Genomic DNA, 112692 nt, shown 5'->3' with positions numbered 1-112692 from the left:
CGTGCACATGAACCAAGGCAACAGCGGCCCGTACGTGCGCGACGACGGTGTGTGGCAGGACGGCGGCCTGCTCTTCCGGTTCCCCGGCGAGGACCGGTGGGTGGCCGTTTTCCTGGCCTTCCAGAGCCAGTCCTGGCACACCGACGATGCCACCGGCCACACGGTCGCCGAGGTCGGCCCGGTCACGGACACCGGGGCGATGCGGATCCTGGCCGCGCTGGCCAATCCCGCCGGCGGCGCACCGGAGGCCGAGAGCGTGCTGCTGATCAACGCCTCACCGGGTCCCGTGGACCTGGCCGGCTGGCGGCTGGCCGACCGGTTGAAGCAGAGCTGCCCGGTCCCGGCCGCCGGGCCGCTCCCGGCCGGGGAAATCCTCCGGGTGCCGGTCGCGGCGCCGGCGCAGCTGGGCAACAGCGGCGGGCAGATCACCCTGCTGGACGACGCGGGGCTGAAGGTCCACGGCGTCGCCTACACCCAGGAGCAGGCCCAGCGGGAGGGCTGGACGATCATCTTCTGAGCCGCCGTCCTACTGCACGGTCCCGCGTCCGTCGTCCACGCCGATGTACCCGGTCCCGAACGGCTTCGGGCGCAGGGTCAGCGCCACGGCGCCGGCGCCGGTAATCGTGCTGTCCACGAGTTCGAACGCGGAGGGAACCGCGCCGTCGTCGAACAGGCGCTTGCCCTTGCCCAGCGCCACCGGGAAGAGGATCAGCCGGTACTCGTCCACCAGGCCGGCGTCGTGCAGGGTACGGGCGAGCCGGTGGCTGCCGTGCACCTGCAACTCGCCTCCGGGACGGGACTTCAGCCCGGCCACGGCCCCGGCGACGTCGTTGGAGATGACTCTGGTGTTCTGCCAGGTCGGCTCCGTCACGGTCGCGGAGACGAGGTATTTGGGCAGGGTGTTCATGGCGGTGGCCACGGAATTATCCGGATCGGTGACCTGCTCCCAGTAGGGCTGCATCATCTGGTAGGTGGTGCGTCCGAGCAGGAGGGCCTCCGCCTGGGCGAACCAGCCGTCGACGATGCGCCCGAAGTCCTCGTCCACGTGCGGGACCAGCCAGCCGCCCAGGTCGAAGCCGCCGCTCACGTCCTCGTCCGGCCCGCCCGGGCCCTGCATGACGCCGTCGAGGCTCAGGAATGTGTTCAAGGTCAGTTTCATCGATTCCCTCCCGTTGCCGGCCCGTTCCGGGACCGTTGCCCAGCCTTGACGGGCCAGTGCGGGAAGTCAATAAAGCAGCTGCGGATATTCCGCTGTGCCTGCGGTCACAGGTATTGTTGGGTGACTCAATCGTCGGCAAAAGGAGCCTGGCTTGGGCCTTGCGACAGCATCCGCCAATGCCGTGGCGACCGCTTTCTCCACCGTCCGGGTGCCCCGGCAGGAGCGGCTTCCCCTCTGGGAGGACTACAACAAGCGTTCGCTGATCGGGCTGAGCTGCCGCACCCTGGCTGCCGACGGACTGCTCGCTGCGCAGCGCAACCTGCGGCTGCCGAGGCTGCGCTTCACCGAAATCCGGGGCAACGACCACGTGGTCGAACGCTCGGGTGAGGACATCCGCACCGTGCCGGCCGAATCGCTGCCGCTGTGCCTGCTGCTGGAAGGCAGCGCCTTCTACTACCATTCCGCGGGCTGCGAGACCCTCTCCGCCGGGGACGCCATCCTCTACGACGCGGACCAGCCGTTCATGTACGGCTTTTCGACGGCGATGCGCCAGGTCATCCTCGAGGTGCCCCGCAAGCTCTACCTGGAGCGCACCGGGCAGTCCGGCCTGACGGCTCCCCGCGTCCTGCGTCCCGGGCCAGGCCTGCCGTTCGCCATGCACGCACAGGCCGCGGTGCGCACCATCCGCAATGCGCTGCAGGCGCCTCCGGCTGACCCGCGGCCGGTGGAGGACGCGGCACTGGACCTCTTCGAACTGCTGACCGGCAACCAGACCGGCGCGGCCGCGGCCGGCTACCTGCTCGCCGCCCGGGAGTACATCCGGAACCACCTTCAGGAGGCGGACCTGTCCGCACCCCGGATCGCCCGCGCCGTCGGCATTAGCGAGCGCCACCTCGCCCGGGTCTTCGCCGCCGAGGAGACCAGCGCCGGCCGGGAAATCCTGGTCACGCGGCTGCGCCGTGCCGCGGAGAAGCTCGCGGACCCGCAACTGCATGCCGCGCCGGTCGGCGCCATCGCCGCCTCGGTGGGCTTTACCTCCGCGGCGCACTTCTCCCGCGCCTTCAAGCAGGCCTACGGCCGTACCCCGCGCGAGGCGCGCGGGGAGGCCGCCGGAATTTGACCCGGCCTGACAAAATATTTGCCTGCTTCGGCCATCGGCGCCGGCCGGGACAATCCTCCGCCACGATGAGATGCACATCACATTCATCGGGCGAAGGAGCACGAGATGTCCCAGACCGTTTCCGAAACCACCGGCCAGCTGCACGTCAGCGACGAGATCCCCGCGCTGCTGGAGCGCATCGAGGAAATCACCCCGCTGCTGATGTCCCAGGCGGCGCAGAATGAGGAGCTAGGCCACCTCACCGAGGCCGCCGCGCAGGCCCTGCACGACGCCGGTGTCTTCCGGCTCGGCATCCCGCGGGACCTGGGCGGCTACGAGGCCTCGCCGCGCCAGGTCATCGAGGTGATCGAGAAGCTCGCCTATGCGGATGCCTCCACCGGCTGGGCCGTGATGGCGCTGCAGATGATCACCGGCACCACCGCCGCCTACCAGGGCGCCGAGGCCACCGCGGAGCTGTTCGCCGACGGCGGCTACCACCTGATGGCCGGCCAGGGCACCCGCCTGGGCACCGCCCGGAAGGTCGACGGCGGCTACCTGCTCACCGGGTCCTGGAACTTCGCCTCGGGCCTGCCGCATGCCAGCCACATCCACACCGCTGCGCTGGTCGAAGAGACCGGCGAACCGCTGATCTTCACCTTCCCCAAGGAGCAGGCGCAGATCGTGGACAACTGGGACGTGATGGGCCTGAAGGCCACCGGCAGCATCGACTACAGCACCGAGGATCTCTTCGTCCCCGAGGCCTACACCTACAACGTCGCCACCAAGGAATCCATCCACGGAGGTGCGCTGTACCGGATGGGCCTGGCCAATATGTCCGGGATCAACCACGCCGGCTGGGCGCTCGGCGTCGGCCGCCGGATGCTGGACGAAATGAAGGTGCTGGCGCAAAAGAAGTCCGGCGCTCCCGGCGCCAGCGTGGACACCGACCAGTTCGCGGCCGAATACGCCAAGGCCGAGGCCACCCTGCGCTCGGCCCGTGCCTTCGTCTTCGACGTCTGGGCCGGCAACGAGGCCATGCTGGACCGCGGTGAACTGCTCTCCCCCGAGCAGGAAACCCTGACCCGGCTGGCCCTGAACAATGCCACCTGGTCCGCCCACGAGGTCTGCATGAGCGTCTACAAGTGGGCTGCCACCGCCGCCCTGCGCGAGGGGGACCTGCAGCGCTTCTTCCGCGACATGCACGCGGGCACCCAGCACATGACGTCCGGCCCGGTGGTCCTGCAGGCCTGCGGCCGGATGCTCTCCGGCCTGGCAAAGGACGCCGAATGGGTCTTCTTCTCGCTGATCGAGAAGGGGCAGCGGTGAGCCGCGGCCAGTCCGCCCAGCGGGTCGCGGAGGGCGCCTTCGAGGACATGCTTCCGGCGGAGCAGTTCAAGGCCGCCTTCCGCAACCATCCCGCCGGCGTCGCCGTTGTCACCGCGGACCCCGGCGACGGGCCGGTCGGCCTGACCGCCAGCTCGGTCATCTCGGTCTCGGCCAATCCCCCGCTGCTGGTGTTCTCGCTCTCGGCCTTCTCCTCCGCCGCTCCGGCCCTGGCCCGGGCCGGGACGGTGGTGGTCCACCTGCTCGGTGCGGACCAGGTCCAGCTGGCCAAGACCTTCGCCACCGGCGGCATCGACCGCTTCGCGGACACGGGCAGCTGGTCCCGGCTCGTGACCGGGGAACCGGTCCTGGCCGGTGCGCCGATCTGGCTGCGTGGACGGATCGTGGACCGGATGGAGGCCGGGGATTCCACCGTCGTCGCCGTCCAGGTCCTGCAGGCCCGGGCCCCGGAGCAGACCCCGGACCCGCTGGTCTACCACAACCGGAGCTGGCACACCCTCGGCGAGCAGTCCGCGCTCGCCTGAACACCCACCCTTCGAAGGAGAAAAACTGATGGCACTTGACCAGGCAACCCTGGGCTTCCTCGCCGGCATGACCGAAGCCGCCGGACCGGACGCGAAACCGTTGTGGGAGCTGTCCCCCGCCGAGGCCCGTGCCGCAGGCGGCGGACTGAAGGACCTTTACGGTCCCGGTCCCGAGATGCTGCGCATCGAGGACCATACACTGGCCGGGTTCGACGGCGGCAGCTTCCGGGTGCGCGTGCACGTCCCGGTGGAAAGCCCCTCCGCGGTGATCCTGTACCTGCACGGCGGCGGCTGGGTCCTGGAGGACATCGACGGCTTCGACACGCTCGGCCGGCAGCTGGCACAAAAGTCGGGCGCCGCCGTCGTCCTGGCCGAATACCGCAAGGCGCCCGAGCATCCCTTCCCCACCCCGGTGGAGGATTCCTGGACCGCGCTGCACTGGACGGAGACGAACCTGAAGCAGATCGCCGGCGCCCGGGTGCCGCTCTACATCGGCGGCGACAGTGCCGGCGGCAACCTCGCCGCGGTCACCGCCCTGCGGGCCCGCGACAACGGCGGCCCGGAACTCGCCGGCCAGATCCTGGTCTACCCGGTCACGGATGCCGACTTCACCCGGGCGTCTTATCTGGAGCCGGAGAACCAGTCCTTCCTGACCGCCGAGTTCATGAACTGGTTCTGGGGCCACTACCTTCCTGCCCCCGAGGACCGGCTGCACCCGGAGGCGTCCCCGTTGCGCGCCCAGTCCCTGGCCGGCCTGCCGCCGGCGCTGGTGATCACGGCCGAGCACGATGTGCTCCGGGACGAGGGCGAGGCGTACGCGGCGCGGCTGCGCGAGGCCGGCGTGCCGGTGGAGCACCACCGCTGGCCGGGCCAGATGCACGCCTTCTTCTCGATGGTCAATGTGCTGCCGGCCAGCGCGGAAGTCATGGAGCTGATCGCCGGCAAGGTGAAGGCGGGTTCGCTCGCCAACTGATTCTTGGCCCCGTCCGGGCGGAGCTGGTTGCCCCGCCTTGCCCTCATCCGCGGGCAAGGCGGGGCGGCCGTTCAAGGCACCGAACAGTCGTACGACGGCGGTCCAGGTTCCCCTCCGATCTTCCGGCAGTACCGACTTCCAGCGACGACCGAGACGCAATTCACATGCATATGCATGGAATACGCGGACGTCCCGGCTGTTGACCATAGGTGGGACGACCGACCGGCCGCCCCGGAGCATCCAGCCAAGGAGCAGTCATGACATTCCCGGTTCTTCAGGACAAGGTCGCCATCGTCACGGGCGCGGCGCAGGGTATGGGTGAGGCCACGGCGCGCCTCTTCGCCGAGGCCGGCGCGAAGGTCGTAGTCGCGGACTTCAACCAGGAGAAGGGCCAGTCGGTCGTCGACGAGATCGTCGCCGCCGGCGGCGACGCTTTCTTCGTCAAGGTCGACATCTCCAAGGGCGAAGAGGTCAAGGCGATGGTCGCGGCCGCCGTCGAAAAGTACGGTCGGCTCGACGTCGCCGTGAACAACGCGGCGCTCACCCCGGACCAGGCACCCATCCACGAGTTCGACGAGCAGTACTGGGACCGCCTCATGTCCGTGGACCTCAAGGGCGTCGCCCTGAGCCTGAAGTACGAGATCCAGCAGTTGCGCGCCCAGGGCGGCGGCGGCTCGCTTATCAATATCTCTTCGGTGAGCGGCTTCCGTCCGCAGCCGGGCAACCCCGCGTACATCGCCGCGAAGCACGGCGTGGTGGGCCTGACCAAGGCCGCAGCCCTGGAGAACGGCCCGGAGAACATCCGCGTGAACTCGGTGGCCCCCGGCGCCATCGACACCCCGATGCTCCGCGGGGCGCTTGAGGAGATGGGCATCGACCCCGAGGCCTACGCCCCGCAGCTGAGCCTGCTCAACCGCTTTGGCGACGCCCGCGAGATCGCCGAGGCCAGCCTCTGGCTCGCCTCCGACGCCGCCTCCTACGTCACCGGCACCACCATCCACGCCGACGCGGGCTACACCTCCCGGTAGCCCTGCGTCACCGCGCAGTCCCTGCACCTGCGGCGATCCGACCACAGCGGGACTTGAACGCCGCATCGTCCCGCCAGCGTGGCCGCCCCTTTCCCAAGGGCGGCCACGCTCACGTGAACCCACCGCGGCCCTGGCCGCGCCCGCGCAGCCGGACACCGCCGTCGTACTCCCTGCCGCAAAACGCTGGCGGTCCAGGAATAGGATCCATCGCCCCTGGGTTAGCTCCTGTCGTGAAGAACATCGGATTCCTGTCCTTCGGCCACTGGACCAATCATCAGCAGTCCGGCACGCGCAGCGCGTCGGACGCGCTGCTGCAGGCGATCGACCTTGCGGTCGCGGCCGAGGAATTGGGCGCGGACGGTGCCTACTTCCGCGTCCACCATTTCGCGCAGCAATACGCCTCCCCGTTCCCGCTGCTGGCCGCGATCGGGGCGCGGACCAGCCGGATCGAGATCGGCACCGGCGTAATCGACATGCGCTACGAGAACCCGCTCTACATGGCGGAGGACGCCGGCGCAGCCGACCTGATCTCGGGCGGGCGGCTACAGCTGGGCATCAGCCGCGGTTCACCAGAGCAGGTCATCGACGGCTGGCGATACTTCGGCTTCTCCCCCGCCGAGGGCGAGTCCGACGCCGACATGGGCCGCCGGCACACCGAGCGGCTGCTCGAGGTGCTCACGGGAGAGGGCTTCGCCCAGCCCAACCCGCGCCCGATGTTCCCGAACCCTCCGGGCCTGCTGCGCGTGGAGCCGCACTCTCCGGGCTTGCGCGATCGCATTTGGTGGGGCTCCGGCTCGAACGCCACGGCGGTCTGGGCGGCGCGGCTCGGGATGAACCTGCAGAGCTCCACGCTCAAGGACGACGAGAGCGGCAAGCCCTTCCATGTCCAGCAGGCCGAGCAGATCGAGCTCTACCGGCAGGCTTGGAAGGAGGCGGGGCACGAGCGGGAACCGCGCGTCTCGGTCAGCCGCAGCATCTTCGCGCTGACGGACGAGCGCGACTGGCAGTACTTCGGCCGCGACCGCTACAGCTCCGATCACGTCGGCAACATCGACGAGAAGACCCGCGCGGTCTTCGGCCGGTCCTACGCGGGCGACCCGGACGAGCTGGCTGCGAAGTTGGCGGAGGACGAGGCACTCGCCGCGGCCGACACCCTGCTGCTTACGGTCCCGAACCAGCTCGGCGTCGAGTACAACGCCCACGTCATCGAGTCGGTCCTAAAGCACGTGGCGCCGCAGCTGGGCTGGCGCTGACCTTTCGGCACGCGGGCCTGCCCGGCATGCGCCTGCAATGGTGGGCAGGCCCGGCCAAGGTTTCAAGCCAGGTTGGAAGACATTTGGGTCCCCACCCGACTTAAGCCTGATTTTGCAGGCCTATCTGCCGACTGGCGTCGCCTGACATTTAGGCCCGGAGGCGCCAGCCGTTTAGTTTCCCGCCCCGTGGCGCTTGTCAGATTCGACGGCCAGGGTCGTACCGCGGCGGCTGACGACGCCGACCAGTTTGTGGTCGGAAATTACGGGCGTCCCGGCCTTCGGCCAGGCACCTGAACACGATGTCGCGGTCTGTCATGAATCCTTTGAGCTTGCCGTCGTCGCCGCAGATCGGCAGCGAGCCTTCACGGATCTTGGCACGGTTCCTCGAGGTTGCGCACCGCACGTACACTGTTGAACTATGACGCAGGCCACTGCCGGTATGCGCCCGCACGGGCTCACGCGGTTCTCCACCGCGGGGCTGCCCGGCGCCCACCGGATCCAGCTCTGGGAGGAGCACAACGCCCGGGCCCTGGTGGGACTGGAGGCGCGCACGCTCAGCGGCGCGGTGCTGGAGGCCTCCGAGCTGAACCTGATCCTGCCGCGGCTGCAGCTGGCCCAAGTCACCGGCACTCCGCACATCGTCGAGCGTTCGGCCCGGCAGATCGCCGAGTACCCGGCCGAATCCGTGGTGGCGTACTTTGCCCTCGAAGGCGAAGGTTTTTTCTACCACCGGGACGGCTGCGAGATCCTGCAGCCGGGCCAGGCCATCCTGTACGACGCCGACCAGCCGTTCCTGCGCGGCTTTTCGCACGGCCTGAAGGAACTGGCGCTGAAGGTCCCGCGGCGCACCTTCAGCGAGCTGACCGGACGCTCCGGCCTGAACCGCCCGCAGGTCTTCGGCTTCCGCGGCGCCGGATCCGGCTCCCAGCCCGGGAGCGCGGAGGCCCTGGCCCAAGTGCTGGGCCGCGCCCTGTCCGGCCGATCCACGGACTGGGACCAGCTCGAGACATCCGTCCTGGACCTGCTCGCCCGGCTGCTCGGCGCCGACGGCGGCCCGGCCGGCCACCTCGCCGCAGCCCAGGCCTACATCGACGCGCATCTGGCCGATCCTCAGCTGTCCGCCGGGCGAATCGCCGCCGCCGCCGGGATTTCGGACCGGCAGCTCTCGCGGGTCTTCGCCGAGGCCGGTTCGAGCGTTCCCGGTGCCATTTTGGATGCCCGGCTGCAGGCCGCCCGCCGGCAGCTGAAATCCCCGGACGCGGCACGGCTGAAGCTCGGCGATCTGTCCGCCGCGCTCGGCTTTGCCTCGCAGGCGCACTTCTCGCGCAGCTACAAGGAAAAGTTCGGCCTGTCCCCTTTGCAGGACCGTAAAGCCACGTCCTGAGCCCCCCTCCCCGCTCCGATCCCTCCCACGCCCTTCATCGGCTCGACACTTGACGCCCCATTCACGCCGGAAAAGGGCGGTAAGTGGCAAGTCGATCGGATTTGGTTCGCAGCGGGCCGGATATTGTCCACATCCGCCGGGTTTTTGCCTGTTTCCGCCGTGATGCGCACCACGCCCCCGATTGGTCCCCGTGAGCCGGAACACTAGCTGTCAACAGCTTCACGCGAGACTGAACGGAGTACACGCCATGGTGATTTTCAATGACGGGGTCGCCGAGACCGAAACCCCGGATTCCGCCGTCGTCGAGACGGATGTCCTGATTGTCGGTTCGGGCCCGGCCGGGGCCTCGGCCGCACTGTTCCTGTCCTCACTGGGCATCCCGAACATCATGATCACCAAGTACCGCTGGACCGCGAACACCCCGCGGGCGCACATCACCAACCAGCGGACCATGGAGATCTTCCGGGACCTGGGCATCGAGGAGCAGGTGCTCGCAGACGCCACCCCGCACCACTTGATCGGCGACACCGTCTTCTGCACCTCGATCGCCGGCGAGGAAATCGGACGCATCCTGACCTGGGGCAACCACCCGGCCCGGCATGCGGACTACGAACTGGCCTCGCCGTCGCTGAACTGCGACATCCCGCAGACCTACCTGGAACCGATCCTGGTCCGCAACGCCACCGCGCGCGGCACCCAGAGCCAGTTCTCCACCGAATACCTCGCCCACAGCCAGGACGCCAACGGAGTCAACGTCCGCGTGCTCAACCGGCTGCTGGGCACCGAGTACACGATCCGGGCCAAGTACCTGATTGGCGCCGACGGCGCCCGCTCCAAGGTCGCGTCCGAGCTGCAACTGCCGTACGAGGGGCAGATGGACATCGCCGGTTCGATGAACATCACCTTCAAGGCGGACATCGCCGGACTCGTGGGCCACCGCCCGTCCGTGCTGTACTGGGTGGTCCAGCCTGGATCCAATATCGGCGGCATCGGTGCCGGTCTGGTGCGCATGGTCCGGCCGTGGAACGAATGGCTGATCGTCTGGGGCTTCGACATCAACGAGGGCACCCCGGAGGTTTCCGAGGAGGACGCGCGCCAGATCGTCCGGAACCTGATCGGGGTGCCGGACCTCGACGTCGAAATCACCGGCATCTCGCTCTGGGGCAACAACGAGATGTATGCGACCCACATGCAGTCCGGCCGGGTCTTCATCGCCGGGGACGCGGCGCACCGGCACCCGCCGAGCAACGGGCTGGGCTCCAACACCTCCATCCAGGACTCCTACAACCTGGCCTGGAAGCTCGCCGCCGTGCTCAAGGGGCAGGCCGGTCCGGAACTGCTGGAAACCTACTCGGCCGAACGCGCCCCCGTGGCCAAGCAGATCGTCACCCGCGCGAACCAGTCCGGCCGCGAATTCGGCAAGCTGTTCGAAGCTCTCGGCATCGATAAGGCCGGGTCGCCCGAGGAAATGGCCGCGCTGATCGAGTCCCGCAAGGACGCGACGCCCGACGGCGCCGCCAAGCGTGCCGCCGTCCAGGAGGCCATGGAGCTGAAGAACTATGAGTTCAATGCCCACGGCGTGGAACTGGGCCAGCAGTACCTCTCCACCGCCGTCGTCGGGGACGGCACGGCCAAGCCGGCCCCCGTCCGCGATCCGGAGCTCTACTACCAGCCGTCCACCTACCCGGGCGGCCGCCTGCCGCACGCCTGGGTCGGCGACAACACCCGCAAGTACTCCACCCACGACCTGGCCCCGTACGGCGAGTTCACGCTGTTCACCGGCATCACCGGCGAGGAATGGACGACGGCGGCACAGAAGGTCAGCGACCAGCTCGGCGTCAGTATCAAGACCGTGGTAATCGGTCCGGGCCGGGAGATCACGGACCTATACTTCGACTGGGCGAAGCTGCGCGAAGTGGCCGAAGACGGTGCCGTCCTGGTGCGCCCGGACAAGCACGTCGGCTGGCGTTCGCACACGCTGCCTGCCGACCCTGAAGCCGCGCTGCGCACCGTCGTGGCCACCATCCTGAGCAGGAGCAACTGACTATGGCATTGACTTTCGAGCATGTGACGTTGGGGCAGCGGGTGCTGTTCGGGTCCGGGAAGGCCGCGGAAAACCTGGCCGCGGAGGTGGCCCGGCTCGGCGCGCAGAAGGTGATGGTGATCGCCTCCGAGTTCGAGACCGGGATGGCCCGGGTCGTGGCCACCGGGATCGAGGTTGCCCTGTGGCACCACGACGTGGTGATGCACGTGCCGGTGGAGGTGGCCGAGAAGGCCCGGGCCGCCGCGGCCGAGCACGGCATCGACCTGCTGGTCTGCGTGGGCGGGGGTTCGACGACCGGCCTGGCCAAGGCGGTCGCGCTGACCACGGGGATCCCGATCGTGGCGGTGCCGACCACCTATGCCGGCTCGGAAGCGACCAACGTCTGGGGGCTGACCGAGGCCGCGCGGAAGACCACCGGGGTGGACGACGCCGTCCTGCCCGCCACGGTCATCTACGACGCGGAGCTGACTCTCACCCTGCCGGTGGAACTCTCGGTCGCGTCGGGGCTGAACGCGCTGGCCCACTGCGTGGACTCGCTCTGGGCGCCGCGGGCGGATCCGATCAATGCCGCCCTGGCTGCCGAGGGCATCCGCGCCCTGAACCAGGGCCTGCCGGCAGTGAAAGCCGATCCGGCCGGGATGGAGGGCCGGGAGCAGGCCCTGTACGGGGCGTACCTGGCCGCGGTCGCGTTCGCCAGTGCGGGGTCCGGGATGCACCACAAGATCTGCCACGTGCTCGGCGGGACCTTCAACCTGCCGCACGCCCAGACCCACGCGACCGTGCTGCCCTACGTGCTTGCCTTCAACGCCGGCGCCGCCCCGGAGGCGGAGAAGCGCATCGCCGCCGCGTTCGGCACCGCCGGTGCGCTGGAAGGCCTGCTGGCCTTGCGTGAAACCCTGGACGCACCCCAGGCGCTGGCCGACTACGGCTTCACCGAAGACAACATCCCAGAGGCCGTGCGCATCGCGCTGCCGGCCATCCCGGCCTCCAACCCGCGGCCCGTCACCGACGCGAACCTGACCGCGCTGCTCACCGCCGCCCTGCACGGGGACGATCCCAAAACCCTCACCGACCTCTAAAGGACCTGCCATGACCGACTCCGCAGAAACCACCCTCAACGGCATCAGCGCCGAACAGGCCGCGGTCGAGGAGGACCTGACCCGCCGGGTCTTGGCCTCCTTCGACAACGCCCCGGACCCGCGGCTGCGCACCCTGATGCAGGCCCTGACCCGGCACCTGCACGCCTTCATCCGCGAGGTCCGGCTCACCGAGGACGAGTGGAACAAGGCCATCGAGTTCCTCACCGGTGCCGGGCACATCACCGACGAGAAGCGCCAGGAGTTCGTCCTCCTCTCCGACGTGCTCGGCGCCTCGATGATGACCATCGCGGTGAACAACCAGGCCTACAAGGGCGCCACCGAGGCCACCGTCTTCGGCCCGTTCTTCACCGAGGACGCCCCGGAGATCCCGTCCGGCGGGGACATCGCTGGCGGCGCGGCCGGCCAGCCCTGCTGGGTCGAGGGCACCGTCACCGGCACCGAGGGCAACCCGGTCCCGAACGCCAGGATCGAGGTCTGGGAGGCCGACGAGGACGGATTCTACGACGTGCAGTACACCGACGGCCGCACCGCCGGCCGGGCCCACCTCTTTTCCGACGCCGGGGGCCGGTACGCGTTCTGGGGCCTGACCCCCACCCCGTACCCGATTCCGCACGACGGGCCGGTCGGCAAGATGCTGGAGGCCGTGCACCGCTCCCCGGTGCGCGCCTCGCACCTGCACTTCATGGTCACCGCACCGGGCAAGCGCACCCTGGTCACCCACATCTTCGTCGAGGGCGACCCCCAGATAGAGATCGGCGACAGCGTGTTCGGGGTCAAGGACTCCCTGATCAAGAAGTTCGACCAACAGGCCCCCGGCACCCCCGCCCCGGACGGCCGCGACCTCGGCAACCAGGCCTGGGCCCGCACCCGCTTTGACATCGTCCTCGCCCCCGCAGGCAGCTAACTGTTCGAAGCCTCCGCCCACGCTTTGCGCACGGGGACCCCTGGCTGCTCTCTGCCGAAAGCCTCAGCCCGAGCATGCGAGGAATGGGAGGCCGCGACGCGGTGAGCCGTGCTCCCGGATGCTCCGGGAGCACGGAAGACGGAAACACCCGGTCAGGCTCTCGAGCCTGACCGGGTGTTTCCGTCGGTAGATGCGCCTGGCGCTCCCGCCGCTAACTGGCCAGGCTGACCAGACCCTCCGGAGTGGAAGACTTATCCGCGATTCGCGAAGTGGCAGCGTACTCGCGCGCATCATTGATCGCAGCCACCACCCGCGCCTTCTCGTCGTACCCTTCGGATACGGCAATCACGGCGTTCTTCTCACCCAGCAACCGAAAGCGGTACTTTCGATTGCGGTCACGGAAGATTTCAAACATGCGCAGTCCCCTTCGAAATTTCTCGATGCACAACTTATAACCTGCACCAACCTGCCGCACCCCCCGCGCAGCAACCTCGGCACTACAGTCGACCCTAGGCGGTTACCGGCCGGTAGAGAATGGCAATCCGCCCCACTGCGGACAAAAAGCCACAATTTGCCGCAAAAAGTCAAAGTTTGACGCCTCAGGCAACTTATTCGAGGGAGGCGAAAGCCGTTGCCTTGCTGCTTTGCCGCCAATAGGAAGCATGCTTGCAATTGGTGTGAAGAGGCGAAAAACTGGGGACCGGAGACGATTCGTGAAGAAAGCAGGGAAATCATGACTTCGGAGCGCCACGAGGACCAGCGGCCGACGGACCCGAACCCGGCACGCGACGAAGAACTGCTGCCGCACCGGCAGCCGGCGTCATCCTCCCAAGGGCTCGGCAAAGTCTGGGGGGATGCGGACCGCGGCGCCCTGGACGAACCGGTGAAGGAACCCAACGCGATCGACGCCGCAGCCATCGAGGACCTGGAGGAGAACTACACGGTCTACGAGGACGACGAGGGCGAGCGCTACATCGAAGAGGACCGCCGGGAGCCCTGACGCCGCCGGCCCTGTCCCGGCGCCCGCCGCGGTGCTACCTTGATAGCGCAAAACAGCAGCGGCCAGTTACAGGCAAAGGAGCCGGATCATGCTGTCGGATAAGGCTGTCCCCATTATCACTGCCACCCTGCCGGTGGTCGGCGAGAACATCCAGGAAATCGCCCAGCGTTTCTATAAACACATGTTCGCCGAACATCCTGAACTGCTCGACGGTCTTTTCAACCGAGGCAACCAGGCGGACGGTCGCCAGCAGCAGGCACTGGCTGGCTCGGTGGCGGCCTTCGCCACGAACCTGGTGGAGCACCCCGACCAGCTGCCGGACCATTTGGTATCCCGCATCGCCCACAAGCACGTCTCGCTCGGCCTGCATCCGAACCAGTACACAATCGTCCATGACAACCTGATGTGGGCCATCGGCGACGTGCTTGGCAGCGCGGTCACCCCGGACGTCGCCGCCGCCTGGGACGAGGTCTACTGGCTCTTCGCGAACGTGCTGATCAACAAGGAACGCGGTCTCTACGGTGCCGTCCACCTCTCGCCGGACACCATCTGGCGCACGTGGCGGGTGAGCGAAAAAATTCCGGAAACCGAGGATGTCACCACTTTCATCGTGGAGCGTACCGACGAGCGCGAGGTGAAGCCGTCGCTACCGGGCCAGTACGTGACCCTCAAGATGCGGATGCCCGACGGGGTGCACCAGCCGCGGCAATACAGCCTGACCAAGGCCGACGACGGACAGCACCGGCAGTTCGCCGTCAAGCGCGTGTACGGGCAGGGCACCCCGGATGGCGAAGTGTCCAACCTGCTTCACCAGGAGGTGCAGGTTGGCGACGAGGTGGTGCTCAGCGCACCGTTCGGCGATGTGGTGCTGGAGTACTCGGACCGGCCCGTGGTGCTGGCCAGCGCCGGCATCGGCATCACCCCCATGGCGGGCATGCTCTCCCATCTGGCCAAGGCCGGGGCACAGCGCACGGTCCGGATGCTGCATGCGGATCTCTCGCCCGAAACCTTCGCCCTGCGGGCGCAGGTCACGGAGGACTTGGGCAAACTGCCGGACGCCTCCCTGACCGTCTGGTTCGAGCAGCCGCCAGCCTCGCTGGCGCCGGGCGAACTGAGCGGGTTCATGAACGTCAACGACGTCGAACTGCCGCAGGACGCCGAATACTACCTGTGCGGGCCGTTGCCGTTCATGCAGTCGGTGCGCAGCGCCCTCGTCGCCAACGGTGTGCCGGCCAAAGACATCCAGTACGAGGTATTCGGCCCGGATCTGTGGCTGGCGGATTTCGCCTGAGGGTTCCTGCCCTTAGTTGATCAGCAGCCAGCCGCTCCTCTCCCATCGACTCGATGGGGTGTTGGAGGCACCGCAAGCCAGCGCCGGGCGCCGGCAGCCAGCAACAGCACGAGCAGGACGATCAACACGCCGTCGGCCGCAATATAGAACAGGTGGATGGCCGATCCTCCCGCGGAGAGACCCGCGAGCACTCGGTCCGTCTCGTGGTTCAGGATCGGCCGGATCACCGCAACCTTCACCAGCAGCACCGCCACGGTGGCCCAGAGCAGGCCCCAGAACCTCCGGTCCACCCCTGCCCGCACGCAGCAGAGCACCAGCAGCGCCGCAATCACCAGCTCCACGATGTTCATTGCGGTGAAGACCAGCCGTCCGATGCCCAGGCCCAGCGGAATCGTGATGCCGGGGGCCATGAATTTCAGCGGGGCCTCGATGAGCGAAATGCCGATGATCATCCCCAGCCAGACAGCCGGCAGGATCAGCCGTGCGGCGACGCGGGCCCGGCGCATGCGCACCTCCTGTGTCCCCCGGCCTAGCGCTGCGGGGGCAGGCTCGTCGGGTCCAAAAGCCCGCGACGGATCTTGGCGGGCCGTCCTGTGGCCACCACGTTCGGCGGCAGGTCCTTGGTGACAATGGCGCCCGCCCCGACCACAGTGTTCTCGCCGATGGTCACCCCGGGCAGGACAATCACCCCGCCGCCCAGCCAGACGTTGTCCTCGATCACGATCGGCTTGCCGGCCTCGAGCTTGTCCCGCCGCTGCTGGGCATCCAGCGGATGGGTCGGGGTGAGCAGTTGGACGTTGGGGCCGATCTGCACATCGTCCCCGATCGTAATTCCGACGACGTCCAGCGCGGTCAGGTTGTAGTTGATGAAGGTCCGGGCCCCGACGGTGATGTTCTTGCCGTAGTCCACATAGAGCGGCGCCCTGATTTCCGTGCCCTCGCCGATCGAGCCAAGCAGCCGGCGCAGGATACGGGCGGCCGTGTCCGGGTGCGCAGCCCAGATCCGGGAGTACTCCGCGGCCATCCTGATGGCCTCCCGGCTGGCGCGGGCCAGCACCGGATCATCGGCAATGTACAGATCCCCGGCCAGCATCCGCTCCTGCTGGGTCCTCGGATCGTCCTTGAAATATTCGCTCATGCCGCTTCCTTTCCCTCTGCCGGCGCTCCGCTGAAGACCATCCTCCCGCTGCAGGCCCGCAGACGGTAGTCCCGCCGGACCGCGGCCGGCTGCTAGCGCGTCGCAGCCTCCCTCCGCTCTCTTCGTTCGCGGCGGGACCCTCGGCTGCTAGCTTGGGGTCATGGAATTCAGGTATCTGGGCAACAGCGGACTCAAGATCTCGGAAATCACCTACGGCAACTGGCTCACCCACGGCTCCCAAGTGGAGAACGACGTCGCCACCGCCTGCGTGCACGCGGCGCTGGACGCCGGCATCACCACCTTCGACACCGCCGACGTCTACGCCAACACGGCGGCCGAAACGGTGCTGGGCAACGCCCTGAAGGACGAGCGCCGGGAATCCCTGGAGATCTTCACCAAGGTCTACTTCCCCACCGGCCCCAAGGGCCACAACGATACCGGGCTGTCCCGCAAGCACATCCTGGAATCCATCAATGGATCGCTGCGCCGGCTGCAGACCGACTATGTGGACCTCTACCAGGCGCACCGCTACGACGTCGAAACGCCGCTGGAGGAAACCATGCAGGCCTTCGCGGACGTGGTCAGGGCGGGCAAGGCCCTGTATATCGGGGTCAGCGAGTGGACCGCGGAGGAGCTGCGTGCCGGCCACGCGCTGGCCAAGGAGCTGGGCATCCAGCTGGTTTCCAACCAGCCACAGTATTCGATGCTCTGGCGCGTCATCGAGGAGGAAGTGGTGCCCGCTTCGGAGGATCTGGGCATCTCGCAGATCGTCTGGTCGCCGGTGGCCCAGGGCGTGCTCTCCGGCAAGTACAAGCCCGGAGCGGCGGTGCCGGCCGGGAGCCGGGCGGCCGATGAGAAGGGCGGCGCGGACATGATCAAACGCTGGCTGGCCGACGACGTGCTCATGGCGGTGCAGAAGCTGCGGTCCGTCGCCGAGGAGGCCGGCCTGACCATGGCCCAGCTCGCCGTCGCGTGGGTGCTGCAGAACCGCAACGTCGCTTCCGCCATCATCGGAGCCTCCCGGCCCGAGCAGGTGGCCTCGAACGTCCAGGCCACCGGCGTGCGGCTGGACGCCGGCACTCTGGCCCGGATCGACGAGGCGATCGGCGGACTGGCCGAACGGGATCCTGCCCGGACCCAGGCGCCCGCGACCCGCCTCGCCTGACCGTTGCCCCGGGTCGGTCCCGGGAGAAGTGGCCAGTTAATTGCTGCCGGCCGGGCTGAAAGCCGTCACCCGCCGTGTGGGGCCGGGCCCCACACGGCGGACCTGCTACTTCCTGGCCAGCTCGATGCTGACCGGAGTCGGGTTGGCGAAGAGGTCCAGGACCGGGCAGTGCGCGTCGACGGTCCGGCGCAGTTCCTCGTAGCGCTCCGGTGTTTCGGGACCGGTGATCTCCACCTTCAGGCGTACGGCTTCGAAACCTGGACGCACGCCGTCGCCGGCGCCGAACAGGCCCCGGACATCGAGATCTCCCTCGGCGTCGATGCTGATCTCGTCGACCCGGATGCCCAGCCGGTGGGCGTACAGCCGGTAGACGACCACCTGGCAGGAGATCAGCGCGCCGAGCGCGTATTCGACCGGACTCGCCGCGGCGTCGTCGCCGGCCAGCCCGGCCGGTTCGTCCACGGTGAATTCGTGGCGGCCTGCGGTGAGGCGGGTGGCCACTGCCCCAACGCCGTCGCCTGCTGCCTTGAACGTCAGGCGGGCGTTGGCGGTGTCCTCGGAGATCCTGCGGCCCCAGAACCCGCCGGCCTCATCCAGGCGTGCGGCGCGGTCCTCGGCCAGGTCCCGTACTGCGGTTTCGGTCATGATGTTCCTTCGTGTCGCGGCGCATGCCAGGCACGGCGCCATACTTACGCGGCCCGGTCCTATGCCGGGGCTGCGCCGAATCGTCACCTGGGGCACCCCACTACAGCGATGAGGGTTGCCGCCCAACCAGCCAGGGCTTGTCGTTGGGTCTCCTGATTCCGGTCCCATTCTTGGGCGCGCGCACGACTGCGGCAAGCGTCCGGTCACACGGCGCAACATGTCGGGCGGATGTTACCGGAGGTGAAGTGCTGACCATCATTCCTGGATGGCGGCCACAACGGGCTCCCGGTCCGCCCCGGGCAGGAATAACCCTCCCGCAGCACCGTGTTAATGCTCGTGGCCTGCGCATACGGCGTTCCGGCCAGCAAGGAGGATCATGAACCCCGCCGCCCCGAAGTCCCTCGACGCCCTCGTCGAACGTTGGCACCGTTTCCGTGCCAACCGGGACGCGGCCCTGGCCGCGGACCACGGCTGGCTGACGCTGACCTCGCTGCAGTGGCTGCCGTCCCGGCCCGCCCCGCTGGAGCTGGTCCCCGGGCTCTGGAGTGCCGACGGCGTGTCCTCGGCCGGCGGCGCGGCCACCCTGACCGCGGCGGCTGCCGACGGCCTGGTGTTCGCGGACAGCGGCGAGCCTGCCGTCGGCACGTTCACCGCGGCCCTGGCCGACGAGGAATCACTGAACTGGGTCCGGTACGGAAGCACCGTCGTCGAACTCGCCGTGCGCGGCGACCGCTACGCGGTGCGCACCCGGGACAATGCCTCCCCGGTGCTGGCCGGGTTCGACGGCGTACCCACCTTCGCGTACAATCCGGACCTCGTCGTGGCTGGCCGCTTCACCGCCTACGAGCAGCCGCGGCAGGTGGCCATCGGCACCTCCAACCCGCAGGTCGGCGGCGCCGCCACGGCCGTGGGCACGGTGGAGTTCGGCCTGGCCGGGCGCACCCACACCCTGGTCGCCGAGCCGGAGAAGCTGGGCACGCTCCGGCTGACCTTCCATGACCGGACCAACGGGGACACGACCGCGGGCTGGCGCCAGGTAGTCACCAACCGGCCGGCGGCGGACGGCACCGTGACCATCGACTTCAACCGGGCGATCAACTTCCCGAGTGCCTTCACGGACTTCGGCATTTGTCCGCGTCCGATCGAGGGCAACGTGGTGGACGCGCCGGTGGAGGCCGGGGAGAAGAAGGTCCGCTGACTGTGGGCGGCGGGAATTCCCCTCGACCGGGGAATCCCCTGTACCGGCGGAACGCAGGGCCGTCCCGGTTCGAGGGAAACCGAGCTTGGCGGACAGCCGAGGGGAACCGGGCCTGGCGGGTTGACGCCGGTCAGGCGGGCGGCAGCTTCACCAGCTCCACCTCCCGCAGCCGGCCCGCCTCCGCGACCGCCGTCAGGTAGGTCCGGAACGGCTGCCGCCGCCGGTCCGTGGGCGAGCCCGGGTTCAGCAGCCGCATCCCGCGCGGGCTGACCGAGTCCCACGGGATGTGGCTGTGCCCGAAGATCAGCACATCCGCGTCCGGGAACCGTTCATCCGCGCGGGCTTCCCGTCCGCGGGCGGACCCGGTCTCATGCACCATGGCGAAGCGGATACCCTCGAGCTGCACCCGCGCCACCTGGGGCAGCCGCGCCCGCAGCGCCTCGCCGTCGTTGTTGCCGTACACCCCCACCAGCCGCGCCGCGCGCAACTGCAGCGTGTCCAGCAGATCCTCGGACACCCAGTCCCCGGCGTGGAACACGACATCGGCCCGTCCGACGGCGTCCCAGACGGCGTCCGGCAGCACGCGGGCGCGCTTGGGCACATGGGTGTCTGCAAGGAACAGCAGGTGGGCGGGCATGCGGGCATTTTGCCATGCCGCCGAAATATTGTCAGCGAAACTCTTGTCAAGTCCCCGCCCGGCCTTGATGCTGGGGAAGTGTATGGCATAGCCAGCCTGCACACTCATGCCAAAAGGGGGGCGCAATGGCGCGCGTTGAAGGTATTGAAGGTCTTGATCCGGCCAGTCCCGGGCAGCAGCCCGCGGACGCCAACGACAGTCCGGTGCAGGTCTGGGAGGAGCCTGGCACCGGCGCATTCGACATCGGCAGCAGCCTGGCGCCGGACGGCCTCGACCCCGAGGCGCCCGCGGGCACCGGAGCCGGCTTCACGGTCGACCACCGGCCGGATCCGGACGCCAGGTATCTGGCCCCGTCCTTCGCCGGGTCCGCGGAGATGCTCTATGTCTGCAGCGGCACGGTGGCCACCGGCGACGACGGCGTGGCGCGCGTGGCGCTGCCGGAGGACTTCGAGGCCCTCGCCAGTGAATTCCGCTACCAGCTCACTGTGCTCGGAAATTTGGCCCAGGCAGTTGTGGCAGAGGAGATCGAAGACAACGCGTTTACCATCCGGACCGACCACCCCCGGGTCAAGGTCTGCTGGCAGGTCACCGGAATACGCCAGGCGGACTGGGCCGCTGCAGTCCCGGCGGCCGTGGCGGCGGACGAAGCGGACCAGCCGGACGGCCCCGGGGCGCGGTCAGCGGTGGCGGGAAACCGGCTGCAGGCGCTGATCCAGGACGATCCGGTCGACGACGAGGAGCTGCGCCAACTGCTCGCCGGGCTCCCGGACCGGGCCGACGCCTCCGCAGCGGCCGCGCGGACGCGGCTGAAGGAACAGTGGGGCAGGGTCCCGGACAGCATCCAAGAGCAGCTGCCGGACCACCGGCTGGGACGGCCCACGCAAGGCTGACCAATGCTGCCGCCTGCACTCCCGGATCCGGTGGCACCGGCGGCGCAAGCGGCAGCCGCCGCGCACGGTCAGTTGGCGAAAAGATCCGCCAGCCGGTCCTGCGCGGTCCACAGGGCCAGCGAATCACCCTCGTTGTTCAGCACCGAGGCGGTACCCCCGTTGTAGTAGCGCTCTGCGCTGCTGGTGCCGGGACCGGTGTAGACGCGCAGCTGGCCGCCGGGCGCCAGCAGGTAGCCGTCCCCGACCCGCAGCACGTTGCCGGCAGCATCCCGGATGGCATAGCCGCTGACGTCCACGCTGCGTTCCGAGGCATTGTGCAGCAGCACATACTCGCCGTTTTCGGGCTGGACGTCGTTGCCGGCCGGGTTGTTCAGCGCCTCGGCAATCCGGATGCCCGGCGCCGCGGGAAGCACCTTCTGCCCCCGCAGTAGGCGGGCCGCCTGGATCGGGAAGTCCCCCGTGATCGCGTCCACGCCGAGGCCGACCATGGAGCGGATGGCCTCGGGTGCATTCACCGTGTAGACGCCCAGCGCCAGGCCCGCCGCCCGGACGTCGGCCACGTTCTGCGCGCCGAGGTTGCGGTAGTTGGTCCCCACCGAGTCCGCGAAGCCGGCCCAGGAGGCCAGCTGCTCCGGTCCCGGCACGACGGTGGTGAGCTGCTGCAGCGGAATCTCCGGTGCGAGCCGGGCAAATTCGCGGTTGGAGGCCTCGTCGAAGCCGAGCACCTGCACCTTGCCCGCCGCCACCAGCCGGCGCCAGCTGCCGTCCTGCTCCAGTTCCCGGGCGACCAGCGTCTCCACGCCCGGGGAGTTCTTCGGGGACTTGATCTCCACATAGACCCCGGTGCTGCCGCCGGCGATCCGGGCCGCGTCGTCCAGGTGCGGGATGCGCTCGCCGGCAAACCGGCTGCCGAAATAGGAGCCGGCGTCCAGCTGCTGCAGCTCGGCCCAGGTAAAGGAGGTGACCGGATCCTGGGCGCGGTCCGGGAACACTTCCTCGACATTGGTGGTGCGCGCGGCCGTGTCGTCGTGGAAGATGAACGGCACGCCGTCGGCGCTGAGCTGGACATCGATTTCGAAGTAATCCGCGCCCGAGGCGCGGCCGTTCTTGAACGCGGCCACGGTATTCTCCGGGGTGGTGCCCGCTGCGCCGCGATGGCCGATCAGCAGTGGGGTGCCGGATGCCGGTTCCGCGGCGGCCGGTTGTGCGACGGCCGCCGGTGCGCCGGCCAGGGACAGAACGACGGCTGCGACAGTGCCCAGCGCCTTGGTGCGAGGTGCCATGAGTAGGTTCCTTTGGGGGTGCTTGACCGTTTAACCTTGCGCACCCGATCCTGTCCCGCCCCGGCGGACTGCGCGCCACGACAGGGTAAATTCGGCATGAAGGAAACATGGCTGGACCGCCGGGACCGGAATAACGTCAGGAAACTGGCACTAATTCTTCCGCCGCTCCCCGGGCTACGCTGGGACGAGGAGTCCCGGACCCGGGGCCCGCAACAACGGAGGTAATTCCATGGACCTGACCAATGTTGCCGACTGCAGCGTGGACACCTGCTCCTTCAACGACCACCATCACAATTGCTCCGCAGCCGCGATCACCGTGGGCGGCGGGGAAAACCATGCGGCCTGTGCCACGTTCGTGGACATCGGCACCCATGGCGGGCTGCCCAAGGTGCTCGCCACGGTGGGCGCCTGCCAACGGGCCGAGTGCACGCACAACGACCATCTGCTCTGCAATGCTCCGGCCGTCCGGGTAGGCCCGGGGGCCGACAACGCGGACTGCCTGACCTACGAACACGCCTGACCGGCCACTCCTACCTCGCCCGCCCTCCCGGCCACCTCCCTCCCGGCATCAACTGGACGGATAACGCCCTGAGAAGGGCGTTATCCGTCGAGTCGATGGGAGGGGGTGGGCGGCCTTGGCCCGGCTTAGGCGAGCAGGGCGTCCAGCTTGGTGAAGGAACTCTCCCAGCCTTCGCGGGCCATGGCTTCCATTTCCTCGGTGTAGGGCCCCTGCCGAAGCACCAGCCGCGTGCCGCCGTCCTCGTCGTGGAATTCGAAGCTGAGGTCCATCGTGCCGTCCTCCCAGGTCTCGGTGCCGGAGAGCCGCTCATTCTCCGCCACTTCGGTGAAGGTGGCGTTGACGGCGGACTTGAAGTCCGGATCTTCGTCGCTGACCATGACGAACCGCTGCAGGCCGCCGACCCGCATGTCGAAATCGATCGTCTCGCGCGGGACCGAGAACCCCACCGGGCCGAACCACCGGGAGAGCAGGTCCGGATCCGTGAACGCCTGGTAGACACGCTCCCGCGGGGCGTTGAACATCCTGGTAATGACCAGTTCCCGATCCGCTGCTGACTCTGTCATGATGCTGTCCTTCCAAGCGGTGCCGGCCTGCGTTGATGCTGCCCCGGCTGCTGCCACTTGGCCTTCCCCTGCCCCGGGCAGCAGACAAGGTTGAACTTAGTCCCTCTGCCGGAGGTGTCAAGGCCCGTGGTGCGGCACCGCGGCGGTCACGGCAGGCGGCGGTCGCCGGGCGTCTGCCGGCGCAGCCACCGGTAGCCGTAGGCCGGCAGCGCCAGCTCGCAGGTGCCCTCCGCGGACAGCTGCACATCGTCGCCGTCGAGCAGGTCCAGCAGCACCGTGCCGGCGCCGCCCGGCTCCCCGAGATCCAGCTCAAGCGGCACCGTGGCCGGTTCGGGGCCGAGGTTGTGCAGCAGCACGATGCAGTCTTCCTCCCAGGTGCACCGGTGCGCGAGCACCGACTTCGCCGGCTGGCGCAGTACCTCGAACCGGCCCCAGCCCAGTTCCGGGCATTCCCGGTAGCGCCGGATGAGCAGCGTCATGAAGTTCCAGAGCGAATCCGGGTCCCGCCTGGCCTGGGCAGCGTTGACGTGCTTCGGCCCGAAGCCGCCGTCCACCAGTGGCGAAATGAGCTTGCCCGCCGGCGCCGTCGAGAACCCCGCGTTGGCGCCGTCGGTCCACTGCATCGGGGTGCGCACGGCCAGCCGGCCGTCCGCGGCCAGGTCCTCGCCCATGCCGATTTCCTCGCCGTAGTAGAGCACCGGGGTGCCGGGCAGCGAAAACAGCAGCGAGTAGACCATCCGCAGCGCCCGCGGATCCCCGCCGAGCATCGGCGGCAGCCGGCGCTTGAGTCCGCGGCCGTAGACCTGCATCCGCTCTTCCGGCCCGAAGGCGGCGAACACCTCCTGGCGTTCGTCCTCCGAGAGCTTGTCCAGGGTCAGCTCGTCATGGTTGCGGACGAAGGTGGCCCACTGGTTGTCGGCGTTGATCGCCGGCCGCGCGGTGAGCGCCTTGGCCAGCGGCGCGGCCTCCTGCCGGGCCAGCGAGAGGTAGAGGTTCTGCATGCCGATGAAGTCGAACATCACGGTCAGCTCGTCCCCCTCGCTGCCGCCGAAGAACGTCAGCTGGTCCTTGTAGGGCAGGTTCACCTCGCCGAGCAGGATTCCGTCTCCGGAGCGCCGGCCGATCAGGCGGCGCAGGTCCCGCAGGACCTCGTGCGGATCCGGCAGCTTGGCGGCGTCCTCCCCCATCGTCTCGAGGAAGAACGGCACCGCATCGACCCGGAAGCCGTCCAGGCCCAGCTGCAGCCAGAAGCCCATCGCCTTGGCGAGGTGGTCCCGGACCGCGGGATTGGTGATGTTCAGGTCCGGCTGGTGCCTGTAGAAGCGGTGCAGGTACCACTCCCCGGTGGTTTCCTCCAGGGTCCAGAGCGAGTTCTCCCGGTCCGGGAACACCACCTCCTTGGAGGTATCCGGCGGCGGGTCCGAGCGCCAGACGTAGTAGTCCCGGAACGGGCTGTCCTTGGACTTCCTGGCGGACCGGAACCAGGGGTGCCGGTCCGAGGTGTGGTTGACCACTAGGTCCGCGATCACCCGCATCCCCCGGTCCCGCGCGGTGCGCAGGAACTCGACCAGCTCCCCGTGGTCGCCCAGCCGCGGATCCACCCCGTAGAAATCGGTGATGTCGTAGCCGTCGTCCCGGTCCGGCGTCGGGTAGAACGGCATCAGCCAGATGCAGGTGACGCCCAGCTCCGCCAGGTAGTCCACGCGCTGGGCCAGGCCCGCGAAGTCCCCCACGCCGTCGCCGTCGGAGTCGAAAAAGGTCTCCACGTCCAGGCAGTAGACCACCGCGGTCTTCCACCACAGGTCCGCCGTCTCGGTAATCCTCACGGATCCTCCTTGCCTTTGTCCTGTCTGTCCTGCCCCTGCGGGGTGACCGGGCCGGGAGCCGGCTCAGCGCAGCTGCGGCAGCACTTCGTCCGCGAAGGTCTTGATGAATGGTTCCTGGTGCTGTCCCACGAAATGCAGGTAGAGCTCGTCGAAGCCCAGCTCCAGGTACTCCTGCAGCCACTCGAGGTGCTGCCCCGTGTGCGCGGAGATATTGACGGAATGGCGCAGCTGTTCCTCGCCCACCTGCTCCGCAGCGTCGTCGAAATGCTCGGCCTTGGCCAGGTCCCAGGGCACCGGCGGCGCAAAGACATTGGTCCGCCACTGGTCCCAGGCGATGGCCAGGGCCTCGGCCTCGTCCGGCGCCCAGGACAGGTGCACCTGGAGGGCCGCCGGGCCCCGTCCGCCGGCGCCGCGGTAGGCCTCAAGCATCCGGCGCAGGCGGCCAGGATCCTGGTTAATGGTCACCAGCCCGTCCGCCCACGCGGCGGACCGGCCGGCCGTCTCCACGCTCACGGCAGGGGCGATCAGCGGCGGCCTGGCCTCGGGCACATCCCACAGCCGGGCCTGCTCGACGTCGACCAGCCCGTGGTGGGTGACCTCCTCGCCCGCGTGCAGCCGCCGGATCACCTGGACGCACTCCTCCAGCCGCTGCTGGCGCACCTCCTTGGGCGGCCACGGCCCGCCGGTGATGTGCTCGTTCAGGTTCTCGCCGCTGCCCAGCGCCAGCCAGAAGCGGCCGGGGAACATCGCCGCCAGGGTGGCGGAGGCATGGGCGGTGATGACCGGATGGTAGCGCTGGCCCGGGGCCGTCACGACGCCGAAGCGCAGCCGGGTGCGGGCCAGCGCGGCGCCGAGCCAGGACCAGGCGTAGCCGGAATGGCCTTGGTGCGCCGACCAGGGCTCGATGTGGTCCGAGCACATCGCGGCGTCGAAGCCCGCCTGTTCGGCCAGCTCGACGTCGGCGAGCAGCTGCGCCGGCCCGATCTGTTCGTGCGATGCATGGAATCCGATGATGGCCACGGTCCCTCCTTACCCTGCCGCCGCGGCGGCTGTCGAGCGGCCACGGCTCAGCCGGCCTGCCGGTGGACTTCCTCGATGATCCGCAGTACAGCGACGGCATCGGCCGGGTCCACCGGCACCGGCCCGTCCCCGGCCAGGGCGGCCGCCAGCTGCCGGTAGAACTCGGGGTAGGCGCCCTGCTGCGCCGGGACCTTGCGGATATTGCCGGGCACGCCGAGCTTGCCCCAGGCCTCTTCCGGTTCGACGCCGTAGCCCGGATCCGTGGGCAGCAGCCCGGCGGCCAGGGCCGCCTCCTGCCCGTCCATGCCCCACTTGGTGTAGGCGGCGGACGAGCCCAGGACGTGGAAGCGGGGCAGCTGGAGCGCCGAAACCAGGTTGGCGGACAGGTGCGAACGCACGCCGGACTCGTGCAGCAGGGACACGAAGGCGTCGTCGTCCGCATCGGACTCCTCCGCCCGGATGTGCCGGGCGGTCTCGCCGTAGACCGTGGCCACCGGTCCGAACAGCTGCAGCGCCTGGTCGATCAGGTGCGAGCCCAGGTCGAAGAGGATCCCGCCGCCGTCGGCGATCCCGGCGCTGCTCTTCCAGGCGCGCAGCCCGTGCGGGGACCAGCGCTCGAAGCGGGACTCGAACAGGTGCACCTGCCCGAGTTCGCCGTCGCCGATCAGCTCCCGAAGTGTCAGGAAGTCGGCGTCCCAGCGCCGGTTCTGGTAGACGGTCAGGACGACGCCGGCCTGCCGGGCTTGGCCGATCAGCTCTTGCGCTGCTGCCGAGGTGGCGGCAAAGGGCTTGTCCACCACCACGTTCAGGCCGTGCCCGATGGCCGCGGCAGCCAGTTCGATATGGCTGGCCGGCGGCGTGCAGACCAGCACCAGGTCCAGCTGCCCGGCCCGGCCGAAAAGCTCCGCGGTGCTGGCCAGGACCGCGGTGTCCGGATACGCCGCATGGGCCCGGGCGGCCCGTTCCTCGCTGCCGGTGACAATAAAGTCCAGCGAGTAGCGCGGGTCTGCCTGGATGAACGGGGCGTGGAAGTCCCGGCCGGACAGGCCGAAGCCGATCAGGGCGGTGCGGAGGGGCGGGGCAACGGTCATGGACGGCCTTCCGGAACGCGTGCGCTTCTGAGGCATCCTACGGCGATTGCCGGACGCGGGCTATCCCTGCGGCAGTTTCGGCGCGGTGGCCGGCATCGGCGGTCGGGACACGGCCGCAGGCGGCACGGGCTGGCCCGGCGCGGCGGCCGGAGGGTAGGGAACCGGCTGGGGGAAGGTGGCCGCCGGCAGGGAGCGGAACCACACCTCGTATTTTTGGTCGATCCGGCCCAGCAGCCGGCCCAGGCCCACGGCAAGCAGGACAAACCCGGCGAGCGCGACCAGGCCGAACAGCACAGCCAGGCCGGAGAACGCCTCCGCGCTGGAGTCGTAGAACATGCTCGCGGCATCCTTGACGACTTCCCCGACCGCGGCAATCGACAGCCAGGTGCTCAGCACGCCGCCCACCACGGAGAGCACCAGGCCCCAGACCAGCATGGCCGCCGACCTGGGCACATACGGAATATTCAACGTCTCCCCCAGCTAATAAATCGTTTCAACCTTCCCAGTCATACCAGTTGCAGGTAACGGCAAGGTTGCCGCCGGGCCCGCGCTTCCCGGGCCCGGTTCGGCTGGCGGCGTCCGGCGCGCTACCGCGGCCGGCGGTGGATGGATTTGTAGGTCAGGTAGGCGTTGAGACCCTCGATCCCGTACTCGGTGCCGAGGCCGGAGTCGTGCCGGCCGCCGAACGGGGCGGAGTGGTTGGAGGCGAAGAAGTTGATGCCCACCGAGCCGGTGTCCATCCGGTCCGCGACGGCCAGCGCGGCCTCCTGGTCCTGGCCGAAGACCAGCCCTCCGAGTCCGAACTCGGTGTTGTTGGCCAGCGCCACGGCCTCGTCCACGTTGGAGTATTTCAGCACCGAGATGACCGGGCCGAAGATCTCCTCCCGGGAGATGCGCATGTCCGGAGTGACGTCGGCGAAGACCGTGGGCTCCACGAAGTACCCGTGTTCCAGCCCGCCGCCGAGCCGGGCCGCACGTCCGCCGGTGGTGGCGCGTGCCCCCTCGGCCAGGCCGGACTGAACGTAGTCCAGCACCGTCCGGTACTGGGAAGCCGTCGCAGAAGGCCCGAACACCGTCGCCGGATCCAGCGGGTCGCCCTGTTTGCCGGCGGCGATGGTCGCGGTGACCATGTCCACGACCTCGTCATAGCGTCCGGCGGGGGCGAGGATGCGGGTGGAGATGTAGCAGGTCTGGCCGGTGTTGCGCATGCAGGAACGGACCAGCACGTGCGACATGGCGTCCAGGTCTGCGTCCGGCAGCACGATGGCGCTGGACTTACCGCCCAGTTCCAGGGTGACCGGGCGCAGCAACTCGCCGCAGGCTGAGGCAATTTTCCGGCCCACCGGCGTGGAGCCGGTGAAGGCCACCTTGTCCACGCCGGGATGCTTCACCAGCGCATCGCCCAGGCGCCCGCCGCCGGTGACCAGGTTGACCACGCCGGCCGGCACGCCGGCGGCGGCGACGGCGTCGACGATCAGGCGGAAGGACAGCGGGGTGGGCGAGGCCGGTTTCATCACCACGGTGCAGCCGGCCAGCAGCGCCGGTGCCAACTTGATCACCATCAGGTTGATCGGGAAGTTCCAGGGCGCGATCAGCGCGCACACGCCGACCGGGTTCCGCCGGACCACAGACTCCTGCCCGGGTGCGAACGGGAACGGCCGGACGTCTTCCTTCCCGAGGTAGTCCGCCAGGGTCGCAAAATACCGGAAGATCGCTGCGGCGTTCGCGGCGGCCCCGGAGGATTCCGACACCGGGGAGCCGTTCTCCCGGGTGTTGGTCAGCGACAGCTCGGTGGCGCGCTTGTCCACTTCGTCGGCGATCCGCAGCAGGCAGGCGGCGCGCTCCGCTGGCGCCAGCCGCGCCCATTCGCCGCCAAGCGCCCGGCGGGCGGCGGCGACGGCGGCGTCGATATCCTCGGCGTCGCCGTCCGGGACGGAGCCCCAGACCTGGCCGGTCGCCGGGTCGGTGACCTCGTTGCGCCCGGTGCCGTGCGCCGGAACCCAGGCCCCGTCGATGAACATGTCGTCCACGTGCGTGTAGGGCAGGGCGAGGGCGGCGCGTGCGTCCACGGCGGGGCCGGAGAACGACGCCGGCGCCTGGGTGGGTGTCCCGGCTGTGGCCTGCGGGGCGTGCGGGGTGGTGGTCATCGGATGACTCCTGTCTTCAGCAGCGCGTTCGAGCGCGCCAGGTCTGCCGTTCCCATCTGCACCGCGGCCTCGGTGATCAGCTCCGGGATGATTTCCGCTGCGAGCCGGTCGGTGTACACGTCCGGTGTCATGCCGAACCAGGACGAGGCCAGCGCGATCCCGGCTTGGTCGAAGCGCCACAGCCGGTCGGCGTCGCGGACCAGGGCGTCCTCGAGCGAGTAGGCCACATGCCGGGTGTCGTGCCCGTCGATGATCTCGCAGACCCGCTCGATGAACTCCTCGGCGTACCCGAGACCGGGCAGCACGCGGCAGGCGACCTTGCAGCCCTCGGCCTCGTGCTCGTAGCGGATGGCGGCCTTGCGCCAGTCGCCGGTGAAGCCCTCGGAGAGAATGCGGGACTCGTCCACATGCGCCCAGCCGGTGTCGTGCAGCAGGACGGTCACGCGCACCAGCTCGGCGTCCGCCTCCGGGTAGGCCCGGCACAGCCGCTCGGCGAAGGCCAGCGAGATCGGCAGGTGGATGTCGCTGCCGCGCGCGCGGGTCTCCTCCACCACTGTCTTCCAGAGCGGATCGAGGTCCGCCGCGGCCGGGGTCAGTGCGATCGGCGTCGTGTCCACCGGGCCGGTGGCCGGAACCGGCCGGACCGGGTTCGCTGCGGCGAAGGCGCGGGCGCGCGGATCCTCGGCAAAGGCGGGGGCGCCGTCGTTGGTCTGGTCTGTCTGCATATCGGGGGTGCTCATCCCTGGGCTCCTCAGCCGTCCGTGACGATGGTTTTCAGGACCACGGCGGGATCGGCCGCCGCGTCCGCGGGAATGTTCTGGCCCTTGGCGAGGGCGTTCTTGACCGCCATAAAGTCCAGCGGCGCGTTCACGCAGTCGGCGGCGATGATCCGCCCGTCGCGGTAGTACAGGACGGAGAACTTGCCGCGCCCGTCGTCGCGGCGGACCACGGTGCTGTCGTAGCCGAGCGTCAGCCCCGCGATCTGCAGCTTCAGGTCCGCCTGGTTGGACCAAAACCACGGGATGCCGGCATAGTCCTCGCGCCGGCCCATCAGCGAGTAGGCTGCGACCTTGGCGTGTTCGATCGCGTTGTTCACGCTCTCCAGCCGGATCCGTTCGCCCTCGGGCGCACCGGGCAGCGGGTTCGGAATGTTCGCCACGTCGCCCACGGCCACCGTGGTCCCGTCGGAGGCCAGCGCGTGCCGGTCCACCACGATCCCGTTGTCCACGGCCAGGCCCAACTGCTCGGCCAACTCGATATTCGGAACCACGCCGATGCCGACCAGCACCAACTGCGCCGGCACCACGGTGCCATCATCAAGTTCGACGCCGGCCACGCGGCTTCCGTCTTCGGCCGGCACCAGGCGGTTCATCCGGGCATCCAGCCGGATGTCCAGGCCGCGTTCGCGGTGCGCCGCCAGGAAGTACTCGCTGGTCTCTTCGCCCACGGCCCGGCCGATCAGCCGCGGACCGTACTCGAGCACCGTGACCGTCTTGCCCATCTTGTGCAGGCTGGAGGCAGCCTCGAGCCCGATGAACCCGCCGCCGATGACCACGGCCTCGCGGACATCGTCCAGCCGGGCCTTCAGTTCCAGCGCGTCGTCGGCATTGCGCAGGTACACCACGCCGTCCAGGTCCGCGCCGGACAGCTCCAGCTTCCGCGCGCGGGCACCCACGGTCAGCGCCAGCCGCTGGAAGGGGAACTGCGCGCCGGACGCCGCGTGGGCCACGCCGGAGCCGTCGGCTTCCCGGTCGATCCGCGTGATCCGCTCGCCCTTGACCAGGGCGACATTGTGCTCAGCCCAGTACTCGTTGGAGCGGAAGATCAGCGATTCGCTCCCGACCGTGCCCTGCAGGAACTCCTTGGACAGCGCCGGGCGCTGGTAGGGCCGGTGGTCCTCGTCGCCGAGCAGCGTAATGTGTTCCTCAAAACCAAGGGCCCGGAGCGAGACCGCCAGCTGGACGCCGGACTGGCTCGCGCCGATAATCAGCAGCCCCGTGCGCACGGTGCCGTCCGAGCCTGCGGCGGGCGCCGCCGTCGCACTAGTGTTGGTGGCAGACATGGTCAGACCTGCGTTTCCGGAGTGGTGACGTAGAGGTCGCTGTCCTCGGAGAGCTTCAGCTGGCAGGACAGGCGCGAGTTGTCCTCACGGTCCACGGCGGTGCCGTAGAGCATCTCGTCCTCCATCTCGTCCATCTCGGGCAGCTGGTCGAGGCAGTCCTCGCGGACGAAGACGTGGCAGGTGGCGCAGGACAGCGAGCCGCCGCATTCGGCGACGATGCCGGGCACGCCGTTGCGCACCGCGGTCTCCATGACCGAGTCTCCGGCGTTGCCTTCAATGTCGCGGACAACGCCTTCAGCGTCGGTGAAATGAACCGTAGGCACGGGGATCTCCTTTTCGGTGGTGCAGGTCTAGATGAACTGGCGGCCGCCGTCGACCACGAGGGTCTGGCCGGTGATGTAGGACGAGTCCGGCCCGGCCAGGAACAGCGCCGCGCCGACGATGTCCTCCGGCTGGCTGGCGCGTTTGAGGGCGCCGCGGTCCACCCCGTAGTTCTCCGCGTTCTCCATCAGCGAGTAGCTGGCCTCGGTGAGCGTGAAGCCCGGGGCGATAGCGTTGACCGTGATGCCGCGGCGGCCGAGTTCCTTGGCCAGCACGCGGGTCATCGCCACCACGCCGCCCTTGGAGGCCACATAGTGCAGCCACTGCTCCGATCCGGAGAAAATCGTGGCGGAGGAGAGGTTGATGACGCGGCCGCCTTCGGGCAGGTACTTGCTCGCCGCGCGGGTGACCAGCCACGGGCCCTTGAGGTTCACGTTCATCACCAGGTCCCATTCGTCCGGGTCGATCTCCTCGAACGGGCTGCGGGTGACGGTGGCGTAGATCGCCGCGTTGTTCAGGACGACGTCGATCCCTCCGTTGCCGAATTCGGCGCACCGTTCGGCGAGGGACCGGGTGGATTCGGCGCTGGTGACGTCGGCCTCGAAAGCCGCGGACTCGGCACCGGTTTCGCGGACCAGCCGCGCGGTTTCCTCCGCGCCAGCCAGGTTCACGTCCGCCACCGCGACGCGGTAGCCGCGGCCGGCGAAGCCGAGGGCGAAGGCCCGGCCCAAGCCGCCGGCTGCACCGGTGATCAGCACCGTGCGCGCGCCGGCCTGTCCCGGGGCCGTTGGTGTGGTTTCCTGCGTCATCTCAGATCTTTCGGTTGGGGGCCGGACCGGGGCGGTTGGGGGAACGCCCCGGTCCGGCAGCTGATCACCTGGGCGGGAAGGGCTCAGGCGTGGCTGTGGCTGTGGGCGCCCGGTCCGGTGATGGCCGGCTCGTCCGCGTCCAGGATCTGGACGGTGCCCTTGGTGCCGTCCACGCGGAGCCGCTGGCCGGTCTTGATCGTGGTGGACGCGGAGCCGGTGCCGGTCACCGCGGGCAGGCCGTACTCGCGGCAGACGATCGCCGCGTGGCTCATCATGCCGCCGATGTCCGTGACGGTGGCCTTGATCTTGCCGAAGATCGGGCCCCAGGACGGGGCGGTGACCGTGGCGACCAGGATCTCGCCCTGCTGGACCTCGGCGAGCTGGTCCGAGTCGTGGATGACCCGGGCAATGCCTTCGACCACGCCCGGGGAGGCCGCCATGCCGCGCAGGCCGCCGCCTTCGACTTCCTCGCCGGCGCCGAGCCACTGCTGGACCTGCTCGGTGGTGATGCCCCAGAGCATCCGGGTGAACGGTTCGGTGATGGAGGCCGGCGGGGTGTTCAGCGCCGGGGCCGGACGGGCGGTCTTCAGCGCATCCACGATGCCGCGGCGGCGCTCGATCTCCTGGGGCCAGTAGGTCGGGCCGATCGGGGCCGCGCCGACGCCCCAGCCGGTGACCAGGTCGAAGAGCGCGTCGCGGACCTCGTTGCGGTTCAGGTAGAGCAGGTCGTCCGGCTCGGTCCAGAACCCTTCGGCCTGCATCATCCGGGACAGCTCGCGGACCTTGCGCCAGAACACGCCCATGGTCCAGTGCTCGATGTAGAAGTTGTGGTTCTCCACGTACGGGTAGGCCGTCGCGGCCAGCTGGCGCTTGGCATCGAAGGCGGCCTGGGTGTCGCCCTCAAGCAGGTCGCGGTACTCCTCGACGATCCGCTCCTTCTCCGCAATCAGCTCCCCGGTGGGGCGCATGATCTGCTGGCCCTCGTCCAGCCGGCGGATGTAGTCGGCGATGTAGCCGAGCGGGATCTCCTGGTGGTCCTTCCAGTACTTGTCATGGCCGTAGAAGCCGTTGCCCACCGTGAAGTTGAACCACGGGTCCTGGGCGTCCTTGTACTGCCTGATCCACCGGTCCCCGCCCGGGGCCGCAGCGACGGCAGCCAGGGTGGCCTCGACGTCGTCGGTGTTGGAAAAGGCGGACTGGATGCCCAGTTCCACGGCGAGCGTGGCCAGGCCCTTGAGCTCATCGTCGGGGCGGAACAGCTCCATGTCCACGCCCTGGACCATGGTGGCGATCGACTGGTCCGGGATGTTCGGGAACACTTCCTTGCAGAAGTTGAAGAAGTCCAGGTAGGCGATGTAGCCCAGGTTCAGGAATTCGAAGTGGTACTGCCAGTTCTGGTAGGCCAACTGGATCAGCCGGTCGTAGTTCTCCAGCAGGACCTCGGAGCCGTCCATCGCCTTGCCGGTGGTGATGTCGTCCATCGGGACCATGTCCGGCAGCTTGTTGAAGGACAGCGTCTCCATCTCGTCGATGGTGCCGCGGACCTTGACGTGCCACTGCTTGAGCAGCTCCTCCCAGTTCTGGAAGTAGTGGCCCACGCGCTGCTCGAACAAGGGCACCCGGGCGGCGATCTGCTCCTCCGGCACCGGGATCGGCGACATGTACAGGTAGCCGAGGTGGATGCGGAACTCGATGCCGTTGGCGTTGGGGATCATCAGGTGGCGGGCGTTGTACTGGCCCAGGCACTTGACCGCGAACTCGCCGCCGATGGTCTCAAAGGGCTTGAAGACCGTGGGCCAGTGCTGGCTGTCGCAGAACCAGAACTTCGCGTCCTCCTGGTCCTTGAGCTTGTCCTGGAAGACCAGGTAGTAGGGGTAGATCTTCTCCCACCCCTCGGCGCCGGCGGGCACCGGCAGTTCGGACGGTTTCGGGAAGGACTTCAGGGACATGGAGCGTCCTTTCGGTGCGGGCTCGACGTCGGGCCCTTGGCTGACAAGGTCGGTAGAGCGGTGGTGCGGTGGGGCAAATCAGATGGAGGCTTTCAGCAGCGACGCGGTGATGCTGCCGAGGCTGAATCCTCCGGCTCCGGCGGACGTTCCGCCCGCCGGAGTTCCGCCCGCTTGGGTACCGCCGGCCGGCGCCTGGCCGGCACCGGTGGCGCCGAGCGCAGCCGCCCAGCCGCCCGTTGCCGCCTTCGGGGCTGCCGGCTTGGAGGAGTGGACGGTCTCCGGCCGGGACTGCAGCAGCAGCAGGTTTTCGCCGTCGGGCAGGTCGGCATCCAAGGCCCATTCGATGTCCTGCGGGCACTTGTAGTGCTTCTCCGCGCGCTTGGCCATCGCCGCAACCGCGGCGAGTTCGGCGTCGTTCAGGCTGCGCCGGGCGCGGCGTTCCTCCTCCACCTCACGCTCGACCAGGGTGTGGGCGGAACGGTCCGGGACCAGTTCGGCGTGCTTGTCGCCGAGGTGTTCGGATACGACGGCGAGCGTCACCTTGTCCAGCAGGATGTTGTCCGGGGTGACCTGGCCGGAGACGACCATTTCGCCGACGCCGTAGGAGGAGTCGATGGTGATCTTGGAACGGTCGCCGTTGGCCGGATCGAGAGTCATGGCGACGCCGGAGACCTTGGAGTTCACCATCTTCTGCACCACGACGGCCATGGACAGGCCCTCATTGGGGATGCTGTTCTTCAGCCGGTAAAGGATGGCCCGGGAGGTGAACAGCGAGGCCCAGCACTGGCGGATGTGCTCGGTCACCGCCTTGGCGCCTTCCAGCCACAGGTAGGTGTCCTGCTGGCCGGCGAAGGAAGCGTCGGGCAGGTCCTCCGCGGTGGCGCTGGAGCGGACCGCGACCGGCACCGGAGTGTCGAAGCGCCCCATCAGCGCCTCGTAGGCCGCCAGCGTCTGGGCGCGCAGGCCCTCCGGAACCGGCTTGGAGCAGATGTCGGCGCGGATCCCGGCCGAGACCTTCTCCACCTGGGCCACGTCTTCCGGGTCCAGTCCGTCGAGCAGGTCGTGGATTTCCTGGATGATGCCGGCTGCGGCCATGAACTCGTCGAAGGCCGCGGTGGTGACGACAAAGCCGGGGGGCACCGGCATGCCGGCTGAGGTCATGATGACGAGGGACGCGCCCTTGCCGCCGAGCGTTTCGAGCTTAGGCTCGATGCCGCCGTCGAAAAACTGGACGTACTGGTTGCTTTCCATGGTGCTTAGGCCTCCCAGGTCACGGGAACGGATTCGGGGACGCGGAAGGAGAGGTTCTCGCGGAACTCGATCGCTTCCGGGTTGTCCAGCTTCAGGTTCGGCGCCAGCCGGGCGATTTCCTCCAGCGCGATCTTGGCCTGCAGCTTGGCGAGCATATTGCCCAGGCAGTAGTGGATGCCGTAGCCGAAGGAGAGGTGCTCGCGGGCGTTGCTGCGCGAGATGTCGAACTCTTCGCCATCGGCGAACCGGCCCTCGTCGCGGTTGGCCGAGCCCATCAGCAGCAGCAACTGTCCGCCCTCAGGGATCTTGACGCCGCCGACTTCGGCGTCCTTCAGCGCCTTGCGGCGCCAGCCGACGATCGAGCCGGAGTAGCGCAGCACCTCGTCGATCGCCGCCGGGATCTTCTTGGGGTCCTCGACCAGCTGCTGCCACTGCTCCGGATGGGCCAGCAGCACCCGCACGGCGTTGGAGATCAGCGTGGTGGTGGTCTCGTGGCCGGCGAAAAGCATGCTGTAGAGGACCGAGGCGATCTCGTGGTCGGTGATCTCGGCGCCGTCCTGCTGGGCCTTGACCAGGTCCGCGGTGAGGTTGTCGCCGCCCTGCTCGTGGGCGACGCGGACCAGCCGCTGGCATTCCTGCCAGTACTCGACCAGGTTGTGGGCGTGCGGGATCTGCTCCTCGTCGGACAGGTCGCCCCAGGTCATCGCGGCGCGGGAATCGCTCCAGCGCTTGAACGTGTCCACCTGCTCCACGTCGGCGCCGATCAGCGTCAGGATCGTCACGGTGGGAACGTCGTAGGCCAGGTCGCGGAAAATGTCGCCGCGGCGCTCCGGGTTGGCCAGCATCGCCTCCAGCTGGTCCACCACGTTCTGCCGGATGAACGGCTCCAGCACCTTGAACCGGCGCGGAGTGAAGGCCTTCTGGACCACGGCTCGGATCCTCGTGTGCTCCGGCGGACGGCGGGCGGACAGGCCCGAGTAGGCGGTGAAGCCGCCCTCTTCCATGATCTGCTTGGCCTGCGGGCCGCGCTCGCGCACCGGTGCCTGGGCGTTCTCGCTGGAGAAGGTCTCCCAATCGTCGAAGACGGCCTTGATGTCGTCGTAACGGGAGACGACGTAGAGGCCGATGCGCTCGTCGAACATGACCGGCTGTTCCGCCCGCAGTTCGGCATAGGCCGGGAACGGATCCTTCATCTGGAACGGCTGGTAGCCGTGGTGCCCGGCGGGGGCCTCGGCGCCGTGGCCGAAGGGGCAACGAGCGGCCGTTTCAGTCGAGGGTGACATCTGTGCTCCTTGGATTTCGTCTCCCGCTTCCGGCTGGGGATGCCTTCTGCGGTTCGTTCACTATCCAGTGTTGCGCACATCACCCTGTGAGCTGCACTACAAACTTCCACTGGGCGGAAACCATATGCAACGGCGAAACGGTGCAGGACCACGCTTAGCGGCGGTTGATGCCCAGCAGCGATTCGAGTGGTATGTGAGCCGTGGCCCGCTCAATCTGGGCCGATACCCCCAGCAGCACCGGCAGATGCCTCGTCATGTTCGCGGCCTGGGTGGAAGCCATCACCAGGCCCAGCCCGGCACCGATCCTGCCGGTATGGAACACCGGCACCGCGATCGAGCAGGAACCCAGACGCGCTTCCTCAAGCGTCGTCGCATAGCCCTGTTCCCGGATCTGTTCCAGCTCCTCCCCCAGCCGGCGCGGATTCGTGTGCGAATGCGCCGTCGTCTGTTCCAGCTCCCGGTTCAGGTAGGCCGTCCGGACCCACTCCTCCTCGAAGGCGAGGATGACCTTGCCCACCGCTGTCGCGTGCATCGGCAGCCTGCCGCCGACGCGGGAAGCACGCGGGACACGCTTCGTGCCGTAGATACGCTCGATATAAAGCACCTCATGCCCCGCACGCACGGCCAGCTGGGAGGTCTCCCCGGTAAGCGAAAAAAGGTCCTGCACAAACGGCCGGGCCGTCTCGCGCAGCTGCCGGCCGGTATTCTGGGCAAGCTCCCACAGCCGGATGCCCAGTTGGTAGCGGCCGGTCGTGCTGCGCGACAGGAAGCCCCAGTCGGTGAGCTCAGCCACCAGCCGGTGCGCGGTACTTAGCGGAAGGCCCGACCCTTCGGCGATGTCGGTCAGGCTCAGGGCACCGCGGGACTTCTCGAACGCCTCCAAAATGGCGAGCACTTTGGAAGTCACCGTCCGCCCGGGTTCCCGGCTGCCACCTGCCACTGAGCCTCCTTCTCCGCTCTTCGCCGCCCGCAGGCCCCTGCCCTGTACCATCGCGGCTTCCACTGGACGGGATACCGCACTGGACCGTGCACCGATTCACATCTTAGATGGGGCCATGAGCGTTCCCGCAGAATCCACCAGCACCCGCTATGCCGCCGATGTCTCTGCCAAGGTGCCTCCACGGTCGGCCGTGCAGGGAATCGTCGAACTGGTCCCCCGGGACCGGGCCGTCTGGGAACTGGCCGCGGGGTATCTGAACGTGCGGGACAATGACGTCCACACCCTGTACGCCTACGGGCTCGCGGCCGCGCTGCAGGCGCTGCTTCCGGGCTCCCGCGAGGAGATCGTGCTCCCGGCGATCCTGCTGCATGACACCGGCTGGTCCACGGTGCCGGACGCGCAGATCCTCGAGGCGATCGCTCCCGGCGGCGGCCGGCCGGACCTGGTCCGCCGGCACGAAATCGAAGGGGCGCGGATTGCCCGGGAGCTCCTGGGCCGGCTGGATTTTCCCAGCGCGGACATCGAGGAGATCGCCGGCATCATCGACGGGCACGATTCCCGGCCGGAGAGCTTGTCGCTCAACGATGCCATCGTCAAGGATGCGGACAAGCTCTGGCGGCTCACTCCGCACGGGCAGACAACCGTCCGGGGCTGGTTCGAGCTGGACGCAGACCAGGCGCTGCGGATCTGCTGCGCGCGGGTGCACGGCAGCGTGTTCACCGAGCCGGCGCGGGCGATGGCACGCGGACTGGCCGCCATCGCCTCGATCAACCTGGCGCCGGAACGGACGGCCCTGACTTAAGAGCGCGCAAATTACGACGGCGGCCGGCGGCTGCCGCCGCCAGGCGTCTTCACTCCCGGGGTTCTCGAGCTGGAAGAAATTGGACTGCTGCCCGCCGCTGCGCTCTTCCTGGTAGATGAAGTTCAGGCCGCGCTCATCGAAGGTGGCGAACCATTCGTCCCAGCCCACCTGATGCGACTCCTCGCAGTCGCCACCGAAGCCGAACCTGAGCACCACCAGATGGTCCCAACTCGGAAACTTAGGCATCATGGTCGACGATCTCGCCGCCGCCATCACCGGGTTGCAGGCCAACGGCCCGGACGGTCTGATTGCCATGCTCGCACAGGAGATGCACCGAGGATCGGGCAGCTCAGTAATCGCTAGCTGTATCAGTCCGGGTGGTTGGTGACGCGGCTGGCGGGTGGGGCGCCTTCAAGTGCCGTGTGGGGCCTGCTGTGATTGTAGTGCTCCAGGAAGTCCGGGTAGAGGCTGCGGCGTTCGGTTTCGGAAGTGTAGGCGCGGGCGTAGGCCCATTCCTCCAACAGGATCCGGTTGAAGCGTTCGACCTTGCCGTTGGTCTGGGGCCGGTAGGGCCGGGAACGGTAGCAGGCGCCGTTGTCGGTCAGCACGCGTTCGATGCCGATGCCCAGGGACGCGAAGTGGGCCAGGGCCTTAGGCCATGAATCCGGCCGCCGTGGCTTTCGTTTCGTCCCCGAGGATCTCCGAATACGCATAGCGGGAGTGGCCGCCGCCGTCTTAGGATGCAGCCCAGCTTCTTCACGTCCACGTGCAACAGCTGGCCGGCGGCCTCGTACTCGTACCCTGCGCCCGGTACGGATCCGGGCCCCGGTGGCCGGGTCCGTCCATTTCAGCGGCGGGCAGCCGTACCGGGTGAGGATGCGCCGGACCGTGGAGGGCGCCAGATGCAGGTGCCAGGCGATCCTGGCCGGGCCCCAGCGCCTGGCGGCCCGCAGCCCGACCACCCGGCGTTCGGTCCGCCTGCCGGTTTGGTGCGGGCATGAATACGGCCGGCTGCTGCGGTCCACCATGCCGGCCTGGCCGTGTTGCCGGTAGCGCCTGGCCCACCGAACGGCGGTGGCGACCGAAACGCCGAACCGGTCGGCGGCCCGGCGCAACGGCCAGCGCCTGTCTACCACGCAGCGGGCCAGACGCAGCCGGCCCGTCGGGGACAGCGAAGAGTTAGAGTGAGACACAGGGCCCTCCCGGTGGGTGTGCATGCCGTAGACAAGCACCACACAACACCGGAGGCCCCCTCTGAGTGCCGCATTTCCCGTCCCGTGTCACCAACCTCCCGGAGCAGTACAGCTAGCGCTGACGAGAAGCGCCGAGCTTGAACATCATGAGATCGCGGCCAACGTGAACTCTTCCCGAGTAGCCACGCTGGGCCCGGCTGGTCCACTGACCGTCGGTCACGTCTTCCGGGGCACCGGGGACCAGGTTTTTCATTCCGGCGGCTTCGGCCAGAGCGCCGACTTCGTTGACGACGGTGTGGGATTCCGCGAGGTGATCGATGATGGATGCAGGCAGGTCGCCGGAGGACCCCTCGCAGGCCCCCGTGTCTCCGGAGAACACCACCGATCCGTTGTCCGTGTCGAAGCGGAAGCCGAAGGCCGGGAACACCGGCGGGTGCTTGACCAGGGTCGCCGAGACCTTCATCTAGTTGTCCTCGAAGACGGTGAACGGCTCCATCGCGGGGTACAGCTGCCCGCTGGCGCTGGCCCCGACGTCGGGCAGGTCGATGTCGTGCGGACGCAGCATCTGGCGCAGGTCCGGCCAACCCTCGTCGCGCATCCTGATGTTCAGGTCGTAGGCCCCGGCCTCGATGGACTTCTCGATGAAGTCCAGGTCCCGAGCGTGGGGTTCTGGGGGTTGACCACCGAGACGTTGCCGGCGCGGGAGGGCGGCAGGCCACCGGCCCGGCCCGGGCCGTAGATGGGGGTGGGTCCGGGGATTGCTCTGACGCCTCCGTGCCGCAGCCACGGTATCGTGAACAGATCGGCGATGTGGTCGGAGTGCAGGTGCGTGATGATGATGCCGTCCATGGACGTTAGCCCGGCGCGCTGGAACTGCTTGTACATTCCGTGTCCGACGTCCACGATGTACGACTTCCCGCCCACGGTGTGCGCCGAGCTGATACCGCTGCGGGTGCCGGGGTTTCCCACGGCGGCGGTCCGCCAGCGGTACCGAGGAGCACGAGCTCGGTACCGGCCCGCCCTTTCCGAGGTCCTCCCGATGCCGGGGAGGGCGCCGAGGCCACGGCGGCCGGTGCGGCCAGGGTGCTGGCTGCCGCTACGGCACCGAAGCGAAGGACCTTCCGGCGCGAGGCGCCCAGTGATGGTGACTGAGTCTTGAGTCTGCTTTCGTCGGGGTGGGCCGCCGGTCAGTTCTGCTCGTCGGTGTCCTCGGCCAGGACGATGTCGAAGCGGGCGCGGGTCCAGGTCTGGTCACCGAGGTCGCGGCCTTTGGGGGTGGGGGTGCCGGCAGGCTGTTCGGCGAACTGCTTGATGAGGGACTTCTTGACGCCGAACACGGAGTCGCCGATCTCCAGCTGGGGGTCGCCCTCGACGAAGATATGGGTGACCAGGGTGCGGTAGCCGGGGGCGGTGACCATGAAGTGCAGGTGCGCCGCCCGCACCGGGGACCGGTTGGTGGCGGCGAGCATCTGGCCCACCGGCCCGTCGTGCGGGATCGGGTACGGAGTGGGGGTCAGTCCCCAGAACGCGTATTCCCCGTCGGCCCCGGAGCGCAGGAACGCCCGGCCGGCAACCCGGTGGTCGTCGTACTGGACGTCGTAGAAGCCGTCCTCGTCGGCCTCCCAGACCTCGATCCGCGCGTCGGGGATGGCCTCACCGCGGGTGTTGCGCACGGTGCCCTCGATCCAGCTGGGCTGACCGTGGGCGCCGCCGGCGATGTCCTGGCCGTACTGGATCTCGGGGGCGTCGTCGACGAAGAACGGTCCGAATACGGTGGCCTCGGTGGCGTCCCCGTTGGCGGGGTTGTTCACGGTGATGGTCTGCATCGAGGCACCGAGCACGTCGGAGAGCAGCACGAACTCCTGGCGCCGGTCATCGGTGATGTGCCCGACCGCGGTGAGGAACTCGATCGCCTGCTCCCACTCGGCCTCGGTCAGCCGGACGTCCCGGATGAAGGCGTGCAAGTGCTTGACCAGGGACTGCATCAGCTCCTTCAGCCGGGCGTCGGGGGTGGAGTCGAAGGAGTCCAGCACCCGCTGGATGAGCTCCTCCTCCCGGCGGGCCTGTTCGTCCGCTTGGTCCGCGGTCAGGGCGTGATCCTGCGCATTGATGGTGTCGGTCATGGTCTGGTCGTCCTCTCGGATCCTGGTGGCATCTGGTGTCGTCGCGGGCTCAGACGGTGACGGTGGCCCGGTCCCCGGTCAGGGCGGCGCAGAGCAGTCCGGTGATGTTCTGCTTGGTGACGGGCACCGGGTTCGAGGCCGGGGCCGCGGCCACGATGCGGCCCACTGCCTCGCCGATACCGTCGGTGGTGAAGCCGTAGTCGGCCAGCCGGGAAGGGGCCTGCACAGCGTCGTAGAGCTCGCGCAGGGCGGCCACCGCGGCGCCGGCCGCATCATCGGTGGAGGGCTCGCCGCCGAGGGCGGTGGCGAGCCGGCCGGCCAGCTCGGGCACGGCGGGGGCGTTGAGCTCCAGCACGTAGGGCAGCACGGTGGCGTGGGTCTGGGCGTGAGGCAGGTCGAAGGTCCCACCGAGCACGTGGCAGATCTTGTGGTGCAGCCCAGACCCGGCCCCGGCGAAGGACACCGCGGCCAGGTAGCACCCGTAGAGGGCCTGTTCGCGGGCGTCCATGTCGTCGGCGTCGGCCACGATCCCGCGCAGGGACCGGGCCAGGGCGCGGGCGCCCTCCAGGGCCAGGGCCTGGTTGATCGGGTCGGTGCGCGGGGCCCACAGGGAGTCCACGCAGTGAGCCATCCCGTTGAGTCCGGAGGCCACCGAGAGCCCCACGGGCAGGGTCTTGGACAGCTCGGCGTCGTACACCACGGTCGCCGGCAGGACATTCGGGTCGGTGCCGGTGGTCTTGGTACGGTCCTCAGTCAGTCCCCACACGTCGGTGGCCTCGGACCCGGCGTAGGTGGTCGGCACAGCGATGACCGGCAGCCCGGTGGTCAGGGCTATGGCCTTGGCCAGCCCGGTGGTGGAGCCGCCGCCGACGGAAACCACGACGTCCACAGACTCACGGGCCGCCGCGGCCCGGGCCCTCTCGGCGACCTCGACGGGCACGTGCTGGATGACTTCGTCCCACCACAGGGCGGGGGTGATCTTCGCGGTAGCCTGTTCGGCCAGGGCCCGTTCGAGTTCGCCGGCGATGACCATCGGACGGGTCGCGCCGAGCCGGTCCAGTTCGGCGGTCAGGTGCTCGGCGGCCTGTCCGGTGCCGAATAGCACGCGCTGGCCCAGGGTGGTGTGCTCAAAGCTCATGGACATGATGGAGGGTCCTCTCGAGAGATAGTTCAGGGAGTGTTCGGTGGTTCGGGGGTGGGCTCAGGCGGCGCGGGCCGGGCCCGAGGCGCCGACTGGTGCAACAGGGCCCGACGGCGGCGCGTAGGTCCTCCGCGGTGGCGGCCACGTAGAAATCCGGACGCAGCACCACATAGGTGGCGCCGAGCCGGGTGAGCCAGTTCGTGTAGGTGCCCTCGACGTCGAGGACGCCGGGCGTTTCGGAGTTGCCGGACTAGGGGCTGATGAGGGTGACGATATGCTGGGTCACCTCGAGCCACTCCTGCACCATCGACGCCGCGGCCCGAAGCGCCGAAAGCACCTCGGCATCGGTGCGCGGCCGCGCGATCAGCAACACGTGCCCGGCACCGCGCCGCTGTATCTCGGCTGCCAGCTCCTCGGCGAAACCGCCGGTCGTGAATACGGCACGCTGCTCAAAACTGTGGTGGATGTACCCCCGGGCATACGCACCTCCTTTCAAGTGCGCGCCGCTCGCGACTCCCCCAGCGGGGGCCGCCGACACGCTACACCTCTGTCTTCTCTCCCATGCCGAACCTGGTCAACTCGCGCCGCGCCACCTCGAGGAACGCGCGAATGCTACTCCTATGTCGTCGATCGCGCGCCCACATGAGCGCCACCTCGCGACGCATCGGCTCCGCGAACTCGAGAAACTTCACCGGCGCCGTGCCCACGGGCATCGCACTCGCGGGCACGATCGCGAGGCCGACCCTCTGCGAGACCAGCACACGCTGGCGCTGTACATCGTTGCTTTCGGGGCCCCGCCGCCACTTGATACCCGATTTCTCGAGGCCCGCCTCGATGACCGTGCGCACACCGCTGCCCTCGGCCGGCATGAGGAACGACTGTCCATCGAGATCGGCCAGCCGCACGCCATGCTCGAACGGTGATTCGAGCGGCGCCATCAGCACCATCGGCTCGCTGAACACGATCGCACTCTCCACCCTGGCTGGCAGGGGGCGGATCAGCGTGGCAATCACCGCGTCAACCTGGCCTGCGACGAGGTCGGCGATGAGCCCTCCCGTGATGCCCTCGCGCAGCACGACGTCAACGTCTGGGTACAGCCGGTCGAACTCGGCAATCACCTGTTCGACCGGCCCGACCGAGGCCATAGCGCCCACAGTGACACGGCCGCTCGGCGCACCGCCCATGAGTCCGAACTCCTCGCGCGCTTCCGCCACGGCTTCGACCGCACGCTGCGCATACGGCAAGAGCGCGCGCCCCGCCGACGTCAGCTCGATGGGGTGCACCGATCGGTTAAGCAGCTCGGCGCCTAGCTGGCGCTCCAGCCGGCGAATCGCCTGCGACAGCGCCGGCTGCCCGACATACAGGTGCTCCGCACTCTGCGTGAAGTGCCCAAGCCGGGCAACCGTAACAAAATACTCGAGTTGGCGTAGATCCATCGCAATCTCCGTTGATCATCAATCCACTGCAGGCCGAACAAACCAACAGCTTTTCGATGAATCCTATGGCCGAATTGCACTCACGTGCTGCGGGGCGACCCGGAGCCACGCCTGAGTCGTGTCGTCCGGAAGTGAGCCGTCCTTAATCCATGCTCGGAACACGACGCCGTTAACCTCTCCTTCAACCTCGACGTGGGCGCCATAGAAGACGCGCCTTCCCACTTTAACCGGCCACGAGTTCGCGGCGTGCGGATTCTCAAGAGTTACCTCGCAGCGCTCCGGCCGGGCCAGCAGCACAACGGTGTCCCCCACGTAGTGCATGCTCCCCTGCGCCTTGACCGCGCCGAACACAGTCTCAACCATCACCGTGCCGTCGTCGTGCACCGTGGTCACCGTGCCCTCGACGAGGTTCGCGCCGCCGATGAAGTCGGCCACGTACCGTGAGACCGGGTTGTCGTAGAGCTCCTGCGGCGACGCCACCTGCTCGACACGACCGCTCTTGACGACCGCGATCCGGTCGGCGAGTTCCATCGCCTCCGTCTGATCGTGCGTGACGTAGACAGCGCTGAAGCCGAGCTCGGACTGCATGAGCTTGAGCTCGCGACGCAGCGTCTCGCGCACCTTCGCATCGACGTTCGACAGCGGCTCATCGAACAGAATGAGTCGACGCCCACCGACGAGCGCGCGGGCCAGAGCGACGCGCTGCTGCTGGCCGCCGCTGAGCTGACTCGGGTACGACTCCGCCATCTCACTCAGGCCGAGCAGGCCGAGAATACGGTTCGCCTTCTCACGAATCTGCGTCTTCGTGAGATCACCGCGGCGGGCCTTCAGCGGGTACTCGACGTTCTTCAGCACCGACATATGGGGCCACAGCGCGTACGACTGGAAGATCATTCCCAAGTCGCGGCGCTCGGGCGGCAACATCACCTTCGTGCCCGAATCAAAGACCGGTGTGCCGGCAATTCGAATCACACCCGAATCGGGCATCTCGAGACCCGCAATCGTCCGTAGCAGGGTCGTCTTGCCGCAGCCGCTCGGGCCGAGCAGCACGAGAAACTCCCCTGGTCGCACGTCGATCGCAACATCATCGATGGCCGCAACGACATCACCGTTCTTGCGTCGGAATTCTTTTTTCAGCGAGCGGATCGACACCATCGCCTCGAGGTCGACCGGGATGCTCTCCATCTGCGGTTGAGTCGTCAACATTGTCATTTCATGCCCTTCTTGATTCGTGAACCGGCACCAGAGCTAGCCACCGACCAGCGAGACGCACGACGCGAAACAATGGTCAAGCTAATAACTACGACCGCTGAAATCGCGGTGAGCGCCATGGCGAGTGCAGCCATGAGCGAGAACGTCCCGTTCTGAAAGATTTCGAGGATCTGCCGGCCGACGACCCGGTTACCGGTTCCGGCGAGCACTGCGGAGGCCGAGAGGTCGCCTACCATGCGCACGAACAGCATGGCCCAACCGGCAATCAAACCTGGAAGCATCAACGGGAGATACACCCGAATGAATGTCTTCGACTGCGAGGCCCCAGATACCATCGATGCTTCACCGAGCTCGGAGGAGACCTGCGAGGCCGCGCCGTCGGCAGCGACCGCACCCTGTGGGTAGTACAGCGCGATGTACGACACGAGCAGGATCAGCCACGTGCCCGACAGGCTCAGCGGAGGACCGGCGAGGATGAAGATGAAGCCCACCGCCAGCACAATGTGCGAGAGCGTCGACGGCAGCTTGATCGCGCCGTCGATGGTGCGCGCGAGGCTCTTGGGGAGCTTCAGGAAGAACAGCGCGAGAATCGCGGCCATGACGATGGCGATCGTCGCACCGACCACACCGAGGGTCAGGCTGTTTGTCAGCGCTTCACGCACAATGGGGCTCTCGAGCACCTGGCGGCGGAAGGGTTCGAGGCTCAGCTTGCCCCAATTGATGTTCGGGGTCCAGTACCCGGAAAGGGTCACAAGCAGTAGCGCACCGATCGGGAGGATTGTGGCGACCGACGCGTAGATCCAGAACAGTGCACGCGCCAGCGGGCGGAAGCGGCCGAGCTTCATGGGGGTCGCAGCGCGCGACTTACCACCTACGGTGGCGTGCCGGGAGTTGCGCACGATGCGGTTTTGGAGGAACCAGACACCGGCGACCGCGACGATCATGATGAAGCTCAGCCCGACGGCGATGTCCGTGCGGGCGGGGTACGAGAAGGCGACCGCGTTGACGATCTCGACCGTCAGCACCTTCATCTCGGCACCGGTGGCGATCACTGATGGGATCGAGTACAGCGCGAGCGAGGTCCACACCGTGAGCAGCAGCGCGCCGGCGAGGGCCGGTGCGAGAGCGGGGAGCGTGACGCGCAGAAGCGTACCGACGAGGCCGCGCCCGGCGACCCGCGAGGCCTCCTCAAGCGAGGTGTCCATGTTCTTCAGGCCCGCCGAGACGAACATAAAAGCGAACGGAACCTGGTAAATCGCGTAGACAAAGCAGAGGCCGCCCCAAGAGTAGATGTTGAAGGGGCCTTCGGTGAGCTCGGCACCGAAGACGCCGAGGAAGTCTCGTACGAGGACGTTCAGGTAGCCCGCCGTCGGCGAGAGCAGCAGCACCCAGCCGATCGCACCTGCGATCGGAGGGAGCACGAAGGCCACCAGCGGCAGCGAGTCGGTGAAAAGACCGAGTCGCGCGTCCGTTCGCTCGTTCAGCCACGCCAGAATGCTGCCGAACACGAGGGCAATGAAGCCGCTGGCGATCGTTACCGAAAAGGTGTTCAGCAGGGTCTGACCGAGACCGGGGATCGCGAGTGTCTCTTCGATTGCCGACAGATTGAATGAGCCGTCTTGGAAGAAGGCCCGCACGAGCACGGCGAGAAGGGGCAGGAACGCCAGAAGGATCAGAACCAAGGTGATTAGGGCGCCAATGGCATTGAACGGCGTAAGCCTGATCCGAGTCGCCATCGGGCGTCGCTGTTTGACGACCGGCTTGATGTCTGTAGTGCTAGTCAACGTTGACTTCTTTCTTCCACTTGGGAATTCAGCCTAGTTGCAACCAGTGGTTGGGGCCTCAGTGCCAGGCCCCAACCTGCGGGTTACTTGATGCCGAGATCCTGGCGAACCTCAGCGGAGTGCTTCGCGGCCTCCGCGTTGAGTGCCGGGGCATAGATCCAGCCCGAATCCAGCACGTCGTTGGAGGTCGGTGCAACGAGACCGGGGCCGTCGTTGAGCACCTTGAGGCCTTCCTCAGTGGTGAGGTAATAGGCCAGCAGACGCGCGCCCGCGGAGTGCGGTGCCTTGCTGTTGATGGCGAGCACGGTCGGAGCCAGCAGCGTGGGGTCGGGCACGACGGCCTCGACCGGTGCGCCCTGTTGCTTCGCGATGTCGATCGCCGCGGCGAGGGTGCCCGCCACCGCGTGCGCCTCACCTGAACCGAGCGCCTCGATGATCTGCGAGCCGCTCGAGTACACGCGGCCGATCTGGCCCCCGAGACCCTTGAGATAATCCTGGCCGTACTCCTTCGACAGGCTGTAGAAGAGCGCATTGTAGATACCGTTGTCGGGCGTACCGATGACGACCTTATCCTTTAGCTCCGGCCTCAGCAGATCCTGCCAGCCCTTGACGCCGTCGACGTGATCGGTGTTGTACGCGATGGCCAGCTGAGCCAACTGCACCACCGCTGCACCGTCCATCACCGCATTTTTTGCCAAGGCATTCGGGTACCCAGGAATTTTTGCATCCTCGAGCGGCGTCAGCGTGCCATTCGCCAGCGAGTCACCGATGAAGCCGTCATCGAGATTCAGTATCACGTCGGCAACGGGAGCCCCGGCCTCAGCCTCCGCGCTGAAGCGCTGCGCAATCTCCGCCGCAGTCGCTCGCGTGTACGACAACTCAACGCCGTACTTTTTAGTGAAAGCCTCCTGCAGCTTCTGCACCATACGCTCGTCGATAACGGCGTAGAGCGAGACGGGGCCTTCGGCCTTCGCCTCTTTAACGAGCTGAGCAATCTCAGGGTTTGCTACCGCATCCCCGCCCGTAGCCGGTTCTGATGTGGTCCCGCTCGCGCAGCCACTCGCGACCAACGCAAGTGAAAGAGCAGCGGTAACTAGCAGTCCTCTGGTCGCCTTTAACTTGAACATTCTTCCCCTTAATTTTTTTCCATCCCAAGTTCGGCCTGGGACGCTTGCAAAGATATTCAGTTGTCAGTGTTTCTTCCTGCGGCGATGAGCATCTCCGGGTCGAAATCGTCGTACATCCGAACGGCACGAATCAGGTGTGACCCGTCGTAGTCGTAGATGCCGATGCCCCCACCGGGCGGCGTCCGCGGTGCGCCGGCAGCAACGCCTGGTCGCGGCAGGCTCGTGTACTCGAGCGCAACGGTCGTGCCGTTGTCGAACTCGTTGCGTCGCACAAGACGTGCACCGCCCGTGCGCACCATCGCGGTAAAGACCGCGAGCAGTTCATCAGCGTCGGCAACCGGCCGCACGCCATTGTCGAGTGCCGCACCCTCGGCGAGTCGCGCGGTGACGTTCTCGGCCGCGCCGCTCGCGATCGCCGCCATATAGTTGCGGATCGCCGGGTGATACTCGTCGAATGCGGTCGGATACTGTCCATCCTCGGCAGGCCACACTGCACGTCGCCCCCTCCGCTCCCCGTGAATCAGCCGCTCCGAATGGTACAGCCGAACGAACTGCTCCTCGCTGTCACTCGACGCGACAACGGCAACGGGAAGAATGAACTCGCGATCGCCCTCGCGCAGCAGCAGGCGGAATTCCGAGACGAGGCCGGTTTCTGTGGTAATGACGTTGCGTACCTCCGCACCGATCAGCTCGTAGGGGTATACGGCACGCCAGGAGCGTACGGTCTGCTCGAGCCCCCGCGATCCGCACACCCGCCCGATGCGAGGAATGTCGACCGTCGCGGCCTCGTCGATTAGCTCCGCGACGGCGGGGTCGGCACCGAAGAGCCCGCAGATGAACTGTTCCGTGTTGAAACTATGCTGCGTATTCACAACGATCACTTGCCCTTCGCAGGCGACGAGTGCCAGTCGGTCGTCTCGGCCCCGAAGCCGAGCGACCAGCGCGATGCGCGGTCCGCCACTACGTCCCAATCGAGACCCGCATGGTTGATCAGCACATCGATATCACGCTTGTAGCGCTGAATCGGGTCCTTCAGTGCAAACGCGCTCGATCCGATGCCCATGCAGAGCTGGTTCACTGCGTCGTGGCACATATGCGCGATGGTCAGCGAAGAGAGTTGGAGTTCGCCGATGTCCTCCTGGGTGTACCCCTCGCGCTTCTCGCACAGCTCAACCGTCCAATCGATCGTGGCAAAGTACAGCAGGCGCGCGGCCTCGATCCGCTTGCGAGCCGCGGCCCAGCGAATGCGAGACGGCGTGCGTTCCTTGCGGGCGAGCCCGAACGGACGGCTCGACTCCAGCTTGCCCTCGTAGAGATCGAGGACCGCTTCGGCAATCCCCACGAAGATGCCCGCCATCATGTTGTTCAGACCAAAGTGCAGCGGGTAGTGGTAGATCGACTCAATGTGCTCGATGCCACCATGCGAGTCCGCCGACACAAAGTCGGGAATCGGAAGGCTACGCTCAGCGGGAACGATCAGATCCTCGCCGCGCAGGTTGTGGCTCGAGGTCGCCGCCATACCCGACGCCTCCCAGCGCTGAACGACCTCGACGGCATCGACCGGGAGCATGAAGACGCGGTCGACCGGGCCGTCCTCCTCCTGGATCGTGCAGGTGACGAACACCCAATCGGAGTTGTCATAGCCGGTACCGTAGCGCCAGGTGCCGGTGATGCGGTAGCTGCCGTCTTCTTCGCGTGTGGCCGGACCACCCGAGACCAGCGGCGCCGCAGCGAGCATGTAGTTGCGGTCAGCAAAGAGCTTCTCCTGGACCGGGATCGGCATGCGGCCGGCCATCCAGTTATGTTCTATGAGGAACGCGAGCGCCCACGCAGTCGAAGCGTCGCCACGGGCGAGCAGGCGGGCCGCCTCGGTCAGCGAGCGAAGGCCCAGCGCCTGACCGCCGAAGCGAGCAGGCACCAGTGCCGAGAACAGTCCAGCCTCGACCGCCGCGTCCATCACAGGCGCGGTGACCTTCCGACCTTCTTCCGCGGCAGCGGCCTCGTCCCGGAGTACGGGGATCAGTCCGGCGACTCGATCAAGATACTGACGCTCCGCGTCAGTCAACGAGCCGCTTAGAACAAGATTCTTAAACATTTCACTCACTTTCGGCACCCGAACATCGATGTTCTCGGCGTCTCATGCACCGGCCCTGGTGCGTTGCGTAAACTTGACCGGCTTAGACGCTAACAGCCTGTGAAAAAGGTCACCAAGACCAATTCCGCTATGCGGTGATCACTTTTTGTGATCACCGCCGGCCATAAGAACGGCGGGTGAAATTACACTGTGCTTCATCACCCGGAGCTATCACCGGCATGCCATTGCGAACTTGGCCGGGCCTTGCCTCACGAACCTAGTATTCGGCTGATACCTACATCACTGGCAGGAGGCACTACGCTTATGGGAGCAGTCACACGGACGTTGAGTAGCCACTCAACCACTCAGGCGCAGGATACGGTGGCGTCAAAACATGCGCGCTTCATCGTGAACCTGAGCTATGACCAATTGCCCGAGCAGGCGATCGCGCAGGCGAAGTCGATGCTGGTCGACGGCCTCGCATGCGGCTTGGCGGCAACACGCACAGATATTGGCGCAGCTTTACAGCAGTGGCTGCCCGACGTTCCGGGCGCGCACGCCGTGCTCGCGACCTCCCGGAAGACTGACGCTCGCTCAGCGGTGCTAACCAACGGGACGCTCATGCACGCCCTCGACTTCGATGACATTCCGCACTTCGCTGCGGTTGAACTGCCCCCGGCACTCGCGATCGCCGAGACCCGTGAGGTCACGGGTGAAGAGGTCATCGTCGCGCTGGTCGCCGGCTTTGAAGTCGCTGCCCGGGTCACGACTATGCTCGCCCACGGCCGTCCGCAGCACCCCATCGGCACAGCCGGCGCGATCGGCGCAGCCGCGGTCGCTGCCAAACTCCTGAAGCTCGACGAGGAAAAGGCCATACTCGCGCTCAGCATTGCAGCCTCCATGAGTTCAGGGCTCACCGAGAACTTCGGCACCTTTACGAAGCCGTTGCACGCGGGCCGCGCTGCCGAGGCCGGGTACCTTGCTGCAACACTCGCCCAATCCGGCTGGACCGCTGACCCTGGGGTCTTTGAGGGACGGAAGGGATTCTTCGCCGCGTACTGCGATCCCGAAGCCGAGGTCGAAGTGCACTATGGTTCCGCGACCGAGGATTTCTGGATCACGCGCGTCCCCATGGACCTCAGTGCAGGCAGCCCGCTCAACGAGAACAGGTTCCCGCCCACGCACACTGGCAGTATGCCCAACCCCTCCAAGGTCGGTCTCGGCGCTCCGAGCGATCAGCTTCGTGGCGGACCAAACCTGAGCCGCGGCCCGAGCTTCAAACCGTGGCCGGCCTGCGGCGGCAACAATGCGGTGCTCACCGCGATGTTCTCCATGATCGATCGCCCCGAGTTTGACCGCGGAAGTATCGCCGGCATCGAAATTACCGTACCCACAGACCCGGAGCGGGGCGCCGTCTTCCGCACCTGGCCGCAGACACCGCTCGAGGGCAAGTTCAGCCTCCCGTATGGCATCGCCGCCGCGTGGCTCGACGGCAAGGTGACGGTCGACTCGTATGAGCAGGAGACCTTCGATCGCATTCAGGAGGCCGGCCTGCTCAGCGAGATCGCGCTGACGATCGACCCTGACTTCATCAAGCTCGCGCCGGCTGTGCCGTCAGTTGACGATTGCAACTGGGCCGCCGTCACCGTTCGCTTCGACGACGGCTCGACGGAGACGAGTTGGGCCTTCAACCGTGGCGTCGAGATGGGCACGGCGGCTGTCGACGAGAAGTTCGTCGCACTCGCGCGGCCGTTCTTCGGTGACGCGGCCGATCGCCTAGTGCAGCGGCTCCGCAACATCGACGAGGTGCACGACATCCAGTCCCTCCTGGGCGAGCTGTACTTCTAAGCGAACGACGATGGGGCGGAATGACATTGGTCCTTCCGCCCCATCGTCGTTTCTTGACTCCCAGGCAGCCGAAGCACGGCGCACATCACGAGTAGTGATTTAGCGGAGACAGCGCTTTGGCTCTCGCCGTGCCTCTCCCCAGTCGGCCGACGCCCAGTCTACGGGGCGTAAATTGTTGCGCGAACGCGAACTCGACAGAACGAATGGCCCGTTGGTGGATCACGCGGTGGGACAGTCGGCTGGATCGGGCGTCTGGAATCATGCGGCCGTAATAATCGCAGGAACACGAAACGTCAGGCTCGTCGTACAGGCACACCCCGAGCAGGGGCGCGCCGTGTATAGGCGCGCACCCCTGCCGTTGAACTGCGACGAGAGCCCTGGCGTCTCGAACGAGTCGGGAACTCAGCCGATCACTCGGTAAATCCGAACAGCTTTGCGGCGTTCTCCTTCAGAATCAGCGGCCGCACCTCGTCACGGAACTCCTGCTGTTCGAAGTCGGCGATCCAGCGGTCCGGGGTCATGAGCGGAAAGTCGGAGCCGAACAGGATCTTGTGCTTCAACAGCGTGTTCGAGTAGTGCACGAGCTCTTGCGGAAAGTACTTCGGCGACCACCCGGAGAGATCGATGTACACATTCTGCTTGTGCAGCGCGACCGCCAGGGCCTCCTGCTGCCATGGGAAGGAGGGGTGAGCGATGATGATCGACATGTCGGGGAAGTCGGCCGCGACGTCGTCGAGGAACATCGGGTTCGAGTACTTCAGACGCACGCCGCCGCCACCCGGCGAGGTCTTGCCGACGCCCGTCTGACCGGAGTGGAAGAGCGCGGTGAGTCCGGCCTCGGCGATAACCTCGTAGAGCGGGTAGGCGCGACGGTCGTTCGGGTAGAACGCCTGAATGCTCGGATGGAACTTGAAGCCCTTCACCCCGGCCGCGATCAGATCCTTCGCTTCGGAGACACCCATGCGCCCCTTCCATGGGTCAATGCTCGCGAACGGAATGAGCACGTCGGAGTTGCGCAGAGCCCCGTCGAGCACCTCGCGGTTCGGAACTCGACGCTCGCCGAGCCCCGACTCCGAGTCAACGGTAAAGATCACCGCCATCATGTTGCGGTCGCGGTAGTATGCGGCGCTCTCGTCGACCGAAATGGTCGTCAGGTCGGTCTTCCAACGCTTCTTCGCGTCTGCGACAATGTGCTGGTTCATCTCATCGTCAGCGAGCTCAGGGTGCTCGTGACTCACCATGGAGTGCGCGTGAACGTCAATCGCTACGATCTTGCTCAGATCCAATGTCATTCCCCTTACGTGCTTTGGTCGTTCAATCTAAATGTTCGGATCGCCAGCCATTGCTGCCGAGTCCCCCGCCCGCAACTGCGGGCCGATGGCGAATTTCCGCACCGACGGCGCTCTCGAAGACGCGCGCAATCTCGGTGTAGTCAGCGTTCACCCCGAATTTCAGGATCGCCTCACGGAACGCCTCAAGTGCGGAATTCGTGAGCGACTCTCGGATCCCCGCTTCCTCTGCGAGGGACTGGTACAACTCCAGATCCTTCTCCGCAAGAAATACCGGACCTCCGAAGTCGAAGGTGCCGGTGAGGACGGACTTCGGGATCTTGCTCTCCGTCGCGGAGTTCCGCCCGGTTCCAGAGTTCACCGCCTCGACGACGGTCTTCGGGTCGACGCCGGAGGCCACACCAACGGCGATCGCCTCGCAGGCGATCGCCATGCCGCTCAGCGATACAGCGTTGTTCACGAGCTTCGCGATCTGCGCGACGCCCGCCTGCTCGCCCACCACGATCCGAATGGGGCAGAGTTCGTCAAACCAGTTTGCGATCTCCTGGCGGATTGCTTCGGGCCCTGACACATAACTTGTGAGCTTGCCACTCAGGATCCCTCGTGGTCCCCCGCTGAGGGGCGCGTCGATGACCGGAACCGCGAGCGCCGAGGCGATCTTCCGCACCGCGAGCGGGCCCACGGTTGATGTCTCTACATACGCCCGGAGCTGGGTACTCGTGCCGACCTCCTGGGCCACCTCCAGGGCGATCGCGGGCGACGGCAAGGACGCCACGACGACGTCGGATCGCTCGCCGACCTCACGAGGGCTCAAAGAGGCTGTTGCCCCGAACCGCGCCGCGGTGGTCATGGCTTCAGCACGCACATCGAACACCACTACTTCAGCGACGAGTTCCTGCAGGCGTTGGGCCAGGGCTGCACCCATGTTCCCGAGCCCGATCACTCCGACTCGAACATCACTCACCATGAGTTACTCCCGACAATGCAATGATCTCCTCGGTGTGCTCCCCAAGATTCGGCGGGTAGTTGAGCAGTTGGCTCGACATGCTGCGGAACTTCAGCGGGTTGCCGACCACCCGAACGTTCTGCTCACCCGACTCATCCTGCAGCTCGACCACCATATTCCGGTGACGTGCTTGAGTGTCGGCGAGCGCGCGGTCGACAGTGTTCACCGGCGCGACAGGCACCCCGGCATCGGTGAGCAGTTCGACCCACTGGTCGGCACCGAGGGCGAGGAAGGCCTCCTCGAGTAGCGGCTCGAGCTCACCGCGATTCCGGTGGCGGTCGGCGAGGGTGCGGAAACGGTCATCTTCAATGAGCTCGGCTAGGCCGAGCACTCCGCACAGCGCTTCCCACATCCCCTCAGTGTTCGCAGTCACCGCCACGTCGATGCCGTCGCCAGCCCTGAAGCAGCGGTAGGTCGGAATCGAGTCGTGCGCGCGCCCCTGAGTACCCGGCACCTTTCCCGAGTGCAGGTAGTAGGCGCCCTGGTAGCTGAGGAACGCGAGCTGGCAGTCGAGCATCGAAATGTCAATGTAGTCACCCTCGCCCGTGTGAGCGCGCTTATTCAGCGCGGCCAGCACCGCGATGACGCCGTACAGCCCCGCCGTCAGGTCACCGATCGGAAGCCCGGCGCGCACCGGTACCCCGCCGCGCTCACCGGTGAGGCTCATGCCGCCGGAGTAGGCTTGCACGATCATGTCGTAGGCGGGCCGGTGCGCGTAGGGACCGTCTTGCCCAAAGCCGCTGATCGAGCACCAGATAATGCTCGGAATGTCGGCCGCGATCGTCTCGTAGTCGAGCCCAAGGCGCTGAAGCGCGCCCGGTCTGAAGTTCTCGAGCACGATGTCGCTCTTGGCTATGAGGCCCTTCACGACTCGCTGGCCGTCAGGGTCCTTCAGGTTGATGACCGCACTCTTCTTGTTTCGGTTGGTGCTGAGGTAGTACACGCTGGCGTCCCCGACGAAGTACGGCGGTACCGATCGCGAGTTGTCGCCCTCGGGGGGCTCGATCTTCAGCACCTCGGCGCCGAGATCGCCGAGGATCTGGCTCCCGAACGGGCCCGACAGAAACCCTGTCAAATCGAGAACTCGGACTCCCTCTAGCGGGAGTCCTGCCGTTGCCGCCTTCGTTGATGTCCCCGTGGTAGCCGGCATCTCGGTCACTGTCGAATCAGTCATGAATATTCCTCGCAATCACTCGAGCCGGGCCCGCATCTGCCCCAACAAATGACGTCACGCCGAAGAAGGCCTCGATGGCACCCGGCTCCAGGGCGCTCAGGTTGGCCATGTGCTCAGCAATGAGCACCCCTGACCCGAGCAGGATCTGATGTACCGGCCAGTCGAATCCGGGGGTTCTCCGGTGCGCGGGGAGATCGGGCGTACTCGCGTCGAGGCCAACGAGCTTGACGCCGGCATCGCGCAGCCACTCCGCGGCTGCCACGCTGAGCGATGGCGCATCGAAGTAGAGCTCCTGGTTCATATACCGGTGCCACCCGGTGTCGATCAGCACGATGTCGCCGAGTTGCGGCGCGGGGCCGGAGCCCTGGATCTGCTCGACGGTGAGTTGCGCGCCGGCTTCGGCGGCCACCCGGTATAGTACCCCACGACCGTACAGGCGCTCGAGCGGGATCTGATCCATCGTGGGCCCGTCCGCGTAGAAGTGGCTCGGCGCATCCACATGCGTTCCGTGGTGCACGGCCATGCTGACGTGCGTCACATTGGCGGGATCATCGGGTAGGTTTTCAATCTTCTTGATGACCGGCTGTGGAAACGAGGGGGCCCGGGAAAGAGACTCGGTAATGGGGTGACTCACGTCGACCCATCCCGGGCCACCGGCGAACTGCGGCTGGCCGATCTCGGGCCAGCCCTGCCACGGCGAACGAGCTGCTGCGAAGGGGTTGACCATCAGGCACCCGCTCCCACGATCACGTACTTCCCCACTGCGCCCGCGGCGAACTCAGCATAGGCCTTCTGCGCATCCTCAAGAGCAAACTCGGCAGTCACCATCCGGTCGAGCGGCAGCTTGAGATCGGCCGCGGCCTGCGCGGCTTCGGCCAGCTCACTCTTGCTGAAGGTTCGAGAACCGATGATCGAACGCGGCGCAAGCACCACGTCGCAGTCCATTGCAACATCGAGATTGCCGCCGCCGAGGCCGACGAACACGGCCTCTCCCTCCTGCCGCACAGCAATGAGAGCGCTCTGCCGACCGGGCGTCGATCCGCTGGTCTCCACCGCGGAATCAACGCCGTACCCGTCCGTCAGCTCACGTACCAAAGCGACTACGTCGCCGGCAGCCGGGTCGAGCACCGTCTCAGCGCCGTAGGTCAGCGCGGACTCCCGACGAGCCTCGTCGAGGTCAACCGCGATCACCCGCGCACCGAGCGCCGACGCGTAGGCGACGGTGCTCATGCCCACGGGGCCCAGGCCGACGACCAACAGGTTCTGGTCACTGATGCGCCGCAACCGCCGCAGCGCCCCATAGGCGGTGCCGGTGCCGCAGGCCAGGCACGCGCCCGCGTTCGCCGACAGCTCCTCGGGCAGCGGCACGAGCGTCTCCACCGGCACCACCAAGTACTCTGCATGCCCACCGTGGGCGTTGCCGCCGTAACCCAGCATCTGGGCGCACAGCTGGGGCCGTTCATCGCGGCAGAAGAGACAGGTACCGCAACCGCTGTAGTGGAAGCAGATGGCCTGCAGGCCGATCGGTGCCTCCGCGTCGGTGACCTTTGTCCCCCGCTCGACCACGGTGCCAACGGGCTCATGCCCGGCGATGATCGCACGCATCTCATTCGGGTCAACCGACTGGTAGGCCCCCGCCACACCAGGGCGACGGAACGTGTGCAGGTCACTGCCGCAGATTCCCGAGGAGTCGATGCGAAGCACGACGTCTCGGGGCCCGGGGTGCGGATCGGGGAAGTCCATCACTTCCACTCGGTGATCGCCAGTGAACACCATGCCGCGCATGCCAACTCCTTTGTATTGTGCGTCTTGTCTCGTGTGCTTCTTGTATCTAGCGGCCGAACAACTGCGGGCTGCCGAAGTCGTGCCAGACGCTCTTGATCTCGGTGAATTCCTCAACCGCCTCGACGCCGAGCTCTCGCCCGAGGCCGCTCTGCTTGTGGCCGGCAAACGGCACGTAGTGGTGTGCCGCGCGGTATGTGTTGACCCACACGGTGCCAGCGCGCAGGTCGCGGATCACGCGTTGAGCCCTGCTCATGTTCTGGGTCCAGACACCGCTCGCCAAGCCGAATCGAGTGTCGTTGCCGATGGCGAGCGCTTCGTCGACACCCTCGAACGGGATGACGCTCGCGACGGGCCCGAAGATCTCCTCGGTGGCGAGGCTCGACGCGTTGTCGACGTCACCGAAGATGGTGGGCTCGATGAACAGGCCGCTGCCGAGAGCCGGGTCTGCCGACGGCGCACCGCCACCGGCGAGCAGACGGAAGCCCGCCTCGTGGCCACTTGCGATCGACTTTATGATCTTCTCAAACTGCGGCTGGTTGGCGATCGGCCCGAGTTGCGTCTCCGGGTCGAGCGGGTCGCCCAGCTTCAGTCCGGCCGTGACCTGCGCCATACGGTCGAGGAAGTCATCGTAAATGCTCTTCTCGACGAGCACGCGGGAGCCCGCCACGCAAGTCTGGCCGCTGGCGACGAAGATACCACCGAGCACACCGTGCACGGCCTGCTTGAGGTCGGCATCGGAGAACACGATGTTCGGCGACTTGCCGCCCAGTTCGAGCGAGGTCGGGACGAGGCGCTGGCCTGCTGCCGCCGCGATCTTCGCGCCGGTCTGGGTGGCACCGGTGAAGACGATCTTGTCGACGCCCGGGTGGTCGACGAGGGCCGCGCCCACATCGCCCATGCCGGTCACAACATTGACGACGCCCGTAGGAATGCCGGCTGCCTCCGAGAGCTCAAGCAGACGCAGCGTCGACGCGGGAGTGAACTCACTCGGCTTCACGACCACGGTGCACCCTGCGGCCAGCGCCGGGAACAGTTTGAAGCCGAGCAGTCCGAGCGGCGAGTTCCACGGGGTGATTGCGGCCACAACGCCGAGCGGCTGGCGCAGAGTGTAAGTGAAGAGGTTGGGAATGCCTGTGTTGATCGTGGCGCCTTGCACGGTCTCCGCCAGGGCGCCAGAGTACTCGCACTGCTGTGCGAGAAAGTCGATGCCGCCGCGGGTCTCCTTTAGCAGCTTACCGTTTTCGAGCGTCTGCATGAGTGCGAGCTCGTCGGCGTTCTCTCGGATGAGGTCGGCAAACTTACGCAATACCTTGGCGCGCCCTGCTGGAGGAAGCTTCGGCCACTCCCCCTCGTCGAATGCTCGCCGGGCGGCGGTGACGGCCTGGTCGGCCTCGGCGGGGCCGCAGAGCGGCACCTTACCCCAGTCCTCACGACTGAAGGGATCATGGATCGTGAAGAACTCGCCACTCTGCGAGCCTTTCCATTCTCCGCCAATGAGAATGCGGTATTCACGGTTCAACGATTCGGGGACGCGCAGCGTTGTTGAATGCATAGTCCGGTTCATGTCCCCATCATGTTGCCCCGAGCGCCGTATTGCTAATACGGCATTCCAATCGTCCACATCACGAAAGCGCATACGTCAACCGACAAATGCTGACCTAATCTGGTCGGTGTTCTTACTGCACCTCGACATCGTGCTTCATCCATCGACGGGTGCGGGGTCACTCACGCTGTTCATCACCGTCGGAGGTCGGATGTCGTCCCCTGCTGCCAATCCGCTGCTCAAGCTGGGACCCATCGTTTATGGCCCGTCATTGTTATTTTCTCTGGGAGAGGGTCTCCTCATCCCCTTGCTGCCGCTGCTCGCTATCGAGCGCGGCGCGAACCTGAGCGTCGCGGGGTTATTGGCTGCTGCTGTCATGCTGGGCCAGTTTCTCGGCAATATTCCCGCGGGCGCACTCGTCGCGCGCTGCCCCGAGAAATGGGCGATGACGATCGCCGGCGCTCTCACTGTCGTCTGCGGCGTATGCATCGCCCTTGCGTCGTTCAGCAGCGTCCTAGCAATGACAGCGTTCGCTGTCGGCGCTTTATCAGCGACCTACGGGTTGGCACGCCAGGCGTTTCTCACCCTGCACGTGCCCTACTCCTTCCGCGGTCGGGCGCTTGCGTTGCTCGGGGGTACGCACCGCGCCGGCATATTCACGGGACCGTTAGCGGCGTGGGCGGTGCTGCAGCTGACGAGCGAGGCCTCGTCAGCGGTTTGGGTGTTCGTTGGGTGCGCCCTGCTCACAACGGTGTTCGTCGCTGTGGCTCCGGAGCCACAGGACCGCATGGCCGCGCGCGCTCTTGAGTCGACGCCTCATGCAACGGCGGGGGCACCACAGGGGGGAGGATCCGCCGCTTCACCTACCGGGGGCGCACCGCCGGAGGGCCTTTTCACGACAGCGATCGCGCACCGCGGCCCGCTGTTGCGGCTCGGGATTCCCTCTGCGCTCCTCGCCCTCGTGCGGTCGGGTCGACAGGTGCTGTTACCTCTCTGGGGAACCGCGATCGGGCTCGGCCCCGACACCATCCTCGCGGTCATCGCGCTCTCTGGCCTGATCGACCTCATTCTTTTTTACCCGGGCGGACAGATCATGGACCGACTCGGCCGCATGTGGGGGGTGTTGCCGGCTGCGCTGACGATGAGCGTCGGGCTCCTGTGCCTTGCAGTCACCCAACCGGGCGTGGAATGGTATGTTGCGGTCGCCGTGATCCTTGGCGCCGGCAACGGCCTTTCGAGCGGGGCGCTGCTCACCCTCGCCTCCGACCTCGCCCCCAGCTCCAACCCGTCACCGTTCATCGGCATATGGCGCACACTCACGCAAGGCGGCAGTGCCCTGGCCCCCCTGCTCGTGGCGACGGTGACGGTCTGGTTACCGCTTGGTGCTGCTGCCGCGACGCTTAGCACCCTAGGGTTCGTCGGCGTCGCCGGGTTCGTGCGCTGGATGCCGGTGTACCTGGACGGTACGCGCCGTCGGGGCCCGAGAGTGTTTCATTGACTGTGTAAGGGTCCGGTCTCAATCCGATGTGTGACCTGCGGGTTTCATCTTCTGAGAGGACGGGCCACATGGCCGAAGACAGCTTGACGGAGAACCCCTTGGCCGGGTGCTCAGCGCCGACCAGATCGACGCAATGGTGACCTCCGCCGAGGATCTCGGCGAGGGCCGGCACGGGGTGGAAGATCTGCTCTCGAGGATGACACAGGCGGTGCTGGAGCGGTCCCTGGAGACCGAAATCAGCCACCACTCCGGCTACAAGGCCAGCGACCCCCGCCGGACACGGCACGGCAACTCCCACAATGGCAAGACCACCAAGAGCGTCCAGCCCCTTCAGGGCCCGGTGCTGCTCACCGTCCCGCGGGACCGGAACAGTTCGTTCGAGCCGGTGATCGTGCCCAAGGGGGCACGCCGGCTGGGCAAGGTCGAGGACATGATCCTGTCCCTGTGCGCCCGTGGGATGACCACCCCGGACATCGGCTCTCACCTGGAGGAGATCTACGGCTCCAAGGTCTCGGCCGCGACGATCTGGCGGGTCACCGACGTGGTGGCCGACGAGATCGTCCAGTGGCAGAACCGGCCGCTGGAGACGGTCTATCCGATCGTCTACATCGAAGCGATCTGGCTCAAGATCCGCGACGGCGGGGTCATGGTCAACAAGGCCTGCCACGTGGCCGTGGGCGTGGATCTGGAGGGCCGCAAGCAGGTACTGGGGGCGCACCCTCGGTGCAACCGAGGCGGCGAAGTTCTGGGCCAACGTGCTCACCGAGATCCGCAACCGGGGCACCAAGGACATTCTGATACTGTGCTGCGACGGGCTGACCGGGCTGCCGGCCGCGGTCAACAGCATCTACCCCTAGACCGTGGTCCAGGCCTGCGTGGGTCACCTGCTGCGCTCGGCCGTGAAATACGCCTCGTACAAGGACCACAAGACCATGGCCAAGGACATGAAACCGATCTATACCGCGGCCACCGTCCAGGCCGCGGAGCTGGCCATGGAGGCCTTCGCCGAGGCCTGGCAAGCGAGGGCCTGCGGGGCGGAGTTGGCCTGGCTTAACGCCTGGGAGGACTTCATTCTGTTCCTGGCCTTCACCCCGGAGATCCGCAAGGTCATCTACACAACGAACCAGATCGAATCGATCAACTACCAGCTGCGCAAGATCACCAAGACGAGGCGCTTGTTCTCCTCGGACGAGGCGGCCCTGAAGCTGGTTTATCTGGAGACCCGGAACATCGAGACCACCCGTGGCGGAGAGTTCGGCACCGGCACCCAGGGATGGCACCAGGCGCTCAACGCGTTCGCGGTTCAATTTCCCAACCGACTCCCGCTCTGCCCCCCGGCTGAACGGATAACCGACCGGTCCCTTACACAGAAAACTTGGCTCTGTCGCACTTTCGGTGGTGGTGCGGCTTCCGGGCTTCTCATGATGGGGCATGGTTGATGCGAAAATGCTGGTCGGGACGGTGTTCTCGGGGCTGTCGGCGTTGGTGATCGAGGGGATCGAGGACACTGGCGGGGTGATCGTGGTTCGCGCGTCGACGCGTGGCGGGGCGGTGGAGTGCCCTGCGTGCGGGACGCCGACCCGGAGGGTCCATGCCTTCCATGAGCGGATGCCGGCGGACGTGCCGGTCGATGGGCGGCGCGTGCTGCTGCGGGTGCGCATGCGCCGGATGCGGTGCCGGTCATCTGGCTGCGCGCGGCAGACCTTCCGGGAGCAGGTCCCGGGGTTGCTGGAGCGCTACGAGCGGCGCACGGTCCGGCTGAGGGAACAGGTCCGAGCCCTCGTGCGCGAGCTTGCCGGCAGGGCCTCGGCCCGGCTGCTGCCGGTCCTGGGGATCGTCGCGGGACGGGACACCGCGGTGCGGACGCTGCCGGGCACCTCGCTGCCGGAACGTCCGGTCCCGCGCGTGCCGGGGATCGACGACTTCGCGCTGCGCCGCAGCCGGGACTATGCCACGGTGCTGATCGATGCCGACACCGGCCAGAGAATCGACGTGCTGGCCGGCCGGGGCGCCCCGGTCCTCACCGAGTGGCTTCGCACCCGTCCGGGAGTGCGGATCGTGTGCCGGGACGGCTCGGCCACGTACGCCCAGGCCGTCCGGGACGCGCTGCCCGGAGCGGTCCAGGTTGCCGACCGGTGGCACCTGTGGCACGGTCTGGCCGAAGCCGCCGCCAAGGAGGTCACCGCCCACTCCACGTGCTGGGCCGAAGCGGCAGCTCTGCAGGACGGACCCCGGACCCGCACGACTGCCGAGCGCTGGGCCCAGGTGCACGGGTTGCTCGACCAGGGCGTCGGGCTGCTGGACTGCGGCCGACGGCTGAACCTGGGCCTGAACACGGTCAAGCGCTACGCCCGTGCAAGCGAGCCCGAACACCTTCGACGTGTTCCGCAGTACCGGCCCACCCTCGTGGAGCCCTATCGCGATTATCTGCGGCGTCGGCGGGCCGAAGAGCCCGGGGTGCCGGTCACGCAGCTGCTGGATCAGATTCGCGAGTTCGGCTATCCCGGCAGCGCGAACCTGCTGCACCGCTATCTGAGCCAGGGCCGGGCCGATGAGGACCAGGCGCATCTGTCGCCCCGCCGTGCGACCGGACTGCTGCTGACCAGGCCGGAGAACCTGGCCGGCCGGCAGAGCGGGCGTCTTGACCGGCTCGCCGCCTCATGCCCGCAGATGACCGCCCTGCGCGGCCTGATCCGGGATTTCGCCGGCCTCATCAAGCCCGACGAGACCAACCCGGCCAGGCCCGGGACGTGGATCCGCACCACCTGGTCTGCCGACCTGCCGCACGTGTACTCCTTCGCCCGCGGACTTGGGCAGGACCATGAGGCCGTCCTCGCCCCGCTCACCAGGCTCACCACAACGGCAGAACCGAGAGCGTGAATACGCGCACGAAGATGCTCAAGCGACAGATGTACGGCCGGGCAGGCTTCACCCTGCTCCGCCATCGCATCCTCCTCGGCTGACGGACGTCCACCCAACCACCACCGAAAGTGCGACAGAGCCGAAAACTTGACACGCCCCGGGGCCCCGACACGAGCACCGCCGCGCCGTAGCCCCGATGGGTGCGTTACTTCACGCCGCAGAAGCGGCTGTCGACGTACACCATCGGGGCGCGCTTGACATGCTCGGTGAGGTGCACATCCAGGATCCGGGCGATCACAATGGTGTGATCGCCCGCCTGCACCTCCGACCAAATCTCGCAGTCGTATGTCACGACGGCCTCATCGATGAGCGGCGAACCGCAGGCACTATGACGCCATCCGGTCCCCTCCCACCGATCCGCCGTCTTGCGCGCGAACTTCAGGGCAAGCTCCGCATGGTGCTCAGCGAGCACATTGACCGCGAAGCGCTGATGGTCGCGGATCACCGGGTACGACGACGAGGAGTTCATCACCGAGATCGCGAGCAGCGGTGGCTCCAACGACACCGAGAAGAACGCCTGGCAGGTGAAACCGACCAGCCCGTTAGCCGTGTCGGCCGTGACAATCGTGATGCCCGACGGGTAAGCCCCAAAAGAGCGCTTCAACAGGTCGGCATCGAGGGTGGCCGTAGCGGTCTCAACGCTTGGGGTGGCTGCGAGTGACATGATCTAAACCTCCGGGTCTGGCTGCTGCACCATCGGCTTCAGCAACAACGCTTTCGTCATCACGAAACTACGTCGGCGCGGCATCGACCTTCCAAGTCCTAGGTGTGATGCCGGGATCATCCCGGCCCCTAACTGCCCCGGTCGCACGGTCGCGGACCGGCACCTACGGTGTGACCGATGTGATGTCGAGATCGGCGGGGAGCATCGAACCCATCACAACCAAGGCTTTAACATCACGACCTTCTCGCACTTACGGTGAAACTGTTCCGTCCGTTTCGAATGACTCTTTTAAGGTGAATGACCTGATGACTCAGACTTCAACGCCGAAGACTGTCGACTGGGATCCGACAACGGCCCCCGTGACCGACAACCCGCTCGGCTGGCAGGAAAAGATGCGCATCGAGCGCCCCACCCCGTGGACCGACAATGGCAATGGCTTTTGGTCGCTCGTGCGTTACGACGACATCGCCGCCGCCGCCATGAATGTAAAGGTGTTCTCGAGCGAGATCACGCCCCGGTTCGCAGACGGCCGCGTTCCGCCGGTTGAGGTGGACCGCCCCCGCCACACCGTGTTTCGCCGTGCACTGACCAAGTACTTCAAGCGCGAGGCTATCGAAGCTCTCGAGCCGGTCACCCGCGAGCTCGCCGTCAAGCGGCTCCTGCCACTCATCAATGCCGGCGGCGGCGACTTCGCAACCAACTTCGCCTACCCCTTCCCGGCGGAAGTGATTTGCGCCTTCCTCGGTATCCCCGTCGAAGACGCCGTCGCTCTCAAGCGTTGGGCCGGTGAGAGCTTCATCTACCGCGCTGATCGCGAGAACAAGCCCGAACTTGCGCAGCAGGCCGAAGAGAACCTCACGCGGTACGCGGAGAAGCTGATCGAGGAGCGCAGCCGCCTGGCGCTCGACCCCGAAGAGGACATGATCGCCGGCCTCATGGAGTTCGAATACGACGGCCGCAAGCTGACCCGCACCGAAGTCGGACGCGTGGTGCGCCTCATGCTTTCGGCCGGCCACAACAACACGACCAGCAGCACCGGCATCACCCTGATGAAGATCGCGGAGAACCCGGAGATTCAAAAAGCGCTGCGAGCCGACTACTCGTTGATTCCGAACGCGATCCTCGAATTTCTGCGTCACGAGAGCCCCGCGATGACTTCGCGCCGCATACTCAAGGAAGACATCCAGATCGGCGACCAGGTACTTCCCGCCGGCGACGAGGTGATGTTCTTCTGGAGCTCAGCCAACCGCGACGGCGAGCACTTCGAGAACGTCGACGAGATCGACATTTACCGTGACAACACCAGCGCGATGACCTTCGGCTGGGGCCCGCACCGCTGTCTCGGTCTTTCTATTGCACTGATGGAGATCCGCATTGCCGTCGAGGAACTCTTCGACCGCACCGAGTGGGTCGAACTCGCCGGCACCCCTGAGCGGATGACCTGGGAGCGCCTCGGCGTCACCAAACTTCCCCTCTCCGTCCGATAAGCAATTCAACAATTCCTAAAGAAAGCCAATAAAGATGAAGATTCGTGTTGATATGGATGCCTGCGACGGACACGCGCAGTGCGTCTTCGCCGCCCCCAACGTGTTCGAGCTTGACGGCAAGGGCAAGGTGAACTACATTGCTGAGCCCGACGAGTCCGAGCGCGAACGCGTGATGGCCGCTGCTGATGCCTGCCCGCTGCTCGCAATCGAGATCATTGAGTGAGTAAGCGCGTCGTTGTCGTTGGAGGTTCTCTAAGCGGGCTTCGCCTCGTAGAGAACCTCCAACTCAAGGGATTCGAAGGCCAGATCGTAGTTTGCAGCGACGAGGTCGTCATGCCGTATAATCGTCCGCCGCTGTCGAAGGACTTCTTGACCGCCGGCACGGAACTGGCGAACATCCAGTTCAAGACGCGGCCGACGCTCAGCTCGGCGGACTGGCGTCTCGGCGTCAGCGCGGTAAGCACCGATGTGGCGCGAAGCACCGTGACACTGAGCGACGGAAGCGAGCTCGATTTCGACTATCTCGTCGCCGCGTCGGGCGTACGCCCCCGGCCGTTGGCTTGGGAACGAAACGTCGGTCGGGTGTACCGCGTGCGCACGCTCACCGATGCCGAGCGGTTGCGGGAGGCCATCCGGCCAGGCTTCCGCGTCGTCGTGATCGGCGGCGGGTTTATCGGCGGAGAGGTGTCTGCCAGCGCCCGCGCTCTCGGTGCCGAGGTCACCCTGCTGTGCCCGAGTGCACAGCTGCTGCAGCCGGCGCTCGGCAGTGTGCTCGCGCAGAAGATCATGGAGCGGCACGAGGAGGCGGGCGTCGACGTTCGCGTGAACGAGCGTCTTCCCGAGGTCAACGCCGATGCCGCGAGAATCGAGCTCGCATCTGGAGAGATCATCGAGGCCGACGTGGTCGTCGAGGCGGTCGGCAGCTTGCCCAATCACGAGTGGCTGGACTCCGAGCTGCTCGACCTCACCGACGGCGTGCTTTGCGGCAACTCGCTGCGAGCAGCAGGCTCCGAGAACGTGTACGCCATCGGCGACCTCGCCCGGTTTCCAAACCCGATGTTCGATGATGTACCCCGCCGCATCGAACATTGGAACATCGCAGTCGAAACCGCTCGCCGTGCCGCGCAGTCGATCCTTCAGGTATCCGGCACTCAGCCGAGTGAAACCGTGGCCGATTTCACACCCCTGCCCTCGTTCTGGAGCAACCAGTACGAGTACCGGATCCAGGCTTACGGCCTCCCGCGGATCGCAGATCGCATCGAATCCCTCGAGGGTGAAATGCGCGGTGCCCCGATAATGGGCTATTACCGCGGCGACCAGCTGGTCGCCGTTGCGGGCCTCGACAACGGTCCGCAACTCATCGAGTACTCCCGCGAAGTTGGAAAGTAGGCCACCACAGTGACTGAACACGCTCGACCGTTTGGCGGCATGACCTGGAGCATCAAGGACTCGTTGCTCAGCTACGTGGGCCGCGCCCACGGCGAGGTGACGCTCGCGGGCGACGTGGTATCCAACCAGGGCTCCTTTTCCTGGCCGCTCGCCGCTGGCAGCGGCCAGGAAAAGGATGGGACCCTGACGCTGAGGTTCGAAGGCTCCGTCGTGCTGCAGGCGCACCACGGCGTTTTTCAGGTGGGGTTCTCGGACCTTTCCCTCTGCGTCGACGGAGACGAGCTTCTCCTCTTGTCGGACGACATCTCGGACAAGCCATTCCTGTCAGGCAGCTACCGCAAGCAGCTGCTCGAGCAGGGCGTCGCTCTGATCTCTGATGCGCCCCGCCTCCTCGAGGCCGGGGTCGACGCTTTCGGCGGCAACTACTCCGAGGGCACCGAGTTCGACCCCCTCATCGTCGTCTTCAACGAGGTGGATTGGCTGTTGTCTTCCCACGCGTAGGCACAGCGGCTCAGCCCGTGGGGCCGGGGCATGTTTCGCCGAACGCAGACCCCCGCGGTGTTCCTCGGCCCTCAAGCTTGATCACAGCAAGCGCGTGCACTGCGTGGTCCCTGGTGCCGTAGGGCCCGGTGGGGCGTAGGGCACGGTGGTGCGCAGTAGGTCTGCGCCGCCGTCGAGGTAGCGGCACGCGGTGGCCAGTTCCGGCACCGGGGTGCCGGCCGCGCGCAGCGGCAGTTTCTGCAGGGCGTTCTCGAGTTGGTGAGCCGGTTGCGGAACCCGTTCAGGTGCGAGGCTCCGGTGCCGGTGGCGTAAAGCAGGTGGGTCTTGGTGGTGTACCGGGTGCTGTCGATGAGGCGGGGCAGGCTGGCCACGATGTACGGGGCCTGCACCGGCTGGCCGTAGGCTCGCTTGACCCGGGCGTCGTGCAGGGGTCGGCGGGTGAAAGCATACGCCTGGCGTCTTCCCAGGTCGTACATGTCCTGGACGGTGGTGAGGTCTTCGCTCATCCCAGATCACCCGCCCACTCCGCGGCGCGCACGAGCACCAGGTACGGGCCGTGTAGGGCGGCACGGTCGTGTTCGGGCAGGGCATCCAGCAGCTGGATGGCCTCGTCCAGCAGCACCGCCGGGCGGTCGGTGACCAGCACGTCCGGGACGTCCTGGTGGGCTTGGTCCAGGTGCAGGCGCACCTGGACGTCGGCGGTGTGCAGGTCCAGCAGATCAGGGGCCCGGTCGAGGGCGACCGGATGCTCCAGCAGCTGGGTGGTGGTGGCGCTGAGCAGGGCAGCCACCTGCTGCAGGCGGTCTTGGGTGTCGGCGGGAAGGGTCTTGGCCATGGCGCTCTCCTTGGAGTCCGGCTGATGCTTCGACGCTGGCACGGGCACGCCGCCAAGGGGCGTGCCTCATGCAGCTGTTGTGGATGACCGTCGGCAGGTGCTCACCCTGTGGAGTACCCGGCCGCGGGCTTACGAGACGGACGCTGATGCAGCGTCGTCTCCGATCGTCGAATCGGCAGTGTGGGAGGCGTGGTCTGTGGCGTGCCCGGAGGGGCGGTTGGAGCGCCGGCGCTTGGACGGGCGCAGTCGGTCCAGTTCGGTCTTGGTCCAGCTCTTGCGCTCGGCGTCCTTCACCGCGACACCCGGCTGCCGCTCCCCCGCCGAGAAAAAATGCTTACAAACATTGGCTTCTCTGATTCGCGCATACCCCGCCCGCAAAAAGGCCCGGTGAATGCACCCCAACCACCACACTCAGCTGCGCCAGGCCTGAACCATATGCGGAACGCGGACGACGGCGGCAGGTAGCCTGCCGCCGTCGTCGGTGTGTATTCGCCCTTTGCAGTTCAGCTCTCGACGGCCTTGCGGTCCTTGGCCAGGATGAAGGCCAGCGCGCTGACGACGCAGAGCAGGCCGAAGAACGCTGCCAGCAGGGAGGTGGAGCCCGCATCCGCCTGGAGCAGCGCGCTGGCGATCAGCGGAGCGAAACCTGCACCGAGGGTGGTGGCCAACTGGTAGGAGAGCGACAGTCCGGTGTAGCGGGTCTTGGTGCTGAACATTTCACCGATCCAGGCCCCCATCGGGCCGTACATCAGCGCCTGGATCAGCGGGTTGCCGATGATGAAGCCAAGCAGCATCATCCCGGTGGAACCGTCATCGATCAGGGCGAACATCGGCCAGATGCCCACGATGCCCAGGGCGGCGCCCGCTACCATGACCCGGCGGCGGCCCAGTTTGTCGGACAGGAGAGCCGCCGCCGGAATGGTGAAGATGTGGATGGCATTGGCAATGGTGAGCATCAGCAGCGCGTCCGAGCGGCTGTGCCCGGCCTGCACGGCGTAGCCGAGGGCGAAGGTGGCCAGCAGCGACTGCATGAACAGCGGGGCCAGGCCGCCGACCACGGACAGGGCGACTTCCTTGGGGTAGCGCCGGAAGACTTCGGCCAGCGGGGTACCCCGGTGGGACTGCCCGGATTCCTGGGCCTTCTCGAAATCCGGGGATTCCTTGACCCGGACCCGCAGGAACAGCCCGACGGCCAGCAGCACCACGGAGAGCAGGAAGGGCACCCGCCAGCCCCAGGCCATGAAGTCCTCCTCCGGCAGCAGTGCGAAGGCGCCGAGGACGAGGGTGGCCAGCACCGCGCCGGACGGACCGCCGGACACCGCGATGGAGGCGCCGAAGCCGCGTCGTTCCGGCTTCGAGTGCTCCATCGACATCAGTGTGGCGCCGGCCCATTCGCCGCCCATCGCAATGCCCTGGATGACCCGCAGGGCCACCAGGGCGATGGGTGCAGCCACGCCGATCTGCCCGGCGGTGGGCAGCAGCCCCACCAGCACCGACACCGCGCCCATGATTGCCATCGTGACCACCAGCATTTTCTTGCGGCCCAGGCGGTCGCCGAAGTGGCCGAAGATGATGCCGCCGATGGGCCGGGCCACGTAGCCTGCGGCGAGGGTGACGAAGGAGAGCGCGATGGCCAGGCCCGGCTCCACGCCGGTGAAGAAGAGAGCGGGAAAGACCAGGCTGGCTGCGGTTCCGTACAGCAGAAAGTCGTACATTTCCAGCGACGAACCGATGTAGCTCGACGCCAGGGCGAGGCGGCCGTTGCGGCCATGCGCCGACGCCTCGATGCGTGCGGCGCTGCCTGCCTGGGTGGTCGACGGGATCATAATGACTCCATTTCGTGTAAATAACGCTCTCTTGTGCGCGATATTTGTTAAAAGAGTGCTCGGGATCACCCTTTGTGTCAAGCGCCACATCCTCCGTCGGCGCCGCGCGGGCCCTCCACTGCGGCTTCGTGCCACCCCATCCGCGCACGCTACCGATACCCTTGGACTCATGGCCGCCGAACCCTCCGCCCCGTCGCGCACCGCAGGCTCCCAGACACTGGCCCGCGGACTGAAGGCACTGAGGTCGATTGCGGTCGCACGCGACGGCCTGACCATCCAGGAGGTGGCCGACCAGCTGGGCGTCCACCGCACCATTGCCTACCGGATCCTCAACACGCTGGCCGACGAAGGCCTGATCCACCGGAACGACGACGGGCGCTACCGCGGCGCGTCGGGCCTGCTGGGCCTGGCCGCCGCGGCACATTCGGCCATGCGCGCCGCCGCCCTGCCGGTGCTGGCCGACGTCGCCAGGGAACTCCAGTCCACGGTGTCCGTCCTGATACAGGAAGGCCCCGACGCCGTCGCCCTGGCCGTGGTGGAACCCACGGGCGTCGGCTACCACATTGCCTTCGCCCAGGGCAGCCGCCACCCGCTCGAACGCGGCGCCGCGGGACTGGCCATCCGCGCCTGCTACCCGCCCTCCGACCACGATCCGGAAGACCTGCGGCTGGCGCGCGACCGCGGCTATGCGGTCACCTATGCCGAAGTGGAACCGGGCATGTACGGTCTGGCGGCGCCCATCACCGGCGGCGGCGCGCCGGCCTGCATCAACCTCATTACCAACCGCCGGGAACTTGTGGAGGGTGCCGGCAACACCATCATCGCCGCCGCGGCCCGGATCTCCAGCCGCCTGGCCTGACCTGCCGCCACGGCACGTGGCCGGGGAAACAACCTCCTGTGGGCCTTGACACTCCCACCTCATCCATGGTGTGATATCGGTCATTGAAGTGCAAATATCGCATATATAAGTGCGATAAATACACAAAGGGGCGCCGGGGGCCGGATCCCAAGGCCGGCGGAACCCCTTCACGGATGTGAAGAAAGCAGCCATGAACAACGAAGTCGCTGATAGCAACCCGGCCGACGCCGAAATCCTGGTGATCGGAGCCGGCCCGGCCGGACTGATGCTGGCCAACATCCTCGGCATGTACGGCCGCAAGGTGACCGTACTGGAAGCCATGGACCAGCTCATCGACTACCCGCGCGGCGTTGGCCTGGACGATGAGTCGTTCCGCACCATCCAGACCGTGGGCCTGGTGGACACGGTCAAGCCGCACACCAACCCGCAGCACATCATGCGGCTGGTCAACGGCGCCGGGAAGGTCATCCTGGTCAACAATCCGCAGACCGACGAGTTCGGCTGGGACCGCAAGCACGGGTTCATCCAGCCCGAGGTGGACCGGGCACTCTACGAGGGGCTGTCCCGCTTCGACAACGTCCAGGTGCTCTTCGGCCACCGCGTCGAGGACGTCAAGGAGGACGCCGACGGCGTCACCGCCGTCGCCCTGGCCACCGGCCCGGACGGCCAGGCGGAGGAACGCCGCTTCCGGGCCCAGTACCTGGTCGGTTGCGAGGGCGGCAAGTCCCCCACCCGCAAACGGATGGCCGTGAGCTTCGAGGGTGAATCGCCGTCGACCCGCTGGCTGGTGGTGGACGTGAACAACGATCCGCTGGGCACCCCGAACGTCTTCCTGGGCGCGGACCCGAAGCGGCCCTATGTGTCCATCGGCCTGCCGCACGCGGTGCGCCGCTGGGAATTCATGCTGCACGACGACGAAACCGAGGAGCAGGTCACCGATCCGGCGTACGTGGACAACCTACTCCGGGACCATGTCCCGGACCCGTCCAAGCTGGACTTCATCCGCCGCCGGGTTTTCACCCACCACGGCCGCGTGGCCGGCACCTTCCGCAAGGGCCGCCAGCTGATCGCCGGCGACGCCGCGCACCTGATGCCGGTGTGGATGGGCCAAGGCTGGAACTCCGCCATGCGCGACGCCACTAACCTCGGCTGGAAGCTGGCCGCCGTCACCGCCGGACAGGCCGGCGACGAACTGCTGGACACCTACACCGCCGAGCGCAAGGATCATGCCAAGGCCATGGTGGATTTGTCCATGACCTTCGGAAAGTTCATCAAGATCACCAACCCTGCCGGCGCCCTGGCACGCGATGCCGCCTCGTCGGTGCTGAACCTCTTCCCGTCCGTCAAGAGCTACTTCGCGGACATGAAGTTCAAGCCGATGCCGCGCTACAAGCAGGGCGTCCTGGCTGACCCGACGACGCAGGAGTCCGGCCGCGCCGCCTCCGTGCTCACGAGCAGGCTGATCCCGGTGCGGACGGCCAACAGCAAGGTCTCCCCCGTCGGCCTGCAGTTCCCGCAGCCGCGGGTCAACTCCAAGGACGCCCCGAACGTCCTGCTCGATGATGCCATCGGCAACTGGTGGTCCGTCGTGGTGTGGGGCAACAGCCCCAAGGACGTGCTCCCGCAGGAGTCGCTGGACAAGCTGCGCGCCCTCGGCGCGCGCCTGGTCTGCATCCTGCCGGAGACCCAGCGCGAATGGGCTGAACAGTATATGGGCGAGGACGTCCTGGTGCTCGGCGACCACACCGGCCGGATGAAGAAGTGGTTCGATGACCGCCCGACCCCGCTGGTCTTCCTGCGCCCCGACCGTTTCGTCGCCGGCGCGTGCCTGACCCAGCACGCCCCCGCCACCTTGGACGCGATCCTGCGCTCGATGGCCTTCATCGCACCGGCCGAGCCAGCCGGCGTCGTGATTGCCGACGACGCCGCGGTGCTGGCCAAGTAGCGTCCCAACCTCAGCCAAGAAACTTCCCGGAAGGAAAAACATGACCATCCAGATTCCCGACTACAAAACTGATTCGTTCTTTGGCCTCGAGGACAAGTGGCTCGAAACGGCTCCGGGCGAGCTGACGCACTACCACGAGGCTGGCGAGGGCACCCCGATCCTGTTCCTGCACGGGTCCGGGACCGGGGTGACCGCCGCGGCCAACTGGTGGCTGAACCTGCCCGAGCTCTCCGAAACCGGCCGCTGCATCGCGATCGACTCGATTGGCTACGGCCAGAGCGTGGTCGCCGAAGGCACCGAGTATGGGATCCGGGAATGGGTCCGCCACGCGGTGCGCGTGCTGGACGCGCTGGGCATCGAGAAGACCTGGATCGTGGGCAACTCGATCGGCGGCTGGGTCGCCATGCAGTTCGCCATCGACTTCCCAGAACGCCTGCTGGGCATCGTGTCCATGGGCACCGGCGGGGCGAAGAAGACCGCCGCGCTGGCCGGGCACGCCAAGCCGGAACTGTCCGAGGCCGGCATCCGCCGCACCCTGGAGCAGTTCGTCGTGGACAAGTCGCTGGTCACCGACGAGCTGGTCTCGCTGCGCTACGCGGCCGCGCTGAACGACACCGCCTCGGACCGGCTGATCGAGGTCGTTACCGCCCGGGACCGGGACCGGGACGCGCTGCCGCTGGACTTCGAGGTGCTGGCCAAGCTTGAGATCCCGGTACTGCTGATCCACGGGATGCAGGACGTCGTCATCCCGGTCTCCCGCACCTGGGAACTGCTTAACGTCATCCCGAACGCGGACGCGCACATCTTCAGCCAGTGCGGCCACTGGTCCCAGGTCGAACGCGCCGAGGAATTCAACACCGTCATCAAGGACTACCTGGCCGCCCACGGCATCACCCGCTGATTTCCGTTCGCAGCCTCCCCGCATGCTTCGCGTCCGGGGACCCCTGGCTGCTCTCTTAGCCCAACCAAAGGAGCACCGCCGTGACCCAGGCTTTGATCTGCATGTCCCACAGCCCGCTGCTGGAACACACCAACCCGCCGGCCGAGGTCAAGGCCGCCGTCGAGGCCGCCTTCGACCAGGTCCGCGAATTCGCCCGGGAGTTCAACCCGGACCTGGTCATCAACTTCGGCCCGGACCACTACAACGGCTTCTTCTACGACCTGATGCCCCCGTTCTGCATCGGCTACGAGGCCCTGGGCACCGGCGACTACAACTCTTGGGAAGGACCGATCAACGTCCCCACCGGAACCGCCGAGGACCTCGCCGCCTACGTGATCGACCAGGACATCGACACCGCGATCTCCCGGAAGATGGAGGTGGACCACGGCGCCGTGCAGCCGATGGAAATCATCTTCGGCGGCCTGGACAAGACACCGGTCATCCCGATCTTCGTCAACTCCGTCGCCCGGCCGTTCACCAAGGTCTCCCGGGTCCGCAAGTTCGGCCAGGCCGTGGGCGAATACTTCCGGAACACGGACAAGAAGGTCCTGTTCATCGGCTCCGGCGGGCTCTCCCACGACCCGCCGGTACCGCAGATCGCCACCGCCACCGAGGAACAGCGCGCCTTCCTCACCGAGGGCCGCCATCCCACCCCCGAAGCCCGCGCCGCCCGCGAGGCCAACACCATCAACACCGCGATCAAGTTCGCCGCCGGCGAAGCCACCATCATGGACCTGAACCCCGATTGGGACCGCGCGTTCCTGGAGGTCTGCAAGTCCGGCAACGTCGAAGCCTTCGATGCCTACAACGCCGACGACATGGACGCCGCCGCCGGACACTCCTCCCACGAGGTACGCACCTGGGTCGCCGCGTACTCCGCCCTGCGCGCCTGCGGCGAATACGACGTGACCTACGAGTTCTACCAGCCGATCAAGGAATACATCGCCGGCTTCGGCGTCACCACCGCCGTCCTCAAATAACCACCACGGCGGCAGCCGCTGAGGCTTGCTTACCTGACGACGGCGGCGGCCGGCTTCCGTACGGATGCCGGCCGCCGCCGTCGTTATTATTTGGGTTCCGTCCCCAGCCTCCGCGGCTCCAGCCCGAGGCTTGCCGCCAGTTCCTCCTCGGTTGTGCCCTCAAGCTCGTCCGCGCGGGCGAGCAGGAGGTCGATGGCCAGCCGCAGCAGGGTGTTGTCGGTGATCCGCTCCCCCGTGGTCTTTCCGTCCGGCGACTGCCTGCCGTTGTTCAGGCGCCGGGCGAGGACGGTGAGCGCGTCGGCTTGCTCGTCGTAGACCCGGGCTTCGCGACGCCGCAGCTGCAGGTACTTCGGAACTCTGTGAGTTCCAGACTCCGTTTGTTCCGGCGTCGATGCGGCGGGCGCCCCGGCTGCCCGGGCAGGCTCCGCAGCTGCCGGCGCCACCGGTGCGTCCTGCCGATTGGCCCGGATCAGCCGGCCGACGCCCTTATCCCTGGCCGCACGCGGGGCCAGTCCGGTCAGGGTACGGCGCACCGGTTCCGTCATCGTGCAGCTCCCGTTCCGGCCCGCATCTGGTCGGAGGGTGGCGCCTCGCCGGACGAAATGCGGGCGATAATCTCTTCGCCCAGGGCCTGGAAGTCCTCGGCAACCCCGACGGCGCTCTTGGAACGGGGGCCGTCATGCTGGACGTTATTGCGCCGCAGCTCCCACCATTTGGGCGCGGCAAGAACCGCCTCCTCCAGTTCGAAGGCGAGCAGCCCGCGTTCCCGGCTCTCCTGCGCGGCAGCCTCGGCATGCCTGATGGCAGTGGTGAGGACCGGCGCACCGTCGCCCAGATCCTCGCGGATACCCTCCCGCGCGGCCTCCACCACGCGGTGCGCCGAGCGGTTGACGCCGAAGAGCACCACGCCCAGCAGGTCCAGGTGCGGGTTGATGTCGATGACGGCGTCCAGCCGGCGTGCCACGTCCCGCAGCCCCTTCCGTGAGGAGGCATCCGTCTTGACCGGGATCAGCGCCCACCGGGCGGCCGCCAGCGCTGCCTGCTGCAGGGTTTCCTGGCCGGGCGGGCAGTCGACGAAAACCAAGTCATAGTCCTGCGCGACCGGGGCGAGTGCCTCCGCCAGGGCGGACTTGGCAGCCAACGGGTCTTTGCGGGCCTTCAGGGTCAGCCCCGCCGCAGCCGCGTCCAGGTGGGCGCCGCCGATGAGCACGTCCAGGTTCCGGCGGATGCCTGCCGCCGGCTGCGCCGCAGCACCGGAGACCAGAGTGCGCGAGAGGGCCAGCCCGTCGTCGTTGACCGGCTTGTGGGTGTAGCCGAGCTCTTCGGCGAGGTTGCCCTGCGGGTCCATGTCCACCAGCAGGACCCGGTAGCCGCTGGCTGCCAGCATGCCACCAAGGTTCGCGGTAATCGTTGTCTTGCCGACTCCGCCTTTGCCGTTCACGACGGCAATGACGCGCTCAAGGCCTGGCCTCATGATCCCTCCCCTGTCAGGTGGATACCACCTTGCCACCGGCGCTGCCGGGTGTCCCGACGGCGCGCCGGAAGTCTGTTAGTTCGCGAGTCCACGGCTGCCGAACTCACAGACTCCGTTAGTCAGTTACTCCGTCATCCCTCAGCCAAGACGCTGTTGCGCGGCAGCTGCCGACCCAGCGCCAGGGCCGCCGTGCGCACGGCCGGGGCCACCCGGTGCACGTCCAGATGCCCCACCTTGGCCGAGACGGACAGCGCCGCCACCAGGGCGCCGCCGGCATCCAGCACCGGGCTGGCTGCGCAGAAGCTGTCCGGTGCGGATTCGTTCCGTTCGTAGGCCACCCCGTCCGCCGCGATCTCCGCCAGGGCCTTACGCAGGGCCGCTTCGTCGGTGATGGTGTCCGGGCCGACGCGGGGCAGGCCGCCGGCGATAACCTGGTCCAGCACCTCCGGCGCGGAAAAAGCCAGCATCGCCTTTCCGACGGCGGTGGCGTGGGCCGGCAGCCGCCCGCCCACCCGGGAGGGCAGTGGCGGAGTACCCTTGCCGCGCAGGATCTCGATGTAGACCACCTCCGTGCCGTCCAGCAGAGCCAAGTGGATGGTCTGCCCGGTGGCGTTGCGCAGGTCGGCCATAAACGCGATGGCCCGCCGGCGCAGCTCCTTCGGCGTGGCCGCCAGCTGGCCGAGTTCGAACAGGGCCAGGCCAAGGCGGAGGGACTGCCCGTGGCGTTCCAGGTACTGCAGGCGTACCAGTTCCGTGGTCAGCCGCGAGACGGTGGACTTGGCCAGGCCGGTCCGCCGGGCCAGTTCCGAGACCCCGAGGGTCCGGTCCTGGACCTGGAAGGCGCCCAGGATCAGGGCGGCGCGTTCCAGCACCGAGGACGAGCTGTTCCATTCAGCGGTACGCATGATTGCAGTGTCGCGGATTGGGGCCGCACAATCAAGACCGAACACCGGCCCTTATTCAGGGGTCCGGCGCAACAGACTAGGAGCCACCGTGAACCCTGCCATCGCAAAGGACGTCCTGCAGCAGTTCGCCGACGAACTGCTCGAAGCCTCCCGGACAATGGTCCCGGTGGCACCGCTGCGGGACCGGCTGGAGGGCATGGGCCTGCAGGACGCGTACGAGATCCAGGAGGCGCAGCTGCGCCACCACCTCGCGGCGGGCCGGGTGCTGGCCGGGCGCAAGGTGGGCCTGACCTCGCTGGCGATGCAGGCCCAGCTGGGCGTGGACTCGCCGGACTTCGGCTTCTTCTTCGACGACATGGTCCACCACGAGGACGCCCGGATCCCGGCCGCCGGGTTCATCGCCCCGAAGGTCGAGCCCGAGTTCGGCTTCGTGCTCAAGGAAGACCTCTCCGGCCCCGGCGTAACCCGCGAACATGCCGCCGCCGCGATCGGCGAAGTCTACGCCGCGATCGAGATCATCGACTCGCGCATTGCCAACTGGGACATCAGGCTGGTGGACACCGTGGCGGACAACGCCTCCTGCGGCGCCATCGCCGTCGGACGCACCCCGCTGCCGGTCGCCGTCGAGGATCTGGCCGCCGTCGAATGCACGCTGCGGATCAACGGCGAGGCACGCGAATCCGGAACCGGTGCCGCCGTGATGGACGACCCTGTCGCCCCGCTGGCCTGGCTGGCCAATGTCCTGGGCGAACAGGGCGTGGCACTGAAGGCCGGACAGTTGGTGCTGCCGGGCTCCTTCACGAAGGCCCTGCCCGTGGTGGCCGGCGAATCCGCCACTGCCGACTTCGGGGACCTGGGCTCCCTGACCATCAACTTCAGCTAACTCCGGACCAAAGGACCATCCCCATGACAGTGACCAGGAAAAAGACGGCCGCGATCGTCGGCTCCGGCAACATCGGCACCGACCTGATGTTCAAGATCATGCGCCGCAGCCAGAACGTCGAGGTCAAGTACATGATCGGCATCGACCCCAACTCGGACGGACTGGCGCGCGCGGCGCGCCTGGGCGTCACCGTCTCGGCCGAGGGCGTGGACTGGCTGCTGGCCCAGGACGAACTGCCGGACTTCGTCTTCGAGTGCACCTCGGCCAAGGCGCACGCCGCCAACGCGGACAAGTACAAGGCCGCCGGCATCCACGCGATCGACCTGACCCCCGCCGCCGTCGGCCCCTACCTGGCGCCCGTGGTGAACCTGGACTCGCTGACGGACGTCATGAACGTCAACATGATCACCTGCGCCGGCCAGGCCACCACCCCGATCGTGGCCGCCGTCTCCTCGGTGGTCCCGGTCGACTACGCCGAAATCGTCGCCTCGATCGCCTCGAAGTCCGCCGGCCCGGGCACCCGCGCCAACGTGGACGAATTCACCGAAACCACCGCCAAGGCCCTGGAAGTCATCGGCGGCGCCAAGCGCGGCAAGGCGATCATCATCATCAACCCGGTGGAGCCGCCGATGATCATGCGCAACACTATCTACTGCGCCATCCCGGCCGAGGCCGCCGAGCCCGGCCAGACCCAGGACGCCATCCGCACCGCCATCGACGAGGCCGCCGCGAAGATCCGCGACTACGTGCCCGGCTACGAGCTGCGCGTCGAACCGCAGTTCGACACCGCCCGCGAGGACTGGAACGGCAACGGCCGCGTGGGCGTGTGGGTCCAGGTCAAGGGCGCCGCCGACTACCTGCCCGAATACGCCGGCAACCTGGACATCATCACCGCCGCCGCCACCCGCACCGCAGACCTGCTGGCCGAGCGCATCGACGCCGCCGCCGAGACCATTGGAGCAAACGCATGAGCACCGCCGCCGAATACAGTGTCCGTCTGACCGACACGACCCTGCGCGACGGCTCGCACGCGATGAGCCACAAGTTCACGGTCGGCCACGTGCGCTCCACCGTGCGCGCCCTGGACGACGCCGGCGTGAAGGTCATCGAGGTCACCCACGGCGACGGGCTGGGCGGCTCCTCGTTCAACTACGGCTTCTCGCTGACCCCGGAGCTGGAGCTGGTCCGCGCCGCCGTGGACGAAGCCAAGCAGGCCAAGATCGCCGTGCTCATGCTCCCGGGCCTGGGCACCATCCACGACCTGAACCAGGCACACGAGGCCGGCGCGTCCGTGGCCCGCATCGCCACGCACTGCACCGAGGCCGACATCTCGATCCAGCACTTCCAGCACGCCCGCAAGCTGGGCATGGAAACCGTGGGCTTCCTGATGCTCTCGCACCGGGTCTCCCCCGAGGAACTGGCCAAGCAGGGCCGGATCATGGCCGACGCCGGCTGCCAGTGCGTCTACGTGGTGGACTCTGCCGGCGCGCTGATCCTCGAGGACGTCTCCGACCGCGTCTCCGCCCTGGTCGCCGAGCTCGGTTCCGACGCGCAGGTGGGCTTCCACGGCCACCAGAACATGAGCTTCGGCGTGGCCAACTCCGTGTTCGCCGTGCGCGCCGGGGCCCGGCAGATCGACGGCACCCTGGTCGCCCTGGGCGCCGGCGCCGGCAACTCCCCCACCGAAGTGCTCGCCGCCGCCTTCGACCGCCTCGGGATCAACACCGGCGTGGACGTGCAGGGCCTGATGGCCGCCGCCGAAGACGTGGTCAAGCCCTACATCACCCGCATGCCGGTGATGGACCGTGCGTCCATCATGCAGGGCTACGCCGGGGTCTACTCCTCCTTCCTGATCCACGCCGAGCGCGCCGCCGACCGTTACGGCGTCCCGGCTTGGAAGATCCTCGAAGAGGTCGGCAAGGCCGGCTACGTCGGCGGCCAGGAAGACATGATCGTCGACGTCGCGGTGCAGCTGGCGGGCGCGAACGCGTAACCACCGGCACCGGGGTTAGCCTCGCGGCAGCCGGAAGGGCCGTCATCCACAAGGGTGGATGACGGCCCTTCTGTATGTCCGGGTTATCCACACCTCCGGCCGGAGGGCTGGTGGCGCCGTGTGCGGGAGGTCAGGGTGGTAGCAGCGCAGCACCTCCAACGGAAGGGCACCAGCATGGGACGGAATGCTCGACGGCGTCATGGCGGCCCCCGTGCCCGGGGGTACCGCCCGCCGGCGTCGATCGCGGCCGCCGAAACCGGCGCCCTCGCACCCGAATTCAGAGCCTGGTTCGGCAACGGCGGTCCGCAGGAGGATCAGTCCGCCATCATGGCGTACGTCCAAACAGTCCTGGCGGTCCATCGTGAGCTTCGGCCACGCACCAGCGCCACCTCGTTCACCGCCCTTGGCATCGAGGCCGCGGTCTGCCTGTCCGTCGACTCCTTCTGCGCGGGGGACGATTACTTCTATATGCCGTTTGTGACCTCGATGTCAGTGTTCACCAACTTCCTGGAGCAGACCGGCCGGTGGACGGGTACGGACGAGCAGTTGCAGGAACTGAGGATCTTCTACCGGCGGGCGCACCTGGGGTACGCCGCGCTCGGGCCCGTCCGCGGCTTCGACTGGACTGAGCCGGACCAGTCCGAGCGGCTGGAGCTCCTCGCCGGGCTGCCGGTGACGCTGCGGGCTGACCGGCTGCTCGCCGCGCTGGTGACACGCCTTCGGGATGACCCCACGCTCCCGTGGCGGCAGGCGGTCCGGGCCGCTGCTGCCCTGGGTGCCCCGAGTGCCCCGGCAGGAGAACACGTACTGGCCGAGGTGTTCACGACCCTGAGGGGACTGGGCCTCGGTTCCTTCTCCGGCACCGCGGACCAGTTGGCCGAAATCCGCCAAACAATGAACGACGGCGACGCCGACGACCGTCTGGAACTGCTGGAGATGCTCGCCTACACATTCTTCGAAGTCGCCTTCAGCATCGGCTGTGCCGTTACCGACCGGGACGAGGACAGCACAGGATATGCACTGGGCCGGCTCCTGGCACAGGCAGCTTCGACCACCGGCTCGGTGTCGCGGCTGGTCCTCTCGAATCCGGGCGTGCTGGTTCCAGCCGGTCAAACCGAGGAAACCACCAAGCTTTACGCAGAGGTAGGCCGGCAGCTTGAGTATCTGCATGGACTGGGCCTGGTGGTGCTCGGAAAGGACATCGCCGTTCCCCTCGCCCTGCGGCGGGCAGTCCTCGAGGCCTGGGAGGATGTGAGGCGCGATTCCCTGGCATCCTGACCGTGTTAGGTAGCTACAATTAGTTTGGAACTGTAGCCACCAAGGAGCACACTTGGGCATCGGAATCAGGGACTTAAAGAACCACTTGAGCCGGCACATTGCCGAGGTCGTGCGCAACGGCACACCGATCACGATTACGGATCGTGGAAAACCGGTTGCGCGTCTGGCCCCGCTCGAGGGGGACAGCGTGCTCGAAAAGCTCATCGCCGACGGAACCGTGACCCGGCCCCACGGACCCAAACGGCAGGTCGGCGAGCCGCTTGTCATCGAGGGAACGGTCAGCGACTTGGTGACCGGGCAGCGTGAATGATCACGTACTGGGATACGTCCGCCTTCGTCCCGCTCCTTGTCCTCGAGCCTGGCTCGGCCGCGTGTCGCCGGCTCTGGCACGCCACTGATGTTCCCCTGGCAACGAGGCTGCTGTTCGTTGAGACGGCTGCCGCGCTGGAGCAGGCGCATCGGATTGGCCGGATTGGCGGAGGCCAGCTCCGCATCCTGATGGCGGAGCTGGAGTCCTACTGGGACAGCTTCGGGATTGTCGAATTGGATGACAAGTTGATGCGGGCGTCGGCGAAGGCAGCCGGACGGTTTGCCCTGCGCGGCTACGATGCGGTCCACTGTGCCGCCGGACTGGCCGTATCCCGTGATCCCGCTGCGGTGCTCATTTCCGGAGACTCTAGGCTTCTCGCGGCCTGGCAGGCGTCAGGTGCCGCGACGGCCGACACGGCACCAAGGTAAGTCCTACCGGACTGCGCCGCTTCCCGTTCCCTGCCCAGTTAGGATCGGAGGACAGGGACAACGGAGGGAAACCAGATGGCGGAAGGTGTCCCGGGCGGGCACTTCGGGCCCACCCGGCAGGTACCGGCCCTCGCCCGCACTGAGGTGGCAGCCGGCGGTGTCGGCGTGGTCGAACACCCGCTGCGCGCTCCGGGGCCAGCGGACGTGGAGCTGACCATCACGCTCTGCGGCCTGTGCGGCGCCGACATCGTGATCTACCGGGCGGACCCGGCCTTCGACTGGGTCCGGCCCGGGACGGTGCTGGGCCAGGAGGCCGTCGGCGTGGTCTCGGCCACCGGCCTGCTCGTACCGGACTGGCCCGCCCCTGGAACCCGGGTCGTCCCGCTGGCCGTGATCGGCTGCGGCCGCTGCGAGGCCTGTGCCGCCGACCGGCCGGAAGACTGCCGATGGCGCAGTTCGCTGGGCCTGGGCCGGCACGGTGCTGCTGCCGGCCGCACCATCGTCCCGTGGCGGAGCCTGCTGCCGGTTCCCGACAGCCTTCCGGACACGACGGCGGTGCTCGCCGAACCGACATCCATCGCCTGGCGCGCGGCCAGCGTCGTCGGCAGGACCGGCCCCGGGGACAGAGTGGCGGTATCCACCACCCGTGCCGTTGGACTGCTCGCCGCCCTGATCGCCCAAAGCCGGGGCGCCGACGTCGTCATGTTCGGCCGGGACGGTCCGAAGCACAAGAGCCGCCGCGAGCTGGCTGAAAGGCTGGGTCTGCGCGCCACCATGTCCCTGGAACCGGACAGCATCGACATCTGGATCGAGGCCTCGGGTTCCGGCAAGCAGCTGGCCACCGCCGTCGATGCGCTGCGGCCCGGCGGCCGCCTGGTGCTGGTCGCGCTGTATGCCACCGGCGCACAACAGCCAGTCAGCACCCTGCCCGGCAAGAAGCTCACGGTGCTGACCAGCTACTCCTCCAACCGCGCGGACTACGAGGCGGCACTGGAGTTCCTGACCACCGTGCCCCGGCTTGGGGACGAACTGGTCAGCGTCTATCCGATGAGCCGAGCGGTCGAGGCGCTGCACGATGCGGCCGAGGGGTCGGCAGCGGACGGCAGCGCACTGTTCAAGGCAGTGCTGCAGCCCAATCCCTGACCCCTCCTTCATCCACCCCCATTCGCCACCCCGTAGGCTTGCCACTTAACGACCTTCTTGGCCTTGAAAAGGTCGGTCGGAGCTGAGAGTCAGACGGCGGACTGCTGGCGCAGCTGTTGGGTGATCTTGTGGGCTTCTTCCAGCAGCAGCCTGCCCAGGAACTGCTGCCGCTCCGGACGGAACCGCTGCTCGATCCCGGTCAGGGACAGGGCCCAGGCCGGACGGTCGTTGCGGTCGAAAACAGCCGCGCCCATCCCCCAGCTGCCTTCCAGAATCAGGCCGGGGTTCACCGCATAGCCGTCCCGCCGGGTCTGCGCCAGGATCCCCCGGATAGTCTCCGGCGTGTGGCCGGGGCCGAACCGGCCTTCGCGGGACGCGGTGTCCGCCAGCAGCCGGTCCACTTCGTCGTCGGGCAGGAATGCGAGGATGGCCAGTCCTGCCGACCCCACGCCGAGCGGCAGCCGCAGCCCTTCGTGCAGCACGAAGGAGCGCAGCGGAAAGCTGCCCTCCTCGCGGACCAGGCACACGGTTTCATCACCGCGGCGGATCGACAGGAACGCGCTTTCGCCGGTCTCGTCCGCCAGCCGGCGCAGGCCCGGCCGGGCCAGGTCCTCGATCGCGAACCGGCCGGCGGCCACGGTGCCCATCACATAGAGCTCCGGACCCAGGTACCAGGTACCGGACTCGGCATTGTGGTCCAGCAGGCCTTCCGCCGCGAGCGCGGCCAACAGCCGGTACACGGTGGGACGGGTCAGTCCGGAGGCCCTGACGATTTCCGGCAGCGATGCACCGGCGTCGGCTGAGCGCGCCACAATGCGCAGCAGCAGCGCCACCCGGCCGACTACCTGCGTGCCCTGCACCTGCTGTCCCGCCATGCTTCCCCTTTCTTATTTCCACATTATGGACAGCTTATCGAAGACTGTCCACGCTGTGAATAGGAGATTCTATGACCCATTGACGCTACTTCGGGACCGCGGATAGGCTGCGGGGAGATTCAGGGTCCACAACATGGACAGCAACGCGTGGATGATTGCAACTGCCTGCCGGACCCCCCAACTCTCAACGAGGAGCAGAACATGTCAAAGCTTTCCGCAGATCCGGCGGCGGCACTTCGGGATGTGCTGAGCGATGGGATCACCATCGCCGTCGGCGGCTTCGGCCTGTCCGGTATTCCGGCGGACCTGATCGACGCGGTCCGGGATTCGGGCGTGCGGGACCTGACCATCGTGTCCAACAACATGGGTGTGGACGGCAAGGGCCTGGGCGTGCTGATCGAGTCCGGCCAGGTGAAAAAGGTGCTGGCCTCCTACGTGGGCGAGAACAGGCTCTTCGCCGAGCAGTTCCTGGCCGGCAGCCTGGAGGTCGAGTTCAACCCGCAGGGCACCCTGGCCGAGCGGCTGCGCGCCGGCGGCGCCGGGATCCCGGCCTTCTACACCAGGACCGGCGTCGGCACGCAGATCGCCGAGGGCAAGCCGCATGAGACGTTCGACGGCGAACTGTACGTCCAGGAACGCGGCATCGTTGCCGACGTCGCCCTGGTCCACGCGCACACCGCGGACACCGACGGCAACCTCGTCTACCGGTACACCGCCCGGAACTTCAACCCGGTGGTGGCCACCGCCGGCAAGGTCACGGTTGCCGAGGCCGAGGTCATCGTGCCGGCCGGGGAACTGCACCCGGACCACATCGTGACCCCCGGGGTCTACGTCCAGCGCCTGGTGCAGGCCTCCGGCCGCACCAAGGACATCGAGCAGCGCACCGTCCGCCCCCGCCCCGCCGCCGTCGGCGCCTGAGGCACCCCAACTTTAAGGAGAAGAACCATGGCCTGGACCCGGGACGAAATGGCGGCCATCGCCGCCACCGAACTGAACGACGGCGACTACGTCAACCTCGGCATCGGCATCCCCACGCTGGTAGCCAACAACCTCCCCGACGGCGTGCGGGTCACCCTGCAGTCCGAGAACGGCCTGCTCGGCATGGGCCCGTTCCCGTACGAGGGCGAGGAGGATCCGGATTTGATCAACGCCGGCAAGCAGACCGTGACCATCCTGCCCGGCGGTTCGATCTTCGATTCGGCCACCAGCTTCGGCATGATCCGCGGCGGCCACGTCAAGGTCGCCATCCTCGGTGCCATGCAGGTCTCCGGGGCCGGGGACCTGGCCAACTGGACCATCCCCGGCAAGATGGTCAAGGGCATGGGCGGGGCGATGGACCTGGTCGCCGGCACCCCGCGCGTGGTGGTGCTCACCGAACACACGGCCAAGGACGGCAGCCCGAAGATCGTGGCCGAGTGCACCCTGCCGCTGACCGGCGTGGGAGTGGTGGACCGGATCATCACCGACCTGGCCGTGTTCGACATCGACGACGACGGCGGGACGCCCCGGCTGGTCCTGTCCCGGCTGGCGCCGGGCGTAAGTCTGGACGAGGTGCGGGAGAAGACCGAACCGGACTTCGCCCTCTCCCCCGACCTTGAAGCAGCATTCGACTCCGGCCGCGAGGCCGCCTTGGAAGGAACCCGCTCATGAGCCTGAAGGAAGAGTTCGGCACCGACATCCTGCTCACCGGCTGGAGCCACAGCCCGTTCGGCAAGCTCGCCGACCAGACGCTGGAATCCCTGATTGTCACCGTGGCGGCCGAGGCCATCACCAATGCCGGCCTCGAGCCGGGTCAGATCGACGAGATCTACCTGGGCCAGTTCAACTCCGGCCTGGTGCCCCTGGCCTTCGCCTCCTCGCTGGCCCTGCAGGTCGCCGACGAACTGGCCAACGTGCCGGCCACCCGGGTGGAGAACGCCTGCGCCTCCGGCTCGGCCGCCTTCCAGCAGGGCGCCAAGGCGCTGCTGGCCGGCACCGCCAGGAACGTGCTGGTGATCGGGGCCGAGAAAATGACCCACGCCGGCGCGGACGCGGTCGGCGCGGCCCTGCTCGGGGCGGCCTACGAAACCGCGGGCAAGGCCTCCACCACCGGCTTCGCCGGCCTCTTCGCCGAGACCGCCCGGCACTACGAAAAGCAGTACGGCGAAATCGGGGACGTGCTCGGCTCGATCGCGGCCAAGAATCACCGCAACGGCGTGGCCAACCCCTACGCCCAGCTGCGCCGCGACCTCGGCGAGGAGTTCTGCCGCACCGTCTCGGAGAAGAACCCGGTCGTGGCCGACCCGCTGCGCCGCACCGACTGCTCGCCGGTCTCCGACGGCGCCGCCGCGCTCGTGCTCACCGCCGGCACCGCCGCGGCGTCGGCGGCCACCGCCCCGGTGCGCCTGGCCGGCTTCGGCCAGGCCAACGACTTCCTGCCCGCCGCCAAGCGCGACCCGCTCGAATTCGCCGGGTCCCGGGCCGCCTGGGCCCGCGCCCTGGGCATGGCCGGGATCGGCCTGGACGAGCTGGACCTCGCCGAGGTGCACGACTGCTTCACCATCGCCGAACTGATCATGTACGAGGTCATGGGACTCACCGAACGCGGCCAGGGCCGGCGCGCCATCGAGGAAGGCCTCGTCTACCGGGACGGCAGGCTGCCGGTCAACCTCTCCGGCGGACTCAAGGCCAAGGGCCACCCGGTGGGCGCCACCGGCGTCTCCCAGCACGTGGTCACCGCCATGCAGCTGACCGGTACCGCCGGGGAGATGCAGCTGCCCGGTGCCCGGCGGGCCGCCGTGCACAACATGGGCGGACTCGCCGTCGCCAACTACGTCAGCGTGCTCGAAGCCGTCTAAAGAGTTGGGGTGCGGGAGCACCCCAATCGCTACGCCGCGGCGTCGTCGGTGGACGGAAGCGAATAGGAACGCGCGGCCCTGGCTCCGGCCAGGGCCGCCGCCGCGATGGTCACCAGTGCGCCGAGGATCAGCGCCGCGGCCTCGCCGGGGAGCAGCAGCCGGCTGCCGATCGCCACCGCCGCGACCGGCACGCCCAGCTGCGAGGCAGAGAGCGCGCCCAGCGGCAGCGGCTGGCCCAGGAACCGGGTGGCGCAATGGACAAGCAGGGCGCCGGCCCCCAGCGCCAGCCCGAGCAGGACCATGTCCGGATGCTGGCCCAGGTCACGCAGGTTCAGCGAGGCCCCGAGCCAGACGAAGAATACCGGACCGAGGAAGCCGTCGCTGACCGCGAATAGCTGGTGGGCCAGCCGCCGCGGTTCGCCCACGGCCGAGACGACCAGGCCGAAGGAAAAGCCGGCGAACAAGATGGAGGTGTGGCTGAAGACGGCCAGCCCTGCCAGCGCAAAAAGAATGGCCAGCTGGAGCCGCAGTTCGAGCGCGAACCTCCGCTCCTCGGACAAGTGGTGCATGCGCCGGCGGCCGCCGCTGAGTTCAAAGCGGCGCAGGATAACGAACAGCACTGCGGCGCAGGCGGCCACCGCGAGCGTGCCGAGCGCCGCACGCGGTGCATGCGGCGGATCGATCGCCAGCGGCAGGGCCACGATCGCCGCGATGTCCGCGAGCGCCACCTGTGCGGTCAGGGCCAGCACCTGGACGCCGCCCAGCCGCAGCGAATCGATGATCGGCAGCACCAGGGCGGCCGAGGACGAGGCCAGCAGCACGATGTAGAGCGGCGCGTGCCCGGTGCCGAAGCCGGCCGCAATGCCCCAGCCGACCGCGACGGCGAAGAGTGCCGCCGCGGCCGCGCGCAGCGCACCGCTGCCCAGCGCCGGGCGGATCAGACGGTCCCGGACCGGTACATGGGAGCCGGCCACGAACATCACCAAGGCGAAGCCGAGGTCGGCCAGGAAGGTGAACGTCGGGTCCGAGCTGTCCACCAACTGCAGGCCGGACCGGCCGATGGCGATGCCGGCCAGTAGTTCGCCCAGGACCACCGGCAGGTGCCAGCGCCGCGGCAGCGCGAGCAGCGGCCCCAGCAGTGCGACGACGGCGATCAGCGCCAAGCCCGGGAATCCCACCTAGGATTCCTCCCCTGCCTGCTTGGTCGGCATAGGCAACCTCCCGACAACGGCCCCGCCGGGACCAGTTCCTGGATCGAGGATAGTCCCGGCGGGGCCGGAAACCGCGCAGCCCGCCGGCCACGGTCACGGCCCAAGACGATCTACCCGGCCCTCCACCCGCAGGCCGGAGGCGGGCCTGGGAGGGCGGTCGACCACCAGGGGTATCCGGGGCTACCGTTGAAGTGGTACCGGAGATGGACGAGTTCGACGAACTGCTGGCCACGGCGCGGACGGCGTACGCCCGCGGGGACTGGCACGCCGCGCACCGGCAGCTGACCCGAGCCCAGACACTGTCCGAGCTAGCTACCGGGGACCTGAACATCCTGGGCAGCGCGGCCTGGTGGCTCGGGCAGGCCAAGGAATCATTGGAGATTTCCGAACAGGTCTACCACCGCCTGGAGGATGACGGTGATGCCTCCGGTGCGGCGATGACGGCCCTGAACCTCGGACTGCTCTGGCTGATCCGGCGCGACCAGGTGATCGCCTCCGGTTGGATCAACCGCGCCCGGCGGATCCTGCATGATCTGCCGGAAGGCCCGGAACACGGGTATCTCATCTTTCTCGACGCCGTGCTGGAGCTGGACTATCTGGATCTGGCGCCGGCCCCGGAGGACGCGGACAGGTTGCAGGAGCTCGGCCGGCGCCTGCGGGCGCCCGCGCTCACCTCGTTCGGTTTGGTCCTCGCCGGCATGGCCGACATCCGCAGCGGCAGTACGGCGTCGGGTTTTGCCCAACTGGACGAAGCCATGCTGCCGGTGCTCGCCGGCCAACTGCCGGCGGAATGGGCAGGCGGAATCTACTGCATGGTGATCCATGCCTGCCACGAGCTGGCCGACCTGCCGCGGATGCGGGCCTGGACCCAGGCCACCGAGCAGTGGTGCGGGCAGTTCACCGGCGAGGTGGTGTATTCGGGCATCTGCCGCGTCCACCGGTTGCAGCTGCTGAGCATCGAAGGAGGCTGGGCAGCCGCCGAACAGGCCATCGCGCAGAGCGGGGCCGAGTTGGTGGGCCTGAACAACTGGGTCGCGGGCGAAGCGTTCTACCAGCTGGGCGAACTCCGCCGGCTGCGCGGGGACTATGACGGCGCACGCGAAGCCTACGCGCGGGCACGCGGCTTGGGTACGGAACCGCAGCCCGGCGAGTCGCTGCTCCAGCAGGCCGGCGGGAAGCAGGAGGCGGCCTGGGCCGGCCTGTGCGCCGCGCTGGCCGGACGGGACCGGCTGTCTGGCGCGCGGCTGCTGGAGTCCGCCGTCGAAATCGCCTTGGCCCTGGGGCTGGCGGACGAGGCGCAGCGGCTGTGCGGCCAACTGGAGGACACCGCAGCCGAATTCGGCACCTCGGGCTTCCGGGCCTGGGCCGGCCAGGCGCGGGCCGCGGTGCTGCTGGCACAGTCCCGGCATGCCGAGGCCCTGTCCGTGCTGCAGGCCGCCGCACGCGAGTACCGCAACCTGCATGCCCGCTACGAAACGGCGAAGGTCTACGAGCTGCTCGCCCAGGCGCACCGCGGACTGGGCCAGCCCGACGCCGCCGCGGCGGACTCGGCGACGGCGCTGGCCATCTACCGCGAGCTCGGCGCCGTGCCGGATGTACAGCGGCTTGACGGCGCCCGGCTGCCCGGCGGGCTGACCGAGCGCGAGGCGGACGTGCTGGCCTGCATCGCCTCCGGAGCCAGCAACAAGGAGACGGCCGAGGCCCTGTTCATCAGCCAGAAGACCGTCGGCCGGCATCTGGCCAACATCTTTGCCAAGCTCGGCGTCTCCTCGCGCACGGCGGCCGCGGCCTGGGCGCACGAGCACGGGCTGCGGGCGCACCTGTAACGTTCAGCGGCTGCCCACCACCGGTCCTCCCTGCATAGATTGACCCATGCCCCCGTGCGCAATTTGGGTATCCTGCCCGACGCGCCGCCCCCGGCCTGCTCCGTAGCGTGGAAGGTGAATCAGCCACGCGGATGTGAAGGAGTAATGGTCATGGACATTGATCTGGCAGTCCTGGCCGGCGGTGTCTCCACCGTCATTTTCGCCGGCAGCGTCATGCCCATGCTCATCAAGGCGGTGCGGACCCGGGATCTGACGTCCTACAGCCTCGGCAACCTATTGCTGAGCAACACCGGCAATCTGTTCTACGCCGTGTATGTCTACAGCCTGCCGGCGGGACCCATCTGGGCGCTGCATGCCTTCTACATCTTCAGTACCGCGTTCATGCTGGCGATGTACCTGCGCCACACGGTCCGGCCCGGCCGGCGTATGCATAGTCCGTCCCAAGCGACCGAGGACCGGACGCCCGCCGTGCCGGCGCCGGCAGCAGCCCCCAGTTCCTAGCGTCACCTCGATCGGGCCACACCGGCCCGCAGCAACCGGAGGAAGAACAATGACCATCGACCAAGAAACCGCCCTGACGCACGAGCAGTTCGACGCCGAGGCCGCCCAGGCCCTCACCGGACGTTTCCTGGGCATCCTCAACGATGCCGCGATCGCCATGTTGACCAGCGTCGGCCACCAGACCGGCCTGTTCGAGACGCTGGCGGAGCTGCCCGCCGCCAGCAGCGAGCAGATCGCCGACGCGGCAGACCTGAACGAACGCTACGTGCGCGAATGGCTGGGCGGCATGACGGCGGCCCGCGTGGTCCGCTATGACCCGGAGGCCGGGACCTACTGGCTGCCGCGGGAGCATGCGGCCGTGCTGACCAGTGCCGCCGGCCCGAACAATATGGCCCTCCTGATGCAGCACGTCTCCATGATGGGCGAAGTGGAACAGCAGATCATCGAGCGGTTCCGGCATGGCGGCGGACTGTCCTACGCGGAGTACCCCCGCTTCCACCGGAACATGGCCCAGACCAGCGCCGCGGTGCACGACGCCGCGCTGCTGGACGTGATCCTGCCGCTGGCACCGGGCCTGGCCGACCGGCTGCGCGCCGGGATCGACGTCGCGGACATCGGCTGCGGCAGCGGCCACGCGGTGAACCTGATGGCCCAGGCCTACCCCGCCAGCCGGTTCACGGGCTACGACTTCTCCGAACAGGCCATCGGTGTTGCCCGGGATGAAGCCGAACGGATGGAGCTGGCCAATGCCGCCTTCGAGGTGCTCGACGTCGCAACCCTGGACGGGGAGGCCCGTTTCGACGCCGTCACGGCCTTCGATGCCATCCACGACCAGGCCCATCCGGCCACCGTGCTGCGCAATATCCACCGGACGCTGCGGCCGGGCGGGGTCTTCCTGCTGGTGGACATCAAGGCCTCCAGCAACGTGGAGGACAATATCGGTCTCCCGTGGGGCAGCTACCTGTACGCGATCTCGACCTACCACTGCATGAGCGTTTCCCTCGGGCTCGACGGCGACGGGCTGGGCACCGTGTGGGGCACCCAGCGCGCGCTGAGCATGCTCGCCGACGCCGGCTTCCGCAACATCGAGGTCAAGAACGTCGAGGCGGATCCCTTCAACGCCTACTTCGTCGCCGCGAAGTAGGCGGCACCACCGGCCCGGCGGCCCGGCCGCCGGGCCTCTGCCTGCGCGCCTGCCGGTTCCTTCCCGCCCGGCTTTGAACCTCCGCCCCCTGCTTTAGCCTTCAAGCAAGGCGCTGACGTGGGACGATGCGGCCGCAGATTTTCAATGGCGGGCGCGGCGGCACCGGCACGCCGCCCGGCGCCGCTGCCGAGGCCCCGCGCACCGTTTTCGATCCCCAGACAGGGCCTTCCCATGACCGTGTGGCGGGGGTTACACTTGTCTGCAATAAATGAATTACCTTCATTTATTTGGCCGTCAGCCGGTCACCAAGGAAGGAACATACAGTGGAAAACCTCGAACGCGACGTCGTCATCATCGGAGCCGGCCCCTCCGGCCTGACCGCTGCCACCGAACTGCAGCGGGCCGGGCTGAGCGTGGCCGTGCTGGAGGCGCGGGACCGCGTGGGCGGACGCACCTGGACCGACGTCGTCGACGGCGCGATGCTGGAGATCGGCGGCCAGTGGGTCTCCCCGGACCAGACCGCCCTGCTGCACACGCTGGACCGGCTCGGGCTGCAGACCTTCTCCCGCTACCGGGAGGGCGAGTCGGTGTACATCGACCCGGCCGGCAAGCGCACCCGCTACACCGGCGAAATGTTCCCGGTCAGCGAGGACACCGAGCGGGAAATGAACAAGCTGATCGAGACCCTGGACAAGCTCGCCGCGGAAATCGGCGCCAGGGAGCCGTGGGCCCACCCACTGGCCCGCGAGCTGGACACGATTTCCTTCCACCATTGGCTGCGCCGGCAGTCCACGGACGAAGAGGCCTGCAACAACATCGGCCTGTTCATCGCCGGCGGCATGCTGACCAAGCCGGCCCACGCCTTTTCCGCCCTGCAGGCGGTGCTGATGGCCGCCTCGGCCGGCTCCTTCACCAACCTGGTGGATGACGGTTTCATCCTGGACAAGCGCGTGGTCGGCGGGATGCAGCAGGTGTCGCAACGGCTCGCGGAGGAACTGGGCGACGGCGCCGTCTTCCTCAACGCCCCGGTGCGCACACTGCGCTGGTCCGGGGCTGACGGCCAGGGCCACACCGGCGGAACCGCCGTCACCGCCATCTCGGACACGGTCACGGTCAAAGCCCGCTATGCGGTCATGGCCGTGCCGCCGAACCTGTACTCGCGGGTCTCCTACGAGCCGCCGCTGCCGCGCCGCCAGCACCAGATGCACCAGCACCAGTCCCTCGGCCTGGTGATCAAGGTCCACGCCGTGTACGAGACCCCGTTCTGGCGCGAGGAAGGCCTGTCCGGCACCTGCTTCGGCGCCGGTGCGCTGGTGCAGGAGGTCTATGACAACACGAACCACGGCGACAGCCGCGGCACCCTGGTGGGCTTCGTCTCCGATGAGAAGGCCGACGCCGTGTTCGAGCTCAGCGCCCAGGAGCGCAAGGCCGCCATCCTGGCCTCGATCGCGGACTACCTGGGCGGGAAAGCGCTTTCGCCGGAGGTCTACTACGAGTCCGACTGGGGTTCGGAGGAATGGACCCGCGGCGCCTATGCGGCCAGCTACGACCTCGGCGGCCTGCACCGCTACGGCAAGGACCAGCTCACGCCGGTGGGACCGATCTACTGGTCCTGCTCGGACCTCGCCGCCGAGGGCTACCAGCATGTGGACGGCGCCATCCGCATGGGCGAGGCGACCGCCGCGCGGATCGTCGACGCCGCCCGGGCCTGACACCCACTACCGAAGGCGGAACAAGCCATGCGTTACATCGTCGGCTACATTGCCAACGAGCGGGGCCGCGACGCCGTCGCCCTCGCCTCGACCCTGGCCGCCCACACCGGCGGGGAACTGGACCTGACCATGGTCCTGCCGCAGGCCCAGCCGCCCGCGGCGCGCGTGCCCAGCGAGCCCGGCTACGACGAACTGCTCGCCGAGCAGGCCGAGGAGTGGCTCAAGGAGGGCCTGGCCCTGGTCGGCGGGCAGCTGCCCGCCGAGGCGAGCGTCCGCTATGCCGAGTCCTTCGCCGAAGGCCTGATCCAGGAGGCCGAGGAGGAGCAGGCCCGCATGATCGTGATCGGCGCCGGCCGCCACGGCCTGCTCGGCCGCTACAGCATCGGCTCCGTGGCCAGCGCCCTGCTGCATTCCTCCCCCGTGCCGGTAGCGCTCGCGCCGCGCGGCTACCAGGCCCATCCGGGCCTGGGCCGCGTCACCTGCGCCGTCGGCACGCGGGCCGGCGCGGACAACCTGCTGGAGACCGCCGTCGACGCCGCCGCCCGGCAGCGGATTCCGCTGCGGCTCATCTCCCTGGTTGCCGTCGGGGCCAAGGGTGCCGCGGCGAGCGAAACGTCCACCGAGCAGGCCAGGACACATGCCCGGACCGTGCTGGAAGAGGCCGCGGCCCGGCTGCCGGCCGAGCACGAGGTCACGGTGGAGGTCGCCCATGGCGACAGCATCGAAGACGCCGTCGAGGAACTTCAATGGCACGAGGACGAGCTGCTCGTGATCGGTTCGAGCCGCCTGGCCCAGCACAACCGGCTGTTCCTGGGGAGCACAGCCAACAAGATCCTGCGATCCCTCCCGGTGCCCATGGTCGTGGTGCCGCGGAACTACTCGCCCAGTGGCGGCGACGGCGCCGCACGGAAGAACGGTTAGAAACCTATGTCTGACGCAACCCACGTGTCCGAAGGGCACGAGCTCTCCCGGAAGGGACTGAGCGAGAACTCCATCGGGCTGATCGGCGCAGTCGCCATCGGGCTGTCCTGCATCGCTCCGGCGTACACCCTGACCGGGGCTCTTGGCCCCACGGTCCGCGAGGTCGGCGTGCAGCTGCCGGCGATCTTCATCGTCGGCTTCATCCCGATGCTGCTGGTGGCCCTGGGCTACCGCGAATTAAACAATGCGATGCCGGACAGCGGCACCACCTTCACCTGGGCCACCAAGGCCTTCGGCCCGTACGTGGGCTGGATGGGCGGCTGGGGGCTGGTGGCGGCCACGGTGATTGTGCTCTCGAACCTGGCCGGCGTGGCGGTGGACTTCTTCTACCTGATGCTCGGCCAGCTGTTCCAGAACCCTGCCCTGGCGGACCTGACGAACAACAAGCCGCTGAATGTGTTCACCTGCCTGGTCTTTATGGTCATCGCCGCCTGGATTTCCTACCGTGGCATGCAGACCACCAAGAAGGTCCAGTACGTGCTGGTCGGCTTCCAGCTGGTGGTGCTGGCGTGGTTCGTCATCGCGGCCGTCCTCCACATCGGCAACGGCACCGCCTTCGACCACACCCCGGTCAGCCTGGAGTGGTTCAACCCGTTCGCGGTCAGCTCCTTCACCGCCTTCGCTGCCGGGATCTCGCTGTCCATCTTCATCTTCTGGGGCTGGGACGTCACCCTGACCATGAATGAGGAAACCAAGGGGTCGAAGACCACGCCGGGGCGGGCCGCCACCCTGACGGTGATCATCATCCTCGCCGTCTACCTGCTGGTGGCGGTCGCGGCCATCAGTTTCGCCGGTGTCGGCGAGACCGGGGTGGGCCTGGGCAACGAGGAAACGCAGGACAACGTCTTCGCCGCCCTGGCCGGGCCGGTGATGGGCCCCTTCGCCCTGCTGATGTCCTTCGCCGTGCTCTCCAGCTCGGCGGCCTCGCTGCAGTCCACCTTTGTCGGTCCGGCCCGCACGCTGCTGGCGATGGGCCATTACAAGGCGCTGCCCACCCGCTATGCCTCGATCAACCCGCGTTTCCGCTCGCCTGGCTTCGCCACCGTGATGGCCGGCGTCGCGGCCTGGCTGTTCTACGCGGTCATGCGCTTCGTCTCGGACAGCGTGCTCTCGGACACGATCACCGCGTTGGGCATGATGGTCTGCTTCTACTACGGCATCACGGCCCTGGCCTGCGTGTGGTACTTCCGCCGGGAGGCCTTCTCGGGCGCCCGCAACATCGTGCTGAAGTTCCTGGCCCCGCTGCTGGGCGGCATCATGCTGGTGGTCACCTTCATCACCACGTCCGTGGACTCCATCGACCCCGCCTTCGGCAGCGGTTCGGAAATCGGCGGCATCGGCCTGGTGTTCCTGATCGGCGTCGGGGTGATCGGCCTGGGCGTGGTGCTCATGCTGGTCCAGCGGGCCCGGCATCCGGAGTTCTTCCAAGGTGAAACCCTGCGCCGCAGCACCCCGGTGCTGAACCTGGACGAGTAGCGCACCTTCTCCTGCAACTCCCCCAGCTCAAAACTTGGGCGGGATAGATGCTGTTATCCATCCGGATTACTGCATCTATCCCGCCCAAGTTTCTGTTTTCAGAGGGTGGGGTTTACGGGTAGAGGCCGCGGATCTGGTGGGCTTCGGCGACCTTCTGCACGGCGGTGACGGTGGCGGCCTCGCGCAGGCTCAGCCCGCGCGCCTTCGCGGTGTCCACGACGCCGTCCCAGGCCTGCAGCATGCGGGCCTCGAGCCGCTCCTCGACCTCCTTCGCGCTCCACCAGTAGGCGTTGGAGCCCTGGACCCACTCGAAGTAGGAGACCACCACGCCGCCGGCGTTGGCCAGGATGTCCGGGACCACCAGCTTGCCCGCCTCGGCGAAGACCCTGTCCGCCGCGGCGGTGGTCGGACCGTTGGCGCCCTCGACGATCACGTCGGCCTTGATCCGGTGCGCGTTGGCCTCGGTCAGCACGCCCTCCACCGCCGCCGGGACCAGCAGGTCCACCTCCAGCTCCAGCAGCTCGGCCGCGTCCAGCGGGTCGGCCCCGGCGAAGCCGACCACGGACCCGGTGGCCGCCACGTGCTGCTGCAGCGCGTCGATGTCCAGCCCCTGCGCGTGGTGCACGGCCCCGTACTGGTCCGCCACCGCGGTCACCTTCACCCCGGCCTCGGCCAGGAACAGGGCCGCCCCGGCGCCGACCTTGCCGAAGCCCTGCACCGCCGCGGTCGTGGCCGCGGGCTTCAGCCCGCGGTGGGCCAGCGCCGCCAGCGCGATCGCGACCACGCCCCGCGAGGTGGCCGAGGCCCGGCCCAGCGACCCGCCGACGGAGACCGGCTTGCCGGTGACCACCGCCGGCACCGTGTAGCCCACGTTCACCGAGTAGGTGTCCATCATCCAGGCCATGGTCCGCTCGTCCGTGCCGATGTCCGGGGCCGGGATGTCCCGCTCCGGGCCGATGATCGGCAGGATCTCGGAAGTGTAGCGCCGGGTCACCCGCTCCAGCTCGGCCAGCGAATAGTTCCGCGGGTCGATGGTGATCCCGCCCTTGGCCCCGCCGTAGGGCAAATCCAGCAGCGAGCACTTCCAGGTCATCCACATCGCCAGCGCCCGGACCTCGTCCAGGTTCACCCCGGGGCTGTAGCGCAGCCCGCCCTTGGCCGGACCGCGGGAGAAGTTGTGCTGCACCCGGTACCCGGTCAGCACCTCGGTGGACCCGTCATCCCGGCGCAGCGGAATCCCCACCGTCATCTCCCGCCGCGGGGTCGCCAGCAACTGCCGCACCCCCTCCCCATAGCCCAGCACCGCCACGGCAGCGGCCAACTGGGCCTTGGCCTCGTCCAGCGGATTGGAAATTTCTGTGGCCGGGGCTTCCCCGGCGACAAGCAAACTCATGACATTCCCTTCATTGCGAGTCTGAGTGCGGTGCGCAACAAGGCCAGCGTAGATCCGCAGGACCGGAAGGGCCATGGGCAGTATTGACACTTTTACCTCCCCAATGTGCAAATATTGCATGGTGATCACCGTCGAGCAGATCCTTGCCATGCGCCGCCTGAAATTGGATGCCCGGGTGGCCGGAAACCTGCAGGCGCAGGTGCGCTGGGTGGCCGTGAGCGAACTGCTGGATCCGACCGCCTACCTGACCGGCGGCGAGATCCTGCTCACCACCGGCATCAACGCCCCGCAGGACGGGCCGGCCTGGACCACATACGTGCGCCGACTGTCCGGGCGCGGCGTGGTGGCGCTGGGTTTCGGCGTCGGGCTGTCCCACGCGGACATCCCGGCCGGGCTGCTGGCCGCCGCGGAACAGGCGGGGCTGACCCTCTTCGCGGTCCCGGAGGCGACGCCGTTCCTGGACATCATCAAGGCGGTGGCGAATTCGCAGGTGGCCCAGGAACGGGCGACGGCCGAGTCGATGCTGGCCACCCAGCGCGCACTGACCAAAGCAGCCACCGAGCCGGACGGCAGCGGCATTACCCGCCGGCTCGCCTCGCTGATTCCAGGTGCCTGGGTGGGCGTCCTCGGCGTCGACGGCGAACTGGAGTTCGGATCCGGCCCGCTCCCGCCCGGCGCGCGCGCCGCCGGCTTGGCCGGCCTGGTCGGCCGCATCCGACCGGCCGGCATGCGCGGCTCCGTCAGCGACTCCGGCCCGGAGGGCAGCACCGTCATCCATCCACTCGGCCTGCGCGCCAGCCCGCACAGCTATCTGGCGGTTATCTCCCCGCATCCGCTGGACGGGGCCACCCGGGGTGCCATTACGACGTCGGTGGCCCTGCTGTCGCTGCACTCGGAACGGCTCACCGAGCAGTCGATGATCCGCCGCAAGATCCGTGCCGGCGCGCTGGCCCTGGCCCTGAACGGCGAACTGCGCTCCTGCAACGCCCTGATGTCCATCGCCGGGGAAACCCGCTGGCGGTCCGCCAGCCAGCAGGTGCGCGTGCTGCGCGCCGGCGGCACCCGGACACAGCTGGAGGAAGCCTCCCGCCGGCTCGAGGGGCTCATCCAGCAGTCCCATCGCCGGCTGCTCATCGGGGCCGTCGAACCAGCCGGAGCGGAGGAGGCCTTCCTGCAACTGCTGGTCGAGGCCTCCGCCAGCCGGATCAGCCAGGTGACCGCCCTCCTGCACTCCTGCGGTGCCCGGACCGGCGTCGGCGGACGGAAATCGTTCGCCGACGCCGGCACGAGCGACGTCGAGGCCCGGGAAGCCCTGGCCCGCACCGGCGGCAGCGCACACACCGTCTACTGGGATTCACTGGTCTCAGCCGGCATCGCGCAACTGCTGCCCGCGGACACGGCCACGGCCTACGCGGACGGGCTGCTGGCGCCCCTGCACGCCGCGGATTCGCCCGGCGCCCGGCTGCTGCCGACGCTGCAGGCCTTCCTGTCCCATAACGGCAACCGCCGCCAGACCGCTGCCGACCTGGGCATCCACCGCAACACCCTGATCCAGCGGCTCGGCCTGATTGAGCAGCATCTGGGCCGCTCGCTGGAAGAACCGCAGCTGCGGGCCGACCTCTGGATCGCCCTGCGCATCGTCCAGGACCAGACCTCGCCCAAAGAATCGGCTGGGCCCGTTCACGGCCATCCCGCTCCGGACCAGGCTTTGCGCAGCCGTGACGCGGACGCAACCGTTCCGTAACAGGGGCAGAGCAGGCTGGGAGCATGCGACCGACACCCCGCCGAAAGTCCCCTGCCGAGCTGACCTGCGACAGCTGCGGGCGGACCCCCGAGCCGCCCCGGGGGCGGCTGACCGCCGCGAACATCGCCGCCATGCTGCCGATCGAACTGGCGGTGCACGCCGCCGTCGTCCAGGCCCACCTGCCCTATCTGCTGAAGGTGGCGCTCCTGACGGTCACCGCCACGGTGCTGACGATCTGGGTGGCCGAGCCCTCGGCGTCGAAGCTGCTGCGCCGCTGGCTGCACGCACCGCTGCTGCACCGGCGGCACCGGATCGAGGCCGCCCCCGCGCTGTGGCGGGTCCGGACCGTGGTGAAGGACCAGCCCGGCGCACTCGAGCGGGTCACCCACGCCCTGTCCTGCCTGGACGCGAACATCCTGAGCATCAACGTCCATCCGGTCGACGGCGGGGTGCTGGACGAGTTCGTGCTCTCGGCGCCGGCCGGCCTGACCGAGCGGGACCTGCTGGACGCGCTCGAGGCCGGCAGCGGCCGCAGCTCGCGGGTCTGGCGCACCACGCCGGTTGCCCTGGCCGACGGCCAGACCCACGCCCTGGGCCTGGCGGCCCGGCTGGCGGGCAATCCGGCGGAACTGCCGCACGCCGTCGCCGCACTGCTCTCGGCCAGCTGCCTCGAGGATCCGGCAGCGGCCGGCAGGGAACTGCCGGCGGACGGGACCGTGCTCAAGATCCCCTCCAGCGTGCAGGGCGTGCTGCTGTTCTCCCGGCCGGGCGAGCCGTTTACGCCGGCCGAATCCGCGCGGGCGCACCGGCTGGCCGAACTGGCCGAGACCCTTGAGCTGCAGCGGCCGGCGGGCCCGGCAACGGTGGCGTAGGGCACCCGACCGGCTGCCACTGCGCACTCAGAGCGGCAGGCCGCCGGCACCTTTGACGTTCTTCATCACGATCGTCGAGTTCAGCTTCTCCACCCCGGGCAGCCCCACCAGCACCTCGTCGTAGAACCGCTGGTAGGACGGCAGGTCCTCGGCGATGACCTTGAGCAGGAAGTCCGGCTCGCCGAACAGGCGCAGGGCCTCGCTGATCCGCGGGATCTGCCCCACCGCAGCCTCGAAGGGCCCCAGGCTCTGCCGGTCCTTGAGCGTGACGAACACCAGCGCCTCGAACCCCAGCCCCACCTTGCCCGGATCAATGTCCGCCCGGTAGCCGCGGATCACACCGGCGGACTCGAGGTCCTTCAGCCTGCGGTGGCACGGGGCCACCGTGAGGCCCACCTCGGCGGCGAGCGCGGTGGCGGTCATTCGCCCGTCATGCTGCAGCCTGCGCAAAATAGTTCGGTCAATCCCGTCAATCACGCAAATATCTTATCCCCTCCTGCCGTTATCAGGGGAAGATCGGTCAGCACTTTTCAACCGGTTTTCACTACGCTGGCGGTATCTGCCAGCCCCATTCGAGCAGGAGCCCCCATGGACCCCCAGTCAATCCTCGGTTTCGCCGCCGTTTCCATCGCCCTGGCCTTCACCCCGGGCGCCGACTGGGCCTACTGCATCGCCGCGGGCATGGGCCGGCACCGGGTCGCCCCCGCCGTCGCCGGGCTGTGCACCGGATACCTCATGCACACCCTGCTGGTGGTGGCCGGCGTGGCGGCCCTGGTGGCGAGCCGGCCGCAGCTGCTGACCTGGCTGACCGTCGTCGGCGCGGGCTACCTGCTCTGGCTCGGGATCTCCACCGCCCGGTCCTGGCGCGCCGCCCGGTTCGCAGCCGATGCCGGCGAGCAGTCCGCGGCGCCTGCCGTGCCGGCACGGGTTCCGGCCCTGGTCGGCGCCTCGGGAACGACGACGGCGGAGCCGGCGCTGGCTGCGGAGGCTTTGGTTCCGGCCGGGCAGGGCGCGGCACAGGGGGCTGCTGTCCGCGCCGACCGAGCGGCGGACCGGCGGAACTACCTGCGCGGTCTGGGCACCAGCGGCACCAACCCGAAGGCGCTGCTGCTCTATCTGGCCCTGATTCCCCAGTTCATCAGCCCGAACGCGCTGCTGCCGGTCCCCGCGCAGACCGGGGCGTTCGGCCTGGCCCACATGCTCGTCTCCGCCGTGGTCTACAGCGGGGTGGCGCTGGGCGCACGCCGGCTGCTGCGTTCACGTCCGGCGGCCGCGCGTGTGGTGACGCTGGCCAGCGGTGTCATCATGATCGGCCTCGGCGTGGTGCTGCTGGCCGAGCAGCTGCCCGAGCTGGCCGACAGCGCGCGCCAGCTGCTCGCCGTCGTCCGATAACACCCCGGTTCCGCCGCGCCCTTGTTTGGGCCGCCCGGTACATCTTTACGCTTCAAGCAAGCCGCTGACCTGCGCAAACGCCACGGCAGGATTTCAATGGTGGGCGGGAAGGCACCGGGCCGGCGGCCTCAGCTCCCGGAACGGTCGCGGATCTGGTTGATGATCGCCGAGAAGTCCCGGTCCGCCCCGCCCTCGTCGGCGAACCTGCGGTAGATCTCCGCGGCCCGGCTGCCCAGCTCAGCACTCACGCCGGTGGCGGCCAAGGCCTCGAGCGCCAGCCCGAGGTCCTTGGCCATCAGGGCCCCGGCGAATCCGGGCTGGTAGTCCCGGTTGGCCGGGCTGGCCGGCACCGGACCGGGGACCGGGCAGTTGGTGGTCAGCGCCCAGCACTGCCCCGAAGCGGCCGAGGCCACGTCGAACAGGGTCTGGTGCTCCAGGCCCAGCTTCTCCCCCAGCACGAAGGCCTCGCAGACGGCGATCATGGACACGCCCAGGATCATGTTGTTGCACACCTTGGCCGCCTGCCCGGCACCGGCGCCGCCGCAGTGGACAATCCGCTTGCCCATCACCTGCAGGATCGGCTCGGCCTCGTCGAAGTCCGCCGCCGCGCCGCCGACCATAAAGGTCAGGGTGCCGGCCACCGCACCGACCACCCCGCCGGAAACCGGCGCGTCCAGGCAGCGGTGCCCGGCTGCCTCGGCGGCGGCGTGCGCCTGCTTGGCATCGTCCACGGCGATGGTGGAGCATTCCAGAAACAGGGTGCCCGGCGCCGCCGCAGCGAGCAGCCCGTCCCCGCCTGTGCCCGAAAAGACGTCCAGTACCTGCCGGCCGGTCTGCAGCATAGTAATGACGACCGCGGCCCCGGCCGCTGCGGCCCCGGCGGTCGCGGCGATTTCGACGCCGTTGTGCCGGGCGCTCTCGTTGGCCGCCGGAACGACGTCGAACCCGGTGACCGCGTAACCGGCCTTGGCCAGGTTCGCGGCCATCGGCCCGCCCATGTGGCCGAGCCCGATGAAGGCAATGCGTGTGCTCATGACGCCCCTCTCCTTCCAGTTGGTTTCCGGCCTGATTCCCGGCCGTGGGACCGGCGGATCACGGCCGGCTGCGGGCCAGGGCGAGCCCCAGTTCACGCCGGCCCAGCCCGGCAAAGAAGGCCTCGACCCGTTCCGTGGCAACCTGCTCGAGCACCGGCGGATCCCAGCGCGGTGAGCGGTCCTTGTCGACCAGCTGGGCCCGGACCCCCTCGGGGAACTCCGTCCCGGCCAGGCAGCGCAGCGAGACCCGGTATTCCTGGTCCAGCACCTCCTCCAGGCTGCCGAGGGTGCGGGCCCGACGCAGTGCTGCAAGGGTCACCTTCAGCGCCGTCGGGGACTTGGCCCGCATGGCTTCGGCGGCCTCGCGTGCCGCCGGGGCCGGGTGCGCCTGGAGCCGGCGGAGGATCTCCTCGACGCTGTCGCCGGCGTAGCATGCGTCGATCCAGTCCCGCTGCCCGGCGAGGGGCGACGGCGGCACGTCCGCGGCCGCAAAGCGGCGGACCGCCACTTCCGAGGGTTCATCCTCCAGTGCCGCTGCGAGCGCAGGCAACTGGCCGCTGGCGACAAAATAGTCGGCCAGGCCGAGCGCGATGGCATCCGGGCCGGAGGCCTGTCCTGCCGTCAGGGCCAGATGGGTGCCCAGTTCCCCGGGCGCGCGGGAGAGCAGCCAGGTTCCGCCGATGTCCGGCACGAAGCCGATGCCGACCTCGGGCATCCCGACCCGGGTCCGTTCGGTGACGATCCGCACGGAACCGTGGGCCGAAAGGCCCACGCCGCCGCCGAGCACCAGTCCGTCCATGAAGGCCACGTACGGTTTCGGATAGCCGGCGATCCGGGCGTTCAGGGTGTACTCATCCGCCCAGAAAGCCTCCGTCGCGCCGCCGCCGGCGAGCGCATCCCGGTAGATGGCCACGACGTCGCCCCCGGCGCACAGGCCGCGCTCCCCGCTGCCGGTCAGCAGGACGGTGGCCACGCCGTCGTCGGCCTCCCAGCCGTTCAGGGCTGCGAGGATCTCCTTGACCATGGTGTGGGTCAGGGCATTGATCGCCTTCGGCCGGTTGAGCAGGATGTGTCCGAGCCGGCCCGGCCGCCGAAGGAGCACTTCCGGTTCACTGTTGTCCATGGTCCGTCGGGCCTTTCGCCGGCATCATCTTCCGGAACCATGTCTACCCTGCCCGGCCGCGTTGGTCGAGGGTCCCGGCGAATCACGCTACCTGGCCGGCGGCACGGCAGGTAGCGTGATCCCGGCGGCCGGGGCGCCACATCACAAGGAGGACAACGTGGGCCGAACGCATTACTACACCGCTTCCAGCCTCGACGGGTTCATCGCCACCCAGGACGATTCCCTGGACTGGCTGGTCACCAGGAACTACGACCCGCACGGCCCAATGGGCTACGAAGTGTTCCTCCAGCGCATCGGGGCGATCGCACTCGGCGCCTCGACCTACCAGTGGCTGCTGGACCATCAGGGCTGGACCTACGATGTTCCGGCCTGGGTCTTCACCCACCGGCAGTTCCCGGTGCCCGCCGGGGCTATCCGCTTCACCAGTGCCGACGTCGCGGAGGTCCATGCCGCCATGACCGCAGCGGCCGCGGGCCGGGACCTGTGGATCATGGGTGGAGGCGGGCTGGCCGGCCAATTCGCGTCCCGCGGGCTGCTGGACGAGGTGTGGATCCAGTACGCCCCGGTGACGCTCGGGGCGGGAAAACCGCTGCTGCCCGGCCGGATCGAGCTGCGGCTGGTCGAGGTTGCCATCAACGGGGACTTCGCCTGCACGCACTACGAAACGGTCCCCGGGCCGTAGCGCCTGCCCGGCCGGGCTACGCGTTGACGAGGCCGGCGACCTCGGCCACCAGCTCCGCCGAACGCAGCCGCTGTCCCACCTCCGTGGCCTGGTGCGCGACGATCAATTCGTCGGCCCCGGCGTGCGCGGCGAACCCGTCCAGGTATTCCTTCACCGCCGCCGGCGTGCCGACCGCCGAGTACTGCAGCATCCCCACGATCTGCCGGCCCTGCGGGGAATCCAGCAGCAGGTCGGCTTCCTCGTCGGTCAGCACCCGGTCCTTGACCAGGAACCTGGCCACCCGGTGGCGCCGGACGGTCCGGAACTGTTCCTGCGCTTCCTCGTTGCTGTCCGCCGCCACCACATTGACACCGGCGATGACATGGGGCTCGGGCTGCTGTTCCGACGGCTGGAATTCGCGCCGGTACACAGCCACGGCGTCGGTGAGTGCGGCCGGCGCGAAGTGCGAGGCGAAGGCGTACGGCAGGCCCAGAGCGGCGGCCAGCTGGGCGCCGAACATGGAGGATCCGAGGATGTACAGCGGCACGTTGGTGCCCTTGCCCGGTACCGCATCCACGCCCGGGATGCGGCTGTGGCCGGTCAGGTAGCCCTGCAGCTCCAGCACGTCCTGCGGGAAGGACTCCGCGGACATCGGATCCCGGCGCAGCGCGCGCATGGTGGCCTGGTCGCTGCCCGGGGCCCGGCCCAGGCCCAGGTCGATCCGCCCCGGATGCAGGGTCTCCAGGGTGCCGAACTGTTCGGCGATCGTCAGCGGGGCATGGTTGGGCAGCATGATGCCGCCGGCGCCGAGGCGGATGCTTTCCGTGTGGGCGGCGATGTGCGCGATCAGCACGCTGGTGGCCGAGGAGGCGATGGCCGGCATGTTGTGGTGCTCGGCGTACCAGACGCGCCGGTAGCCGGACCGCTCCGCCAGCCGGGCCAGCGCCACGCTCGCCTCGAAGCTCTCCCGCACGGGCTGCCCCTCGGAAATCGGCGCCAGGTCGAGGATGGAGAGGGGAACAGTCACTGAGGTGCCAGCCTTTCGTAGCGGTGGGGCCCGGGATGTTGCCCGGGCACACCATTGCCAACGACGGCGGCGGCCGGCTTATTTCAGGCCGGCCCCGCAAGACTCCCGGCCGGGTTACGCCTCCCGAAAGACTGTGTGGCCTACTATCGGACTGTTGGCCAATCGGCGTTGCAACGACCCTTGGAATCCGCCTATTGAGTCAGCAGAATTACTGCATTTCGGTTAGATAATTTCAGCTATTAGTGCCGATTTGTGCGACATGTTCGGCGGCGTGGCCGTCCGGTGGATGAAGGTAGGTCTGGGGTGAAAGTCACGGTCTTGGCCGGCGGCGTCGGCGGGGCGAAGTTCCTGCAAGGTCTTCGTACGCATCTGCAGCAGGTGCTGCCGGACGGTGCCGGAGGATCTTCGGCAAGGATCACGGCCGTCATCAACACGGGCGATGACATGTGGCTTACCGGGCTTCGGGTATGTCCCGACTTGGATTCGGTGATGTACAAGCTGGCCGGCGTCAATGACGAAGAGCGCGGGTGGGGACGGGCAGGGGAAAGCGAAAGAGTCAGTGCCGAGATTTCAGCGTACGGACTCGGCTGGCCGTGGTTTACGCTGGGGGATCTGGACCTTGGTACGCATATCGCCCGCTCGCATCTTCTGCGGGAAGGCCTGCCGCTCAGCGAAGTGACCGCACGCCTGGCCGCGCGATGGAACATCGGCGTTGAACTGCTGCCCATGAGCAACGAACCCGTCGAAACACATGTAGTGCTCGATGAACCGGTGCTGTCTGATGCCAGCGGCACGATTCACTTTGAGGAATGGTGGGTTCGCTATCGTGCGTCCGCCCCGGTGCGCGAGTTCGTCCAGCAGGGACTATCGTCCGCGGCAGCTGCTCCCGGAGTCCTGGAGGCCATACATGAGGCCGACATTCTGCTGCTGGCTCCGTCCAACCCTGTGGTCTCCATCGGCACCATCCTGAATGTTCCCGGTGTCCGTGATGCTGTCGTGAGGACAAAGGCCGCCGTAGTCGGTGTTTCACCAATCATTGGTGGTGCACCGGTGCGCGGAATGGCAGACGCCTGCCTGACCGCCGTCGGCGTCGACACGCGGGCGGACGCTGTTGGGCTGCACTATGGCGCCCGCAGCTCCGGCGGTATCCTGGACGGCTGGCTGATAGATACCTCAGATGCTGCCTTGGCCGGCGATATTGAAGCAGCAGGCGTTCGAACACTTAGCACCCCATTGTGGATGAAAGATGATCGAACAAGTGCGGTATTGGCCGCGGATGCCATAGCCTGGGCGGAAGCCATCTCTTCACAGAACATACAGCGACGCTGAGCGTGCCGGGCCGTCGGCAGGGTTATTGGCTGCAGGCACCGACGTCCTGCCAATCCTTTCGCCCTCGGTGTGATCCTCTGTGACGCCCTGGCGCGACGGCCAGACCGACGCCGCGGCCAAGCTGGCTGCCGGGACCCGGCGGCCGCCGCCCTTCAGACGACAGCGTCGACGGTCCCGGAATACGCCACCACCGGCCGCCCGCTCACCGGATGGGCAAAAACCTCCGCCTTCACCGCATAGACACGCTCAATCAATTCCGCGGTCAGCACGTCCCCCACCGGCCCCGCGGCAACCACCTGTCCACCGGCCATCACCATGAGATGGTCGCAGAACTCTGCGGCCAGGTTCAGGTCATGCAAGGCCGCGACCACAGTGACTCCATCCGCCGACAACCGGCGGACCAGGGAAAGCACGCTGAGCTGCGCGTGGATGTCGAGGTGGTTCGTGGGCTCGTCGAGCAGCAGCAGGCGCGGCTCCTGGGCCAGTGACCGGGCCAGCTGGACCCGCTGGCGCTCGCCGCCGGAGAGCGTATTGAACAGCCGGTGCCCGAAGTCCTGCATACCGACGGCGGCAAGGGCCGCCGCGGTAATGGCCGGATCGCCGGCGCTGTCCCCGGCCAGCATGGACCGGTGCGGGGTCCGGCCCAGCAGCACCACTTCCCGGACCGTCATGGACAGCTCCGTCCTGGCATCCTGCTCTACCAGTGCGACCCTGCGGGCACGGTCCTTGCGCCTGAGCAGGAACAAATCCTCCCCATCCAGCCGAACCTCTCCGGCCGACGCCGGCAGTGTTCCGGCCATCAGGTGCAGAAGCGTGGATTTGCCGGCTCCGTTGGGGCCGAGCACACCGGTCACGGCGCCTGAGGGTACCTCGAACCCGGCATTGCAGACTATCTGCTTGCCGCCAATCCCGTAGCTCAGCCCGCGGACCCTCAGTGTCATGCGGCTGCCCCTTTCCGCCACAGCAGCAGCGCGAAGACCGGAGCCCCCACGAGAGCGGTGATGATGCCCACCGGAACTTCCACCGGGCCCAAGACGGAACGGGCCAGCGTGTCCGCCCAAACCAGGAACAGCGCCCCGGCCAGTGCGGACAGCGGCAGCAGTGCACGGTGGCCGGTTCCCACCAGCAGCCGGACCATGTGGGGCAGGATCAACCCGACGAAACCGATCGAGCCGCTCACCGCCACCATGGCCCCGGTCAGCAGCGCCGCGGCGGCGAGCATCACCCAGCGGACCGCTGGCACGTTGATGCCCAGGGACGCGGCAGATGCGTCGCCGAAGGCGAAGCCGTCCAGGATCCGTCCCGCCGCCACTATGGGACTGCCGACGACGAGGAGAGCGCCTGCGCTGATCACCACGGACTGCCAGGTGGCTCCGCCAAGCGACCCCATCAACCAGCCAAGGACCTCCCGATAGGAATCCCCTTGGGCCGACCAGAAGATCACGAACGAGGTCACCGAGGACGCCAAGGACGAGATGGCAAGCCCAGCCAGAACAGTCTTGGTCGGCGTGAGACTGCCCGATGCCGTCGCCAGCGCGAGGGTCACGACCAGCGCCGCCATGGCCCCGGCAAACGCGGCGACCGGCAGCAGGATTGCCACGCCCAGCAGCAGCACCGCGACGGCACCCAGGGAAGCGCCGGAGGACAGCCCCAGCAGATAAGGGTCGGCCAAGGCATTGCGCGTGATGGCCTGCATGACAACCCCGCTCATGGCCAGGCCCGCGCCTACACACGCTGCCGTCAGCACACGGGGCAGGCGCAGGTCCCAGACGATCCCATCCAGCAGCCCGGGCAGGCGGATCCCGCCAAGGCCCAGATGCTTCAGGGCCGACCCCCACACGTCGAAGGCCGAGATCGACGCCGGACCAATCGTGACGGCGGCGGTGATGGAGAGCACGAGGGCAGCGGCCAGCAGCGTGCCCCAGGCGGTGCCGGACAGCCGCCGTACGGCAATATCAGTCTGCGACATTCATCGTCTTCAGCTGATCGACAAGGCTGGCAGCGGCGGCGACGTTGCGGACCCCGGCTTCGGATGCCGGAAACGGCAGCACGAGGTAGCGGCCCTCCCGGACGGCGTCCAGTTTGGCCGTCACCGGGTTGCTTTCCAGAACGCTGATTTTCTTCTTCGCAGTGCTCCAGCTCGAGTCAATCAGCACAATGACATCGGGATTCTGTTCGGCCACGACCTCCCAGCTGTACGGCGTCCAGGTGTCTTTCACTTCGGCTGCGATGTTCTTCAGGCCTGCCGCCTCCATGATCATCTGCGGTGCACCGATGCCGGCCCCGACATAGGGGCTGTCCGCCGCACCGGAGCTGTACCAGAGGGCGGTCAGCTCCTTCGTGCTCGGCTTGATGGCAGCCAATGCTTCCTGCTGGGACTTCACGAGGTCCTGTGCCGCCTCCTCGGCATGGAAAATCCGGCCCACCTCCTGGATTTCGCCGAACAGCTTGTCAAACGTCATCGGGTCCGGCTTGTATCCGGGCGCTTTGCAGGCCGCCGGTGACACATAGGTATTGATCCCGAGCTTCTGCAGTGATTCGCGCTTACCCGCGCCCTCAGTAGAAAAATTCGATTCCCAGCCGGCGTAGACCAGGTCCGGCGCAGTCTCGAGCACGGCTTCCTGCGAGGGCAGCTGCTCGGCCAGGATGGGCGGCGCATCGGCCGCAAACTCCTCAGGCAGCGGTCCGTCGGAAGCTGCGCTGCCTTCTATGCGGTCCCCCAGGCCGAGTGCCAGCAGCATTTCCGTCGTCGTGGATTTGATGGTCACCACACGCTCGGGGGCTTTGGCGAATGAGACCTTGGTTCCACAGTTATCCACAGTCACCGGCTGGCCGGCGGTGTTTTGCGCAGCTGCCGAGGGCGCGGCGGCCGCCGGGCCTTGCGTGGCAGAGGCGCAGCCGGTGAGCAGCAGGGCGGCACAAAGGGTCAATGTGGGTGCAAAGTAACGGGCAGCAGACATGAATGGGCATCCTTAGGTAAAGGCATCGAAGGAATCAGCACGGCAGACAGGTGCCGCGGGACTCGTGGCCCATCCCGGGCCAGCCTCCTCGATCAAATCCGATCCAAGGGTCCGCTGTATGAACCATACCGAATTACCTAGGATGGTGTCCGTAATTTTCCAAATATGACGGCCGGCAGCGCCACTGTGGGTGCCGAAGCTACCAAACCAGCTTCGGGATCACGTCCGTGCCGAAAACTTCGATCCACTCCCGCTGGTTTCGCCCGACATTGTGCAGGTAGATCCGGTCAAACCCCAGGTCTACGTACCGCTGGATATGTCCGCGGTGCACATCCGGGTCCTCCGAAATCATCAGCCGGCCCTCGAAATCCTCCGCCCGAACATGCCTGGCCAACTGCTCGAAGTCAAAGGGGGAACGGATATCGCTCTTGGGGAAGCCCATGCCTCCATTTGGCCACTCGGTCAGCGCATTCTGCAGCGCCTCAGAATGGGAAGAGGCCCAACTCAGATGCAGGCGCAGAATCTTGGGCATTGCCGCCGGATCCTTGCCCCTTTCCCGTGCCCCTTCCTCGAATCTGCGTAATAACGTACTGACTTTCTCCAGCGGAGCGTCCACGGTGATCAGGCCGTCGGCGACACGGCCGGCACGCCTGGCCGCCACCGGCCCCGCCGTCGCAATCAGAATCCGCGGTGCGACCTCGGGCATGGTCCACAACCGTGTCGACTCGAGCTTGTAATAGCTCCCGGAATACTTGACGTCCCGGCCGGCCAGTGAGCCCGCGAAGAGCTTTCCGATCATCTCGGTGGCCTCGAACATCCGGTTGATGCGCTCCGCAGGCTCGGGCCAGTACTTGCCCGTGATGTGCTCGTTGATGGCCTCACCGGAACCCAGACCCAGCCAGTGGCGGCCCGGATACATCGCCGCCAAAGTAGCCGAGGCCTGGGCCACCGCCGCCGGATGCCAGCGGAAGGTGGGCGTGGTCACCCCGGTGCCGAAATCCCCTCTGGTCCGCTCCCCCATCGCGGTGAGCACGTTCCATACGAAGGAGCCTTGCCCCTGCCGCGGCACCCATGGCTGGAACTGGTCCGCAGCCATCACGCCCCAGAAACCGTGCGCCTCTGCATAACTGGCCAGCTCAAGGGCTTCGAGCGGATGGAACTGGCCCAGCATGGCCGCGTACCCCACCCTGGACGGCAGGACAGCCGCTCCCGTAGCTCCCGTCATCACTCCCGTTCCTTTACCTTGGAGAGATGGGCGGAGTGATCAGGCCTCCGGTCAGGCTGAGCAGCCTGCCCAGCCGTTCGGCGGCCGCCATGACCGACTGCCCCAACGCATCGATCCGGTCCGGGGTTATCCGGTAGGCAGGGCCACCAATCCACACCGCATATGGCGTCGACCCGCCCACTTTAACGGGAGCCGCAACCGAGACGGCATCGCTTTCCAGTTCCCCAATGGACGAGGCATAGCCGCGATGCCGGACGGAATCCAAGGATGCAAGGAAGTCGGCCAAGGTGACCTTTGCATTGTTCCCAAAGGCAGAAGTAAATTGAGCTTCCACTTCCGCAGGATCCAGCGCCGCCAAAAGGACTTTTCCGGTGGACGTGGCCCATACCGGCTGGGTCCTTGGAACGGGCTTGAGCGTTTGGCCGATGAGGGCCGGGCCCGGAACCTGGGCAACGACCATGACGTCGGGCGGCAGAAGGACGTCAAAGCCAGATGTTTCGTTTGTCTCGTCAGCCAACTGCTGCAGCAGTTCCTGCATGTGGCGGTATGAACCATCGGGGGTCAGGAGGCCTCCGACGATTGTCAGCATGCCGAGGGAGACCTGATAGCGGCGGGTGACGGGGTCCAAGGTGACCCAGCTTTCCTCCTGCAGGATGCTCAGCACGCGATAGCAGGTCGCTTTAGGGATTCCGGATTCGCGTGACGCGTCACTGAGCCCGATGCCTTCCGGATGAGAGGCGACCACGCGTAGTAGTCCGATTGTGCGCCGGACCAAACCTGTGGCGTTTTGTGACACGCGTTCCTCCCATTGCTCAATCAACTTGTCGATTACCACAGCGTATCTTATGCAAATAGACAGGCCTGCCGGACCATAAGGCGGCAGACCTCTTTCCAAGCTTCTGCACAAGATGAAAGCATCATTCCAGGAACCCGTTCGGGGCACATTCCATGGAGGGCAACCAGGTGTTCCTCAATCTATTAGTTTCGCGCTCCCTGATCGCCGAGCCGTGAACACGTCAAACGCAAGATGGTGTCCTGACCGCCCAAGCGAATACCAAAAGCCTCGGCAACACAGCGTTGGCAATAACAGCAGATACCCGCACGGTACAGCGCCCACGCTGCCCATACTCTAACTTGCCATCCCCGTCCCTGTTTCGCAGTGAGACAATGCTTCCATAGTAATTCCATACGGAACTGTCCCGCTCAACTCCACGGTATACCGCCCAGGGGCGGTACGTGTGACCAAGATACCTCGGGTACCGTCCTGCAGGGCCACCGGAAGCATCTCCTCGACAGCCACATTGAGGCAATGATCAACAGCAGCGGCCGTTGTCACTGCCACCTCAACGCGTACGTCTTGAACCAGGGCGCTATTCATGACGGCCTCGTTGGGCTCCCATACCGTTGCAGGGCCCCTCGTCGGAGCGTACGGCAGGATCGCCGGGGCGGAGCTCGGGTCCGTCCCACGCTTCGTAGGATTCGGCCCTCAGATAAAGCCGCCGGCCGATTGCTCCCATGTTTTCGAGCCACAATACAGCTCCATCCGCGCTCACGGCATCGACATTCCCCATATCGGCGATCTTGCCGTTACGCCGTATTTGAACATGCCTGCCGGTTAAGCCGGACCAGTCTTGAACGGATGTGTACGTCATCATGATCTATCCAAATTTTCCTAGATTGGCAGCGGAGCCCTCCGGTTCCTGTCGAGCGGTCCCGCAGCCGGTGATGGGT

At 67.6% G+C, this 112692-nt stretch carries 107 protein-coding genes, 5 pseudogenes and 1 riboswitch (1 of these 113 only partly in view); of the genes and pseudogenes, 51 read left to right on the top strand and 61 right to left on the bottom strand.

The window, feature by feature from the left end:
• Positions 1-517 carry the 3' portion of a DUF2278 family protein gene (locus LVY72_RS04530; protein ID WP_237818284.1) on the top strand. Its footprint begins 488 nt before the window's first position, so only the last 517 of its 1005 coding nucleotides appear in the window; the start codon falls outside the window, past its left edge; the stop codon is at positions 515-517.
• Positions 518-526: 9 nt separating this feature from the next.
• On the opposite strand, the gene LVY72_RS04525 is transcribed toward LVY72_RS04530, so the two are convergent.
• Positions 527-1159, bottom strand: a complete 633-nt coding sequence (locus tag LVY72_RS04525) for a dihydrofolate reductase family protein (RefSeq protein WP_237818283.1) — start codon at positions 1157-1159, stop codon at positions 527-529.
• A gap of 151 nt (positions 1160-1310) precedes the next feature.
• On the opposite strand from LVY72_RS04525, the gene LVY72_RS04520 reads away from it, so the two are divergent.
• The 6 genes from LVY72_RS04520 to LVY72_RS04495 all read left to right on the top strand — a co-directional run bounded on the left by LVY72_RS04520 (position 1311) and on the right by LVY72_RS04495 (position 7380).
• Complete coding sequence (locus LVY72_RS04520; protein ID WP_237818282.1) at positions 1311-2279, top strand: helix-turn-helix transcriptional regulator; 969 nt, start codon at positions 1311-1313, stop codon at positions 2277-2279.
• 105 nt (positions 2280-2384) lie between these two features.
• Positions 2385-3584, top strand: a complete 1200-nt coding sequence (locus LVY72_RS04515) for an acyl-CoA dehydrogenase family protein (protein WP_237818281.1) — start codon at positions 2385-2387, stop codon at positions 3582-3584.
• Positions 3585-3631: 47 nt separating this feature from the next.
• Positions 3632-4126 (top strand): flavin reductase family protein, encoded by a 495-nt coding sequence (locus LVY72_RS04510; RefSeq protein WP_269092213.1) that lies wholly within the window; start codon positions 3632-3634, stop codon positions 4124-4126.
• A gap of 28 nt (positions 4127-4154) precedes the next feature.
• Positions 4155-5099, top strand: a complete 945-nt coding sequence (locus LVY72_RS04505) for an alpha/beta hydrolase (RefSeq protein WP_237818279.1) — start codon at positions 4155-4157, stop codon at positions 5097-5099.
• A gap of 257 nt (positions 5100-5356) precedes the next feature.
• On the top strand, positions 5357-6127 hold the full coding sequence (locus LVY72_RS04500) for an SDR family NAD(P)-dependent oxidoreductase (protein WP_237818278.1): 771 nt from the start codon (positions 5357-5359) through the stop codon (positions 6125-6127).
• Positions 6128-6357: 230 nt separating this feature from the next.
• Positions 6358-7380: an LLM class flavin-dependent oxidoreductase gene (locus tag LVY72_RS04495; protein ID WP_237818277.1), complete on the top strand. Its 1023-nt coding sequence runs from the start codon at positions 6358-6360 to the stop codon at positions 7378-7380.
• Between the two features lie 262 nt (positions 7381-7642).
• Here the strand turns inward: LVY72_RS04495 and LVY72_RS04490 are convergent.
• Positions 7643-7741 (bottom strand): annotated as a pseudogene (locus tag LVY72_RS04490) (CBS domain-containing protein); the annotation flags it as partial.
• Between the two features lie 57 nt (positions 7742-7798).
• Between LVY72_RS04490 and LVY72_RS04485 the strand changes: the two are divergent.
• The 4 genes from LVY72_RS04485 to LVY72_RS04470 all read left to right on the top strand — a co-directional run bounded on the left by LVY72_RS04485 (position 7799) and on the right by LVY72_RS04470 (position 12812).
• Positions 7799-8764: a helix-turn-helix domain-containing protein gene (locus LVY72_RS04485; RefSeq protein ID WP_237818276.1), complete on the top strand. Its 966-nt coding sequence runs from the start codon at positions 7799-7801 to the stop codon at positions 8762-8764.
• Between the two features lie 247 nt (positions 8765-9011).
• Positions 9012-10808: an FAD-dependent oxidoreductase gene (locus tag LVY72_RS04480; protein ID WP_237818275.1), complete on the top strand. Its 1797-nt coding sequence runs from the start codon at positions 9012-9014 to the stop codon at positions 10806-10808.
• A 2-nt stretch (positions 10809-10810) separates the two neighbouring features.
• Positions 10811-11887: a maleylacetate reductase gene (locus LVY72_RS04475; protein ID WP_237818274.1), complete on the top strand. Its 1077-nt coding sequence runs from the start codon at positions 10811-10813 to the stop codon at positions 11885-11887.
• 10 nt (positions 11888-11897) lie between these two features.
• Positions 11898-12812 (top strand): hydroxyquinol 1,2-dioxygenase, encoded by a 915-nt coding sequence (locus LVY72_RS04470; protein WP_237818273.1) that lies wholly within the window; start codon positions 11898-11900, stop codon positions 12810-12812.
• 211 nt (positions 12813-13023) lie between these two features.
• Here LVY72_RS04470 and LVY72_RS04465 read toward each other — a convergent pair whose 3' ends face one another.
• Positions 13024-13227, bottom strand: coding sequence for a YegP family protein (locus LVY72_RS04465; RefSeq protein WP_237818272.1), 204 nt, complete (start codon positions 13225-13227; stop codon positions 13024-13026).
• Between the two features lie 318 nt (positions 13228-13545).
• Here LVY72_RS04465 and LVY72_RS04460 point away from each other — a divergent pair, with 318 nt between their 5' ends.
• Positions 13546-13812 carry a hypothetical protein gene (locus LVY72_RS04460; protein ID WP_237818271.1) on the top strand — a complete coding sequence of 89 codons (267 nt, stop codon included), beginning with the start codon at positions 13546-13548 and terminating at the stop codon, positions 13810-13812.
• Between the two features lie 88 nt (positions 13813-13900).
• On the top strand, positions 13901-15103 hold the full coding sequence (locus tag LVY72_RS04455) for a globin domain-containing protein (protein ID WP_237818270.1): 1203 nt from the start codon (positions 13901-13903) through the stop codon (positions 15101-15103).
• 20 nt (positions 15104-15123) lie between these two features.
• Here the strand turns inward: LVY72_RS04455 and LVY72_RS04450 are convergent, their stop codons facing one another.
• Together LVY72_RS04450 and LVY72_RS04445 are read right to left on the bottom strand one after the other, a co-directional pair.
• Positions 15124-15609, bottom strand: a complete 486-nt coding sequence (locus LVY72_RS04450; protein ID WP_237818269.1) for a hypothetical protein — start codon at positions 15607-15609, stop codon at positions 15124-15126.
• Between the two features lie 23 nt (positions 15610-15632).
• The gene (locus LVY72_RS04445) at positions 15633-16241 is read right to left on the bottom strand and encodes a sugar O-acetyltransferase (protein ID WP_237818268.1); all 609 of its coding nucleotides are present in this window, start codon (positions 16239-16241) and stop codon (positions 15633-15635) included.
• A gap of 160 nt (positions 16242-16401) precedes the next feature.
• On the opposite strand from LVY72_RS04445, the gene LVY72_RS04440 reads away from it, so the two are divergent.
• A complete protein-coding gene (locus tag LVY72_RS04440) occupies positions 16402-17406 on the top strand; it encodes an aldo/keto reductase family protein (protein ID WP_237818267.1) in 1005 nt (334 codons plus the stop codon).
• A gap of 105 nt (positions 17407-17511) precedes the next feature.
• On the opposite strand, the gene LVY72_RS04435 is transcribed toward LVY72_RS04440, so the two are convergent.
• Complete coding sequence (locus LVY72_RS04435) at positions 17512-18051, bottom strand: OsmC family protein (protein WP_237818266.1); 540 nt, start codon at positions 18049-18051, stop codon at positions 17512-17514.
• A gap of 35 nt (positions 18052-18086) precedes the next feature.
• A riboswitch (SAM riboswitch) is annotated at positions 18087-18209 on the bottom strand.
• A 218-nt stretch (positions 18210-18427) separates the two neighbouring features.
• Here LVY72_RS04435 and LVY72_RS04430 point away from each other — a divergent pair.
• Positions 18428-19249 (top strand): DUF1684 domain-containing protein, encoded by an 822-nt coding sequence (locus tag LVY72_RS04430; RefSeq protein WP_237818265.1) that lies wholly within the window; start codon positions 18428-18430, stop codon positions 19247-19249.
• A 130-nt stretch (positions 19250-19379) separates the two neighbouring features.
• Here the strand turns inward: LVY72_RS04430 and LVY72_RS04425 are convergent, their stop codons facing one another.
• Positions 19380-19886, bottom strand: coding sequence for a metallophosphoesterase family protein (locus LVY72_RS04425; RefSeq protein ID WP_237818264.1), 507 nt, complete (start codon positions 19884-19886; stop codon positions 19380-19382).
• 125 nt (positions 19887-20011) lie between these two features.
• Between LVY72_RS04425 and LVY72_RS04420 the strand changes: the two genes are divergently transcribed.
• On the top strand, positions 20012-20776 hold the full coding sequence (locus LVY72_RS04420; protein ID WP_237818263.1) for a hypothetical protein: 765 nt from the start codon (positions 20012-20014) through the stop codon (positions 20774-20776).
• A 68-nt stretch (positions 20777-20844) separates the two neighbouring features.
• Here LVY72_RS04420 and LVY72_RS04415 read toward each other — a convergent pair whose 3' ends face one another.
• On the bottom strand, positions 20845-22059 hold the full coding sequence (locus tag LVY72_RS04415; protein ID WP_237818262.1) for a glycerophosphodiester phosphodiesterase family protein: 1215 nt from the start codon (positions 22057-22059) through the stop codon (positions 20845-20847).
• A 229-nt stretch (positions 22060-22288) separates the two neighbouring features.
• Here LVY72_RS04415 and LVY72_RS04410 point away from each other — a divergent pair, with 229 nt between their 5' ends.
• Positions 22289-22579 (top strand): DUF1540 domain-containing protein, encoded by a 291-nt coding sequence (locus LVY72_RS04410; RefSeq protein ID WP_237818261.1) that lies wholly within the window; start codon positions 22289-22291, stop codon positions 22577-22579.
• A gap of 125 nt (positions 22580-22704) precedes the next feature.
• On the opposite strand, the gene LVY72_RS04405 is transcribed toward LVY72_RS04410, so the two are convergent.
• The 14 genes from LVY72_RS04405 to LVY72_RS04340 all read right to left on the bottom strand — a co-directional run bounded on the left by LVY72_RS04405 (position 22705) and on the right by LVY72_RS04340 (position 37841).
• A complete protein-coding gene (locus tag LVY72_RS04405) occupies positions 22705-23142 on the bottom strand; it encodes an SRPBCC family protein (RefSeq protein WP_237818260.1) in 438 nt (145 codons plus the stop codon).
• A 146-nt stretch (positions 23143-23288) separates the two neighbouring features.
• Positions 23289-24968 carry an alpha-amylase family protein gene (locus tag LVY72_RS04400; RefSeq protein WP_237818259.1) on the bottom strand — a complete coding sequence of 560 codons (1680 nt, stop codon included), beginning with the start codon at positions 24966-24968 and terminating at the stop codon, positions 23289-23291.
• 63 nt (positions 24969-25031) lie between these two features.
• The gene (locus LVY72_RS04395) at positions 25032-25988 is read right to left on the bottom strand and encodes a TIGR03885 family FMN-dependent LLM class oxidoreductase (RefSeq protein WP_237818258.1); all 957 of its coding nucleotides are present in this window, start codon (positions 25986-25988) and stop codon (positions 25032-25034) included.
• A gap of 47 nt (positions 25989-26035) precedes the next feature.
• Positions 26036-27079, bottom strand: a complete 1044-nt coding sequence (locus LVY72_RS04390) for a Gfo/Idh/MocA family protein (RefSeq protein ID WP_237818257.1) — start codon at positions 27077-27079, stop codon at positions 26036-26038.
• 60 nt (positions 27080-27139) lie between these two features.
• Positions 27140-27532 (bottom strand): hypothetical protein, encoded by a 393-nt coding sequence (locus LVY72_RS04385; protein WP_237818256.1) that lies wholly within the window; start codon positions 27530-27532, stop codon positions 27140-27142.
• A gap of 134 nt (positions 27533-27666) precedes the next feature.
• On the bottom strand, positions 27667-29226 hold the full coding sequence (locus LVY72_RS04380; protein WP_237818255.1) for an aldehyde dehydrogenase family protein: 1560 nt from the start codon (positions 29224-29226) through the stop codon (positions 27667-27669).
• Positions 29223-29966: an HD domain-containing protein gene (locus LVY72_RS04375; RefSeq protein WP_237818254.1), complete on the bottom strand. Its 744-nt coding sequence runs from the start codon at positions 29964-29966 to the stop codon at positions 29223-29225. Before LVY72_RS04375 ends, LVY72_RS04380 begins: the two co-directional genes overlap by 4 nt.
• 11 nt (positions 29967-29977) lie before the next feature.
• On the bottom strand, positions 29978-31288 hold the full coding sequence (locus LVY72_RS04370; RefSeq protein WP_237818253.1) for an NAD(P)/FAD-dependent oxidoreductase: 1311 nt from the start codon (positions 31286-31288) through the stop codon (positions 29978-29980).
• A gap of 2 nt (positions 31289-31290) precedes the next feature.
• Positions 31291-31611 (bottom strand): 2Fe-2S iron-sulfur cluster-binding protein, encoded by a 321-nt coding sequence (locus LVY72_RS04365; protein WP_237818252.1) that lies wholly within the window; start codon positions 31609-31611, stop codon positions 31291-31293.
• A gap of 27 nt (positions 31612-31638) precedes the next feature.
• A complete protein-coding gene (locus tag LVY72_RS04360) occupies positions 31639-32418 on the bottom strand; it encodes an SDR family NAD(P)-dependent oxidoreductase (protein WP_237818251.1) in 780 nt (259 codons plus the stop codon).
• Between the two features lie 83 nt (positions 32419-32501).
• Positions 32502-34367, bottom strand: coding sequence for a PEP-utilizing enzyme (locus LVY72_RS04355; protein ID WP_237818250.1), 1866 nt, complete (start codon positions 34365-34367; stop codon positions 32502-32504).
• A 78-nt stretch (positions 34368-34445) separates the two neighbouring features.
• On the bottom strand, positions 34446-35618 hold the full coding sequence (locus LVY72_RS04350; protein ID WP_237818249.1) for a PEP/pyruvate-binding domain-containing protein: 1173 nt from the start codon (positions 35616-35618) through the stop codon (positions 34446-34448).
• A gap of 5 nt (positions 35619-35623) precedes the next feature.
• Positions 35624-36901, bottom strand: coding sequence for a cytochrome P450 (locus LVY72_RS04345; RefSeq protein WP_237818248.1), 1278 nt, complete (start codon positions 36899-36901; stop codon positions 35624-35626).
• Positions 36902-37055: 154 nt separating this feature from the next.
• Positions 37056-37841, bottom strand: coding sequence for an IclR family transcriptional regulator (locus LVY72_RS04340; protein ID WP_237818247.1), 786 nt, complete (start codon positions 37839-37841; stop codon positions 37056-37058).
• A gap of 115 nt (positions 37842-37956) precedes the next feature.
• Here LVY72_RS04340 and LVY72_RS04335 point away from each other — a divergent pair, with 115 nt between their 5' ends.
• Entirely contained in the window at positions 37957-38643 is a 687-nt protein-coding gene (locus tag LVY72_RS04335) for an HD domain-containing protein (RefSeq protein ID WP_237818246.1), read from the top strand.
• A gap of 368 nt (positions 38644-39011) precedes the next feature.
• Here LVY72_RS04335 and LVY72_RS04330 read toward each other — a convergent pair.
• The 14 genes and pseudogenes from LVY72_RS04330 to LVY72_RS04275 all read right to left on the bottom strand — a co-directional run bounded on the left by LVY72_RS04330 (position 39012) and on the right by LVY72_RS04275 (position 50754).
• A pseudogene (locus LVY72_RS04330) lies at positions 39012-39836 on the bottom strand (IS481 family transposase).
• A gap of 112 nt (positions 39837-39948) precedes the next feature.
• Positions 39949-40299 (bottom strand): MBL fold metallo-hydrolase, encoded by a 351-nt coding sequence (locus LVY72_RS04325; RefSeq protein ID WP_237818245.1) that lies wholly within the window; start codon positions 40297-40299, stop codon positions 39949-39951.
• Complete coding sequence (locus tag LVY72_RS24220) at positions 40300-40434, bottom strand: hypothetical protein (RefSeq protein WP_269092193.1); 135 nt, start codon at positions 40432-40434, stop codon at positions 40300-40302.
• Positions 40435-40442: 8 nt separating this feature from the next.
• Entirely contained in the window at positions 40443-40805 is a 363-nt protein-coding gene (locus LVY72_RS24565; RefSeq protein WP_237818244.1) for an MBL fold metallo-hydrolase, read from the bottom strand.
• A gap of 218 nt (positions 40806-41023) precedes the next feature.
• Positions 41024-41959: a hydroxyquinol 1,2-dioxygenase gene (locus LVY72_RS04315; protein ID WP_237818243.1), complete on the bottom strand. Its 936-nt coding sequence runs from the start codon at positions 41957-41959 to the stop codon at positions 41024-41026.
• A gap of 49 nt (positions 41960-42008) precedes the next feature.
• Positions 42009-43103, bottom strand: coding sequence for a maleylacetate reductase (locus LVY72_RS04310; RefSeq protein WP_237818242.1), 1095 nt, complete (start codon positions 43101-43103; stop codon positions 42009-42011).
• Positions 43087-43323, bottom strand: a pseudogene (locus tag LVY72_RS25025) (hypothetical protein); the annotation flags it as partial. The gene LVY72_RS04310 and the pseudogene LVY72_RS25025, both read right to left, overlap by 17 nt.
• A gap of 27 nt (positions 43324-43350) precedes the next feature.
• The gene (locus tag LVY72_RS04305; protein WP_237818241.1) at positions 43351-43638 is read right to left on the bottom strand and encodes a hypothetical protein; all 288 of its coding nucleotides are present in this window, start codon (positions 43636-43638) and stop codon (positions 43351-43353) included.
• 1 nt (position 43639) lies between these two features.
• A complete protein-coding gene (locus tag LVY72_RS04300) occupies positions 43640-44536 on the bottom strand; it encodes a LysR family transcriptional regulator (RefSeq protein WP_237818240.1) in 897 nt (298 codons plus the stop codon).
• A 63-nt stretch (positions 44537-44599) separates the two neighbouring features.
• Entirely contained in the window at positions 44600-45748 is a 1149-nt protein-coding gene (locus LVY72_RS04295; protein WP_237818239.1) for an ABC transporter ATP-binding protein, read from the bottom strand.
• On the bottom strand, positions 45745-47532 hold the full coding sequence (locus tag LVY72_RS04290) for an ABC transporter permease (RefSeq protein ID WP_237818238.1): 1788 nt from the start codon (positions 47530-47532) through the stop codon (positions 45745-45747). The genes LVY72_RS04295 and LVY72_RS04290 overlap by 4 nt, the downstream gene beginning before the upstream one ends.
• Before the next feature lie 83 nt (positions 47533-47615).
• On the bottom strand, positions 47616-48659 hold the full coding sequence (locus tag LVY72_RS04285; RefSeq protein WP_237818237.1) for an ABC transporter substrate-binding protein: 1044 nt from the start codon (positions 48657-48659) through the stop codon (positions 47616-47618).
• A gap of 56 nt (positions 48660-48715) precedes the next feature.
• Positions 48716-49540 carry a hypothetical protein gene (locus LVY72_RS04280; protein WP_237818236.1) on the bottom strand — a complete coding sequence of 275 codons (825 nt, stop codon included), beginning with the start codon at positions 49538-49540 and terminating at the stop codon, positions 48716-48718.
• Positions 49537-50754: an acyl-CoA dehydrogenase family protein gene (locus tag LVY72_RS04275; protein WP_237818235.1), complete on the bottom strand. Its 1218-nt coding sequence runs from the start codon at positions 50752-50754 to the stop codon at positions 49537-49539. The genes LVY72_RS04280 and LVY72_RS04275 overlap by 4 nt, the downstream gene beginning before the upstream one ends.
• A gap of 303 nt (positions 50755-51057) precedes the next feature.
• Between LVY72_RS04275 and LVY72_RS04270 the strand changes: the two genes are divergently transcribed.
• Positions 51058-52581, top strand: coding sequence for an MmgE/PrpD family protein (locus LVY72_RS04270; RefSeq protein ID WP_237818234.1), 1524 nt, complete (start codon positions 51058-51060; stop codon positions 52579-52581).
• Positions 52582-52991: 410 nt separating this feature from the next.
• On the opposite strand, the gene LVY72_RS04265 is transcribed toward LVY72_RS04270, so the two are convergent.
• Genes LVY72_RS04265 through LVY72_RS04240 form a run of 6 tightly spaced genes read right to left on the bottom strand, consistent with a single transcriptional unit; the run spans position 52992 to position 59399 of the window.
• On the bottom strand, positions 52992-53873 hold the full coding sequence (locus LVY72_RS04265; protein WP_237818233.1) for an amidohydrolase family protein: 882 nt from the start codon (positions 53871-53873) through the stop codon (positions 52992-52994).
• Between the two features lie 22 nt (positions 53874-53895).
• Entirely contained in the window at positions 53896-54837 is a 942-nt protein-coding gene (locus LVY72_RS04260; protein ID WP_237818232.1) for an NAD(P)-dependent oxidoreductase, read from the bottom strand.
• A complete protein-coding gene (locus LVY72_RS04255; RefSeq protein ID WP_237818231.1) occupies positions 54827-56050 on the bottom strand; it encodes a CaiB/BaiF CoA transferase family protein in 1224 nt (407 codons plus the stop codon). Before LVY72_RS04255 ends, LVY72_RS04260 begins: the two co-directional genes overlap by 11 nt.
• Positions 56043-56777 (bottom strand): cyclase family protein, encoded by a 735-nt coding sequence (locus LVY72_RS04250; RefSeq protein ID WP_237818230.1) that lies wholly within the window; start codon positions 56775-56777, stop codon positions 56043-56045. Before LVY72_RS04250 ends, LVY72_RS04255 begins: the two co-directional genes overlap by 8 nt.
• Positions 56777-57835, bottom strand: coding sequence for a zinc-binding dehydrogenase (locus LVY72_RS04245; protein WP_237818229.1), 1059 nt, complete (start codon positions 57833-57835; stop codon positions 56777-56779). The genes LVY72_RS04250 and LVY72_RS04245 overlap by 1 nt, the downstream gene beginning before the upstream one ends.
• A gap of 46 nt (positions 57836-57881) precedes the next feature.
• On the bottom strand, positions 57882-59399 hold the full coding sequence (locus LVY72_RS04240; RefSeq protein ID WP_237818228.1) for an aldehyde dehydrogenase: 1518 nt from the start codon (positions 59397-59399) through the stop codon (positions 57882-57884).
• Positions 59400-59505: 106 nt separating this feature from the next.
• Between LVY72_RS04240 and LVY72_RS04235 the strand changes: the two genes are divergently transcribed.
• The 3 genes and pseudogenes from LVY72_RS04235 (at position 59506) to LVY72_RS04225 (ending at position 63839) form a co-directional block, all read left to right on the top strand.
• Positions 59506-60876 (top strand): MFS transporter, encoded by a 1371-nt coding sequence (locus LVY72_RS04235; protein WP_237818227.1) that lies wholly within the window; start codon positions 59506-59508, stop codon positions 60874-60876.
• A 133-nt stretch (positions 60877-61009) separates the two neighbouring features.
• Positions 61010-62204, top strand: a pseudogene (locus LVY72_RS04230) (IS256 family transposase); the annotation flags it as partial.
• Positions 62205-62307: 103 nt separating this feature from the next.
• A pseudogene (locus LVY72_RS04225) lies at positions 62308-63839 on the top strand (ISL3 family transposase).
• 104 nt (positions 63840-63943) lie between these two features.
• On the opposite strand, the gene LVY72_RS04220 reads toward LVY72_RS04225, so the two are convergent.
• Entirely contained in the window at positions 63944-64462 is a 519-nt protein-coding gene (locus LVY72_RS04220) for a flavin reductase family protein (protein ID WP_237818226.1), read from the bottom strand.
• A gap of 293 nt (positions 64463-64755) precedes the next feature.
• Between LVY72_RS04220 and LVY72_RS04215 the strand changes: the two genes are divergently transcribed.
• From LVY72_RS04215 to LVY72_RS04200, 4 genes are read left to right on the top strand one after another with little or no spacing between them, the layout of a single operon-like run.
• A complete protein-coding gene (locus tag LVY72_RS04215) occupies positions 64756-65949 on the top strand; it encodes a cytochrome P450 (RefSeq protein WP_237818225.1) in 1194 nt (397 codons plus the stop codon).
• 34 nt (positions 65950-65983) lie between these two features.
• The gene (locus tag LVY72_RS04210) at positions 65984-66172 is read left to right on the top strand and encodes a ferredoxin (protein ID WP_237818224.1); all 189 of its coding nucleotides are present in this window, start codon (positions 65984-65986) and stop codon (positions 66170-66172) included.
• Positions 66169-67338: an NAD(P)/FAD-dependent oxidoreductase gene (locus tag LVY72_RS04205; RefSeq protein ID WP_237818223.1), complete on the top strand. Its 1170-nt coding sequence runs from the start codon at positions 66169-66171 to the stop codon at positions 67336-67338. The genes LVY72_RS04210 and LVY72_RS04205 overlap by 4 nt, the downstream gene beginning before the upstream one ends.
• 9 nt (positions 67339-67347) lie before the next feature.
• Positions 67348-67839, top strand: coding sequence for an HtaA domain-containing protein (locus LVY72_RS04200; protein WP_237818222.1), 492 nt, complete (start codon positions 67348-67350; stop codon positions 67837-67839).
• A gap of 502 nt (positions 67840-68341) precedes the next feature.
• Here LVY72_RS04200 and LVY72_RS04195 read toward each other — a convergent pair.
• From LVY72_RS04195 to LVY72_RS04185, 3 genes are all read right to left on the bottom strand, one after another.
• Positions 68342-68674, bottom strand: a complete 333-nt coding sequence (locus LVY72_RS04195) for a hypothetical protein (protein ID WP_237818221.1) — start codon at positions 68672-68674, stop codon at positions 68342-68344.
• A gap of 129 nt (positions 68675-68803) precedes the next feature.
• Positions 68804-68968, bottom strand: coding sequence for a hypothetical protein (locus LVY72_RS04190; protein WP_237818220.1), 165 nt, complete (start codon positions 68966-68968; stop codon positions 68804-68806).
• 209 nt (positions 68969-69177) lie between these two features.
• Positions 69178-70500, bottom strand: a complete 1323-nt coding sequence (locus tag LVY72_RS04185) for an MFS transporter (RefSeq protein ID WP_237818219.1) — start codon at positions 70498-70500, stop codon at positions 69178-69180.
• A gap of 169 nt (positions 70501-70669) precedes the next feature.
• Here LVY72_RS04185 and LVY72_RS04180 point away from each other — a divergent pair, with 169 nt between their 5' ends.
• The 4 genes from LVY72_RS04180 to LVY72_RS04165 all read left to right on the top strand — a co-directional run bounded on the left by LVY72_RS04180 (position 70670) and on the right by LVY72_RS04165 (position 75224).
• A complete protein-coding gene (locus LVY72_RS04180) occupies positions 70670-71359 on the top strand; it encodes an IclR family transcriptional regulator (RefSeq protein ID WP_237818218.1) in 690 nt (229 codons plus the stop codon).
• A gap of 190 nt (positions 71360-71549) precedes the next feature.
• Entirely contained in the window at positions 71550-73304 is a 1755-nt protein-coding gene (gene mhpA / locus LVY72_RS04175) for a bifunctional 3-(3-hydroxy-phenyl)propionate/3-hydroxycinnamic acid hydroxylase MhpA (protein WP_237818217.1), read from the top strand.
• 40 nt (positions 73305-73344) lie between these two features.
• Positions 73345-74205: an alpha/beta fold hydrolase gene (locus LVY72_RS04170; protein WP_237818216.1), complete on the top strand. Its 861-nt coding sequence runs from the start codon at positions 73345-73347 to the stop codon at positions 74203-74205.
• Between the two features lie 80 nt (positions 74206-74285).
• Positions 74286-75224 carry a 3-carboxyethylcatechol 2,3-dioxygenase gene (locus tag LVY72_RS04165; protein WP_237818215.1) on the top strand — a complete coding sequence of 313 codons (939 nt, stop codon included), beginning with the start codon at positions 74286-74288 and terminating at the stop codon, positions 75222-75224.
• An 86-nt stretch (positions 75225-75310) separates the two neighbouring features.
• Here the strand turns inward: LVY72_RS04165 and LVY72_RS04160 are convergent, their stop codons facing one another.
• From LVY72_RS04160 to LVY72_RS04150, 3 genes are all read right to left on the bottom strand, one after another.
• On the bottom strand, positions 75311-75769 hold the full coding sequence (locus LVY72_RS04160; RefSeq protein ID WP_237818214.1) for a hypothetical protein: 459 nt from the start codon (positions 75767-75769) through the stop codon (positions 75311-75313).
• Positions 75766-76698, bottom strand: coding sequence for a ParA family protein (locus tag LVY72_RS04155; protein WP_237818213.1), 933 nt, complete (start codon positions 76696-76698; stop codon positions 75766-75768). The genes LVY72_RS04160 and LVY72_RS04155 overlap by 4 nt, the downstream gene beginning before the upstream one ends.
• A gap of 131 nt (positions 76699-76829) precedes the next feature.
• Positions 76830-77603 carry an IclR family transcriptional regulator gene (locus LVY72_RS04150; RefSeq protein WP_237818212.1) on the bottom strand — a complete coding sequence of 258 codons (774 nt, stop codon included), beginning with the start codon at positions 77601-77603 and terminating at the stop codon, positions 76830-76832.
• A gap of 88 nt (positions 77604-77691) precedes the next feature.
• On the opposite strand from LVY72_RS04150, the gene LVY72_RS04145 reads away from it, so the two are divergent.
• The 7 genes from LVY72_RS04145 to LVY72_RS04115 all read left to right on the top strand — a co-directional run bounded on the left by LVY72_RS04145 (position 77692) and on the right by LVY72_RS04115 (position 83638).
• A complete protein-coding gene (locus tag LVY72_RS04145) occupies positions 77692-78486 on the top strand; it encodes a 2-keto-4-pentenoate hydratase (RefSeq protein ID WP_237818211.1) in 795 nt (264 codons plus the stop codon).
• 23 nt (positions 78487-78509) lie between these two features.
• Entirely contained in the window at positions 78510-79457 is a 948-nt protein-coding gene (locus LVY72_RS04140; RefSeq protein WP_237818210.1) for an acetaldehyde dehydrogenase (acetylating), read from the top strand.
• Positions 79454-80479: a 4-hydroxy-2-oxovalerate aldolase gene (dmpG, locus tag LVY72_RS04135; protein WP_237818209.1), complete on the top strand. Its 1026-nt coding sequence runs from the start codon at positions 79454-79456 to the stop codon at positions 80477-80479. The genes LVY72_RS04140 and dmpG overlap by 4 nt, the downstream gene beginning before the upstream one ends.
• A 174-nt stretch (positions 80480-80653) precedes the next feature.
• Positions 80654-81757 carry a hypothetical protein gene (locus tag LVY72_RS04130; RefSeq protein WP_237818208.1) on the top strand — a complete coding sequence of 368 codons (1104 nt, stop codon included), beginning with the start codon at positions 80654-80656 and terminating at the stop codon, positions 81755-81757.
• A 52-nt stretch (positions 81758-81809) separates the two neighbouring features.
• Complete coding sequence (locus LVY72_RS04125) at positions 81810-82067, top strand: type II toxin-antitoxin system Phd/YefM family antitoxin (RefSeq protein ID WP_237818207.1); 258 nt, start codon at positions 81810-81812, stop codon at positions 82065-82067.
• Positions 82064-82495, top strand: a complete 432-nt coding sequence (locus tag LVY72_RS04120; protein WP_237818206.1) for a type II toxin-antitoxin system VapC family toxin — start codon at positions 82064-82066, stop codon at positions 82493-82495. Before LVY72_RS04125 ends, LVY72_RS04120 begins: the two co-directional genes overlap by 4 nt.
• 75 nt (positions 82496-82570) lie before the next feature.
• Positions 82571-83638: an alcohol dehydrogenase catalytic domain-containing protein gene (locus tag LVY72_RS04115; protein WP_237818205.1), complete on the top strand. Its 1068-nt coding sequence runs from the start codon at positions 82571-82573 to the stop codon at positions 83636-83638.
• 89 nt (positions 83639-83727) lie between these two features.
• Here LVY72_RS04115 and LVY72_RS04110 read toward each other — a convergent pair whose 3' ends face one another.
• Positions 83728-84513, bottom strand: a complete 786-nt coding sequence (locus tag LVY72_RS04110) for an IclR family transcriptional regulator (RefSeq protein ID WP_237818204.1) — start codon at positions 84511-84513, stop codon at positions 83728-83730.
• A gap of 201 nt (positions 84514-84714) precedes the next feature.
• Between LVY72_RS04110 and LVY72_RS04105 the strand changes: the two genes are divergently transcribed.
• Genes LVY72_RS04105 through LVY72_RS04095 form a run of 3 tightly spaced genes read left to right on the top strand, consistent with a single transcriptional unit; the run spans position 84715 to position 87350 of the window.
• Positions 84715-85431, top strand: coding sequence for a CoA transferase subunit A (locus LVY72_RS04105; protein WP_237818203.1), 717 nt, complete (start codon positions 84715-84717; stop codon positions 85429-85431).
• A gap of 27 nt (positions 85432-85458) precedes the next feature.
• Positions 85459-86163, top strand: coding sequence for a CoA transferase subunit B (locus LVY72_RS04100; protein ID WP_237818202.1), 705 nt, complete (start codon positions 85459-85461; stop codon positions 86161-86163).
• Positions 86160-87350, top strand: a complete 1191-nt coding sequence (locus tag LVY72_RS04095) for an acetyl-CoA acetyltransferase (RefSeq protein ID WP_237818201.1) — start codon at positions 86160-86162, stop codon at positions 87348-87350. Before LVY72_RS04100 ends, LVY72_RS04095 begins: the two co-directional genes overlap by 4 nt.
• A gap of 29 nt (positions 87351-87379) precedes the next feature.
• On the opposite strand, the gene LVY72_RS04090 is transcribed toward LVY72_RS04095, so the two are convergent.
• Positions 87380-88528 carry a cation:proton antiporter gene (locus tag LVY72_RS04090; protein WP_237818200.1) on the bottom strand — a complete coding sequence of 383 codons (1149 nt, stop codon included), beginning with the start codon at positions 88526-88528 and terminating at the stop codon, positions 87380-87382.
• A 236-nt stretch (positions 88529-88764) separates the two neighbouring features.
• Here LVY72_RS04090 and LVY72_RS04085 point away from each other — a divergent pair, with 236 nt between their 5' ends.
• The 6 genes from LVY72_RS04085 to LVY72_RS04060 all read left to right on the top strand — a co-directional run bounded on the left by LVY72_RS04085 (position 88765) and on the right by LVY72_RS04060 (position 96201).
• A complete protein-coding gene (locus LVY72_RS04085) occupies positions 88765-90387 on the top strand; it encodes a response regulator transcription factor (protein WP_237818199.1) in 1623 nt (540 codons plus the stop codon).
• A gap of 150 nt (positions 90388-90537) precedes the next feature.
• A complete protein-coding gene (locus LVY72_RS04080) occupies positions 90538-90888 on the top strand; it encodes a hypothetical protein (protein ID WP_269092192.1) in 351 nt (116 codons plus the stop codon).
• 49 nt (positions 90889-90937) lie between these two features.
• Complete coding sequence (locus tag LVY72_RS04075; RefSeq protein ID WP_237818198.1) at positions 90938-92032, top strand: class I SAM-dependent methyltransferase; 1095 nt, start codon at positions 90938-90940, stop codon at positions 92030-92032.
• Between the two features lie 323 nt (positions 92033-92355).
• On the top strand, positions 92356-93744 hold the full coding sequence (locus LVY72_RS04070; protein WP_237818197.1) for a flavin monoamine oxidase family protein: 1389 nt from the start codon (positions 92356-92358) through the stop codon (positions 93742-93744).
• A gap of 27 nt (positions 93745-93771) precedes the next feature.
• Complete coding sequence (locus LVY72_RS04065) at positions 93772-94665, top strand: universal stress protein (RefSeq protein WP_237818196.1); 894 nt, start codon at positions 93772-93774, stop codon at positions 94663-94665.
• 6 nt (positions 94666-94671) lie between these two features.
• On the top strand, positions 94672-96201 hold the full coding sequence (locus LVY72_RS04060) for an APC family permease (protein ID WP_237818195.1): 1530 nt from the start codon (positions 94672-94674) through the stop codon (positions 96199-96201).
• 112 nt (positions 96202-96313) lie between these two features.
• Here the strand turns inward: LVY72_RS04060 and LVY72_RS04055 are convergent, their stop codons facing one another.
• A complete protein-coding gene (locus LVY72_RS04055; protein WP_237818194.1) occupies positions 96314-97594 on the bottom strand; it encodes a Glu/Leu/Phe/Val family dehydrogenase in 1281 nt (426 codons plus the stop codon).
• Positions 97595-97712: 118 nt separating this feature from the next.
• Here LVY72_RS04055 and LVY72_RS04050 point away from each other — a divergent pair, with 118 nt between their 5' ends.
• The gene (locus LVY72_RS04050; RefSeq protein ID WP_237818193.1) at positions 97713-99338 is read left to right on the top strand and encodes a PucR family transcriptional regulator; all 1626 of its coding nucleotides are present in this window, start codon (positions 97713-97715) and stop codon (positions 99336-99338) included.
• A gap of 23 nt (positions 99339-99361) precedes the next feature.
• Positions 99362-100210 (top strand): ACT domain-containing protein, encoded by an 849-nt coding sequence (locus tag LVY72_RS04045; RefSeq protein WP_237818192.1) that lies wholly within the window; start codon positions 99362-99364, stop codon positions 100208-100210.
• A 27-nt stretch (positions 100211-100237) separates the two neighbouring features.
• Here LVY72_RS04045 and LVY72_RS04040 read toward each other — a convergent pair whose 3' ends face one another.
• A complete protein-coding gene (locus LVY72_RS04040) occupies positions 100238-100687 on the bottom strand; it encodes an Lrp/AsnC family transcriptional regulator (protein WP_237818191.1) in 450 nt (149 codons plus the stop codon).
• 111 nt (positions 100688-100798) lie between these two features.
• Between LVY72_RS04040 and LVY72_RS04035 the strand changes: the two genes are divergently transcribed.
• On the top strand, positions 100799-101602 hold the full coding sequence (locus tag LVY72_RS04035) for a LysE family translocator (RefSeq protein ID WP_237818190.1): 804 nt from the start codon (positions 100799-100801) through the stop codon (positions 101600-101602).
• A gap of 128 nt (positions 101603-101730) precedes the next feature.
• On the opposite strand, the gene mmsB is transcribed toward LVY72_RS04035, so the two are convergent.
• Together mmsB and LVY72_RS04025 are read right to left on the bottom strand one after the other, a co-directional pair.
• Positions 101731-102636, bottom strand: a complete 906-nt coding sequence (mmsB, locus tag LVY72_RS04030; RefSeq protein ID WP_237818189.1) for a 3-hydroxyisobutyrate dehydrogenase — start codon at positions 102634-102636, stop codon at positions 101731-101733.
• Between the two features lie 58 nt (positions 102637-102694).
• Entirely contained in the window at positions 102695-103759 is a 1065-nt protein-coding gene (locus LVY72_RS04025; protein WP_237818188.1) for an enoyl-CoA hydratase/isomerase family protein, read from the bottom strand.
• 157 nt (positions 103760-103916) lie between these two features.
• Here LVY72_RS04025 and LVY72_RS04020 point away from each other — a divergent pair, with 157 nt between their 5' ends.
• The gene (locus LVY72_RS04020; protein ID WP_237818187.1) at positions 103917-104441 is read left to right on the top strand and encodes a dihydrofolate reductase family protein; all 525 of its coding nucleotides are present in this window, start codon (positions 103917-103919) and stop codon (positions 104439-104441) included.
• 16 nt (positions 104442-104457) lie between these two features.
• Here LVY72_RS04020 and LVY72_RS04015 read toward each other — a convergent pair whose 3' ends face one another.
• Positions 104458-105447: an LLM class flavin-dependent oxidoreductase gene (locus LVY72_RS04015; RefSeq protein ID WP_237818186.1), complete on the bottom strand. Its 990-nt coding sequence runs from the start codon at positions 105445-105447 to the stop codon at positions 104458-104460.
• Between the two features lie 303 nt (positions 105448-105750).
• Here LVY72_RS04015 and cofD point away from each other — a divergent pair, with 303 nt between their 5' ends.
• On the top strand, positions 105751-106776 hold the full coding sequence (cofD, locus tag LVY72_RS04010; RefSeq protein WP_237818185.1) for a 2-phospho-L-lactate transferase: 1026 nt from the start codon (positions 105751-105753) through the stop codon (positions 106774-106776).
• Between the two features lie 152 nt (positions 106777-106928).
• Here the strand turns inward: cofD and LVY72_RS04005 are convergent, their stop codons facing one another.
• The 5 genes from LVY72_RS04005 to LVY72_RS03985 all read right to left on the bottom strand — a co-directional run bounded on the left by LVY72_RS04005 (position 106929) and on the right by LVY72_RS03985 (position 111796).
• Positions 106929-107717 (bottom strand): ABC transporter ATP-binding protein, encoded by a 789-nt coding sequence (locus tag LVY72_RS04005; RefSeq protein WP_237818184.1) that lies wholly within the window; start codon positions 107715-107717, stop codon positions 106929-106931.
• Positions 107714-108745 (bottom strand): putative F420-0 ABC transporter permease subunit, encoded by a 1032-nt coding sequence (locus tag LVY72_RS04000; protein WP_237818183.1) that lies wholly within the window; start codon positions 108743-108745, stop codon positions 107714-107716. The genes LVY72_RS04005 and LVY72_RS04000 overlap by 4 nt, the downstream gene beginning before the upstream one ends.
• Positions 108732-109736, bottom strand: a complete 1005-nt coding sequence (locus LVY72_RS03995) for a putative F420-0 ABC transporter substrate-binding protein (protein WP_237818182.1) — start codon at positions 109734-109736, stop codon at positions 108732-108734. Before LVY72_RS03995 ends, LVY72_RS04000 begins: the two co-directional genes overlap by 14 nt.
• A gap of 199 nt (positions 109737-109935) precedes the next feature.
• A complete protein-coding gene (locus LVY72_RS03990; protein ID WP_269092190.1) occupies positions 109936-110961 on the bottom strand; it encodes a TIGR03557 family F420-dependent LLM class oxidoreductase in 1026 nt (341 codons plus the stop codon).
• Between the two features lie 13 nt (positions 110962-110974).
• Entirely contained in the window at positions 110975-111796 is an 822-nt protein-coding gene (locus tag LVY72_RS03985; protein WP_237818180.1) for an IclR family transcriptional regulator, read from the bottom strand.
• Between the last annotated feature and the right edge of the window lie 896 nt (positions 111797-112692).

The sequence above is a fragment of the Arthrobacter hankyongi genome, assembly GCF_022012395.1.
Taxonomy (GTDB): Bacteria; Actinomycetota; Actinomycetes; order Actinomycetales; family Micrococcaceae; genus Crystallibacter; species Crystallibacter hankyongi.
Note: the sequence above shows the minus strand (reverse complement) of the source record. Positions and strands in the feature narration are given on the sequence as shown.

Excerpts from the sequence above, each read along its gene's own strand:
- LVY72_RS04285 (WP_237818237.1), bottom strand. The coding sequence starts at position 48,659 with ATGTTCAAGTTAAAGGCGACCAGAGGACTGCTAGTTACCGCTGCTCTT.
- LVY72_RS04455 (WP_237818270.1), top strand. The coding sequence starts at position 13,901 with ATGCTGTCGGATAAGGCTGTCCCCATTATCACTGCCACCCTGCCGGTG.
- LVY72_RS04470 (WP_237818273.1), top strand. The coding sequence starts at position 11,898 with ATGACCGACTCCGCAGAAACCACCCTCAACGGCATCAGCGCCGAACAG.
- LVY72_RS04270 (WP_237818234.1), top strand. The coding sequence starts at position 51,058 with ATGGGAGCAGTCACACGGACGTTGAGTAGCCACTCAACCACTCAGGCG.
- LVY72_RS04460 (WP_237818271.1), top strand. The coding sequence starts at position 13,546 with ATGACTTCGGAGCGCCACGAGGACCAGCGGCCGACGGACCCGAACCCG.
- LVY72_RS04085 (WP_237818199.1), top strand. The coding sequence starts at position 88,765 with ATGGACGAGTTCGACGAACTGCTGGCCACGGCGCGGACGGCGTACGCC.
- LVY72_RS04480 (WP_237818275.1), top strand. The coding sequence starts at position 9,012 with ATGGTGATTTTCAATGACGGGGTCGCCGAGACCGAAACCCCGGATTCC.
- LVY72_RS04410 (WP_237818261.1), top strand. The coding sequence starts at position 22,289 with ATGGACCTGACCAATGTTGCCGACTGCAGCGTGGACACCTGCTCCTTC.
- LVY72_RS04130 (WP_237818208.1), top strand. The coding sequence starts at position 80,654 with ATGGGACGGAATGCTCGACGGCGTCATGGCGGCCCCCGTGCCCGGGGG.
- LVY72_RS04250 (WP_237818230.1), bottom strand. The coding sequence starts at position 56,777 with ATGGTCAACCCCTTCGCAGCAGCTCGTTCGCCGTGGCAGGGCTGGCCC.
- LVY72_RS04425 (WP_237818264.1), bottom strand. The coding sequence starts at position 19,886 with ATGCCCGCCCACCTGCTGTTCCTTGCAGACACCCATGTGCCCAAGCGC.
- dmpG (WP_237818209.1), top strand. The coding sequence starts at position 79,454 with ATGAGCACCGCCGCCGAATACAGTGTCCGTCTGACCGACACGACCCTG.
- LVY72_RS04435 (WP_237818266.1), bottom strand. The coding sequence starts at position 18,051 with ATGACCGAAACCGCAGTACGGGACCTGGCCGAGGACCGCGCCGCACGC.
- LVY72_RS04095 (WP_237818201.1), top strand. The coding sequence starts at position 86,160 with ATGAGCCTGAAGGAAGAGTTCGGCACCGACATCCTGCTCACCGGCTGG.
- LVY72_RS04510 (WP_269092213.1), top strand. The coding sequence starts at position 3,632 with ATGCTTCCGGCGGAGCAGTTCAAGGCCGCCTTCCGCAACCATCCCGCC.
- mmsB (WP_237818189.1), bottom strand. The coding sequence starts at position 102,636 with ATGAGCACACGCATTGCCTTCATCGGGCTCGGCCACATGGGCGGGCCG.
- LVY72_RS04045 (WP_237818192.1), top strand. The coding sequence starts at position 99,362 with ATGCGACCGACACCCCGCCGAAAGTCCCCTGCCGAGCTGACCTGCGAC.
- LVY72_RS04500 (WP_237818278.1), top strand. The coding sequence starts at position 5,357 with ATGACATTCCCGGTTCTTCAGGACAAGGTCGCCATCGTCACGGGCGCG.
- LVY72_RS04100 (WP_237818202.1), top strand. The coding sequence starts at position 85,459 with ATGGCCTGGACCCGGGACGAAATGGCGGCCATCGCCGCCACCGAACTG.
- LVY72_RS04445 (WP_237818268.1), bottom strand. The coding sequence starts at position 16,241 with ATGAGCGAATATTTCAAGGACGATCCGAGGACCCAGCAGGAGCGGATG.
- LVY72_RS04315 (WP_237818243.1), bottom strand. The coding sequence starts at position 41,959 with ATGACCGACACCATCAATGCGCAGGATCACGCCCTGACCGCGGACCAA.
- LVY72_RS04055 (WP_237818194.1), bottom strand. The coding sequence starts at position 97,594 with ATGAGTTTGCTTGTCGCCGGGGAAGCCCCGGCCACAGAAATTTCCAAT.
- LVY72_RS04430 (WP_237818265.1), top strand. The coding sequence starts at position 18,428 with ATGAACCCCGCCGCCCCGAAGTCCCTCGACGCCCTCGTCGAACGTTGG.
- LVY72_RS04275 (WP_237818235.1), bottom strand. The coding sequence starts at position 50,754 with ATGTTTAAGAATCTTGTTCTAAGCGGCTCGTTGACTGACGCGGAGCGT.
- LVY72_RS04450 (WP_237818269.1), bottom strand. The coding sequence starts at position 15,609 with ATGCGCCGGGCCCGCGTCGCCGCACGGCTGATCCTGCCGGCTGTCTGG.
- LVY72_RS04060 (WP_237818195.1), top strand. The coding sequence starts at position 94,672 with ATGTCTGACGCAACCCACGTGTCCGAAGGGCACGAGCTCTCCCGGAAG.
- LVY72_RS04105 (WP_237818203.1), top strand. The coding sequence starts at position 84,715 with ATGTCAAAGCTTTCCGCAGATCCGGCGGCGGCACTTCGGGATGTGCTG.
- LVY72_RS04310 (WP_237818242.1), bottom strand. The coding sequence starts at position 43,103 with ATGTCCATGAGCTTTGAGCACACCACCCTGGGCCAGCGCGTGCTATTC.
- LVY72_RS04345 (WP_237818248.1), bottom strand. The coding sequence starts at position 36,901 with ATGTCACCCTCGACTGAAACGGCCGCTCGTTGCCCCTTCGGCCACGGC.
- LVY72_RS04420 (WP_237818263.1), top strand. The coding sequence starts at position 20,012 with ATGGCGCGCGTTGAAGGTATTGAAGGTCTTGATCCGGCCAGTCCCGGG.
- LVY72_RS04255 (WP_237818231.1), bottom strand. The coding sequence starts at position 56,050 with ATGACTGATTCGACAGTGACCGAGATGCCGGCTACCACGGGGACATCA.
- LVY72_RS04195 (WP_237818221.1), bottom strand. The coding sequence starts at position 68,674 with ATGGCCAAGACCCTTCCCGCCGACACCCAAGACCGCCTGCAGCAGGTG.
- LVY72_RS04160 (WP_237818214.1), bottom strand. The coding sequence starts at position 75,769 with ATGACGGAACCGGTGCGCCGTACCCTGACCGGACTGGCCCCGCGTGCG.
- LVY72_RS24220 (WP_269092193.1), bottom strand. The coding sequence starts at position 40,434 with ATGCGCGACGAGGGTTGGCCGGACCTGCGCCAGATGCTGCGTCCGCAC.
- LVY72_RS04405 (WP_237818260.1), bottom strand. The coding sequence starts at position 23,142 with ATGACAGAGTCAGCAGCGGATCGGGAACTGGTCATTACCAGGATGTTC.
- LVY72_RS04075 (WP_237818198.1), top strand. The coding sequence starts at position 90,938 with ATGACCATCGACCAAGAAACCGCCCTGACGCACGAGCAGTTCGACGCC.
- LVY72_RS04210 (WP_237818224.1), top strand. The coding sequence starts at position 65,984 with ATGAAGATTCGTGTTGATATGGATGCCTGCGACGGACACGCGCAGTGC.
- LVY72_RS04065 (WP_237818196.1), top strand. The coding sequence starts at position 93,772 with ATGCGTTACATCGTCGGCTACATTGCCAACGAGCGGGGCCGCGACGCC.
- LVY72_RS04390 (WP_237818257.1), bottom strand. The coding sequence starts at position 27,079 with ATGACCGTTGCCCCGCCCCTCCGCACCGCCCTGATCGGCTTCGGCCTG.
- LVY72_RS04370 (WP_237818253.1), bottom strand. The coding sequence starts at position 31,288 with ATGTCTGCCACCAACACTAGTGCGACGGCGGCGCCCGCCGCAGGCTCG.
- LVY72_RS04155 (WP_237818213.1), bottom strand. The coding sequence starts at position 76,698 with ATGAGGCCAGGCCTTGAGCGCGTCATTGCCGTCGTGAACGGCAAAGGC.
- LVY72_RS04415 (WP_237818262.1), bottom strand. The coding sequence starts at position 22,059 with ATGGCACCTCGCACCAAGGCGCTGGGCACTGTCGCAGCCGTCGTTCTG.
- LVY72_RS04120 (WP_237818206.1), top strand. The coding sequence starts at position 82,064 with ATGATCACGTACTGGGATACGTCCGCCTTCGTCCCGCTCCTTGTCCTC.
- LVY72_RS04375 (WP_237818254.1), bottom strand. The coding sequence starts at position 29,966 with ATGAGCACCCCCGATATGCAGACAGACCAGACCAACGACGGCGCCCCC.
- LVY72_RS04245 (WP_237818229.1), bottom strand. The coding sequence starts at position 57,835 with ATGCGCGGCATGGTGTTCACTGGCGATCACCGAGTGGAAGTGATGGAC.
- LVY72_RS04170 (WP_237818216.1), top strand. The coding sequence starts at position 73,345 with ATGACCATCCAGATTCCCGACTACAAAACTGATTCGTTCTTTGGCCTC.
- LVY72_RS04360 (WP_237818251.1), bottom strand. The coding sequence starts at position 32,418 with ATGACGCAGGAAACCACACCAACGGCCCCGGGACAGGCCGGCGCGCGC.
- LVY72_RS04140 (WP_237818210.1), top strand. The coding sequence starts at position 78,510 with ATGACAGTGACCAGGAAAAAGACGGCCGCGATCGTCGGCTCCGGCAAC.
- LVY72_RS04295 (WP_237818239.1), bottom strand. The coding sequence starts at position 45,748 with ATGACAATGTTGACGACTCAACCGCAGATGGAGAGCATCCCGGTCGAC.
- LVY72_RS04240 (WP_237818228.1), bottom strand. The coding sequence starts at position 59,399 with ATGAACCGGACTATGCATTCAACAACGCTGCGCGTCCCCGAATCGTTG.
- LVY72_RS04355 (WP_237818250.1), bottom strand. The coding sequence starts at position 34,367 with ATGTCCCTGAAGTCCTTCCCGAAACCGTCCGAACTGCCGGTGCCCGCC.
- mhpA (WP_237818217.1), top strand. The coding sequence starts at position 71,550 with ATGAACAACGAAGTCGCTGATAGCAACCCGGCCGACGCCGAAATCCTG.
- LVY72_RS04185 (WP_237818219.1), bottom strand. The coding sequence starts at position 70,500 with ATGATCCCGTCGACCACCCAGGCAGGCAGCGCCGCACGCATCGAGGCG.
- LVY72_RS04220 (WP_237818226.1), bottom strand. The coding sequence starts at position 64,462 with ATGTCACTCGCAGCCACCCCAAGCGTTGAGACCGCTACGGCCACCCTC.
- LVY72_RS04475 (WP_237818274.1), top strand. The coding sequence starts at position 10,811 with ATGGCATTGACTTTCGAGCATGTGACGTTGGGGCAGCGGGTGCTGTTC.
- LVY72_RS04080 (WP_269092192.1), top strand. The coding sequence starts at position 90,538 with ATGGACATTGATCTGGCAGTCCTGGCCGGCGGTGTCTCCACCGTCATT.
- LVY72_RS04265 (WP_237818233.1), bottom strand. The coding sequence starts at position 53,873 with ATGACATTGGATCTGAGCAAGATCGTAGCGATTGACGTTCACGCGCAC.
- LVY72_RS04110 (WP_237818204.1), bottom strand. The coding sequence starts at position 84,513 with ATGGCGGGACAGCAGGTGCAGGGCACGCAGGTAGTCGGCCGGGTGGCG.
- LVY72_RS04380 (WP_237818255.1), bottom strand. The coding sequence starts at position 29,226 with ATGACCACCACCCCGCACGCCCCGCAGGCCACAGCCGGGACACCCACC.
- LVY72_RS04335 (WP_237818246.1), top strand. The coding sequence starts at position 37,957 with ATGAGCGTTCCCGCAGAATCCACCAGCACCCGCTATGCCGCCGATGTC.
- LVY72_RS04180 (WP_237818218.1), top strand. The coding sequence starts at position 70,670 with ATGGCCGCCGAACCCTCCGCCCCGTCGCGCACCGCAGGCTCCCAGACA.
- LVY72_RS04050 (WP_237818193.1), top strand. The coding sequence starts at position 97,713 with ATGGTGATCACCGTCGAGCAGATCCTTGCCATGCGCCGCCTGAAATTG.
- LVY72_RS03990 (WP_269092190.1), bottom strand. The coding sequence starts at position 110,961 with ATGACGGGAGCTACGGGAGCGGCTGTCCTGCCGTCCAGGGTGGGGTAC.
- LVY72_RS04000 (WP_237818183.1), bottom strand. The coding sequence starts at position 108,745 with ATGTCGCAGACTGATATTGCCGTACGGCGGCTGTCCGGCACCGCCTGG.
- LVY72_RS04025 (WP_237818188.1), bottom strand. The coding sequence starts at position 103,759 with ATGGACAACAGTGAACCGGAAGTGCTCCTTCGGCGGCCGGGCCGGCTC.
- LVY72_RS04350 (WP_237818249.1), bottom strand. The coding sequence starts at position 35,618 with ATGGAAAGCAACCAGTACGTCCAGTTTTTCGACGGCGGCATCGAGCCT.
- LVY72_RS04525 (WP_237818283.1), bottom strand. The coding sequence starts at position 1,159 with ATGAAACTGACCTTGAACACATTCCTGAGCCTCGACGGCGTCATGCAG.
- LVY72_RS04150 (WP_237818212.1), bottom strand. The coding sequence starts at position 77,603 with ATGCGTACCGCTGAATGGAACAGCTCGTCCTCGGTGCTGGAACGCGCC.
- LVY72_RS04325 (WP_237818245.1), bottom strand. The coding sequence starts at position 40,299 with ATGAAGGTCTCGGCGACCCTGGTCAAGCACCCGCCGGTGTTCCCGGCC.
- LVY72_RS04300 (WP_237818240.1), bottom strand. The coding sequence starts at position 44,536 with ATGGATCTACGCCAACTCGAGTATTTTGTTACGGTTGCCCGGCTTGGG.
- LVY72_RS04115 (WP_237818205.1), top strand. The coding sequence starts at position 82,571 with ATGGCGGAAGGTGTCCCGGGCGGGCACTTCGGGCCCACCCGGCAGGTA.
- LVY72_RS03995 (WP_237818182.1), bottom strand. The coding sequence starts at position 109,736 with ATGTCTGCTGCCCGTTACTTTGCACCCACATTGACCCTTTGTGCCGCC.
- LVY72_RS04485 (WP_237818276.1), top strand. The coding sequence starts at position 7,799 with ATGACGCAGGCCACTGCCGGTATGCGCCCGCACGGGCTCACGCGGTTC.
- LVY72_RS04005 (WP_237818184.1), bottom strand. The coding sequence starts at position 107,717 with ATGACACTGAGGGTCCGCGGGCTGAGCTACGGGATTGGCGGCAAGCAG.
- LVY72_RS04035 (WP_237818190.1), top strand. The coding sequence starts at position 100,799 with ATGGACCCCCAGTCAATCCTCGGTTTCGCCGCCGTTTCCATCGCCCTG.
- LVY72_RS04505 (WP_237818279.1), top strand. The coding sequence starts at position 4,155 with ATGGCACTTGACCAGGCAACCCTGGGCTTCCTCGCCGGCATGACCGAA.
- LVY72_RS04515 (WP_237818281.1), top strand. The coding sequence starts at position 2,385 with ATGTCCCAGACCGTTTCCGAAACCACCGGCCAGCTGCACGTCAGCGAC.
- LVY72_RS04465 (WP_237818272.1), bottom strand. The coding sequence starts at position 13,227 with ATGTTTGAAATCTTCCGTGACCGCAATCGAAAGTACCGCTTTCGGTTG.
- LVY72_RS04440 (WP_237818267.1), top strand. The coding sequence starts at position 16,402 with ATGGAATTCAGGTATCTGGGCAACAGCGGACTCAAGATCTCGGAAATC.
- LVY72_RS04260 (WP_237818232.1), bottom strand. The coding sequence starts at position 54,837 with ATGGTGAGTGATGTTCGAGTCGGAGTGATCGGGCTCGGGAACATGGGT.